This is a genomic window from Serratia sp. NA_13 (assembly GCF_052691735.1).
This window is the reverse complement of the sequence record NZ_JBQZFV010000001.1, coordinates 1-115,343: the sequence shown is the minus strand read 5'-3', so window position 1 is coordinate 115,343 and position 115,343 is coordinate 1. Positions and strand designations below refer to the sequence as shown.

The 115,343-nt window shown below is 50.4% G+C and carries 97 protein-coding genes and 1 pseudogene (1 of these 98 running past the window's edge); 62 read left to right on the top strand and 36 right to left on the bottom strand.

Annotated elements, in window-relative coordinates; genetic code table 11:
• Window positions 1-986 carry the 5' portion of a formimidoylglutamate deiminase gene (locus ACUTSU_RS00490; protein ID WP_445650979.1) on the bottom strand. Its footprint begins 385 nt before the window's first position, so only the first 986 of its 1,371 coding nucleotides appear in the window; its start codon is at window positions 984-986; its stop codon lies beyond the left edge, outside the window.
• Between the two features lie 177 nt (window positions 987-1,163).
• On the opposite strand from ACUTSU_RS00490, the gene hutC reads away from it, so the two are divergent.
• The 4 genes from hutC (at window position 1,164) to ACUTSU_RS00470 (ending at window position 5,909) form a co-directional block, all read left to right on the top strand.
• Complete coding sequence (hutC, locus tag ACUTSU_RS00485; RefSeq protein ID WP_445653620.1) at window positions 1,164-1,919, top strand: histidine utilization repressor; 756 nt, start codon at window positions 1,164-1,166, stop codon at window positions 1,917-1,919.
• A 158-nt stretch (window positions 1,920-2,077) separates the two neighbouring features.
• A complete protein-coding gene (gene hutI / locus ACUTSU_RS00480; protein ID WP_445653619.1) occupies window positions 2,078-3,301 on the top strand; it encodes an imidazolonepropionase in 1,224 nt (407 codons plus the stop codon).
• Window positions 3,298-4,101 carry an N-formylglutamate deformylase gene (gene hutG, locus ACUTSU_RS00475; RefSeq protein WP_445650976.1) on the top strand — a complete coding sequence of 268 codons (804 nt, stop codon included), beginning with the start codon at window positions 3,298-3,300 and terminating at the stop codon, window positions 4,099-4,101. Before hutI ends, hutG begins: the two co-directional genes overlap by 4 nt.
• A gap of 272 nt (window positions 4,102-4,373) precedes the next feature.
• A complete protein-coding gene (locus ACUTSU_RS00470; RefSeq protein WP_445653618.1) occupies window positions 4,374-5,909 on the top strand; it encodes a serine hydrolase domain-containing protein in 1,536 nt (511 codons plus the stop codon).
• Between the two features lie 9 nt (window positions 5,910-5,918).
• Here the strand turns inward: ACUTSU_RS00470 and ACUTSU_RS00465 are convergent, their stop codons facing one another.
• Window positions 5,919-6,449, bottom strand: coding sequence for a chorismate mutase (locus ACUTSU_RS00465; RefSeq protein ID WP_445650974.1), 531 nt, complete (start codon window positions 6,447-6,449; stop codon window positions 5,919-5,921).
• Between the two features lie 277 nt (window positions 6,450-6,726).
• The gene (locus ACUTSU_RS00460) at window positions 6,727-7,197 is read right to left on the bottom strand and encodes an anti-virulence regulator CigR family protein (RefSeq protein WP_445650973.1); all 471 of its coding nucleotides are present in this window, start codon (window positions 7,195-7,197) and stop codon (window positions 6,727-6,729) included.
• 460 nt (window positions 7,198-7,657) lie between these two features.
• Between ACUTSU_RS00460 and ACUTSU_RS00455 the strand changes: the two genes are divergently transcribed.
• Complete coding sequence (locus ACUTSU_RS00455) at window positions 7,658-7,837, top strand: hypothetical protein (protein WP_041418544.1); 180 nt, start codon at window positions 7,658-7,660, stop codon at window positions 7,835-7,837.
• Window positions 7,838-7,892: 55 nt separating this feature from the next.
• On the opposite strand, the gene ACUTSU_RS00450 is transcribed toward ACUTSU_RS00455, so the two are convergent.
• The 5 genes from ACUTSU_RS00450 to ACUTSU_RS00430 all read right to left on the bottom strand — a co-directional run bounded on the left by ACUTSU_RS00450 (window position 7,893) and on the right by ACUTSU_RS00430 (window position 13,744).
• On the bottom strand, window positions 7,893-8,774 hold the full coding sequence (locus ACUTSU_RS00450; protein WP_445650972.1) for a nucleoside-specific channel-forming protein Tsx: 882 nt from the start codon (window positions 8,772-8,774) through the stop codon (window positions 7,893-7,895).
• Between the two features lie 387 nt (window positions 8,775-9,161).
• Window positions 9,162-9,434: a hypothetical protein gene (locus ACUTSU_RS00445; protein ID WP_174352580.1), complete on the bottom strand. Its 273-nt coding sequence runs from the start codon at window positions 9,432-9,434 to the stop codon at window positions 9,162-9,164.
• A 72-nt stretch (window positions 9,435-9,506) separates the two neighbouring features.
• Window positions 9,507-10,400 carry an aromatic amino acid DMT transporter YddG gene (yddG, locus tag ACUTSU_RS00440; protein ID WP_445653617.1) on the bottom strand — a complete coding sequence of 298 codons (894 nt, stop codon included), beginning with the start codon at window positions 10,398-10,400 and terminating at the stop codon, window positions 9,507-9,509.
• 237 nt (window positions 10,401-10,637) lie between these two features.
• On the bottom strand, window positions 10,638-12,008 hold the full coding sequence (locus ACUTSU_RS00435; RefSeq protein WP_445653616.1) for an APC family permease: 1,371 nt from the start codon (window positions 12,006-12,008) through the stop codon (window positions 10,638-10,640).
• Window positions 12,009-12,325: 317 nt separating this feature from the next.
• Window positions 12,326-13,744, bottom strand: coding sequence for a glutamine synthetase family protein (locus tag ACUTSU_RS00430; RefSeq protein ID WP_445653615.1), 1,419 nt, complete (start codon window positions 13,742-13,744; stop codon window positions 12,326-12,328).
• Window positions 13,745-13,983: 239 nt separating this feature from the next.
• On the opposite strand from ACUTSU_RS00430, the gene puuD reads away from it, so the two are divergent.
• From puuD to ACUTSU_RS00410, 4 genes are read left to right on the top strand one after another with little or no spacing between them, the layout of a single operon-like run.
• A complete protein-coding gene (puuD, locus tag ACUTSU_RS00425; RefSeq protein ID WP_445650968.1) occupies window positions 13,984-14,745 on the top strand; it encodes a gamma-glutamyl-gamma-aminobutyrate hydrolase in 762 nt (253 codons plus the stop codon).
• Window positions 14,742-15,299: an HTH-type transcriptional regulator PuuR gene (puuR, locus tag ACUTSU_RS00420; RefSeq protein WP_445650967.1), complete on the top strand. Its 558-nt coding sequence runs from the start codon at window positions 14,742-14,744 to the stop codon at window positions 15,297-15,299. The genes puuD and puuR overlap by 4 nt, the downstream gene beginning before the upstream one ends.
• 15 nt (window positions 15,300-15,314) lie before the next feature.
• Window positions 15,315-16,811 (top strand): aldehyde dehydrogenase PuuC, encoded by a 1,497-nt coding sequence (puuC, locus tag ACUTSU_RS00415; RefSeq protein ID WP_445653614.1) that lies wholly within the window; start codon window positions 15,315-15,317, stop codon window positions 16,809-16,811.
• A gap of 11 nt (window positions 16,812-16,822) precedes the next feature.
• Complete coding sequence (locus ACUTSU_RS00410; protein ID WP_445650965.1) at window positions 16,823-18,103, top strand: NAD(P)/FAD-dependent oxidoreductase; 1,281 nt, start codon at window positions 16,823-16,825, stop codon at window positions 18,101-18,103.
• 47 nt (window positions 18,104-18,150) lie between these two features.
• Here the strand turns inward: ACUTSU_RS00410 and ACUTSU_RS00405 are convergent, their stop codons facing one another.
• The 5 genes from ACUTSU_RS00405 to ACUTSU_RS00385 all read right to left on the bottom strand — a co-directional run bounded on the left by ACUTSU_RS00405 (window position 18,151) and on the right by ACUTSU_RS00385 (window position 22,113).
• Window positions 18,151-18,906 carry an SDR family NAD(P)-dependent oxidoreductase gene (locus ACUTSU_RS00405; protein ID WP_445653613.1) on the bottom strand — a complete coding sequence of 252 codons (756 nt, stop codon included), beginning with the start codon at window positions 18,904-18,906 and terminating at the stop codon, window positions 18,151-18,153.
• A gap of 685 nt (window positions 18,907-19,591) precedes the next feature.
• Window positions 19,592-19,804, bottom strand: a complete 213-nt coding sequence (cspE, locus tag ACUTSU_RS00400) for a transcription antiterminator/RNA stability regulator CspE (RefSeq protein WP_012006483.1) — start codon at window positions 19,802-19,804, stop codon at window positions 19,592-19,594.
• Window positions 19,805-20,256: 452 nt separating this feature from the next.
• Window positions 20,257-20,901 carry a Qnr family pentapeptide repeat protein gene (locus tag ACUTSU_RS00395; RefSeq protein ID WP_445653612.1) on the bottom strand — a complete coding sequence of 215 codons (645 nt, stop codon included), beginning with the start codon at window positions 20,899-20,901 and terminating at the stop codon, window positions 20,257-20,259.
• Between the two features lie 115 nt (window positions 20,902-21,016).
• Window positions 21,017-21,760, bottom strand: a complete 744-nt coding sequence (locus tag ACUTSU_RS00390; protein WP_445650962.1) for a DUF3658 domain-containing protein — start codon at window positions 21,758-21,760, stop codon at window positions 21,017-21,019.
• Window positions 21,761-21,903: 143 nt separating this feature from the next.
• On the bottom strand, window positions 21,904-22,113 hold the full coding sequence (locus ACUTSU_RS00385; protein ID WP_445650961.1) for a hypothetical protein: 210 nt from the start codon (window positions 22,111-22,113) through the stop codon (window positions 21,904-21,906).
• Between the two features lie 528 nt (window positions 22,114-22,641).
• On the opposite strand from ACUTSU_RS00385, the gene ACUTSU_RS00380 reads away from it, so the two are divergent.
• A complete protein-coding gene (locus ACUTSU_RS00380; protein ID WP_445650960.1) occupies window positions 22,642-23,763 on the top strand; it encodes an AI-2E family transporter in 1,122 nt (373 codons plus the stop codon).
• A gap of 242 nt (window positions 23,764-24,005) precedes the next feature.
• Here the strand turns inward: ACUTSU_RS00380 and tolA are convergent, their stop codons facing one another.
• Together tolA and ACUTSU_RS00370 are read right to left on the bottom strand one after the other, a co-directional pair.
• The gene (tolA, locus tag ACUTSU_RS00375; protein ID WP_445653611.1) at window positions 24,006-24,446 is read right to left on the bottom strand and encodes a cell envelope integrity protein TolA; all 441 of its coding nucleotides are present in this window, start codon (window positions 24,444-24,446) and stop codon (window positions 24,006-24,008) included.
• Between the two features lie 249 nt (window positions 24,447-24,695).
• Window positions 24,696-24,863, bottom strand: a pseudogene (locus tag ACUTSU_RS00370) (NADP-dependent isocitrate dehydrogenase); the annotation flags it as partial.
• A gap of 328 nt (window positions 24,864-25,191) precedes the next feature.
• Between ACUTSU_RS00370 and ACUTSU_RS00365 the strand changes: the two are divergent.
• Both ACUTSU_RS00365 and ACUTSU_RS00360 read left to right on the top strand, forming a co-directional pair.
• Window positions 25,192-25,650 carry an STM2901 family protein gene (locus ACUTSU_RS00365; protein ID WP_445650958.1) on the top strand — a complete coding sequence of 153 codons (459 nt, stop codon included), beginning with the start codon at window positions 25,192-25,194 and terminating at the stop codon, window positions 25,648-25,650.
• Window positions 25,644-25,934 carry a DUF1493 family protein gene (locus ACUTSU_RS00360; protein ID WP_445650957.1) on the top strand — a complete coding sequence of 97 codons (291 nt, stop codon included), beginning with the start codon at window positions 25,644-25,646 and terminating at the stop codon, window positions 25,932-25,934. Before ACUTSU_RS00365 ends, ACUTSU_RS00360 begins: the two co-directional genes overlap by 7 nt.
• A 126-nt stretch (window positions 25,935-26,060) precedes the next feature.
• Here the strand turns inward: ACUTSU_RS00360 and ACUTSU_RS00355 are convergent, their stop codons facing one another.
• The 6 genes from ACUTSU_RS00355 to ACUTSU_RS00330 all read right to left on the bottom strand — a co-directional run bounded on the left by ACUTSU_RS00355 (window position 26,061) and on the right by ACUTSU_RS00330 (window position 30,530).
• Complete coding sequence (locus tag ACUTSU_RS00355; protein WP_445653610.1) at window positions 26,061-26,945, bottom strand: Ig-like domain-containing protein; 885 nt, start codon at window positions 26,943-26,945, stop codon at window positions 26,061-26,063.
• A gap of 231 nt (window positions 26,946-27,176) precedes the next feature.
• Window positions 27,177-27,788, bottom strand: coding sequence for a tail fiber protein (locus ACUTSU_RS00350; protein WP_445653609.1), 612 nt, complete (start codon window positions 27,786-27,788; stop codon window positions 27,177-27,179).
• The gene (locus ACUTSU_RS00345) at window positions 27,788-27,916 is read right to left on the bottom strand and encodes a hypothetical protein (RefSeq protein ID WP_445653608.1); all 129 of its coding nucleotides are present in this window, start codon (window positions 27,914-27,916) and stop codon (window positions 27,788-27,790) included. Before ACUTSU_RS00345 ends, ACUTSU_RS00350 begins: the two co-directional genes overlap by 1 nt.
• A gap of 69 nt (window positions 27,917-27,985) precedes the next feature.
• Entirely contained in the window at window positions 27,986-28,342 is a 357-nt protein-coding gene (locus tag ACUTSU_RS00340; protein ID WP_445650953.1) for a fimbrial protein, read from the bottom strand.
• A protein-coding gene (locus ACUTSU_RS00335; RefSeq protein ID WP_445650952.1) for an IS3 family transposase occupies window positions 28,339-29,459 on the bottom strand; the annotation gives its coding sequence in 2 pieces (ribosomal slippage) (window positions 28,339-29,201 and window positions 29,201-29,459; 1,122 coding nt in all). The genes ACUTSU_RS00340 and ACUTSU_RS00335 overlap by 4 nt, the downstream gene beginning before the upstream one ends.
• A 33-nt stretch (window positions 29,460-29,492) precedes the next feature.
• A complete protein-coding gene (locus ACUTSU_RS00330; protein ID WP_445653607.1) occupies window positions 29,493-30,530 on the bottom strand; it encodes a recombinase family protein in 1,038 nt (345 codons plus the stop codon).
• A 38-nt stretch (window positions 30,531-30,568) separates the two neighbouring features.
• On the opposite strand from ACUTSU_RS00330, the gene ACUTSU_RS00325 reads away from it, so the two are divergent.
• The gene (locus ACUTSU_RS00325) at window positions 30,569-32,161 is read left to right on the top strand and encodes an ABC-F family ATPase (protein WP_445653606.1); all 1,593 of its coding nucleotides are present in this window, start codon (window positions 30,569-30,571) and stop codon (window positions 32,159-32,161) included.
• 87 nt (window positions 32,162-32,248) lie between these two features.
• Here ACUTSU_RS00325 and moeB read toward each other — a convergent pair whose 3' ends face one another.
• Both moeB and moeA read right to left on the bottom strand, forming a co-directional pair.
• Window positions 32,249-33,004 carry a molybdopterin-synthase adenylyltransferase MoeB gene (gene moeB, locus ACUTSU_RS00320; protein ID WP_445653605.1) on the bottom strand — a complete coding sequence of 252 codons (756 nt, stop codon included), beginning with the start codon at window positions 33,002-33,004 and terminating at the stop codon, window positions 32,249-32,251.
• Window positions 33,005-33,006: 2 nt separating this feature from the next.
• Window positions 33,007-34,245, bottom strand: coding sequence for a molybdopterin molybdotransferase MoeA (moeA, locus tag ACUTSU_RS00315; RefSeq protein ID WP_445650046.1), 1,239 nt, complete (start codon window positions 34,243-34,245; stop codon window positions 33,007-33,009).
• 94 nt (window positions 34,246-34,339) lie between these two features.
• Between moeA and ACUTSU_RS00310 the strand changes: the two genes are divergently transcribed.
• The 6 genes from ACUTSU_RS00310 (at window position 34,340) to gsiD (ending at window position 41,514) form a co-directional block, all read left to right on the top strand.
• Complete coding sequence (locus ACUTSU_RS00310) at window positions 34,340-34,876, top strand: DUF924 family protein (RefSeq protein WP_445650047.1); 537 nt, start codon at window positions 34,340-34,342, stop codon at window positions 34,874-34,876.
• Between the two features lie 345 nt (window positions 34,877-35,221).
• Complete coding sequence (locus ACUTSU_RS00305; RefSeq protein WP_445650048.1) at window positions 35,222-36,166, top strand: isoaspartyl peptidase/L-asparaginase family protein; 945 nt, start codon at window positions 35,222-35,224, stop codon at window positions 36,164-36,166.
• A gap of 19 nt (window positions 36,167-36,185) precedes the next feature.
• Window positions 36,186-38,063 carry a dipeptide ABC transporter ATP-binding protein gene (locus ACUTSU_RS00300; protein WP_445653604.1) on the top strand — a complete coding sequence of 626 codons (1,878 nt, stop codon included), beginning with the start codon at window positions 36,186-36,188 and terminating at the stop codon, window positions 38,061-38,063.
• Between the two features lie 23 nt (window positions 38,064-38,086).
• A complete protein-coding gene (gene gsiB / locus ACUTSU_RS00295) occupies window positions 38,087-39,625 on the top strand; it encodes a glutathione ABC transporter substrate-binding protein GsiB (RefSeq protein WP_445650050.1) in 1,539 nt (512 codons plus the stop codon).
• Window positions 39,626-39,675: 50 nt separating this feature from the next.
• Entirely contained in the window at window positions 39,676-40,596 is a 921-nt protein-coding gene (gene gsiC, locus ACUTSU_RS00290) for a glutathione ABC transporter permease GsiC (RefSeq protein WP_445650051.1), read from the top strand.
• A 9-nt stretch (window positions 40,597-40,605) separates the two neighbouring features.
• Window positions 40,606-41,514, top strand: coding sequence for a glutathione ABC transporter permease GsiD (gsiD, locus tag ACUTSU_RS00285; protein WP_445650052.1), 909 nt, complete (start codon window positions 40,606-40,608; stop codon window positions 41,512-41,514).
• Between the two features lie 472 nt (window positions 41,515-41,986).
• Here gsiD and fghA read toward each other — a convergent pair whose 3' ends face one another.
• The 3 genes from fghA to ptrR all read right to left on the bottom strand — a co-directional run bounded on the left by fghA (window position 41,987) and on the right by ptrR (window position 45,163).
• Complete coding sequence (gene fghA / locus ACUTSU_RS00280; RefSeq protein ID WP_261431097.1) at window positions 41,987-42,829, bottom strand: S-formylglutathione hydrolase; 843 nt, start codon at window positions 42,827-42,829, stop codon at window positions 41,987-41,989.
• Between the two features lie 139 nt (window positions 42,830-42,968).
• Complete coding sequence (locus ACUTSU_RS00275; protein ID WP_445650245.1) at window positions 42,969-44,096, bottom strand: S-(hydroxymethyl)glutathione dehydrogenase/class III alcohol dehydrogenase; 1,128 nt, start codon at window positions 44,094-44,096, stop codon at window positions 42,969-42,971.
• A gap of 149 nt (window positions 44,097-44,245) precedes the next feature.
• Window positions 44,246-45,163, bottom strand: a complete 918-nt coding sequence (gene ptrR / locus ACUTSU_RS00270; RefSeq protein ID WP_445650053.1) for a putrescine utilization regulator PtrR — start codon at window positions 45,161-45,163, stop codon at window positions 44,246-44,248.
• A 106-nt stretch (window positions 45,164-45,269) separates the two neighbouring features.
• Here ptrR and ACUTSU_RS00265 point away from each other — a divergent pair, with 106 nt between their 5' ends.
• The 7 genes from ACUTSU_RS00265 to mglC all read left to right on the top strand — a co-directional run bounded on the left by ACUTSU_RS00265 (window position 45,270) and on the right by mglC (window position 53,842).
• Window positions 45,270-46,427 (top strand): YbfB/YjiJ family MFS transporter, encoded by a 1,158-nt coding sequence (locus ACUTSU_RS00265; protein WP_445653603.1) that lies wholly within the window; start codon window positions 45,270-45,272, stop codon window positions 46,425-46,427.
• 247 nt (window positions 46,428-46,674) lie between these two features.
• On the top strand, window positions 46,675-47,337 hold the full coding sequence (gene folE, locus ACUTSU_RS00260) for a GTP cyclohydrolase I FolE (RefSeq protein ID WP_445650055.1): 663 nt from the start codon (window positions 46,675-46,677) through the stop codon (window positions 47,335-47,337).
• Between the two features lie 70 nt (window positions 47,338-47,407).
• Window positions 47,408-48,589: a DUF418 domain-containing protein YeiB gene (yeiB, locus tag ACUTSU_RS00255; RefSeq protein ID WP_445650056.1), complete on the top strand. Its 1,182-nt coding sequence runs from the start codon at window positions 47,408-47,410 to the stop codon at window positions 48,587-48,589.
• Window positions 48,590-48,718: 129 nt separating this feature from the next.
• On the top strand, window positions 48,719-49,756 hold the full coding sequence (galS, locus tag ACUTSU_RS00250; RefSeq protein ID WP_445653602.1) for an HTH-type transcriptional regulator GalS: 1,038 nt from the start codon (window positions 48,719-48,721) through the stop codon (window positions 49,754-49,756).
• Window positions 49,757-50,012: 256 nt separating this feature from the next.
• Window positions 50,013-51,005 (top strand): galactose/glucose ABC transporter substrate-binding protein MglB, encoded by a 993-nt coding sequence (gene mglB, locus ACUTSU_RS00245; protein WP_445650058.1) that lies wholly within the window; start codon window positions 50,013-50,015, stop codon window positions 51,003-51,005.
• A gap of 306 nt (window positions 51,006-51,311) precedes the next feature.
• Window positions 51,312-52,820: a galactose/methyl galactoside ABC transporter ATP-binding protein MglA gene (gene mglA, locus ACUTSU_RS00240; RefSeq protein ID WP_012005997.1), complete on the top strand. Its 1,509-nt coding sequence runs from the start codon at window positions 51,312-51,314 to the stop codon at window positions 52,818-52,820.
• Between the two features lie 11 nt (window positions 52,821-52,831).
• The gene (gene mglC / locus ACUTSU_RS00235) at window positions 52,832-53,842 is read left to right on the top strand and encodes a galactose/methyl galactoside ABC transporter permease MglC (RefSeq protein ID WP_445650059.1); all 1,011 of its coding nucleotides are present in this window, start codon (window positions 52,832-52,834) and stop codon (window positions 53,840-53,842) included.
• A gap of 194 nt (window positions 53,843-54,036) precedes the next feature.
• Here mglC and sanA read toward each other — a convergent pair whose 3' ends face one another.
• From sanA to metG, 8 genes are all read right to left on the bottom strand, one after another.
• A complete protein-coding gene (gene sanA / locus ACUTSU_RS00230; protein ID WP_445653601.1) occupies window positions 54,037-54,780 on the bottom strand; it encodes an outer membrane permeability protein SanA in 744 nt (247 codons plus the stop codon).
• 169 nt (window positions 54,781-54,949) lie between these two features.
• Complete coding sequence (locus ACUTSU_RS00225; protein ID WP_445650061.1) at window positions 54,950-56,647, bottom strand: NAD-dependent malic enzyme; 1,698 nt, start codon at window positions 56,645-56,647, stop codon at window positions 54,950-54,952.
• A 221-nt stretch (window positions 56,648-56,868) separates the two neighbouring features.
• Window positions 56,869-57,753, bottom strand: a complete 885-nt coding sequence (gene cdd, locus ACUTSU_RS00220) for a cytidine deaminase (protein WP_445653600.1) — start codon at window positions 57,751-57,753, stop codon at window positions 56,869-56,871.
• A 137-nt stretch (window positions 57,754-57,890) separates the two neighbouring features.
• Complete coding sequence (locus ACUTSU_RS00215) at window positions 57,891-58,586, bottom strand: CidB/LrgB family autolysis modulator (protein WP_445650063.1); 696 nt, start codon at window positions 58,584-58,586, stop codon at window positions 57,891-57,893.
• Complete coding sequence (locus tag ACUTSU_RS00210) at window positions 58,583-58,990, bottom strand: CidA/LrgA family protein (RefSeq protein WP_445650064.1); 408 nt, start codon at window positions 58,988-58,990, stop codon at window positions 58,583-58,585. Before ACUTSU_RS00210 ends, ACUTSU_RS00215 begins: the two co-directional genes overlap by 4 nt.
• Before the next feature lie 137 nt (window positions 58,991-59,127).
• Complete coding sequence (locus tag ACUTSU_RS00205) at window positions 59,128-60,351, bottom strand: MFS transporter (protein WP_445650065.1); 1,224 nt, start codon at window positions 60,349-60,351, stop codon at window positions 59,128-59,130.
• 131 nt (window positions 60,352-60,482) lie between these two features.
• The gene (locus ACUTSU_RS00200; protein ID WP_445653599.1) at window positions 60,483-61,553 is read right to left on the bottom strand and encodes a sugar ABC transporter substrate-binding protein; all 1,071 of its coding nucleotides are present in this window, start codon (window positions 61,551-61,553) and stop codon (window positions 60,483-60,485) included.
• 363 nt (window positions 61,554-61,916) lie between these two features.
• A complete protein-coding gene (metG, locus tag ACUTSU_RS00195) occupies window positions 61,917-63,944 on the bottom strand; it encodes a methionine--tRNA ligase (protein WP_445653598.1) in 2,028 nt (675 codons plus the stop codon).
• Between the two features lie 160 nt (window positions 63,945-64,104).
• Here metG and apbC point away from each other — a divergent pair, with 160 nt between their 5' ends.
• Entirely contained in the window at window positions 64,105-65,217 is a 1,113-nt protein-coding gene (gene apbC / locus ACUTSU_RS00190; RefSeq protein WP_445650068.1) for an iron-sulfur cluster carrier protein ApbC, read from the top strand.
• A 47-nt stretch (window positions 65,218-65,264) separates the two neighbouring features.
• On the opposite strand, the gene ACUTSU_RS00185 is transcribed toward apbC, so the two are convergent.
• A complete protein-coding gene (locus ACUTSU_RS00185) occupies window positions 65,265-65,894 on the bottom strand; it encodes a phosphatase PAP2 family protein (RefSeq protein WP_445650069.1) in 630 nt (209 codons plus the stop codon).
• Between the two features lie 245 nt (window positions 65,895-66,139).
• Between ACUTSU_RS00185 and udk the strand changes: the two genes are divergently transcribed.
• The 4 genes from udk to dcuC all read left to right on the top strand — a co-directional run bounded on the left by udk (window position 66,140) and on the right by dcuC (window position 70,926).
• Window positions 66,140-66,781 (top strand): uridine kinase, encoded by a 642-nt coding sequence (udk, locus tag ACUTSU_RS00180; RefSeq protein WP_012006009.1) that lies wholly within the window; start codon window positions 66,140-66,142, stop codon window positions 66,779-66,781.
• A 126-nt stretch (window positions 66,782-66,907) separates the two neighbouring features.
• Window positions 66,908-67,489, top strand: a complete 582-nt coding sequence (gene dcd / locus ACUTSU_RS00175) for a dCTP deaminase (protein ID WP_012006010.1) — start codon at window positions 66,908-66,910, stop codon at window positions 67,487-67,489.
• Window positions 67,490-67,533: 44 nt separating this feature from the next.
• Window positions 67,534-69,369, top strand: a complete 1,836-nt coding sequence (asmA, locus tag ACUTSU_RS00170; RefSeq protein ID WP_445653597.1) for an outer membrane assembly protein AsmA — start codon at window positions 67,534-67,536, stop codon at window positions 69,367-69,369.
• A 198-nt stretch (window positions 69,370-69,567) separates the two neighbouring features.
• A complete protein-coding gene (dcuC, locus tag ACUTSU_RS00165) occupies window positions 69,568-70,926 on the top strand; it encodes an anaerobic C4-dicarboxylate transporter DcuC (protein WP_445650071.1) in 1,359 nt (452 codons plus the stop codon).
• A gap of 28 nt (window positions 70,927-70,954) precedes the next feature.
• Here the strand turns inward: dcuC and ACUTSU_RS00160 are convergent, their stop codons facing one another.
• Window positions 70,955-72,541, bottom strand: coding sequence for a TerC family protein (locus ACUTSU_RS00160; RefSeq protein WP_445650072.1), 1,587 nt, complete (start codon window positions 72,539-72,541; stop codon window positions 70,955-70,957).
• Window positions 72,542-73,200: 659 nt separating this feature from the next.
• On the opposite strand from ACUTSU_RS00160, the gene galU (ACUTSU_RS00155) reads away from it, so the two are divergent.
• From galU (ACUTSU_RS00155) to gndA, 31 genes are all read left to right on the top strand, one after another.
• Window positions 73,201-74,100 (top strand): UTP--glucose-1-phosphate uridylyltransferase GalU, encoded by a 900-nt coding sequence (gene galU, locus ACUTSU_RS00155; protein ID WP_445650073.1) that lies wholly within the window; start codon window positions 73,201-73,203, stop codon window positions 74,098-74,100.
• Window positions 74,101-74,145: 45 nt separating this feature from the next.
• A complete protein-coding gene (locus ACUTSU_RS00150) occupies window positions 74,146-75,039 on the top strand; it encodes a UTP--glucose-1-phosphate uridylyltransferase (protein ID WP_445650074.1) in 894 nt (297 codons plus the stop codon).
• Between the two features lie 450 nt (window positions 75,040-75,489).
• Entirely contained in the window at window positions 75,490-76,626 is a 1,137-nt protein-coding gene (locus ACUTSU_RS00145) for a polysaccharide export protein (RefSeq protein ID WP_445650075.1), read from the top strand.
• A gap of 11 nt (window positions 76,627-76,637) precedes the next feature.
• Window positions 76,638-77,072 carry an arsenate reductase/protein-tyrosine-phosphatase family protein gene (locus ACUTSU_RS00140; protein ID WP_445650076.1) on the top strand — a complete coding sequence of 145 codons (435 nt, stop codon included), beginning with the start codon at window positions 76,638-76,640 and terminating at the stop codon, window positions 77,070-77,072.
• A 12-nt stretch (window positions 77,073-77,084) separates the two neighbouring features.
• Entirely contained in the window at window positions 77,085-79,262 is a 2,178-nt protein-coding gene (gene wzc, locus ACUTSU_RS00135) for a tyrosine-protein kinase Wzc (RefSeq protein ID WP_445650077.1), read from the top strand.
• Window positions 79,263-79,367: 105 nt separating this feature from the next.
• A complete protein-coding gene (locus ACUTSU_RS00130; RefSeq protein WP_445650078.1) occupies window positions 79,368-80,504 on the top strand; it encodes a glycosyltransferase family 4 protein in 1,137 nt (378 codons plus the stop codon).
• A 76-nt stretch (window positions 80,505-80,580) separates the two neighbouring features.
• The gene (locus ACUTSU_RS00125; RefSeq protein WP_445653596.1) at window positions 80,581-81,828 is read left to right on the top strand and encodes a hypothetical protein; all 1,248 of its coding nucleotides are present in this window, start codon (window positions 80,581-80,583) and stop codon (window positions 81,826-81,828) included.
• Window positions 81,829-81,865: 37 nt separating this feature from the next.
• Window positions 81,866-82,924 (top strand): glycosyltransferase family 4 protein, encoded by a 1,059-nt coding sequence (locus tag ACUTSU_RS00120; protein WP_445653595.1) that lies wholly within the window; start codon window positions 81,866-81,868, stop codon window positions 82,922-82,924.
• An 83-nt stretch (window positions 82,925-83,007) separates the two neighbouring features.
• A complete protein-coding gene (locus tag ACUTSU_RS00115) occupies window positions 83,008-84,309 on the top strand; it encodes a flippase (RefSeq protein ID WP_445653594.1) in 1,302 nt (433 codons plus the stop codon).
• Window positions 84,281-85,072: a polysaccharide pyruvyl transferase family protein gene (locus ACUTSU_RS00110; protein WP_445650082.1), complete on the top strand. Its 792-nt coding sequence runs from the start codon at window positions 84,281-84,283 to the stop codon at window positions 85,070-85,072. The genes ACUTSU_RS00115 and ACUTSU_RS00110 overlap by 29 nt, the downstream gene beginning before the upstream one ends.
• Before the next feature lie 24 nt (window positions 85,073-85,096).
• Entirely contained in the window at window positions 85,097-86,110 is a 1,014-nt protein-coding gene (locus ACUTSU_RS00105; RefSeq protein ID WP_445650083.1) for a hypothetical protein, read from the top strand.
• Window positions 86,111-86,153: 43 nt separating this feature from the next.
• Window positions 86,154-87,311 (top strand): glycosyltransferase family 4 protein, encoded by a 1,158-nt coding sequence (locus tag ACUTSU_RS00100; protein ID WP_445653593.1) that lies wholly within the window; start codon window positions 86,154-86,156, stop codon window positions 87,309-87,311.
• A gap of 15 nt (window positions 87,312-87,326) precedes the next feature.
• Complete coding sequence (locus ACUTSU_RS00095; RefSeq protein WP_445650085.1) at window positions 87,327-88,742, top strand: mannose-1-phosphate guanylyltransferase/mannose-6-phosphate isomerase; 1,416 nt, start codon at window positions 87,327-87,329, stop codon at window positions 88,740-88,742.
• 60 nt (window positions 88,743-88,802) lie between these two features.
• Window positions 88,803-90,176, top strand: coding sequence for a phosphomannomutase CpsG (gene cpsG, locus ACUTSU_RS00090; protein WP_445650086.1), 1,374 nt, complete (start codon window positions 88,803-88,805; stop codon window positions 90,174-90,176).
• Window positions 90,177-90,298: 122 nt separating this feature from the next.
• Window positions 90,299-91,693, top strand: a complete 1,395-nt coding sequence (wcaJ, locus tag ACUTSU_RS00085; RefSeq protein ID WP_445650087.1) for an undecaprenyl-phosphate glucose phosphotransferase — start codon at window positions 90,299-90,301, stop codon at window positions 91,691-91,693.
• A gap of 82 nt (window positions 91,694-91,775) precedes the next feature.
• Window positions 91,776-93,122, top strand: a complete 1,347-nt coding sequence (locus tag ACUTSU_RS00080; RefSeq protein WP_445650088.1) for a cellulase family glycosylhydrolase — start codon at window positions 91,776-91,778, stop codon at window positions 93,120-93,122.
• A gap of 102 nt (window positions 93,123-93,224) precedes the next feature.
• Window positions 93,225-94,295, top strand: a complete 1,071-nt coding sequence (locus tag ACUTSU_RS00075; protein WP_445653592.1) for an acyltransferase family protein — start codon at window positions 93,225-93,227, stop codon at window positions 94,293-94,295.
• A 638-nt stretch (window positions 94,296-94,933) separates the two neighbouring features.
• The gene (locus ACUTSU_RS00070; protein WP_445650090.1) at window positions 94,934-97,903 is read left to right on the top strand and encodes a beta strand repeat-containing protein; all 2,970 of its coding nucleotides are present in this window, start codon (window positions 94,934-94,936) and stop codon (window positions 97,901-97,903) included.
• A gap of 383 nt (window positions 97,904-98,286) precedes the next feature.
• Window positions 98,287-100,053 (top strand): type I secretion system permease/ATPase, encoded by a 1,767-nt coding sequence (locus ACUTSU_RS00065; RefSeq protein WP_445650091.1) that lies wholly within the window; start codon window positions 98,287-98,289, stop codon window positions 100,051-100,053.
• 54 nt (window positions 100,054-100,107) lie between these two features.
• Window positions 100,108-101,439: an HlyD family type I secretion periplasmic adaptor subunit gene (locus tag ACUTSU_RS00060; protein WP_445650092.1), complete on the top strand. Its 1,332-nt coding sequence runs from the start codon at window positions 100,108-100,110 to the stop codon at window positions 101,437-101,439.
• 2 nt (window positions 101,440-101,441) lie between these two features.
• Window positions 101,442-102,818, top strand: coding sequence for a TolC family outer membrane protein (locus tag ACUTSU_RS00055; RefSeq protein ID WP_445650093.1), 1,377 nt, complete (start codon window positions 101,442-101,444; stop codon window positions 102,816-102,818).
• Window positions 102,819-103,104: 286 nt separating this feature from the next.
• A complete protein-coding gene (gene galE / locus ACUTSU_RS00050; protein WP_445650094.1) occupies window positions 103,105-104,127 on the top strand; it encodes a UDP-glucose 4-epimerase GalE in 1,023 nt (340 codons plus the stop codon).
• Window positions 104,128-104,622: 495 nt separating this feature from the next.
• On the top strand, window positions 104,623-105,510 hold the full coding sequence (gene galU / locus ACUTSU_RS00045) for a UTP--glucose-1-phosphate uridylyltransferase GalU (protein WP_445650095.1): 888 nt from the start codon (window positions 104,623-104,625) through the stop codon (window positions 105,508-105,510).
• A 322-nt stretch (window positions 105,511-105,832) separates the two neighbouring features.
• Complete coding sequence (locus tag ACUTSU_RS00040; RefSeq protein ID WP_445650096.1) at window positions 105,833-106,600, top strand: ABC transporter permease; 768 nt, start codon at window positions 105,833-105,835, stop codon at window positions 106,598-106,600.
• Window positions 106,600-107,340: an ABC transporter ATP-binding protein gene (locus tag ACUTSU_RS00035; protein WP_445650097.1), complete on the top strand. Its 741-nt coding sequence runs from the start codon at window positions 106,600-106,602 to the stop codon at window positions 107,338-107,340. The genes ACUTSU_RS00040 and ACUTSU_RS00035 overlap by 1 nt, the downstream gene beginning before the upstream one ends.
• 31 nt (window positions 107,341-107,371) lie before the next feature.
• Window positions 107,372-109,270, top strand: a complete 1,899-nt coding sequence (locus ACUTSU_RS00030) for a DUF4422 domain-containing protein (protein WP_445650098.1) — start codon at window positions 107,372-107,374, stop codon at window positions 109,268-109,270.
• Between the two features lie 7 nt (window positions 109,271-109,277).
• A complete protein-coding gene (gene glf / locus ACUTSU_RS00025) occupies window positions 109,278-110,432 on the top strand; it encodes a UDP-galactopyranose mutase (protein ID WP_445650246.1) in 1,155 nt (384 codons plus the stop codon).
• Window positions 110,429-111,325, top strand: a complete 897-nt coding sequence (locus ACUTSU_RS00020) for a glycosyltransferase (RefSeq protein WP_445650099.1) — start codon at window positions 110,429-110,431, stop codon at window positions 111,323-111,325. Before glf ends, ACUTSU_RS00020 begins: the two co-directional genes overlap by 4 nt.
• Window positions 111,326-111,339: 14 nt before the next feature.
• On the top strand, window positions 111,340-112,482 hold the full coding sequence (locus ACUTSU_RS00015; protein ID WP_445650100.1) for a glycosyltransferase family 4 protein: 1,143 nt from the start codon (window positions 111,340-111,342) through the stop codon (window positions 112,480-112,482).
• Window positions 112,483-112,498: 16 nt separating this feature from the next.
• Entirely contained in the window at window positions 112,499-113,689 is a 1,191-nt protein-coding gene (locus tag ACUTSU_RS00010; RefSeq protein ID WP_445650101.1) for a polysaccharide pyruvyl transferase family protein, read from the top strand.
• A gap of 137 nt (window positions 113,690-113,826) precedes the next feature.
• Window positions 113,827-115,233, top strand: a complete 1,407-nt coding sequence (gndA, locus tag ACUTSU_RS00005) for an NADP-dependent phosphogluconate dehydrogenase (protein WP_442230629.1) — start codon at window positions 113,827-113,829, stop codon at window positions 115,231-115,233.
• The last annotated feature ends 110 nt before the right edge of the window (window positions 115,234-115,343 follow it).

Genomic DNA, 115,343 nt, shown 5'->3' with positions numbered 1-115,343 from the left:
ACCACGTTGAGCGACACATGGCTGTCGGAACCAATGCCCCAACGGCCCTGATGCTGCAGATAGGCGTCACCGGGGAAAATACCGTCGCCCAAATTGGCCTCGGTGGTCAGGCACAGGCCCGCCACCGCCTTGCTGCGCGCCAACTGCTCGAGCTCGTCGCGATCAAGATGAGTCGCGTGCACCAGACACCAGCGGCTATCCACCGGCAGGTGCTCATACAACCAGGCTACCGGACGGCGACCGCTCCACGCCAGGCAGTCGTTCACCTCTTTTTGCTGCTCGGCGATATGAATATGCACCGGCAAAGTGCGATCCGACGCAGCCAAAATCTGCTGCATCTGGCCCAGCTCCACCGCACGCAGCGAATGGAAGCACAGCCCCTGATTCTGCAACGGACGATCCGCCAGCTGGCGGGCAATCACCTGCTGCTGGTGCAAATAGCTTTCGGTATCCTGGATAAAACGTTTCTGCCCCGGCTGGGCGGGCTGACCGCCGAACCCGGCGTAGCTGTACAGCACCGGCAGCATCGTCATGCCGATGCCAGCTTGATGCGCGGCATCGCTGAGGCGGCCGGTCATTTCACCGCGATCGGCGTAAGGCTTACCGTCGGCGTCGTGATGCAGGTAGTGGAATTCGGCCACCTGGGTGTATCCGCCCTTGAGCATTTCGATATACAGTTGACGGGCAATAACCTCGACTTGCTCCGGCGTCAGCCGCTGTACCAGGCGATACATCAGATCGCGCCAGGTCCAGAAACTGTCCTGCGGATTACCCGCCACCTCCGCCAGCCCGGCCATCGCACGCTGAAAGGCGTGAGAGTGAAGGTTCGGCATACCCGGCACTATGTCGCCGTGCAGTCGGGTGCAGCCTTCAGGATCGGCATCGGCAGTCACCTGGGTGAGGTGACCTTGCGCATTAACGTCCAACCGAACGTTATGCGCCCAGCCTTCAGGAAGCAGAGCGCGTGAGGCAAAATAAGCAGGCATGGCAGAATTCCACTGTTAGTGTAAAGACTAATAACGCGCGATAATCACGCATCCGAAAAATGCACTGGCCCATCGCATTGCTGCGGCGAACCAGCCCTTAGTTGTATATACATATACATACGCCGACACCAACAGTAAACTGGTGTTATTATTTTTTTATTTGACGAGGTTAACGTCTTGGTTGATCAACAGACCGTGCTGCAACTGGCTGCTGCCATGAGCGATACCCCCGCCCCGATCTATCAACGGGTCAAGCAGGCGATCGTAAACCAAATCCGTGCCGGCCACTGGTTACCGCACCAACGCGTGCCCTCGGAAAGTGAACTGGTGGCCGAACTTGGCGTCAGTCGCATGACCATCAACCGTGCGCTGCGCGAACTGACCACCGAAGGTTTCCTGATCCGCATGCAGGGCGTGGGGACCTTTGTCGCCGAAGCCAAAGCGCACACTGCCCTGCTGGAAGTGCATAACATCGCCGACGAAATCGTCGCCCGAGGGCACCGCCACAGTAGCAAGATCCTGCAGTTAAAGGCCCGTGCGGCCAGTGAAGAAGAAGCGCTGGCGCTTGGCATTCAACCCGGCCAACAGCTGTTTTATTCGCAGATCGTGCATTATGAAAACGACCTGCCGGTGCAGGTGGAAGACCGCTGCGTCAATCCCCTGATAGCCCCCGACTACATGCTGCAGGATTTCGATCGCGTCACGCCTTATATCTACCTGACGCAGGCCGCTCCGCTGACCGCAGGCGAGCACATCGTGGAAGCCGTGGTGCCAACCCACCATGAGCGTCAACTGCTGCAACTGGAAGACCACGAGCCCGGCCTGCTGATCCATCGCCGTACCTGGTCCGGCAAAACCGTCGTGACCTCGGCTCGCCTGCTGTACCCCGGCAGCCGCTATCAACTGTTTGGCCGTTTCACCAGCGAAGTCTGAGTCCTGCGGGTGCTGCTTTGGCACCCGTTCTTCCACAACGATCACATCCCGATAACAAATTTTTATCCCGCCTCTTGTGACAACTCAATGAATGCGCTAGGTTGTTTTTAATTGTATATACAACCATGTGGGAGCCAAGGCTCCGGCGGAGAAAAGCCATGACTTCTGAGACTCACTGCGACAGCCTGTGGTACGGGGCAGACATCGTCACCATGCGCGACGGCAAGTATCACACCCTCAGCAACGGCGCGATCGCCACGCGTGACGGCAAAATTGTCTGGCTGGGCGAATATGACGCGCTGCCGGCGACACTGACCGCAGATGAAAGAGTAAAATTCGACGGCGGCATCATCACGCCGGGCTTTATCGACTGCCACACCCACCTGGTGTTCGGCGGCAACCGCAGCGCAGAGTTCGAACAGCGCCTGAACGGCGTGAGCTATGCCGAGATCGCAGCTCAAGGCGGCGGCATCATTTCCACGGTCAAGGCCACCCGCGATGCCGATGAAGAACGGCTGCTGGAACAGGCTCTGTTCCGGCTACGCCCTCTGCTGGCAGAAGGCGTGACCTGTGTGGAGATCAAATCCGGTTATGGACTGACGCCGGAAAGCGAACTGAAAATGCTGCGCGTGGCGCGTCGACTAGGCGAACTGCTGCCGGTTGAGGTGAAAACCACCTGCCTGGCGGCGCACGCACTGCCGCCGGAATATGCCAGCCGGGCCGACGACTATATCGATTTGGTGTGCAACACCATTATTCCTCAGGCTGCCGCTGCCGGGCTGGCTGACGCGGTTGACGCCTTTTGTGAACATCTGGCGTTCTCACCGGCACAGGTGGCGCGAGTATTTGCCGCCGCAGAGGCCGCCGGACTGCCGGTGAAACTGCACGCCGAACAGCTTTCCGCTCTGGGAGGCAGCGAATTGGCGGCGCAACACCATGCGCTTTCCGCCGATCATCTTGAATATGCCACCGAGCAGGATGCCCGGGCGATGGGCGACGCCGGTACCGTTGCGGTGCTGCTACCGGGCGCTTACTACCTGCTGCGCGAAACCCAATGCCCACCGGTTGATTTATTCCGTAAACACAACGTGCCGATGGCGATTGCCAGCGACGCCAACCCTGGCACCTCTCCAGCCTTGTCGCTGCGCCTGATGCTCAACATGGCCTGCACGTTGTTCCGCCTGACGCCGGAAGAAGCTCTGGCGGGCGTAACGACCCATGCGGCGAAAGCGCTCGGCCTGCAGGCGAGCCACGGTACGCTGGAAACCGGCAAGGTGGCCGACTTTATACACTGGCCGCTGTCGCGACCGGCTGAACTGGCTTATTGGTTGGGTGGACAACTGCCCTGCACGGTGATTTTCCGAGGAGAAGTACGTCAATGACCATTCGCGATCCTTTTGATTTCCACGCTGGCAGCCTGCCGCTGCTGATCAGCATTCCCCACGCAGGGACCCGGCTCACTCCAGCGGTTGAGGCCGGTTTAACCGAGGATGCACGGCCGCTGCCCGACACCGACTGGCATATCCCACAGTTATATGACTTTGCCCGTACGATGGGTGCCAGCGTGTTGGTCGGCAATTACTCGCGCTTTGTCATTGACCTGAACCGGCCGGCGGACGATAAACCGCTGTATACTACCGCCACCACCGGCCTGTACCCGGACGTGCTGTTTGACGGCCGCCCAAGCTTTCTACCGGGTAAGGCGCCTTCTGACCAGGAACGGGCCGGCTATCTGCAGCAGATCTGGCAGCCGTACCACCAGCAACTGCAAGACGAACTGGCGCGGTTAAAGGCTAAACACGGCTACGCGTTGCTGTTTGATGCGCACTCTATCGCCTCGGTGATCCCACGTTTATTCGACGGCAAACTGCCGGATCTCAATCTGGGCACCAACGGCGGTGAAAGCTGTGCCCCGGCGCTGAGCGATCGTCTGGTTGCCTGTTGTGAACAACAACAGCAATTCACCCACGTGCTTAACGGCCGCTTCAAGGGGGGTTATATCACCCGCGCTTATGGCCAACCGCACCAGCAGCAGCATGCGATCCAACTGGAGTTGGCGCAGGTGAACTACATGTCCGAGCAGTACCCCTTTGCCTTTGACCCGCAGCGTGCCGCCTCACTGCAACGCCTGCTGAAACAAATGATCGACAGCCTGCTTGCCTGGGGCGGCCAGTCCCGCTAGGCCTGTTCTTTCGCGATACGGGGCAGTGCCACCGCCCCGTCATCGCCACGCCTGCCGAAATCCCCTCATTAGTCCGCTAATTTTGTGGCGTACATCTTGCCTTCTTTTCTGCTGTCATTTCGATTTGCGTACTGCATCGCAGTTTTGACCGAAAATCTGCCTATCTGGTCGGAACAGCGCACAAAACAGCGGCACAGGGATTTCGCGGTACGCGACAATCTGGCGAAAAGCCCACTGAGGCACAAGTCAGGAACTCTCTCTGGAGGCGATGTATGTCTGAAATCCCACTAAATTGGCGCACCGCACAGGTAGTCGCCGAACGGCTGCTGGCTGACTGGCAGCACAACGGCGAGCCCGGTGGCACCATTACCCTGTTCGACGCAGCGCAGACACAGGCGTGTATTAGCGCCGGTCTGGCCGATCTGGCACAAAACACAGCTTTTACCGCCGACAGCGTGGTGCGTTACGCTTCGGTAACCAAACATATTTTTGCCGCGCTGGTGCTGAACGCCACCGACAACGCCCTGAACCTGGACGACCGGCTTGGCGACTTACTGCCTGAGCTACAGGCCCCGCTTGCGGACATTACTGTCGGCCAGGCGCTGGACATGACCAGTGGGCTACCTGACGTGCGTGAAACCCTCGGGCTGCTGGGCATCTCTGTACATGCCCGTAGCGAAGCCCAACCGGTAATGCATTTCCTTCAGGGGCTTGGCGGGCTGAACTATCCAGCCGGCAGCGAAATAACCTATACCAATACCGGCTACCGATTGGTAGAGGCGGCGCTGCAAGCCAAAGGGTATCACTTTGACCAACTGGTGCAGCAACACATCGCCCAGCCGCTAAAAGTGCAATTACGGGCGCCAGAGAGCTGGTTTGACGTAGTGCCGGGGTTAACCCCCGGTTATTGGCGTTCAAAACAGGGTTGGCAACTGGCCAGTGCCGGCCTGCATCTCTCCGCCTCCGGCAGTCTGACCGGCAGCGCCAATGCCCTCACTCGCTGGTTGCAAACACTGCTGGCCGATCGGGGGCCGGGGCGTGGCGTGCTGGCGCAATTGAGCGCCCCGCGTCATCTCAATCAGGGCCAACTCAGCGCTTACGGGTTAGGACTGGCGCAAACCTCGCTCGGCAAACATCGTCTACTGGGACACGGTGGTTCCCACGCCGGTTACAAAACCTATTTTCTACTGGCACCCGGTCGTCAAGCCGGTGTCGCTCTGGTGGCTAACCGCGAGGACTGCGATAGTTTCGGCATGGCATTACAAGTGATGGCTGCCCTACTGGGCGCAACACTGCCGCAACGCAGCAGCGCCATTCCCGATGGCATTTACACCACGGTGGCCGCTCCCTACTGGCTGGAAGTGAAGGACGGCAATGTCGCTTATATGGGGAGCGATGAACCGCTCTATCAGGCCGATGACGGCTATGCGGTCTCGCTTTCCGCCCATATGCCGATGCGGCTGAAATGGACCGGTGAAGCGGTTGAGGGGGAAGTCTGCCACGTGGAACGCCGTTTTCTGCCGGTGACGGCCAACCGCGAGTGTCTAAAACACGTGCAGGGCTTGTGGTATCACCCGCAATACCGCACTGTCTTTGAAATTTGCGGGGACCAGGTACACATCGGCGTTGGCCCCGCAGCGCAGTACGGCATTATCAGCTCACTGGGTCAGGGCCGCATGCTGGTCGAAAGCAGCGACGGCCCGTGGCCGAAACGCTTTTGCCTGTATTTTCGCGGTTACAGCGTGGACTTGATCGCCAATCGCAGCCGGGTGCTGACTTTTCAGCGTAGCGGTGCTGGTAGCGATTAATCCTGGTGTTCACCCCGGTTTGCCGGCCCGAACGGCCAGTAATGCGGTAAACATCCGCTGCTTATCGGCCTCGCTGAGATTGCTCTGCGTTAAAGCCTGGATGAAACTGTTACGGGCCGCTTCGGTCAGCGGGCCGGTTTTCAACCGCTGCGCCAGCCGCTGTAAAATGCGGCTGCTGAGTTCGGCTATTTGTGGCCGCACGCTATCAAGCGGGCGCGGCTGCCAGTCATTTTCCGGTTGTGCCAGCCAGTCTGCGCGGAAACGGTACTGAATTGCCTTAGCGGCATCCATTTGCGCCATGATAAATGGCCGCACCGAAAGCAGATCCAATCCCAGGCGTTCTGCCTCAGCCTGCGTACTGACCAACACTTTAGACTCCTGCGCCAAATCCTCGATCGGCAAATGCTGCTGCGCCTTGTAACCGGCAACGTCTTTCATATAAGCCAGCCGCTGATTAACCAGCTCGCCGAGCGCCGCACCACCGTCCGCCAGCGCTGAAAAGCTGACCAAGCAGCAGGCAATCAATAACGTCCTGAACATGACAATTCCCTTATCTTCTCGAAAATAACCGGGAAATGAGTTCACCACGTTCTCTGCTCTTCAGGCAAATAAAAAAGCCTCGCCGAAGCGAGGCTTTAGACTGATGACAAACCTCACTCTTGCCCAGAGCGAGTAGATGTCGATAAATAAAAATAAGGAAAATCAATTTATTGATTTTCGGCTGATCACCACAAAGCAGGAAAAACCACGTTTTTTCCTGCTTTGTCAGCAACCTTAAAGCCTCGCCGAAGCGAGGCTTTAAAACGGAAAGCGTAACTTAGTTAAATACGCCGTTGATCACCGAGGCCACCAGGGCGGTACTCAACGCCACCAGCACCAGATCGTCACCGGCAATACGCCATTCATAGCCCGGGTAGTAAGGCAGATCGCGCAACATAGATGATGGCACCATTTTCTTGGCGATACCCGGAGGCAGCGGCTTGCCGCGCGCCAGATTTTTTGCAATCCCCGGCGGCAAAGAGCGGTAGCCGGTCAAACCATAGTTTCGTGCCAGTGATCGTGCACGATCGCGGGAAATACTGACGGAAACCAGCCCCTGGTCACTCTCGTTGCCTTTGGCTTTATTGCCATGATTACCGCTATTACCATGATTACCGCTGTTGCCATGATTACCGCTGTTGCCATGACCATTACCGTTGCCCCCTTTCTCGGCCAAGGCCGGGGCGGATGACAGGCCCATCGAAACAATCAGCGCCAGCACTGTGAGAGTAGTACGACGTTTGCTCATGATTTCACTTCCTGCATGGGTTATTAACGTCACTATAAACCTAATTTCCCACATAAAGCATACGGAAAACTCTGAGAGTTCGATCCCATTTAGAGACCTTTGGCAGGCAATCTTGCCAAATATTATTCCAACGCAAAACAATTCGGTAAAACCGAAATTTCAGCCCAGATTTTTCTTGCAGAAAAATAAGCCTTGTCGTAGTTTGGCAGTGTCACAAAAAAGAGTTAGCTTGCTCTTTTTCGTCGCACCTCAAATCATTTATTATCATCCAGAATGATAATTCGGACGACTTCCCGCCGCTCAGTGCGGGATTCTTTTTCCCCATAATTAGACATCAGATGCACCGATACAGTGCTTTTTGTTGAGATTTGGTTGCCAATACTTTAAATTCAGCGTCTGAGAAACCTTAACCTCCCGCGGTGGCCAGTTGGCAACGGGTGGGCGTTCAGGAGCAAAAGACATGCAAATGACCCTCATGGAATATATCACGCAGCACTTTAATGGCGATCTTCACCGCTACGCGCAATCTGAAGGCGTGAGTCGTGAACAAATCATCAGTTGGATTGATAATGAATGCCACGTAATCAAAGGACGATTATTTATGCCGGTGCGACATTTGCCCGCTGAACAAGTGCAGTGATGACGAAAAAAAACCCCGCCAAAGCGGGGTTTTCTGTTTCTGATACCACGGAAAATCAGAAGTTATAACCGGCAACCAGGTAGTAACCCCAGCCGGTAGATTTGATTGGCCCCTGTGGAGTACCAATATCTGCCCCATCCTGCCATTGGCCACCGTTATGGAAATAACGAGCCACGAAGGAGTAGTGCCAGTGATCGTAGTTCAGCGCCAGAATATGGCTGGAAGCGATCGAGTTGCTGGTGCGAACCTGTTTGCCAGTGCCGTCGGTCCAGTTGCTGTCTTTGCCCAGATCGGAACCAAAGTCAAAGTTGGTGAAGCCGATATAGCTCAGATTGCCGCCCCACAGTTGAGTCAGCGGCACAAAGTATTTCACCTTGAAGCGGTAGCCATCCCAGCTGTTTTCGTTGGCAGCCTGGTAGTTTTCCCACTGGTATTTGGCATAGATGTTCATCGACAGGCTCATTGGCAGGCCGGTTTCGATATCGGTGCCCAGACCCATGTACCAGGTGTTCTGACGGCCGTCGGTGTTGTGGCCCAGGTCATAGATGTAGTTGTTGGCGAAGTACCACTCTTTGAATGGACCAAAGCTCAGATCGGTACCGGTCAGTTTGTCGATAGAGAAACGAGGTTCGATCTCCATAAACATCGGTGAGCCCTTGTCCCAGATACCACGATCCGGGGTGTTGCCAACGCCGAAGAATTTAGGCACATCGACGTAGCCATAGAAATCAAACCAATCTTTTTTAGCGAAGGCTTCGTACTCCAGGTAGACGTCGTTGTTCAACTGAGGTCCGAAACGTGTGTGGTAACTGCCTACCACGTTAACGCTCTGGTGCCACCAATCCGAGACGTATTGGCTGTCTTTGCTATCCGCCATTGATGATGCACTGTAAGACGCTGCGAGCAGGACACCTGCTGCGAGAGCTATTTTTTTCATTTTATTACCACATGCTTAAAGGGCCATTTCCTGCCCGTTAGAAAAGATGACAATGAGTCTGACGACACCTGGCGTTGCCTCCGCTTACAAGCTTCTTGGGCGACGCGCGCATTATAGAAATCACCGGGTGTAAGAATCTGTGATCCAGTTATGTATTTCGCGAATAGGTAATCGATTGCGTTAACACTTGTCAAATTATGTTTCATGAAAATTCACGATCGCTGTGATTTTTGTCATGCACGGTGATTTTTTAAGCAGTTTCTGTGCCAATTGTGCTCAGCACAAAAAAGTAACCGGGTCTGTCGCAGAAATGAAAAAGCCGGCGTTTTTAGCGCCGGCTTTTCTTGGGAATACTGCTGAGGAAAACGGAGGAACTCTTGCCAGGATTCAGCTAATTGAAGGTATCGCCTTGGCGATATTTTCCTTACGGAACACCACCTCTTGCCCCGGCTGGATCTCCCACTCTTTGGGCGGGATATCCACCTTCGGCGCGGCGGCGATCACCGAACCATAAATCAGCTTGTCTTCCCGGCGCAGAATGCTGACATCAAGCTGATATTCATGGCGCAGATTGGCAGTAGTCAGGCGCACGGTATCACCGCGCATATAACTTCCACCGTCAATCTCTGGCTGCTGAATAAATTGGATATCGTCTCTCATTTTTATGTTCCTTCATGTTTGTCTGCTAGTTAGATTCTAGTTCAACATTGGGCAACCGGCGGATCATTTCCGTTAGTTTCCTCGGGTTGCCCACCAACAGATTAACGATCCCAGAGTCACCATTACCACGCCCTGCCAGAAACTGGCGGTCAGTGCGGTATTCAATACCAGTGCGGCAAATACCGCCGACAGCACCGGAGTGAAATAGGATACCGTCGCCAACAGCGTCATATTGCCGTGTAAAATACCCACATTCCACGCCGCGTACCCCGCTCCCATCGCCATGCCAGCACAGAGTAACGTCAGGGTCACCGGCAGCGAGAACTGCATGCCGCTCTCGTGGCTAAAGGCGTATTTCACCCACAGCGCAACGGCGGTCAGGGTAATAAACAGCACCACGCCGTTATGGCCCTGGGCAATTCTCTTGGTCAGGTTGCAATATAACGCCCAAATTATCGCGCCACCAAAGGCCAACGAATAACTCAATGGATTACTGCGTACGTTTGCCAGCATTTGCACTGGCGACCAGCCGCCCTCACCACTCATGATCCAACCGATTCCGAACAATGACAGTAATAATCCAGGCAACAGCCACCATTTGGCCTTTTGTCCGTTAAACACCAGCGCCATCAGTACGGTGAAACAGGGCCAAAGGTAGTTGATCATCCCTACTTCTATGGCCTGCAGGCGGGTGTTGGCATAGCCCAACGACAGCGACAGACAGATCTCATAGCTGACAAACAGCAGACTGCCGAAGATCAGGTAGGCGCGTGGAAAATGGCGAAGATGGGGTAGCCGGAGCGCCAACAGCAGAAAAACCGCGCTGACGCTGTAAATCATCGCGGCACCGCCAATAGGCCCCAACCCTTCGCTGACGCTGCGGATCAGACCAACCACGCTGCTCCACAACAGGATCGCCAGCAGACCGAGCAAAGTGGCTTTATACGAAACGGGGAGTGAAGACATCGAGGTGATCCAATCGGTTATTTTTTATCAGTATTTTCACTCTACTGTCCGACGGACAAAAAAGAAAGGCGGGAAAACCCGCCTCAGACTGCTGACAAAGTTCTTTGCGGTTAAAGTCCCGTTTTAAGGGCTAATAAAAACAAAGGATTATGTCTTCTGATTTACCCCAAACATCCGAAAACCACGTTTTTCGGGTGTTTGCCATCAAACTAAGGCGGGAAAACCCGCCTGACTCAGTTATTGCTGCGGTTGTCGCTCCAGCTGCGGTGGCGGCTGGCGGAAACGCCGGGTGAGATACGCCAGGTAACCAAAGCCCATAACCGCCCAGATCAGCCCCATGGTCAGCGAGCTTTTTTCCAGGTTTAACCACAACACACCGACCGTTAACGCCCCGACCAATGGCAGGAACAGATAGTTGAAGCGATCCTTCCAGCTCTTGTTCCGCCCCTCGCGAATATAGAAATGACTGATCACCGACAGGTTAACGAAGGTGAAAGCCACCAACGCACCGAAGTTGATCAATGCGGTCGCCGTGACCAGGTCGAACGACAGCGCGGACAGGGCTACCAGCCCCACCAGCAACACGTTGAGTGATGGCGTGCGCCATTTCGGGTGGATATAGCCGAAATATTTTTCCGGGAACACGTTATCGCGCCCCATCACATACAACAGCCGTGAAACGCTGGCATGCGACGCCAGGCCCGAGGCCAGGGTGTTGATAAAGGTGACGCACAGGAAAATCGATTGGAACAGCTTGCCGCCCACGTACAGCGCGATTTCCGGCAGTGCCGCATCCGGCTGATGAAAGCGCTGAATGGAAGGGAAAAACAGTTGGATAAAGAATGAGACGCTGATGAAGATCACCCCGCCATACAGCGCGGTCAGGAAGATAGCACGCGGGATCACCCTGGCGGCATCGGGCGTTTCTTCACACAGCGTGGTTACCGCATCAAAACCAAGGAACGAGAAACACAAGATGGTGGCGCCGGTGATAATCGGCAGTAAATGCGCATTTTCGCTGACGAAGGGTTGCAGGCTCCACACCGTCCCCAGCCCTTCACCGTTGTGCAGGCCACGTACCACCAGGTAGATAAATACCACAATGATCGCCACCTGGGCCAGTACGAACAGGGTATTGAAGTTGGCCACCAGATTGACGCTTTTCAGGTTGATGGCGGTAATAATAATCACAAAACCCACAACCCATATCCACGGGGGCACTTCAGGGAACAGTGCAGTCAGGTATATCTTCGCCAACAGGGTATTGATCATCGGCAGGAACAGATAATCGAGCAGTGAAGACCAGCCCACCAAAAAACCGACATGCGGATTAATGGCTTTCTGCGCATAGGTGTAGGCCGAACCGGCGGTCGGGAATTGGCGCACCAGCTTGCCGTAGCTGATGGCGGTAAACAGCACGCCGGCCAACGCCAGCAGATAGGAGGCCGGTACATGGCCATCGGTCAGGCCGGAAACGATGCCGAAGGTGTCGAACACCGTCATTGGTGTCAGATAGGCCAGCCCCATCATCACCACCTGCCACAGCTTCAGGCTTTTGCGCAGTTGCGGCTTGGCCGCCTCATTAACGTCAGTCACATTAGTCGTCATGGCTCTTCCCCTCGTTGTCCTCTGCTGGTAACCGTTTAGCGTCATTCAGAGAGGCCGCGGGGAAACTGCTGCTCAGGCGGCGGGAGGTGCGATGTAAAGACAATAAAACTCGGCCAGCGGCTGGCCCGTATTCACCGCGGCACAGGCAGATACCTGCGCAGACGGATGAAACAGTTATGGCTGTCATGGTTATTTCCTCGCCGGCGTCCTGTACGCCAAAGTGGAAGCAATGCTTTACCGCAGCGCGCAGCATCGCAGGCCACAGGATAGCCGGCGGAATGCGCCATACGCGCGCGGTAGGATTGGCGTCGAGCGGGTCAGGCGTTTTTCAGCATCCACTCGATTTCGGTTTCGGTGATCAGGCGCTCAAACTGCACCAGTTCATCGGTTTTACAAGCCAGGTAAACATGGCTGAACCTTTCACCCAGCAGTGCATTCAGTACCGGCTGATGCTCAAATTCATACAGCGCATCGCTTTGGCGGATCGGGAACGGCAGCCCCTCCTGCTCCAGCCCGTTGCCGGTCACCGGCTCTTGCAGCGGTAGCGTGGTTTCCAGGCCGTAGACAATACCTGCCAGAATGGTTGCCATCACCAGATAAGGGTTGGCATCAGCACCGGCTACGCGATACTCCACGCGATGACTGTCGCGATCGCCGCAGGGAATGCGCAGTGCCACGGTGCGGTTGTTATGACCCCAGGACGCCTGGGTCGGCACGTACATGCCCGGCTGGAAACGGCGGTAGGCATTAACGTTCGGTGCCAGCAACGCAATAGAAGAAGGCATCAGGGCAATCATCCCGGCCAGCGCCTGTTTCAGCAGCGCGGAGTCTTCACCGTCGTCATCAACCAGTACGTTGTTGCCCTGCCGGTCCAGCATGCTGATATGAACGTGCATGCCGCTACCGGCGTGCTCTTCGTAGGGCTTGGCCATAAAGGTGGCCTGCATGTTGTGGTTCTCTGCCACCATGCGGATCAGGCGTTTTAACGCCAGGGCATGGTCACAGGCCTGCAGGACATTGTCGGTATGATGCAGGTTGACTTCAAACTGACCGGGTGAAGCCTCTGCCACCGCGCCGTCGGCCGGCAGGCCCTGCATGCGCGCCAATTCGTCAATCTCGCTCAGCACGTCGGCAAAATGGTTAAGATTATCGACCGAGTAGACCTGGCTTTGGGTATTGCGCTCCTGGGTGCCCGGCGCACACGGCGGCTGCAGATAGCCTTCCGAATCGCGCTGTCGATCGATGAGATAGAACTCCAACTCTACCGCTACTACGGGGGATAGCCCGCGCTGACGCAAACGCTGCCACACTCGGTTCAGCACATTGCGCGGTTCAACGTCAAAGGGAGTACCATCTTCATCGAGCATGGTGAGCAACACCTGGCCGATATATTGCGGGTCCGCCGCCGACGGCGTCAGGGTGCCCAGTACCGGCACGCAGATATGGTCCGGCTCCCCCAGTTCCTGCCCCAGTCCAGCTTCCTCCACCACGTTGCCGAGAATATCCATCGCAAACACCGACGCCGGGAAGTAACAGCCCTTCTCCAGCTTGCTCAACCCAGCGACCGGAATACGTTTGCCGCGGAAGCTGCCGTTAATGTCGGTCAGCAGAACATCAACGTGCTGAGTTAATGGATAACGATCCAGGTAGTTCTTCACTTCACGCTGGAACGCGCTACTTCGCTTTTCTTCATGATGCTGAACAAAGTTTTCCACTTCTACTATGTTGGTCTGCATGATTCACCCGCCATGTATGTTTTTGTCTGTGGTTCTCACACTTATTGCCGTCGATGTTTTTTGACCATCTTGCTCAATATAATGCCCACCAATGAAACATAGATGCAACAAAATTGTTTTGCAAGTGTTAATTTGAGTTTGAATATTGCCCATTTGACTGCTAGATTTATAAAATATTGAACGAAAATGGCAGTGGAGAAGCTTATCGTTCATAATTTCGAACATACCAAGGGGACAGTATGGGCAATATATTTAACAGGCCGGTGGTCGGCGTAGTAATGTGCAGGTATAGGTTAAACGGGCACCTCACTCAGACCTTGCAAGAAAAGTACCTAAATGCCGTAGTCGCTGCAGGAGGGTTGCCAATCGCCCTGCCACACGCGCTGGCGGAGCCGAAACTGCTGGAAGAATTGCTGGAGCACCTCGACGGTATTGTGCTGCCAGGCAGCCCCAGTAATGTGCAGCCGCACCTTTATGGTGAAAACGGCGATGAGCCTGACGCCGATCCCGGGCGAGATGAATTGAGCCTGGCGCTGATCCGCCACTCGCTCGACAGGCGCATTCCCCTTTTCGCCATTTGCCGCGGTATGCAAGAAATGGTGGTCGCCAGTCAGGGCACCCTGCACCGTCGGTTGTTTGAATTACCCGAACTGCTCGAGCACCGTGAAGATCACGACCTGCCGTTGGAACAACAATATGCCCCCGCCCACGAAGTCATCGTTCAGGAAGGCGGCTTGCTCTCGCAACTGATACCGGATTGCAACCGATTCTGGGTGAACTCACTGCATGGCCAGGGGGCAAAAACCCTTGGCCCCGGCGTACGCATTGAGGCCCATGCCGCCGATGGGTTGGTGGAGGCCATCAGCCTGCGCGACCAGCCTTTCGCGTTGGGAGTGCAATGGCACCCGGAATGGAACAGCGAGGAGTACGCCCTGTCACGCCTGCTGTTTGAGGGGTTCATTAACGCCTGCCGGAACTATCAAAAGGAAAAACGCCCATGAGCAATGTCAGCTTGGCACCGGGAAAACGCCTGTCGCAAATCCGCCTGCAATTGGGATTGTCGCAGCGCCGAGTGGCCGAACTGTCAGGATTAACCCATAGCGCCATCAGCACAATCGAGCAGGACAAGGTCAGCCCGGCCATCAGCACCTTACAAAAGCTGCTGACGGTGTACGGGCTGTCACTGTCGGCGTTTTTCGCCGAACCGGAAATACCGGATGAACCACAGATTGTTATCGACAACCAGGATCTGATTGAGATTGGCAGCCAGGGGGTCTCGATGAAATTGATCCACAACGGCGACCCTAATCGCACCCTGGCGATGATGATCGAAACCTATGAACCGGGTACCACCACCGGCGAACGTATCAAGCATCAGGGGGAAGAGATCGGCACCCTGCTGGAAGGCGAAGTGTTACTGCAGGTCAACGGGCAGACCTATCACCTGTCGGCTGGCCAGAGCTACGCCATCAACACCGGCATTCCCCACAGTTTCAGCAACACGTCGGCGCGGATTTGCCGGATTATCAGCGCCCATACGCCGACGACATTCTGATCAACGGAGCAAGGTATGGACTTCCACCATTTGCAGTATTGGCAACATCGGGCGCAAGCCCTGAAAATTGAGAACCGACTGTTTATCAATGGCCGCTATCAGCAGGCCACTGAAGGCCAAACCTTTGCCGTGGAGGATCCTGCCGGGCAACGCGAGTTGACCCAAGTGGCACGGGGTAGCAGCGTCGATATTGATTTGGCGGTCAGCGCAGCGCGTGAAGTGTTTGATCGCGGCGACTGGTCCAGAGCGGCTCCGGCGCAGCGCAAAGCCACTTTGCTGCAGTTGGCGAACCTGATGGAACAGCACCAGGAAGAACTGGCGCTGCTGGAAACGCTCGATACCGGCAAACCGATCCGTCACAGCCTACGCGACGACGTGCCGGGGGCAATCCGCTGCCTGCGCTGGTATGCCGAAGCAGTCGACAAGGTTTATGGCGAAATCGCCCCTACCGGCGGTGATGCGCTGGCGCTGATTGAACGAGAGCCTATCGGCGTAATTGGCGCCATCGTGCCGTGGAACTTCCCGCTGTTATTGGCCTGTTGGAAACTCGGCCCGGCGCTGGCCACCGGCAACAGCGTGATCCTTAAGCCCTCTGAAAAATCTCCGTTGACCGCCATCTATCTGGGCAAGCTGGCCCAACAGGCCGGATTGCCGGACGGCGTGCTGAATATTGTTCCAGGCTACGGCTTTGACGCCGGCAAGGCGCTGGCGCTGCACAACGACGTCGACGCCCTGACCTTTACCGGATCCACCCAGGTCGCCAAACAACTGATGATTTACGCCGGCCAATCCAATATGAAACGGGTGTGGCTGGAGGCCGGAGGCAAGAGCGCCAATATCATCTTTGCCGACTGCCCGGATCTGGACAAGGCCGCTCAGAGTGCCGCCGCCGGCATCTTCTATAATCAGGGACAGGTGTGCATTGCCGGCACCCGATTGCTGGTGGAAGAGAGTATTCAGCAGGCGTTCTTACAGGCGCTACGACGACATGCGGCAGCCTTCACCCCAGGCGATCCGCTCGATCCGGCGACGATGATGGGTACGCTGATCGATCAGGGTCACTGCGAGAAAGTGGCCGACTACATCGAACAGGGCCTGAGCCAGGGTGCCAACCTGTTCCTCGACGGCCGCGAACACCCACAGAACGGCCATGTCGGCTACCTCGGCCCGACCATTCTGACCCAGGTGGATAACACCATGAGCGTGGCGCGTGACGAGATTTTCGGCCCGGTATTGGCCGTCACCCGTTTTAACGGTGAACAGCAGGCGATGCAGTTGGCCAACGACAGCGACTACGGTCTGGGCGCCGCCATCTGGACACGTGACCTGTCCCGCGCTCACCGACTGGCACGCCAGTTAAAAGCCGGTACGGTATTCGTCAATAACTACAACGACGGCGATATGACGGTCCCCTTTGGCGGCTACAAGCAAAGCGGTAACGGTCGCGACAAATCGCTGCACGCGCTGGAAAAATTCACCGAACTGAAAACCACCTGGATTTCGCTGGAATAAGGGCAGATATCATGACTGAACATGTGAAAAGCTATTATGCGGCCTCGGCCAACGGCCACGCCCCCTACCCGCAGTTGAATGATTCTATTGAATGCGACGTCTGCATCGTCGGCGGTGGCTACACCGGTCTGTCTTCCGCACTGTTTCTGGTGGAAGCCGGCTATAACGTGGTGCTGCTGGAGTCTGCGCGCATCGGTTTCGGTGCCAGCGGCCGTAATGGCGGCCAACTGGTCAACTCTTACAGTCGCGATATTGACGTGATTGAACAACGCTATGGAGCAGAAAGCGCCCGCGTTCTCGGCAGTATGATGTTTGAAGGCGCAGAGATCATTCGCAGCCGTATCCAAAGGTACGCCATCGAATGTGACTATCGCCCCGGCGGCATCTTCGCCGCCCTGAACAACCGGCAATACCACGCGTTGATCGAGCAGAAGCAGAACTGGGAACGCTACGGTAATACTCAACTTGAACTGCTGGATGCTGGGCGCATTCGTCAAGAGGTCAACAGCGAGCGCTACATCGGCGCGCTGCTGGATCATAGCGGTGGTCATATTCATCCATTGAATCTGGCTCTCGGAGAAGCCGAAGCCATTCGCCTGCAGGGTGGGCGGATCTTCGAACAATCGGCCGTGACCAACATCCGCCACGGCGAACCGGCTATCGTCAGTACCGCCAATGGGCAGGTGAAGGCGCGCTATGTGATCGTGGCCGGTAATGCTTATCTGGGCGATAAGCTGGAGCCAAGACTGGCCAAACGCAGCATGCCGTGCGGCACCCAGGTGGTGGCCACCGAGCCGCTGGCACCGGAAGTGGCGCAGTCGCTGATCCCACAAAATTACTGCGTCGAAGACTGTAACTATCTGCTGGATTATTACCGCATTACCGGTGATAACCGCCTGCTGTACGGCGGTGGCGTGGTGTACGGTGCTCGCGATCCGGACGATATCGACAATCTGATCCGCCCCAAACTGCTGAAAACCTTCCCACAGTTGAAAGGGGTGAATATCGACTACCGCTGGACCGGTAATTTCCTGCTGACGCTGTCGCGTATGCCGCAGTTCGGCCGACTGGAAAATAATATCTATTACATGCAGGGTTACAGCGGCCACGGCGTGACCTGTACCCATCTGGCGGGTAAATTGATTGCCGAGTTATTGCAGGGCGATGCGGAACGTTTCGACGCCTTTGCCAAGCTGCCGCACCTGCCGTTCTTCGGCGGTCGCAACCTGCAAATTCCGTTTACCGCCATTGGTGCAGCCTACTACACCCTGCGCGATCGGATCGGGGTGTAAAGCTTGCAGGCCCGGCGTTTAGCTTCGTCGGGCCTGATGATTACCGCTTAAACAATCTTCGGTTGGCCGTCTGAGGCGGTCGCCCCACCGTCAACCGGGATATTGGCACCGTTGATAAAGCTGGCGTCGTCACTGGCCAGAAACGCCATCACCGCTGCCACTTCTTCCGGCTCTGCCGCTCGGCCCAAAGCAATGCGTTCGTTGAATTTGTCGCGGATCTCCTGCGGCCAGCCATTGGTCATATTGGTTTTTACCAGACTCGGGCACACCGAGTTCACCCGCACGCCGTCACCGCCGTGATCCAGCGCCATGGCACGCGTCAGGTTTACCACCGCCCCTTTGGCTGCGCAGTAGTATGCCGCGCCCCAGTCGCCGCCCAGGCCAGAAACCGAAGCGGTGTTAACGATGCAGCCTTTGGTTTTCAGCAGATACGGCATGGCAAACTTGGAGCAAAACACCACGCCGTCGATATCGACCCCGGCGATGCGACGCCAGTCAGCTACGCTGGTTTCCAGCACGCTACCCGCCACATGCACACCGGCATTGTTTAACAATACGTCGATGCGACCCAATTTCTTCGCGACTTCGTTCATCATTTTTTCAACCGCGACGTGGTCAGAAACGTCGATATGCACCGCCAGTGCCTTGCCTTTCGGCAGCGAGGCCGCCACTTTATCTACCGCTTCCTTTGCCCAGTCAGCCAGCACCACGGTTGCGCCCTCAGCGGAAAATCGGCGTGCCGCCGCTTCCCCCATCCCGTTGCCTGCCCCGGTGATGATGACCACTTTATTGTCGAAACGCATAAGAACTCCTCCATGTGAATGTATTTTTATAAATCATACAAATACTGATTGAGTCCGAGGATAAAACTCATGGGCGGAGAGGGACAGTCAAAACGTGCGGTTTTATAATCAAAAAGAGGTATTTCCCGCAAATTCAATGTGTCAGGACCGGCATTATCGGAATTAGGCCAACTCATTGATGAGACTAAAAAAAAATACATCTTCACGACTATTTACTTATTGTATTATAATTAATCAATAAGTTCAGTGGCGGCCCTATATCACCGTTTACCGATAAGCAACGATTATAGAAATGCTGACAGCAGCGTCGTTTGGCGGCCCGCAGGCATAAAAAAACCCCGGCACAGGCCAGGGTCATCAATGTTTGTCGGTCACTTTCCCGACTGTCATGTTATGGCGTAAGCGTCCGTCCAACACTCCAACCTTACGCAGCCTAAGCACAACTTTTTCACAACAGGAAAATAGACTCAATCGCGACCGCTATTATTATTACGACGCCAATCTCTTTTTCTGTTGCCAATAACTATGGTCAGTGAAACCTATGGTTATTGAAATACGCCAAGCATAATTATTTTTAGATAAACTCCGGGTAATCCCGGAGTTTATTCAGGTAATTCTTTTATTTCTTATCTGCTCCGGTTTTTACCATCTTCGCTATCGTAAGAAACAAAACACTACCTATAAATTATAAAACTACTACGTTGCCGGCAGAAGGACCCTTCTGACCGTTTTCGATAGTGAATTCAACGCGCTGACCTTCATCAAGCGTTTTGAAATCATTGCTCTGGATAGCGGAGAAGTGTACGAACACGTCTTTGCTGCCGTCAGCCGGGGAGATAAAGCCAAAACCTTTACCTGCATCAAACCATTTTACCAAACCAGTCATTTTAGTAGACATAGATATTTCCTTTATTTTTTTGAGACGCCATAAGGCGATTGAGGTCTGTTTTTATTGGAAACTTACTTGGGCACTAGAGAAGGAAATTCGCGGAAGAAGAGGTATCTATGGGATATCACTAATACTGAGAACTGCTTTACTAAAACTGCTTTCATAAGGTCTGTACTACAAACCGATGACGCTATTTATACACGAGGGATTTATTTAAGCAAGCGCTATTTAAAATCAAGTCCCTTCCACCACATCCGCATTGCGCCATTTATCCTCAATCTCTGTACTGCTGGCGTCAACACACATTTTATTATTGTGTTGATGTTTAATTGTAATAAAACCTTAACATAAACCTGACAAATCAATAAGTTCTCGACACCGGATACCGATAAAGTGATAAAATCCTTACCCTCCGCTGGCTTGTCAATCAGGCGCTACAAAAGCAGGAACGCCAGTCTCGCTTAACCGATAATCGCAATACCCAGCCGCTCCATCATCTGAAACACCTGGTAGCTGTCCAGCTTTACGCCCTGCAGATCGGTGCTGCGCAGATCCAGCTCACCGAGTTCCGAGTTGGTCAAATCACAGTGGGTAAAATTGGCGGCACGCCAATCAAACGACGCAAACTCACCACCGGACAGATCCGAACCGCTAAAAGTCGCCCCCAGGATCTGCGCGCTGTTCCAACGGTTTTCCCACAGCTCACACTTCTCCAGTACCACTTTCGAAAAATTGGCGTAACTCAGGTTGCTTTTGGTTATGTATGCGCTGCAAAACCAGGTGCGTGGGGTGATCATATTCATAAAGCTGGCGCCGCGAAAATCTGCGCCCTGCGCCCGGCACTCACGGATTTCGATACCTAACGCGCTGGCGTTTCTGAAGTCAGCCATCGACAGGTCACAGTTTTTGAAGCTGGCATCCTTCAATAACGCACGGTTGAAATTACCGCCCTGTTGACTCTCGCGGTCATAAAACTGACAGTCGATAAATTCGGTTCCCGTCAGGTCGGTGCCTGAAAAATCGCAGTTGATAAAGCTGCCGTTTTCAATTTTTTCGCCGGTAAACCGGTTACGAACAATCTTTTCACCATCCAACTTCAGTGTCATCGCACCACGCCTGTTTATTTATACAGTCAGTGAGGCATTATAAGCAGATCTGCTGTCCTGTGAAAAACGGTTTTCCCGCAGCACAGCACAAAAAACACCGCGCGGGTAAGTAAGGTTAAGCCTGCCGTACCTGAAGTCGATTCATGTTGACCCCGCCAATCTTCGCCTGCAATACGCCCTGTTCTATTAGTGCGTACAGCCGGAAGTTCAAAAAGGTGTCGCCCACCCAATAGGGTGAATTGACCATCGCGTTGCCCACGACTTTGGAACCCTGAGTGAAATCCTTCGGACAATGTTGTAACAGCAGTGGATCATGGAAGTCCTGGGTTTTGCCCTGTATTCCTCCCTGAGTGAAAATTCGCACCCGCGCATTGTCCTGCAACAGACGCTGCCAATCGGCGATAAGCGTAGCTCTGTCTTCCGCTGTCAACTCACGTCGCCGGATCCACAAGGATTCGAGCGTTTCAATCGGACAACTACCGGTGGTATCACATCCGGCAAGTTCGGTGACGTTAACCACAAAAACGGCATTTTCCGCCAGCAAAGGCAACAGCGCCCGCAACATCAATTGCTCATCGGAATTATCGCCAATCCACAGGGTCACCTGCCCGCTTACCGCGGCCAACCGTATTTTCAGGCTTTCCATCGCCGCCAGGCGCTGTAAAGAAGTGTCCCATTCGGGGGCGTGAACAGATTGATACAACTCTTGAAACCAGCGGGTTCGATCCTGCAGACCTTGTGCGTCATCCAGTGTGCACAGCGGCCCAAATGACAGGTTATCGGTGAAATCCAGAACGTTTTCTCCCGGATAGGCCAACCTCACACAGCCGCCCGAAAGTGCGATATGCACATCCTTCATCAATGCTCTCCTCCGCCTGTTCCCTAAAATAATCCTGAAGGACTTTTGCCAATACTTCTGCACGATTACTAGACAAAAAATCCTAATTTTCCCACCCGAGTAGCATAACCCCCCATTAGGCGGTTAATCATCGCTGACGTAATTTATTTCAGCGCTTCCTGGATCGCATCAGCCATCGGGCCAATGTGCTTTTCTGCGGCCTTCAACTGAAAATCCACGCCGTTACCGTCGTTGGTATCAGACAGCGTGGCCTTGATCAGCTCCAGCGCCGCTTGCACCGCCACCAGTCTTTTATGTTGCTCATCCGTGATCGATTTGGAGCTCATCGTCGTCGGATAGTATTGCTCTAACATCGTTCTCTCCTTGTGATTAGGCCAGCGGCCAACTTAACAGAATTTAAAGATATTTCTAATGGTTCGAGCCACATAATCCACATTCTCTGCGGTTATGTATTCCACGTTAAAATCAATATGGTGAATAAGTGAGCTATCATTGTGCGAACTGAGGTTTTCAGCAGGTAGCAGTCTCAGGCCCCGATACGGGGCCTGAGCGAAACTCCACCCAGTTGGCGCCGGCATTCGGCGGAGCGCACACAGTTTTCGACCCAACGCCCGCCCATCGCCAAGGCCTGTAATTAATCCTACGTTCATTCGCAAAGAGTAACGGGTTAGTCAGGCTGGGGGATTTTGTTGTAATAAGCCTGCATCTCCCCCCTCAAATCCCCCTGCTGAACAGATGATGACTGATAAGTTTCATTAATATTTCATCTGTAAAATCCACTACCTGTTACGCGTTTGTGATGATAGGGTTTAATCTTCAAGAAGTGTCAATGCCGTTGAATACCGGCATTGGCGGAGAAATCTATCATCAGAGGGACGCGTATGATGTCTAAGGGTATTTCAAAGGGATTCTTTATTCTGATCCTTTTCATAGTTACCGCTGCTTTTCTGGACGTATTGGGTCCCTATTATTCGTCGGCTCTGTGGGCAATTATACTGGCGGTGATTTTCCATCCAGTGAAGCAAAAACTTAAACAGTATCTGGGGGAGCGAAACGGCCTGGTGTCGCTTTTGACGGTCGCAGTAATCTGTCTGATCGTATTTACGCCCCTGGCGATTATTGCGTCTTCATTGGCTATTGAGCTTAACGTCGTCTACACCAAATTACAGGGTAATAACGCCCAATTCCCGGTAGTTCTGGCCGATACCCTGCGGGTGCTGCCTGGCTGGGCCCGCCATTTCCTTACCGAGCATAACCTCGACAACGCAGCAGAAATACAAAAGAAACTTTCACAGGTGGCATTGCAGGGTGGACAATATCTTGCCGGTAGCGTGTTCCTGATCGGTAAAGGCACCTTCAACTTTGCCGTTGGTTTTGGCGTAATGCTCTATCTGCTGTTCTTCCTGCTGAAAGACGGCCCTTATCTGGTTAACCTGTCGCTCGAAGCCTTACCGTTATCCGAGCACGTTAAACATCATCTGTTTGTGAAATTCGCCGCGGTTTCCCGCGCGACGGTGAAAGGCACGGTAGTGGTTGCAATAGTGCAAGGCGCGCTCGGCGGCCTGGCGTTTTACATCACCGGTATCGAGGGCAGCCTGCTGTGGGCCGCATTGATGGCGTTCCTGTCCATCATCCCTGCTGTAGGTTCCGCCATTATCTGGGTACCCGCCGCCATCTATTTCTTCGCCACAGGTCTGTTGTGGAAAGGCCTGTTCCTGGTGAGCTTCTTCGTGGTGATCATCGGTTTGGTCGACAATATCCTTCGCCCGCTGCTGGTGGGTAAAGACACCAAGATGCCGGATTATCTGATCCTGATTTCAACCCTGGGCGGTATGGAGATTTACGGCATTAATGGCTTCGTCATCGGCCCGCTTATCGCCGCTCTGTTCATCGCCTGCTGGAATATTCTTTCCGGCCGCGACAGTGCCGATACCACCGATGAGATTGATGAAGATTTTATCGAGGAAGGCAAGAATCACCCTGATGCCACCAAGGTGGATTAAAATATTGCGGAGATTTTTACTGCCAGTAAAAACCGGAGCCCTGCGGCTCCCGTCAGACTGATGACAAACCTCATTCCTGCCCAGAGCGAGTAGAGGCCGATAAATAAAAATCAGGAAAATCAATTTATTGATTTTCGGCTGCTCACCACAAAGCAACCTAACGGGAGCCCTGCGGCTCCCATTGTTGTTCAAACATAAAATACAATCACATCTGTTGAACGATAGTTTTTTCATTCAGCCGCTTAGGGGCGAAATTCGAGTACGGAATTTTTAAAAACACCGTAAACCGCTTGTGACGGCGGCTTGGGGAAGCGGGTATTTGTGATTGCCTTTATAGCAGCCCGGCAAAGGGCGGGATCACCACTTTCAGACCGGACATACAAAAGCATCCCATCCGGGGCAAACTTCATTCTTACAGAACATTTCTTGCCGACATAGGCGTTGGCATCATAGAAATGGCTCTGAATCGCAGCGCGTACCTGCCAGGCATAGTTGCTAACCTCATCCCCTGCTGCAGGAGTTGCTTTGCCGTCAATGGCAGCAAAAAGATCATCGACACCCTCCGCAGACGGCCCTGCGTTCGCCTCAGTATTCGCCTTGGTACAGCCTGTCAGCCATAGTGAGACGACAATAAGCATTAATGACGGCAGGTTTTTTTTAAATCCTGAATGAACGCTATTCATGATTCCCTTCTTTTAGAATAGTCACTGGAAAGAACTGAATCGCCACGGGTTTAACAGACACCTCAGAGTCCATAGAAGTAATTTCTTGCTTGATTCTAGTTTTGAAAGTAAGTCTTTCAGCAAAGCAAGATGAGAAAACCGACTAGGTTTTGATAATTTATTTTGATAACGTTTTGATAACCGTTGCGGTTTGAATAATAAAAAACGGGAACCATCAGGCTCCCGTTATCATTTAACGCTAAAACACACTTACATGTGTTTAACGATAGCGTCGCCAAACTCTGAACATTTCAGCAGCTTAGCACCTTCCATCAGGCGTTCGAAGTCATAGGTCACGGTCTTGGCAGCGATTGCACCTTCAGTGCCCTTAACGATCAGATCAGCCGCTTCGAACCAGCCCATGTGACGCAGCAGCATATACTACCGATAAAATAACAATCTGAAATATATAAATAAATTCCGATTTTTTTTGTTTTCTGACATCCATTGAATCGTGTTTCAAACGCCTTTATTCTCGGTGGGTTTCGTTGAGTTTTGCAGAACAACCCCGCAAAAATTTTGAGCAATCAGTAATCAAAAAAATGATGATCGGACACCATTATTTTTTCTCTCGAACTAAAGCGGCAGCATCCCGCAACACACCTCAGAACAAAAACCGGGCCATTTTCCCAAATCAGCATCCAGCATAGAAATGTTTCGCTTCAGTTGGTATGTTAGGCAACAACTAAAATGACAAGGAAAAGTTATGGATACGGTTGAAGAATTAGGCGGGACGTACTTTTACAAGGGTATGCAAAATCTGAGTGCTGGCGAGTTGTTCTTTTGGATTTTTTGTGAAGAAACGGCAGATCAACTAGGTATTCAGGATATTGCGGCCGTAGCAGCTATCCATTCGGGGAGGAACATATCGCCAACAAGAGGGAAATTTAAAACAGCTATACCTGATACATCTCTCGCATCTCGACAAGCCCGCAAAGTTTTCGGCAATAAAATGTTCCCCTTCGGGTTGAAAATGCCCTCAGTAATAGGCGGTTATCCTCCATCAACATTAAAAATTCGCATGGTAAGAAAAATGGGGACTTTTGTTGGTCGTGCGATACCAGTCCTTGGATGGGTGATTTTGGCTAAAGATATAACAGAGATTTCATTTAGAGCTACGATTCATTACAACACCATAGCCCGCGGGAGTGACAAGATATGGTAGTCGACATTGAAAAGCGTATTTTAGAGATGGTGGAACCTTACAATGGACGATCGTGGCTTACTTTAAAAAAACCAATGCTGACCGGCGATAGTTCGCTGAACTACACAATGAAAATTGACGAACAGGAAGCTATGGATTTGCTGGATGAGATTTTCACGGAATTCCATCTTGAACATGATACATTGGACTTCAGCACCTATTTCCCTAACGATAAATCGCCACCAAAACCTCTTACCATAAATATGCTCATTAAATCAGCCAAGGCTGGACGGTGGTTGTATTAGGTCGGCAAACGCCGACCCTTTACTCAATACGCCTTCCATGCAGAAAACACCAGCGGACTGCCGAAAGCATAGCGTCGGTACTCAACCGTTGAATTATAGGGCATATACACCTGACGACAGGCCCCCTTATCTACCCCGGTGCGGAATAACCTTCAATGCGCCGGCCAGTGCCTCAGGATAATTCAGCGCCAACGTGGCATTGCTGGTCACGTTCTGGTAGTACTCTCCCGGCTCAGTGACATCGTTTAGATCGGTGCCTGCGGGTAACGTTTTATCGGCCACAGGCACCGAGCCGGTGTCCTTCGCTGTTAATGCATCCTTAGTCGCCAACGCCCCAAGGCCCAGGTTCTTCTGAGACTCGGCCTGCGCCACTTCCCCCGCATCGGCAATTTCAGACAAGTTATTTTTAATTGCCAGAAAATCAGATACCACCGGTGCAGCGGTAACTTTTACAACCCGACTGGCACTTTTCCCTGAAACATCCCCGGCAACACTGATCGTCGCCGTTCCCTCTCCAGCAGCGATCAGTTGTCCATCAGCCGTAACACTTCCCACAGCACTGTCTGTCGAACCGTAACTAATGTTTTCAGTGGCATTCAATGGTGTTTTCGTTACTTTCAACGCATAGGTGTTACCCGCAACCTGATCGGGAATGGCAGCCAGCGTTATTGACGTTAATAGAATATCCACCCGCACAGTCACACGCACGCTCAGGCCCGAGCTGACACTCGCGATAATATCTGTACTGCCTGGGCCAACAGCACGGAATAGCCCGCTCCCATCAATCGTACCCACCGCGGTATTAGTGCTTACCCATGTCACCGGGAAGCTAGGGGCAAGATCGACGGGCAGAACCTGAGCGCTGAATTGCTGCGTTGCACCCACACCAATATTCAACGATGACGGCGTTACGATAATGTTCGTTGGTGTTGGCTCTGGCTTGATGTTGTCAGCCTGGTCTGTTTTGACGATGTACATTAATGCCGTATTTGCTGGATATGGGTCACCCATCCCTGAGGATCCATCCTGCCGTTTCGGATTACCCGTAGCACTAAACTGCCCACTGCCGCTGGAGGAATACCCCCCCAACCGTGACCATCCACCATCCCCGGTGACTACGAAAGCCCCGTAGGACTCTCCGCTATTATCATCGCCTCGATTGATGAGCCAAATATCATCATTATTCCCTGCTGGAGCCCATAGCCTGCCCGTATGGTGATAATGGTTCGTGTCAGCAGCCGCTTATTCACTCAACATGCTTCGGCCTGGATCAGGGTCTGCATTTGAACCATGTGCCCAACCACGTACAAACTTCCCTCGCAAGTCAGGCACATTGCCCGATGGGAATACAGCATGTAATTTGGGGTTCTTGGCTATATCAAATCCCTGTCCATTGGCCTCAATCCATCCATCAGGCGGTGTCATGCTGCCCCATGAAACAATAACCCCGACTGGCAACAGGAACGGTGCCAACTCAGTCGTTATGTCGCCAATGGCGTTTTTAATGGCCTGCTGCAGCGTGGGCGGGGTAATAATTAGCGTGTCGTCAGTGCCTGCGTCGGCTTCACCCTGGGTAGCCCGGCGGTAGATAAAGGCTTGCCATTGTGCACCTTCGGTACCGGGTTCAGTTGCATTATTCTCCGCCAGCGAAACATAAGAGGCAAATGCTCCATTACCCTGACGGTGGCAGACCACCACGCCAGCGCCATACTGATAAGCCGTGCCGCCGTTGTTCGCTGGCGTGATCCACTCAGGGAAGCTGTCCGTCTGATACTGACGCAGTGCGACCGTAATGGCATTCAGTATGCTGTTCATCGCATCACGCTCTACCGCTTTGGCGCGGGCGTCGCTCATCAAGTCTTTTTGATAATCCTCTCCCCAACCCTCGAAAAACTGACAAAACCCTCTGTGCTTTTCTCGTCGGGAATTTGTTGTTTATCGCCAGCACTGGCAAAGGGGATACGGAAAAATTTTTGATCCATTGTGATCTCCAAATAAAAAAGGCAACTGCATATACAGTTGCCTCAGTGTTCAATAGTGGATTAAACAGGTTATTGATAGTTCAGTGTGAACTGCGCCAAAGCCTGGTAATCGCCCGGCTTAATATTTACCGGTACGCCATCCCCTTGCAGGTAAGCAGTAAATGGAAGGGTATTACTCCCATTCTGGAGAGAAATACTTTTACTTGGCGATCCCAGTTTAATCACTTCGCCCGCGCCATCAGTAAATGCAATACTCGCGCCACTGGCCGTGCCTGAAATTCCAAGCCGACCGTCTTTACCCTCTACTCCAGAAAAGGTGACATTTACGCTATTGCTCCCCCCGACTTCACAATTTTCCAGGTCAATTGAAAAATGGCGAGGTGTAGACTTACCTGACCTGCCCCCAGGATTAGATACAACGCTCACTTAGTAATGTCGGATCCTTCACTATCAGAATTACCCTTTCTCCAGCTCGCTGCAAATTCAGACGGCGTCTGATAATTCAGCGCGGAGTGCGGGCGACATTCGTTATAATCCTGACGCCATTCGCTGATGGTTTTCCTGGCATGATTGACGTCGCTGAACCAGTGTTCATTCAGGCATTCATCGCGAAAGCGTCCGTTAAAACTCTCAATAAATCCGTTCTGTGTCGGCTTGCCGGGCTGGATAAGCCGCAGCTCCACGCCATGCTCAAAGGCCCATTGATCGAGCGCGCGGCAGGTAAATTCCGGGCCCTGATCAGTTCTTATTGTCGCCGGATAGCCGCGAAACAGCGCAATGCTGTCCAGAATACGCGTGACCTGAACACCTGAAATCCCAAAGGCAACAGTGACCGTCAGGCATTCCTTCGTGAAGTCGTCCACGCAGGTCAGGCACTTTATCCTGCGACCGGTGGCCAGCGCGTCCATGACGAAATCCATCGACCAGGTCAGGTTGGGCGCTGCAGGGCGGAGCAGCGGCAGACGTTCCGTTGCCAGTCCTTTACGACGTCGTCTGCGTTTTACACCCAGCCCGCTGAGAAGATAAAGGCGGTACACGCGCTTGTGATTAACCAGAAGCCCTTCACGGCGCAGTAACTGCCAGATGCGGCGGTAGCCAAAACGCCTGAGCTCCAGTGCCAGTTCAGTAATGCGCCCTGATAAATGCGCATCAGCCGCCGGACGCTGAGCCTCGTAGCGGCAGGTCGACAGAGACAAACCTGTAAGACTGCAGGCACGACGTTGCGACAGACCGGTCGCATCACACATAAACTCAACGGCTTCCCGCTTCTGGCCTGTCGTCAGTACTTTCGCCCCAGAGCCACCTGAAGCGCCTCCTTATCCAGCATGGCTTCGGCAAGCAGCTTCTTGAGTCTGGCGTTCTCTTCCTCAAGCGACTTCAGGCGCTTAACCTCGGGCACCTCCATACCGCCATACTTCTTGCGCCAGGTGTAGAAAGTAGCGTCTGAAATAGCATGCTTACGGCAGAGTTCACGGGCAGAAACCCCGGCTTCAGCCTCGCGGAGAATACTGATGATCTGTTCGTCGGAAAAACGCTTCTTCATGGGGATGTCCTCATGTGGCTTATGAAGACATTACTAACATCGCGGTGTGTTAATCAACGGGGAGCAGGTCAAGCGGCCATCTTTGGCATTTAAGCAGCCATGATAAACGTACAGTTTCTCTTTTACAGTGTGCTTTCGTTTTACTAATGCACCACCGCATTCACAGCGTAATAGGCCACTATAAGGGTTATCAGCGCTGCGGCGTCCTCGTTTGGATTTGCTTTGGTCTGATTGCAGCAACAGCCATTCTTCTTTGCTGGTCAGGGCAGGGTAGTACGCTTCAACCAGTTCTAGCTTGATCAGTTCTCTGTCTTTGGTTGTTTCACCCGTCTGATAGGCGCCATACAGCGCAGGATTTTTTAGCATTTTGGTTATAGAGGCATGATTCCATTGTGCCGTTCTGACTCCGGCAATACCCAGCTTATTGAGCGCTTTTGCTATCATATTGCTGCCTTTGCCTTCTTGTTTGAGCTGAACGATTTGCCTGGCGACTCCTGCTTTATCGCTGAAGGCATAACCGGTTTCGGTACGTTGTAGCCAAAAAGGCAGGATTTTATTGATAGGTTTCCCGCTAAGTGCCGCTTGTCGCTGTTGTCCCTTAGTTTCACGCAGGCGTATCGCTTTACGTTCTGACTCTTTGTGAGCCAGATCGGCTGCGACCGCTATGCGAATGACACTTTGCAGATCATTCAGACTGTTTTTGGTTAACAGCAAACCATCGGAAAGGCTGACTACCTGAACGTCTTTGCGTAGAATCTCTTTCACCGTTTCCAGCGTTGCATCGATACCACGGCGTGAAAGCCGGTCTAATGCTTCGATAATGATTGTTGATCCAGCAGTAATCTGGCCTTCTTCAATGGCGGCAAGCATATCAACCAGAGATGCACGTTTACCTTCCCGGAAGGCGCTGATACCAAGGTCTTGGAAGTTTTTGCTGGAGAGTTTAAGTCCATTTTTGATGGCGTATTCTTCCGCCATTTCCGTCTGTCTGCGCAGACTGTCGCCCAGTTCTTGTCGCTTGCTTGAAAAACGAACATAACTGTAGGCGATCCCATTGTTCCGTTGTGGCATAATGTGTCCAAAATCACGTTTCTATAAGAGTAAATCCTTTGCTATTAAGTAACAATATCACTATGCAGTTTGGCAGTAAGCCGCTGTTTGAAAACATCTCTGTAAAATTTGGTGGCGGTAACCGCTATGGTTTGATCGGGGCCAACGGCTGCGGCAAATCCACCTTTATGAAAATCCTGGGCGGCGATCTGGTACCGAGCGGCGGCAACGTGTTCCTCGATCCGAACGAGCGTCTGGGTAAACTGCGTCAGGATCAGTTTGCTTTTGAGCAATACAGCGTGCTGGACACTGTTATCATGGGCCACCATGAACTGTGGGCAGTGAAAGAAGAGCGTGACCGTATTTACGCTATGGCCGAAATGAGCGAAGAAGACGGCTATAAAGTAGCCGATCTGGAAGTGGCTTACGGCGAAATGGACGGTTACACTGCCGAAGCGCGTGCCGGCGAGCTGCTGCTCGGTGTTGGCATCCCGGTCGAACAGCATTATGGCCCGATGAGCGAAATCGCACCTGGCTTCAAACTGCGTGTGTTGCTGGCGCAGGCACTGTTCTCCGATCCGGAAATCCTGCTGCTCGACGAACCCACCAACAACCTGGACATCGATACTATTCGCTGGCTGGAACAGGTGCTGAACGAGCGTAACAGCACCATGGTTATCATTTCGCACGACCGTCACTTCCTGAACATGGTGTGTACTCACATGGCGGATCTGGACTACGGCGAACTGCGCATATATCCGGGCAACTACGACGAATATATGACGGCGGCCACTCAGGCGCGTGAACGTCTGGTGGCGGATAACGCCAAGAAGAAGGCACAGATTAACGAACTGCAGTCGTTCGTCAGCCGGTTCAGTGCCAACGCCTCCAAATCCAAGCAGGCAACCTCACGTGCCCGTCAGATCGATAAGATCCAGCTGGAAGAAATTAAGGCTTCAAGCCGTCAGAACCCGTTCATCCGTTTCGAACAGGACAAAAAACTGTTCCGTAACGCACTGGAAGTGGAAGCGCTGGCCAAAGGCTTCGACAACGGTCCTCTGTTCAGCAAGTTCAATCTGATGGTTGAAGTGGGCGAGAAAGTGGCGGTGTTGGGCCCGAACGGTATCGGTAAATCTACCCTGCTGAAAACCCTGGTTGGTGATGCACAACCGGACAGCGGCAGCGTGAAATGGTCTGAGAACTCCAGGATCGGTTACTACGCGCAGGATCACGAATACGAGTTCGATGATACCCTGACGGTATTCGACTGGATGAGCCAGTGGAAGCAGGAAAAAGACGACGAGCAGGCAGTCCGCAGCGTACTGGGTCGTTTGCTGTTCAGCCAGGACGACATCAAGAAGAAAGTGAAGGTGTTGTCAGGGGGGGAGAAGGGCCGCATGTTGTTCGGCAAGTTGATGATGCAACGCCCTAACATCCTGATTATGGATGAACCCACCAACCACCTGGATATGGAATCCATCGAATCGCTGAACATGGCGTTGGAAATGTACGAAGGCACCCTGATCTTCGTTTCCCACGACCGTGAGTTCGTCAGCTCGCTGGCGACCCGCGTACTGGAAATGACACCGACCAAGGTCATCGACTTTACCGGCAACTACGAAGACTATCTGCGTAGCCAGGGTATCGTGTAACACACTGGTAGGGGCGTTGCATGCAGCGCCTGTAAATTGACCAGTAATCTGAGGCGGGAGCGAGTATTCTCGCCTTTTTTGTGTCTGCTATTCCCCGCCACATACCTTGCACTGCGGATCCTTCGGCAGCTTCATCTCACGGAACTGCATGCTCATCGCATCAAACATCAGCAGTTTGCCGGTGAGTGGCTGGCCGTATTGCGTCAGCAGTTTGATGGCCTCAATAGCCTGCAGAGTGCCGATGGTGCCCACTAAGGGTGCCATTACACCGGCCTCGACGCAGGTGAGGGCGTTGTCGCCGAATAACCGACTCAGGCAGCGGTAACAAGGTTCATCGGCCTGGTAGGTGAAGACGCTGAGTTGCCCTTCCATACGGATCGCCGCGCCGGATACCAGCGGTTTGCGCTGCGCATGGCACAGGCGATTGAGCAGATCGCGTGTTGCCACGTTGTCGGTACAGTCCAGCACCAGATCGTTGGCGGCAATCTGTGCAGTCATCTGTTCATCGTCCAGCTGTCCGTCAACGGCATCAATATGGATATGCGGATTGATGGCGCTCAGCTCGATACGCGCCGAATTAACCTTCTCCATGCCAATGCGCGCGTCGCGGTGCAGGATCTGGCGTTGCAGGTTGGAGAGCGAAACGGTATCGAAATCAACCAGCGTCAGATGACCTACCCCTGCCGCAGCCAAATAGGGCGCAGCGGCGCAACCCAAACCGCCCAGGCCGACAATCAGCACCCGTGCGGCTTTCAGCTTTTCCTGACCGTCGAAGTCGAAACCGCGCAGGATAATCTGGCGGTTATAGCGCAATGCTTCGGCATCGGTTAATTCCGGCAGCATGCTTAGCTCCTCAGCAGGGCGTTAAAGGGTTCAATTTCCACTTTTTCACCCACTGCGACAGAGCCGCGATCGCGCTCCAGTACGATAAAACAGTTCCCCTGGCTGAACGAACTGAACACGTGCGAGCCCTGATGGCCGGTGCTGCTGACTTCCAACTCGCCTTGGGCGTTACTGCTAAATACCCCGCGCTGGAAGTCGAGACGGCCCGGCGCTTTCTTCAACGGCGTCAATGCGCGCGCTTGCAGACGCGGTGGCAACTGCCAGTCGCTGTGACCTGCCAGTTTTGCCAGCAGCGGTTGCACCAACTGGTAGAAGGTCAGGGCGGCAGAAACCGGGTTGCCCGGCAGACCACAGAACCAGGCGTGTTTCAGCTTGCCGAAGGCAAAAGGCTTACCCGGTTTGATTGCCAGTTTCCAGAAGCTGACTTCACCCAGTTCATCGAGCATCTGCTTGGTGTAGTCGGCTTCACCGACCGAAACGCCACCGCTGCTGATCACCACGTCGGCCTGACTGTCCGCCTGATCGAAAGCGGCGCGCAGCGCTGCTTGATTGTCGCGGATAATGCCCAGATCGATCACCTCGCAGCCCAGCTGTTCCAGCATCAGGCGCACCGCAAAGCGATTGGTATCGTAGATTTGCCCTGCCTGTAACGGCTGGCCGACCGGTTGTAACTCGTCGCCGGTGGAGAACACCGCGACTTTCAGCTTGCGCATCACCTGAACTTCGGCAACGCCAAGCGAGGCCAACAGCGGCAATTGCGCGGCACCCAGTCGGACACCTGCGGGCAACACGCCTGCGCCCTGGCGAATATCTTCCCCTGCCAGACGAATATTTTGCCCGGCTTGAACTTCGGCCGTAAAGCGCACCCCTGCATCGCTCACCTCGGCCTGTTCCTGCATGATCACCGCTTCGGCGCCTACAGGGACAGGAGCGCCGGTCATAATACGTAGGCAGGTATTGGTCGGCCAGTCGCCATCAAACGGGGCACCGGCAAAGGCTTTGCCCGCCACCGGCAACGGCGCGTTGGCTTGCAAATCCGCCAGGCGCACGGCGTAACCGTCCATAGCCGAATTGGCAAACGGCGGTACGTCAATCGGCGAAATGACCGGGGCAGCGGTAATGCGGCCTGCGGCGGCGGTCAGGGCAATGGATTCGGTCTGCTGCAGGGGGGAGAGCTGGCTGAGCATCTTCTCCAGTGCCTGCTCCAGGGAAATGAGATCGGAAGTATGGCAATGATCCATCGGGGGAACTCCGTAATCAGGGTGCGCGATAAATAGCGGCAATGTGGGGGTATTATGAAGGATGCTATGCTGATGTAAACAACAGGAGGCAGTGATGCACAGACAGGTATTAGACTTTTGGTTTGACGAGATCGAACCGGCTTTGTGGTTCAAAAAGGATGATGATTTCGATCGCCTGCTGCATATGCGCTTTGGCCAAATCTGGCAGGCCGCCGCTGCCGGGGAGTTGGCGCACTGGCGAGAAACCATTGAGGGGCGACTGGCGGAGGTGATTGTGCTCGATCAGTTCAGCCGCAACCTGTTCCGTGGCACGCCGCGTTCATTTGCCAGCGATTGCATGGCGCTGGTGTTGGCACAAGAAGCGATCCGCAGCGGGCAATGTGGGCAACTCAGCAAGGAACAACGGGGTTTTCTCTATTTGCCGTTTATGCACTCGGAATCGGCGCAGATCCATCAGCAGGCGCTGGTGTTGTATACCGAGCTGGATAATGGTGACCAGTTGGAGTTCGAATTGCGGCATAAGGCCATTATTGACCGTTTTGGCCGCTACCCGCACCGTAATGCGATATTAGGCCGCGTCTCAACTCCGGAAGAAGAGGCATTTCTGTTGCTGCCGGGTTCCGGGTTCTAAATATTATCATCTGCGTTCAGCCTGCTAAAAAACAGCAGGTTGAACCTGTGACGGTTAAATATTCAGAGCTATCGGTTATTTCTCAGGATAATAGTTGTCTATCTGGTCGCTGCTTTTACCAAAAATCCCAATCATTATTTATGGCTTTTTCGCGCCACTCTAACACACTGTTTTTATTCCATTAAGCTATTTCAATGTGCGAAATAATCTAAGCGGACTACGCTGAATGCTGAGCGTTGACTTAATGCTTTACATAGAATGTAGGGCTAAATATAGTCGGGAAAAGAAAAAATAATTAATTATCAGCCCGGGAACGGTGCGGGATTAACACAGGGCGTCAGGCATATGAGCAAACCAGTGATTGCCATTCATGGCGGCGCGGGCGCAATTACCCGCTCGGCGCTGAATGCTGAAAAGGAACAGGAGTATATTCAGGCGTTATCCGGCATTGTTGCCGCAGGTCAGCAGATCCTGGCCCAGGGCGGCAACGCATTGGATGCGGTGACCGAAGCCGTACGCTTGTTGGAGGAGTGCCCGTTGTTTAATGCCGGTAAAGGCTCGGTGTTTACTCATCAGGGTACCCATGAGCTGGACGCCTGCGTGATGGACGGGCGTACCTGTGATGCCGGTGCGGTGGCGGGCGTCAGCCGGATACGCAACCCGATACTGGCCGCACGCGCGGTGCTGGAAAATAGCCAGCATGTGTTGTTCGCCGGTGAGGGGGCGGAGAAGTTCGCCACCGACCATGGGCTGGAAATGGTTACCCCCGATTTCTTCTTTACCCAACAACGTTTTGACCAGCTGCACCGCACCCAGGCGGAGCAAGGCCGAGTATTGCTCGATCATGATGGCGCTGAGCCGCTCGATCCCGACCGCAAGTTCGGTACCGTCGGCGCGGTGGCGCTGGATGCTTTGGGCAATTTGGCTGCGGGGACCTCGACCGGTGGCATGACCAACAAACAGGCCGGTCGGGTGGGGGATACCCCGATCATTGGTGCCGGTTGTTATGCCAACAATGCCACCGTGGCGGTGTCCAGTACCGGTACCGGCGAAATATTCATGCGTGGCGTGTCGGCCTATGACGTTTCCGCACTGATGGAATACGCCGGTCTCAGCCTGCAGCAGGCTACCGACCGGGTGGTAATGGAAAAACTGCTGGCGATGGGCGGCAGCGGCGGCATGATTGCCATCGACAGTCGGGGCAACGTGGCGCTGCCGTTTAACAGCGAGGGGATGTACCGCGGTTTTGGTTATGTCGGCGATGCGCCGTCCGTAGGGATTTACCGCTAACCGTTCACCAGGAGGGGACATGACCGAGACCTTAATGTCGCTCACGGCCGAGCCGGGGTTGTGGCTACCGCCGCAGCGCGTACTGTCGGTGCGCGATCTCAGCATTCAGTTTCATCAACAGGGCGACACCCTGGATGCGGTACGTAAGCTGTCATTTGATGTTGATCGCGGTGAAACGCTGGCGATCGTCGGTGAATCCGGTTCGGGCAAGTCTGTCACCTCGCTGGCATTGATGCGCCTGGTCGAACAGGGCGGTGGCAACATCGTCAGCGGCAGCATGTCATTGCGTCGGCGAAACGGCGAGCTGCTCGATTTGGCTCGCGCACCTCAGGGCACGTTACGCAGGGTGCGTGGTGCCGATATGGCGATGATCTTTCAGGAGCCGATGACTTCGCTGAACCCGGTGTTTCCGGTGGGCGAACAGATTGCCGAATCGCTGCGCCTGCATCAGGCGATGGATCATCGGGCCGCCAAACTGGCCGCCTTACAGATGCTCGATCTGGTGCGCATTCCCGAAGCTAAAGACGTGCTTAACCGCTACCCGCATCAGCTTTCTGGCGGTATGCGCCAGCGAGTGATGATCGCCATGGCGCTGTCTTGCAAGCCGGCACTATTGATTGCCGATGAACCCACTACCGCATTGGACGTCACCATTCAGGCGCAGATCCTGCAGCTCATCCGCGTGCTGCAGCAGGAAATGCAGATGGGGGTGATTTTCATCACCCATGACATGGGCGTGGTGGCGGAAATTGCCGACCGGGTATTGGTGATGCGCCAGGGGGAATTGGTGGAGCAGGGGCCAGTGCGCGAACTGTTTGCCGCCCCGCAACAGCCCTATACCCAGGCATTGCTGGCCGCGGTACCAAAACTTGGTTCGATGGCGACCCAGGACTTTCCGGCTAAGTTCCCGCTGCCGAATGGTGTGGACAATGGTGGGCCGCAGGATACTGTACCGCCCGGTGCGGCACCGATCCTGCGGGTAGAGAATTTGGTCACGCGCTTCGATTTGCGCAGCGGTATTCTCAACCGGGTTACCCGCCGGGTGCACGCGGTGGAAAACGTCAGTTTTGACCTCTACCCCGGCGAAACGCTGGGGCTGGTGGGGGAATCCGGTTGCGGCAAATCCACCACTGGTCGCTCCTTGCTGAGGCTGGTGGATAGCCAGCGCGGCACCATTACCTTTGACGGTCGCCAGATTAATCAGTTGAAAGGCCCGGCGTTGCAGCATCTGCGGCGGGATATTCAGTTTATCTTCCAGGATCCTTACGCTTCGCTCGACCCGCGTCTGACCGTCGGCTTTTCGATTATGGAACCCTTGCTGGTGCATAACGTGGCGCGCGGCAAGGCGGCGCAAGAGCGGGTGGCCTGGCTGCTGGAGCGTGTCGGCCTGAAACCGGAACACGCACACCGCTATCCGCATGAGTTCTCCGGCGGGCAGCGGCAGCGGATCTGCATTGCGCGCGCCTTGGCACTCAACCCTAAAGTGGTGATCGCCGACGAATCAGTGTCGGCGCTCGACGTGTCGATTCAGGCGCAAATCGTCAATCTGCTGCTCGATTTACAGCGGGAGTTTGGCATTGCCTTCCTGTTTATTTCCCATGATATGGCGGTGGTGGAGCGCATCAGTCATCGCGTTGCGGTTATGTACCTCGGGCAGATTGTCGAAATTGGCCCGCGCCGCGCCGTGTTTGATAACCCGCAACATGCCTACACCCGCAAGTTGATGGCGGCCGTGCCGGTGGCCGATCCGGTCCATGCGCATAAACGCCAGCCGCTGTTGGTCGATGAAATTCCCAGCCCGATCCGCTCGCTGGGTGATGAACCCGTTACCGCACCGCTGGTGCAGGTTGGCCCCGGACACTTTGTTGCCCGTCATCCGATCGTCGGTGCCTTTTAATGACCTCAGGAGATGCAAGCACCATGAAGCACACATTCAAACGTAAGGCATTGGCGGCCGTTGTGCTGTTGGCGGCAATGGGAGCAGGCCCAGCTTGGGCGGCGAAAGATGCGGTGATCGCTGTCGCGTCCAACTTCACCACGCTTGACCCCTATGATGCCAACGACACGCTGTCGCAGGCCGTAGCCAAATCCTTCTATCAGGGCCTGTTCGGTTTCGACAAGGACATGAAGCTGGTTAATGTGCTGGCAGACAGCTATGAGGTGAGTCCGGATGGTCTGACTTACACCGTCAAACTGCATCCGGGGGTGAAATTCCATGACGGCACCGATTTTAACGCCGAAGCGGTGAAGGTGAACCTGGATCGTGCCAGCAACCCGGACAACCACCTCAAGCGCTACAACCTGTTCAAGATGATCGATAAAACCGACGTGGTGGATGCCACAACGGTGAAAATCGTGCTGAAAGCGCCATTCTCGGCGTTTATCAATAACCTGGCACATCCGGCGGCGGTGATCATTTCCCCGGCAGCGCTGAAGCAGTACGGCAAGGAAATTGGTTTCCATCCGGTGGGTACCGGCCCTTATCAGTTCGTGACCTGGAACCAGACCGATTTCGTCAAGGTGACGAAGTTTGACGGCTACTGGAAGCCGGGGCTGCCGAAGCTCGACAGCATCACCTGGCGTCCGATCGTCGATAACAATACCCGTGCGGCGATGCTGCAGACCGGCGAAGCGACCTTTGCTTTCCCGATCCCTTATGAGCAGGCCAAGGTGCTGGAAGGCAATGCCAAACTCGATCTGGTAGCCGCGCCGTCGATTCTGCAACGCTATATCAGCCTGAATGTCACCCAGAAGCCGTTTGATAACCTGAAAGTACGTCAGGCGCTGAACTACGCCATCAACAAGAATGCGCTGATCAAGGTAGCGTTCTCCGGCTACGCGGTACCGGCGGAAGGCCCGGTGCCGCCGGCGATTGACTTCGCCACCCGTTATAAGCCCTGGCCATACGATCCGGCCAAAGCGCGCGAATTGCTGAAGGAGGCCGGTTATCCGAACGGTTTCACGACCACTTTGTGGTCGTCCCATAACCACAGTACCGCGCAGAAAGTGCTGCAGTTTGCTCAACAGCAGCTGGCGCAGGTTGGGGTGAAAGTGACGGTGACGGCGATGGATGCCGGTCAGCGTGCGGCACAGGTAGAAAGCGTTGGGGTGAAAGACACCGGCGTGCGTATGTTCTATACCGGTTGGTCCGCGTCGACCGGCGAGGCCGATTGGGCGCTGTCGCCGCTGTTCTCTACTCAGGCGGCCCCCCCCAAGCAGTTCAACACTGCGTTCTACAGTAACCCGCAGGTGGACAAGGATCTGACGGGCGCGCTGGCGACCACCGATCGCACCGAAAAGCAGAAGTTGTACAAGGACGCGCAGGATCGTATCTGGGCCGATGCGCCGTGGATCTTCCTGGTGACCGAACGCCTGCTGTCGGCCAATAACAAGCAGCTGAGCGGTTTCTACGTCATGCCAGATACCTCGTTCAACTTTGATAACGCTGACCTTAAATAAGGCGCCAATCCCCGCTCTCACTGAGGGCGGGGTGAGGGGATTCACCCAAGATGCTTAATTATTTTCTGAAACGGCTGCTGGGCCTGATCCCGACGCTGCTGATTGTCGCGGTGCTGGTGTTTCTGTTTGTCCATCTGTTGCCTGGCGATCCGGCACGATTGGCGGCGGGGCCGGAGGCCGACGAGGCGGTGGTGCAACTGGTGCGTACGGATTTGGGGCTCGACAAGCCGCTGCCGCAGCAGTTCGTACATTTTTTTGTCAATGCGCTGCAGGGCGATTTTGGCAGCTCGATGGTCTCCAAACGGCCGGTAAGCGAAGAGATTAGCTCGCGCTTTATGCCGACCCTGTGGCTGACGCTGACCAGTATGTTATGGGCGACATTCTTCGGTATGGGCATCGGTATGCTGTCTGCCGTTTGGCGCAACCGCTGGCCGGATCGTATTGGCATGGCGCTGGCGGTCTCCGGCATCTCATTCCCCGCTTTTGCGTTGGGTATGCTGCTGATGCAGGTGTTCTCGGTCAAGCTGGGCTGGTTACCGACGGTGGGAGCCGACAGCTGGCGGCATTATATATTGCCCTCTATCACGCTGGGGGCGGCGGTAGCGGCGGTGATGGCACGTTTTACCCGCGCCTCGTTCGTTGAGGTGCTGCAGGAAGACTATATGCGCACCGCGCGTGCCAAGGGCGTGCCGGAAACCTTGGTGGTGGTGAAGCACGGCCTGCGCAATGCGATGATCCCGGTGGTCACCATGATGGGGCTACAGTTCGGCTTTTTGCTCGGCGGCTCGATCGTGGTGGAAAAGGTATTCAACTGGCCAGGGCTGGGCAGGCTGTTGGTCGACTCGGTGGAGATGCGCGACTATCCGGTGATTCAGGCCGAGGTTTTGCTGTTCTCGCTGGAGTTTATTCTGATTAACCTGTTGGTGGATCTGCTGTATGCGGCAATTAACCCGGCGATACGCTACAAATGAGGACGCTGGATGATTAAGCATTGGCGACGCAATGCCGCAATGAAGGCGATGCCGACGATTAACCCTAATGCGGTGCGCACACCCTGGCATGAGTTCTGGCGGCGGTTCCGCCAACAACGGGTGGCGCTGGTCGCCGGGCTGTTGGTGCTGTTGCTGGTGGTTGCCGCGCTATTGGCACCTTACCTGGTGCTGTTTGACGCGGAAAACTACTTTGATTATGACCGCCTGAACGAAGGCCCTTCGCTGGTGCACTGGTTGGGGGTAGATTCCCTTGGGCGAGATATTTTCAGCCGTATTCTAATGGGTGCCCGTATTTCGCTGGCCGCCGGGGTGTTCTCGGTGCTGGTTGGCGGGCTGTTCGGCACGCTGTTGGGCCTGCTGGCTGGCTATTACGAGGGCTGGTGGGACCGCATTACCATGCGCATCTGTGACGTGCTGTTTGCCTTTCCCGGTATTTTATTGGCGATTGGCGTGGTGGCGATGATGGGCAGCGGTATGTCCAACGTGATTATTGCGGTGGCGATTTTCAGCATTCCGGCGTTTGCCCGGCTGGTGCGCGGCAATACGCTGGTATTGAAGCATCTGACCTATATCGAGTCTGCGCGCAGCATTGGCGCTTCCGACTGGACCATCATCCTGCGACATATACTGCCGGGGACGATTTCGTCGATTGTGGTGTATTTTACTATGCGTATTGGCACCTCGATCATCACCGCCGCCAGCCTGTCATTTCTCGGCCTGGGTGCACAGCCACCAACGCCGGAGTGGGGCGCGATGCTCAATGAGGCGCGGGCGGATATGGTGATGGCACCGCATGTGGCAATTTTCCCCAGTCTGGCAATATTCATCACCGTACTGGCGTTCAACCTGCTGGGTGACGGACTGCGTGACGCGCTGGATCCGAAATTAAAGGGATAGAATAAAGTTAAATTAATAGCAGTTAATATTCGATGTGTTAATCGTTTAGTTAAATTTTACATATTAACGTATTCGGTAATTTCACCGGATACGTTAATATAATTATTGTTTTAGTCATATCACTATAATCAATGGTTATTTTTATTTTATTTCCAAAGGGGTTGTATTACCTTTTTTTTGACGGCTTTATGGTTTTTCTACATGGGCGTGTAAATGAAAGACTGCATTTTTATAACCCTTTGGATATTTATTTCATTCTCTTAAATTGAGCATTCATCACTGCTAATTATGAAACCCTGTAATAGTTATGTGGATGTTGCAATCGCGGTGATTACAGTGAGCGGTACCAAAGCCTTATTAACCTGGTTTGCAGATGTTTATTATTGGTTTACTGGCCGAGAGCGTTAACTGACGGTGATATCTGGAAGAATAACCGCTTGCGATGCTGATCATCGTAAGCGGTCAGGGCTGATCAACGGAACAGATGTTCGGCGTGGAAGCGCAGGTGGTCTTCGATAAAGCTGGCGATGGTGAAGTAGCTGTGGTCGTAACCCGGCTGGATGCGTAGGGTCAGCGGCCAGTCGCGCTGGCGCGCCAGCTCGGCCAGCTTCGCCGGTTGCAGTTGATCCGCCAGGAACTGATCGTCGTCACCCTGATCCACCAGCACCGGCATTTTTTCCGCGCCGCTCGCCAGCAGGTGGCAGCTGTCATACTGCAGCCACTGGCTTTCGTCGTTACCCAAATAGGCGGCGAAGGCTTTACGCCCCCATGGCACCTGGCAGGGGTTAACGATGGGCGCAAATGCCGACACCGAACGGAAACGCTGCGGATTGCGCAATGCCATTACCAGTGCGCCGTGGCCGCCCATTGAGTGACCGAAGATCGACTGGCGATCGCTGACGCTGAAATGCTGATTGATCAACGCCGGTAACTCGTCGCTGATGTAGTCGTACATGCGGAAGTGCTTGTCCCACGGCGCCTGGGTGGCGTTCAAATAAAAACCGGCCCCCTGGCCCAGATCATAGCCCTCATCATTGGGCACATCGTCGCCGCGTGGGCTGGTATCGGCCATCACCAGCACCAACCCCAGCTCGGCGGCGATACGCTGCGCGCCGGCCTTCAGCGTGAAGTTTTCATCATTGCAGGTCAGCCCCGATAGCCAGTACAGCACTGGTGGCGGGTTATCATCGCGCGGTGGCGGCAGATAGATGCTGAAAGTCATGTTGCAATTCAGGCTCTGCGCCGCATGGCGATAACGCTGTTGCCAGCCGCCGAACATACGGTGCTCTTCGAGAAGTTCTAATGACAAGGTCATCTTTGCCTCCAGTCTTATTTTTTGTCGATACCCGTCATACTTCAAACTGCAGGTGTGTTGACTGCAAGCGCTCACCCGAATCACTTACTAAAGTAAGCTCATCGGGTCTCCCGCTCTTGTCGCCGTCCTGCAACTCGAATTATTTTGGATCGAAGTGAATAACGGAACGGATGGATTTGCCTTCGTGCATCAAATCGAACGCTTCGTTAATCTGCTCCAGCCCCATGGTGTGGGTAATAAAGTCATTTAGCGCGAACTCGCCGTCCATATAACGCTGGACGATGCCCGGCAGTTGCGAACGGCCCTTCACGCCGCCAAAGGCGGAACCGCGCCATACGCGACCGGTCACCAGTTGGAACGGACGGGTAGAAATTTCCTGGCCGGCACCGGCAACGCCGATAATCACCGATTCACCCCAGCCTTTGTGGCAGCATTCCAGCGCCGAACGCATCACGTTGACGTTGCCGATACACTCGAAGGAGAAATCAACGCCGCCGTCGGTCAGTTCGACGATCACGTCCTGAATCGGTTTATCGTAGTCTTTCGGGTTAATCAGGTCGGTGGCACCCAGTTTGCGTGCCAGGTCGAACTTGCTGGTGTTGATATCGATGCCGATGATACGGCCCGCACCAGCCATTTGGGCGCCGATGATGGCTGACAGGCCAATGCCGCCGAGGCCGAAGATGGCCACGGTATCGCCTTTTTGCACTTTGGCGGTGTTGATTACCGCGCCCATGCCGGTGGTGACGCCGCAGCCCAGCAGGCAGACTTCTTCCAGCGGGGCTTCTTTACTGATTTTTGCCAGGGAGATTTCCGGCACTACGGTGTATTCGGAGAAGGTTGAAGTGCCCATGTAGTGGAAGATAGGTTTGCCATCTTTGAAGAAGCGGGTAGTGCCATCCGGCATCAGGCCTTTGCCCTGGGTGGCACGGATCGCCTGACACAGGTTGGTTTTGCCGGATTTACAGAATTTGCACTCGCCACATTCCGGCGTGTACAACGGGATCACGTGATCGCCGACCGCTACGCTGGTCACGCCTTCACCGATGGCTTCTACCACGCCGCCGCCTTCATGTCCGAGGATCGCTGGGAATACGCCTTCAGGATCGGCGCCTGACAGAGTATAGGCATCGGTATGGCAGACGCCGGTGGCGACGATCCGTACCAGCACTTCGCCTTTTTGAGGTGGCATCAGATCCACTTCTTCGATTTTCAGCGGCTGGTTCGGGCCCCAGGCAACGGCGGCACGGGTTTTGATCATTTCCATCATAGTCTCCAGTGGTCTACCCTTCTTACTTGAAGTTGCAGCGTTGTTGGCTGCATACACTCACCCCAGTCACTTACCTAAGTAAGCTCCTGGGGATTCATGTACTTGCCGCCTAGCTGCAACGCCAATTAATTTGGGTTTATATTTTATCAAGCTATGCCAGTAACACCTGATGAAACAGGGTTTGTATTTTCAACAATAGCGGTTTCGGTTTGTTCAATAATTAATTCTTTCAAGGCGCGAACGTTCGGGCCGAAGGCATCACGCCGCCACAGTAACCAGGTGGCAGTTTGGGCGATGTCGTCCGGTAGGGTATGCACTTTTACCCGCTCATGGCCCGGCAGCAGGCTCAGCACCGAATGCGGGATCATCGCCAACCCGGCCCCACTGGCGACGCAGGCCAGCATGGCGTGGTAAGACTGGATTTCCATCACCTGGCCCGGCAATACGCCTTCGCGCTTGAACCAGGACTCCAGCCGCAAGCGATAAGAGCAACTGGCGCGGAAGGCAAACAGCGTTTCGCCCTTGGCGTCTTTGGCGCTGTGGATCGGCAGGTGATCGAGGCAAGAAATCACCACCATATGTTCGGGAAAGGCGATACAGCCGTTAAGTTCGTCATACTGTATCGGCCCATCAACCAGTGCCGCCGCCAGCGTACCGGCGCGTACCCGTTCGGTTATTTCGCCGGAGGTACCCGTAGTCAGCGACAGTGATACCTGTGAGAAACGTTGGTGATAGGCTGCCAGTAACGTCGGCAAGCGGGTGGCGGCGGTGCTTTCCATCGAACCTATGGCGAAGTTGCCTGCCGGCTCGCCGGCATGGGTGATGCTCATGGCTTCTTCGCTCAGAGCCAGAATGCGGTTGGCGTAGCAGAGAAAATTATGGCCCATTGGCGAAAGGCGCAGGCGCTGTTTTTCGCGGATGAACAGATCGGTGCCCAGTTCCTGTTCGAGCTGACGCAGGCGGGTGGTCAGATTCGAGGGGACGCGGTGCAACTGCTCGGCGGCACGGGCGACGGAGCCGGTTTCGGCGACGCTGCAGAACATGCGGAGCTGGGTGAGATCCATTGTCTTCTCTTTTCGTGATGAACTTGATTAGTATTATTCAGTTTTTGTGAGTGTAATGCTGCGGCATGATACTGGCAACTTTCTTTTAACAGTCTGGATACTCTACATGGCTTTAAGAATTGCCCTGAGTGGTTTTATTGCATTGATCGTAGCCATGGGAATAGGTCGCTTCGCCTTTACCCCACAGGTGCCGCTGATGATTGCCGAGCACCAGTTTACCTTGACCGGCGCCGGGCTGGTGGCGGCCATTAACTACCTGGGTTATCTGTGCGGTGCCTATGATGCGATGCGCGCCAACCGACATGTTGAACGTCGGCTGTGGCTGGGGGTGTGGGGGGCAGTAACATTGACCTTGCTTTCGGCCTGGGGGCAGGGCGAATGGTGGCACGGCACCGTGCGTTTCCTGATTGGTTGGGCCAGCGGCTGGGCGATGGTGCTGGTGGCGGCCTGGACCAACGAACGGCTGGCTCACTATGGCCGCCCAGCGCTCAGTGCAGCGGTCTTCGCTGGGCCGGGGGCCGGGATTTTTATCAGCGGCATGCTGGCGGTAGGCATTCACAGCCTGGCGCTGACGGCGTCTCAGGCCTGGCTGGTGTACGGCGTGTTGGCGTTGGTGTTGATTGGCGCAATCAGCATTAACCTGCCGAAGGCCGGTGAATTGCATCGTCCTGATGTGGCACCGGAGCCTCTGCTGTTGACTCCGGCGTTGAAGCGGCTGGTATGGAGCTACAGCCTGGCGGGCTTTGGCTATATTCTGCCGGCCACCTTTCTGTCGCAAATGGCCGCCGCGCGCTTTCCCGGCAGCATGTTCGCCCAATTTGTCTGGCCGATCTTCGGTGGGGCAGCGGTGCTGGGTATTGTTATCGGTATCCTGACTCGTCACAAGCTGACCACCCAAACGCGTCTGGCCATGACTCTGTGGGTACAGGCACTGGGGGTCTTGAGTGCGGAAATCGTGCCGGGGGTCGCCGGGCTGGCGTTGGGGGCATTGTTGACCGGCGGTGGCTTCCTCAGCGTGGTGCAGCTATCTATTCAGCATGGCAGGGAACTGGCACCCAATCATGCGCGTTATATGGCGGGGCTGTTGACCACCGGTTATGCGATGGGTCAGTTGGTCGGCCCGACGCTGTCGGCGCTGTCCACTGCCTTGACCCATCGCCTGGAACCGGCGTTATATGTCGCCGTGGTGGCGCTGATCGTTGCCGGCCTGTTGGTGGTGAATACCCCGACGCGTGAGCTGGCACGAAAACCGACGGGGTTGTGATTAAATTCCGCACAAAAAACGTGGAATAGCCGCAGCGGGCCTGATTGTGCTAAATGCGAATATTTCACCTGCTGATGAAGCACAATCGCTGGATAATCCCCTCACTCTCATCTAGAGTGGGGACAAAATCTTGACCGGGTTCGCGTTATCAATTACGGAAACCTCTGCCGTCAGGAGAGTATGCAATTCACCAGTCTGCTCGGTAAAGCAGCCGGATTGGCGAGTTCAGGTCCGTTGGAGAGATGAAATGACATCATTAAGTAAAGAAGCTGTTCTGGTTCATGCGGCGCTCGAAGAGCGTGGCCTGGAAACCCCGTTGCGTGGTGAAGTGCTGGATCGTGAGACGCGCAAGCGCCGTATTAAAGAGCATATGACGGAAATCATGCAGCTGCTTAATCTCGATCTGTCCGACGACAGCCTGGCGGAAACCCCTCATCGCATTGCCAAGATGTATGTCGATGAAATTTTCTCCGGCCTGGACTACGCGAATTTCCCAAAAATTACGGTCATCGAAAACAAGATGAAGGTCGATGAAATGGTGACGGTGCGCGACATTACCCTGACCAGCACCTGTGAACACCATTTCGTGACTATCGACGGTAAAGCGACCGTGGCCTATATTCCGAAAGATGCGGTGATCGGCCTGTCGAAAATCAACCGTATCGTGCAATTCTTCTCCCAGCGCCCACAGGTGCAGGAGCGTCTGACACAGCAGATCCTGGTGGCATTGCAAACCCTGCTGGGTACCAATAACGTGGCAGTATCGATTGATGCGGTCCATTATTGTGTTAAGGCGCGCGGTATCCGCGATGCGACCAGCGCCACCACCACCACCTCGCTGGGTGGGCTGTTCAAGTCCAGCCAAAACACCCGTCAGGAATTCCTGCGTGCGGTGCGACATCAGGGGTGATGTGGGTTTAAAGCACAAGAACAGGCGCCTGCGGGCGCCTTTTTAATGGCCGGAATACAGCGATAAAATAATGAGCAACCCTTCGACCATACCGCTGCCGCGCATCGCCACTCTGGACTGTGTGCGCGGTATCGCCATCCTTGGCATTCTGCTGCTGAATATCAGCGCCTTTGGCCTGCCGAAGGCGGCCTACCTGAATCCTGCCTATCTGGGGCTGCCGTCATCGCGTGACGCCTGGACCTGGGCGCTGTTGGATATTTTCGCACAGGCCAAGTTCCTGGCGATGTTTGCCTTGTTGTTTGGTGCCGGACTGCAGATGCTGCTGCGGCGCGGCAAGGGCTGGATACGTGCTCGGCTGTCCTGGCTGGTGCTGTTTGGCTTGGCGCATGCCATTTTTCTTTGGGACGGCGATATCCTGTTGGCCTATGGCCTTATCGGGCTGGTGTGCTGGCGGATGATCCGCGATGCCAAAGAAACCTATCAGCTATTGAAAACCGGCGTGGTGCTATACCTGGTCGGCGTCGGGGTACTGCTGTTGCTGGGCTTTATCTCGCCCGGAGAGCCGGGCGGTTTCTGGCAGCCCGGCGTAGCGGAACTGCAGTATGAAAAATTCTGGAAGATGCAGGGCGGCATGGAGGCCTTGCGCAGCCGTACCGATCTGCTTTCATCCAGCCTGTTGGCGATTGGCGCGCAATACGGTTGGGAGTTGGCGGGGCTGATGCTGTTTGGTGCCGGACTGATGCGCAGCGGTTGGCTGCGCGGTACCTATTCGTCGGGGTACTATCGCCGTCAGGCCGCCTGGTTGATACCGCTTTCATTACTGATCCAACTGCCGGCGGTGGCGTTGCAGTGGCATCTTCACTGGGACTACCGCTGGAGCGGCTTTTTATTGCAGGTGCCGCGCGAACTGGGTGCTTCGCTGCAGGCCATGGGCTATCTGGCACTGTGCTACGGGTTCTGGCCGACGCTGTCGCGGCTGCGCATTGGGCATTGGTTGACGCAGGTCGGGCGCATGGCGCTGAGCAATTACCTGCTGCAAACGCTGATCTGTACCACGCTGTTCTATCGTTTTGGCCTGTATCAACAGTTCGATCGCCTGCAACTGCTGGCGTTTGTGCCGCTGGTCTGGTTGGCTAACCTGTTGTTTTCTAATCTGTGGTTGCGTTACTTCTCCCAGGGACCGGTGGAATGGCTATGGCGCAAACTGACCACTCTGGCCGCCGGTAACACGGAGCCCAAGGGAGTGAATTGAGATCTGGCGCAGGTAGGTTAAAAAAATGTATGTAAACGTTTTCTTTCCTGTGACGGAATTCACGCAGAGGAGGATGACAAACGGGGTAGGATAGCGCCACTGTCAACTACCCCGACCTCAGGATTTTTCATGACCTCTGTTCACCCAACCACCATTCGTGACGTGGCGAAGCGTGCGGGCGTGTCCGTGGCGACCGTCTCTCGCGTGCTGAACCACAGCGCCCTGACCAGTAAAGAGACGCGTGAACAGGTGCTTAAGGCGGTGGCTGAACTCGGTTATCGGCCCAACGCCAATGCACAGGCACTGGCCACCCAGAGCAGCGATACCCTCGGGGTGGTGGTGATGGACGTCTCCGATCCCTTCTTTGGCGCGCTGGTGAAAGCGGTAGACACCGTAGCGCAGCAACACCACAAATATTTGTTGATCGGCAACAGTTATCACCAGGCGGATAAAGAGCGTCACGCCATTGAAGTGCTGATCCGTCAGCGCTGTAATGCCTTGATTGTGCATGCTAAAGCGCTGTGTGATGCCGAATTGATGACTTTCCTCGATCAGGTGCCGGGCATGGTGTTGATCAACCGCATCATTGCCGGCTATGAGCATCGCTGCGTCGGGTTGGACAACGTTAGTGGCGCGGAGATGGCAATGCGTTTGCTGTTGTCGCAGGGACATCAGCGCATTGGTTATCTGGGCTCCAACCACCCGATCGAAGACGGGCCGCTGCGCCAGCAGGGCTATACGCAGGCGATGGCGGCGGCCGGGCTGGCAACGCCCGACAGCTGGCGCGCCTATGGTGCGCCAGATTTGCAGGGCGGGGAAGCGGCAATGGTCGAGCTACTCGGGCGTAACCTGCATTTGAGCGCGGTGTTTGCCTACAACGACGCCATGGCCGCCGGTGCCATGGCGGTGCTGAAAGAAAACGCTATCACAGTACCGCAAAATTTCTCGCTGGTGGGGTTCGATGATATCCCCATTGCACGCTATACCAGCCCCAAACTCACCACGGTGCGCTATCCCATTGTGACCATGGCGACGCTGGCTACCGAGTTGGCCCTGCTGGGGGCGGCAGGCCCGCTGGAGCCACAGGACCGCCATTTGTTCATGCCGACCCTGGTACGCCGCCATTCCGTGGCTCCGTGGCAAATTGAGGCAGCGGTCACTCTCTGAACATTTAATCTTGTGTAACCGTTTTCAATCTGTGAGAAAATTCACAGATTATTAACATCACGCCGTCTATGCTCTAGTCGTTTTCCAGCGCAAAGGCACTTGCCGCTGCTGTTCTTTATCTCGCGCTGGCACCACACTTTTCAGGAATAACATGATTCACGGATGACAGGGAAACTGCCAGGCCCGGTTGTGCATTCGCCACCGGTTACCTTTGGCCTAATACCGAGCAAGACCCTACATAAACCGGAGACACACAATGAATAAGCAGGTTTTCACCCTGGCCGCGACGGCCGCAGCCATGATGTTTGGCGCCGCAGCACATGCAGATACCCGTATTGGCGTCACAATTTATAAATATGACGACAACTTTATGTCGGTGGTACGCAAGGCTATCGAGAAAGACGCCAAGGCCTCTCCGGATGTTACCCTGCTGATGAATGACTCGCAGAACGACCAATCCAAACAAAACGACCAGATTGACGTGCTGATCGCCAAGGGCGTTAAAGCACTGGCTATCAACCTGGTTGACCCTGCGGCGGCTCCGGTAGTGATTGATAAGGCGCGCGCAAACGATATTCCGATTGTGTTTTACAACAAAGAGCCTTCCCGTAAAGCGCTGGATAGCTATGACAAAGCCTATTACGTGGGGACCGACTCTAAAGAGTCCGGTGTGATCCAGGGGAAACTGATCGAGAAGCACTGGAAGGCTAACCCGAACTGGGATCTGAACAAGGACGGCCAAATCCAGTATGTATTGCTCAAAGGCGAACCGGGCCACCCGGATGCTGAAGCACGTACCACTTACGTGACTAAAACGCTGAACGACGATGGTATCAAGACGCAGGCATTGCAGATGGATACCGCGATGTGGGACACCGCCCAGGCTAAAGACAAAATGGATGCCTGGCTGTCCGGCCCGAATGCCAACAAAATCGAAGTGGTGATTGCCAACAACGATGCGATGGCAATGGGTGCAGTAGAAGCGCTGAAAGCGCACAACAAATCCAGTATTCCGGTATTCGGTGTGGATGCGTTGCCAGAAGCGTTGGCGATGGTGAAATCCGGCGCTATGGCAGGGACAGTTCTGAACGATGCCGACAATCAGGCCAAAGCCACTTTCGAAATGGCGAAAAACCTGGCAGCGGGCAAACCGGCCGCCGATGGCACCCAATATAAGATTGAAAATAAAGTGGTGCGCATTGCTTACGTTGGCGTAGATAAAGACAACCTGTCACAGTTTATTAAGTAAGTTTTGAGATAACACACAATGACCCCGCTTGCGGTGCGCTGAACAGCGTCAACACCAGGAACGCCGCAGGCGGGGCATTTATATCAAGTCCATACCCTATGAATTTCAAGTTACAGCTAGGTGGCCAGCTCGCTCGGCCCAGGCGCTTACTCAGGTAAGTAACTGGGGTGAGCGACAAATCTGTCGGGAACAGATTTGAACGCGCGAGCAGCGGCCCCGAAGGGGCAAGACTCACGGATGGGTCTTGTAAAGCAGGTAACAACGCTGTGACTTGAAAGGTGACGGGTATACTAGCCAGGTGTACTTATGGCCGACAGCCCACGTGAATTTTTGCTGGAAATGACCGATATCAGCAAGTCATTTCCCGGCGTCAAGGCATTGGATAATGTGAATCTGCGCGTTCGTCCGCACTCCATTCATGCATTAATGGGGGAGAACGGCGCGGGGAAATCGACATTATTAAAATGTCTGTTCGGCATTTATAAAAAAGATGCCGGCAGTATTATTTTTCAGGGCCAGGAAATTGATTTCAAAAGCTCCAAAGAGGCGCTGGAACACGGCGTTTCAATGGTGCATCAGGAATTGAACCTGGTGTTGCAGCGTACCGTGATGGATAACATGTGGCTCGGGCGTTACCCGACCAAAGGCATGTTTGTCGATCAGGACAAAATGTTGAAGGACACCCAGGCGATATTCGACGAGCTGGATATTGATATCAACCCGCGGGATAAAGTGGGCACGTTATCGGTATCGCAGATGCAGATGATCGAAATTGCCAAGGCTTTCTCCTACGACGCCAAGATTGTGATTATGGATGAGCCAACCTCCTCGCTGACGGAAAAAGAGGTGAATCATCTGTTCACCATTATCCGTAAGCTGAAAGAGCGCGGCTGCGGCATCGTCTATATCTCGCACAAAATGGAAGAAATTTTCCAGCTGTGCGATGAAATAACCATCTTGCGCGACGGTCAGTGGATCGCTACCCAGCCGCTGGAAGGGCTGGATATGGACAAGATTATTTCGATGATGGTGGGGCGTTCGCTCAGCCAGCGTTTCCCTGATCGGCAAAATACGCCGGGTGAGGTGATCCTGGAAGTGAAGGGCCTGACCTCAATGCGTCAGCCTTCTATTCGCGATATCTCCTTCGATCTGCATCAGGGGGAGATCCTTGGCATTGCCGGATTGGTGGGGGCCAAGCGTACCGACATTCTGGAGACGCTGTTCGGCATCCGCGAAAAAATTGCGGGCACCATCAAGCTGCATGGCAAGGCCATCAACAACCACAGCGCCAATGAAGCGATTAACCACGGTTTTGCCCTGGTGACGGAAGAGCGCCGTTCCACCGGGATTTACGCCTATCTGGATGTCGGTTTTAACTCGCTGATTTCCAATATCCGTAACTATAAAAACAAAATCGGCCTGCTGGATAATGCCCGAATGAAAAGCGACACCCAATGGGTGATCGATGCCATGCGGGTCAAGACTCCGGGTCATCATACCAACATCGGCTCGCTGTCCGGCGGTAACCAGCAGAAGGTGATTATCGGCCGTTGGCTGCTGACCCAGCCGGAGATATTGATGCTGGATGAACCGACGCGCGGTATTGACGTTGGCGCCAAATTCGAAATTTATCAGTTGATGACCGAGCTGGCGAAGAAGGGCAAGGGGATCATTATTGTCTCGTCTGAAATGCCGGAGCTTTTGGGAATTACCGACAGAATATTGGTGATGAGTAATGGTCAGGTTGCGGGCATCGTTAACACCAAACAGACCTCGCAAAATGAAATTTTACGTCTCGCATCCCTGCACCTTTAAGGATCAGAATTATGAACGCGCTGAATAAGAAAACTTTGTTCACCTATTTCAAGGAAGGTGGTATTTACGTGGTGTTGCTGGTGCTGCTGGCAATTATTATTATCCAGGATCCGACTTTCCTCAGCTTAATGAACCTGAGCAACATTCTGACGCAGTCTTCGGTGCGCATTATTATTGCACTGGGTGTGGCCGGGCTGATTGTTACCCAGGGGACGGACCTGTCCGCAGGGCGTCAGGTGGGGTTGGCGGCAGTGATCGCTGCGACGTTGTTGCAGTCGATGGATAACGTCAACAAGGTGTTTCCGCATATGGAAACCTGGTCGATCCCACTGGTGATCCTGCTGGTGTGTGCCGTGGGCGCGGTGATTGGTCTGGTGAACGGTTTGATCATTGCCTATCTCAATGTGACGCCGTTTATTACCACGTTGGGTACCATGATCATCGTGTACGGCATTAACTCGCTGTATTACGATTCCGTCGGCGCATCGCCAGTGGCGGGGTTTGATCCCAAGTTTTCCTCCTTTGCTCAGGGGTTCCTGCGCTTTGGCGACTTTAAACTGTCGTACATTACCTTCTACGCCATCATTGCGATTATTTTTGTCTGGATCCTGTGGAATAAAACCCGCTTCGGCAAAAACATCTTCGCTATCGGTGGCAACCCTGAGGCCGCAAAGGTGTCCGGCGTGAACGTGCCGTTGAACCTGATCATGATTTATGCGCTGTCTGGTGTGTTCTATGCGTTTGGCGGTTTGCTGGAAGCGGGCCGTATCGGTAGTGCCACCAACAACCTCGGTTTTATGTATGAGTTAGATGCGATTGCTGCCTGCGTGGTCGGTGGGGTGTCCTTTGCCGGCGGGGTCGGTACGGTATTGGGCGTGGTGACCGGGGTGATCATCTTTACCGTCATCAACTACGGCCTGACTTACATCGGCGTTAACCCTTACTGGCAGTACATCATCAAGGGCGGCATTATTATCTTCGCCGTGGCGTTGGACTCCTTAAAATACGCCAAGAAAAAATAGGAATGTTTCAGACTGATGACAAACCTCATTCCTGCCCAGAGCGAGTAGAGGCCGATAAACAAAAATCCGGAAAATCAATTTATTGATTTTCGGCTGCTCACCACAAAGCAGGAAAAACCACGCTTTTTCCTGCTTTGTCAGCAACCTAAAACGGCCAGCAAATGCTGGCCGTTTTTGTTTCTATGGCGGGGCAGTTAAGGCTGTTTGGCCTTCTGTTTTTCTGCTTCCAGCTTGTGTTCCAGCTCGACCAATTGTTCCGGTGAGACCGCCGGATAGCCCTGGGCGTCCTCCGGTATGGTGTGCATGGCGGAGATCGGGATCAGCGGGCCGAGGAAGCGCGGTTCACGTTTGAGGATGTACAAATCGGTCAGCGCGCCAAGGCGGGCGAAGATCTCGCGTACACGCACCGTCATCATATCTTTGGGTGAGGGTACCGCGTAGCACTGCGCCTGGATCCCCATATGCAGCGCGATAAACAGCGCGCGTTCACAGTGGAATCTTTGGGTGATAATAATAAAGTCATTGGTGTCGAACACCTTGCGGGTACGTACGATCGAATCCAGAGTGCGGAATCCGGCGTAATCCAGCACGATATCACTGGGCGCCACGCCGGCGGCAATTAAATCGCGGCGCATGGTCATGGGTTCGTTGTAGCTTTGCTGGGCATTATCACCGCTCAGCAGCAGGTATTTTACTTTGCCGCTATTGTAGGCGTTGATCGCCCCCTGAATGCGGTAGCGGTAATATTGGTTGATCACGCCGGTACGGTAATATTTGGCAGTACCCAGTACTACGCCGACCTGGCGATGGGGCAGCCCTTGCAGTTCATCATAGACGAAAGGTGCAGTTTTCCAGCTGATCCAACGATCGAGCGTGATAGCCGAGAGCATCAGCAATGCAGCGATGACAAACAAGCCGATTATCAGGCGTTTCCACATGTTATTGCCTTACGCGCACCGTGGCCAAAAAAGATGGCTCAAGGCTACTTTACCTGACTACTTGAAGCAAGCTTGTCCCCCTTCTGGCACGCATTGCGCCGCATTTTTAGGCGTTTTCGGCCATAAAAAAAGTCCGGCGAGCCGGACTTTTTTATCTTGCTTGAGCGAATCAGAACGAGGTGCGCTTGTAGCTACGGTATTGCGGTCGCCAGAAGTTGTGTTCGATGGCTTTCGACAACGCTTCTTCAGAAGTGACTACCGCCATTCCCTGCAGTTGAGCCGCTTTACCCACTTCCATCGCGATGCACTTTGACACACCCTGAATATCGTCAATATCCGGTAACAGTGCGCCATACCCATCGGTGGCCAGCGGCGAACACTCGGCCAGTGCCCGGCTGGCGGCCATCAGCATCGCGTCCGTTACTCGGGTCGCGCCAGAGGCCAGCACACCCAGACCAATCCCCGGGAAGATATAGGAGTTGTTGCATTGGGCAATCGGGATCTGCTGTTCTTTATAATGTACCGGTGCAAACGGACTGCCAGTGGCGACCAGCGCAGCGCCTTCGGTCCAGTTGATGATGTCTTCCGGACGGGCTTCCACGCGTGAGGTTGGGTTGGACAGCGGCATCACGATCGGCCGTGAACAATGCTTGTGCATTTCGCGGATCAGTTCTTCGGTGAACAGACCAGGCTGGCCGGAAACGCCGATCAAAATGGTGGGTTTGGCATTACGCACTACGTCCAACAGCGAGATGGCATCGCTTTGGGTTTGCCATGCGGCCAGGCTTTCGCTTTTTTGCACCAGCTTGCTTTGGAAATCGAGCAGGTTAGGCAGTTTGTCAGTCAGCAGACCAAAACGGTCAACCATGAACACGCGGGCGCGCGCTTCGTCTTCGCTCAGACCTTCGGATTTCATCTGGGCAATAATTTGCTCGGCAATGCCGCAGCCGGCGGAACCGGCACCCAGGAAGGTCACGGTTTGGTCACGCAATTGGCTGCCCGCAGCGCGGCTGGCGGCAATCAGGCTACCCAGCGTGACCGCGGCAGTACCCTGAATATCGTCGTTAAAGCAGCAGATTTCGTCACGATAGCGGTTCAGCAACGGAGTCGCGTTGTTCTGAGCGAAATCCTCGAACTGCAACAGTACGTTCGGCCAGCGGCGTTTCACTGCCTGGATAAACTCTTCAACGAAAGCGTGGTATTCATCACCGGAAATGCGCGGATGACGCCAGCCCATATACAGCGGATCGTTCAGGCGCTGCGGGTTATTGGTACCCACATCCAGCACTACCGGCAGGGTATAGGCCGGGCTGATGCCACCGCAGGCGGTATACAGCGAAAGTTTACCGATAGGAATGCCCATGCCGCCGATACCCTGGTCGCCCAGGCCGAGAATACGTTCGCCGTCGGTGACAACGATCACTTTGACGTTTTGTTTGGTGGCGTTTTGCAGCATGTCGTCAATGCGATCGCGGTTCGGGTAGGAGATAAACAACCCGCGCGCCCGGCGGTAAATATCGGAGAAGTGCTCGCAGGCTTCACCCACCGTCGGCGTGTAGATGATCGGCATCATCTCACTCAGATGGGAGTCCAGCAGGCGGTAGAACAGGGTTTCGTTGGTGTCCTGAATGTTGCGCAGGTAAATGTGCTTATCGCTGTCGTTTTTGAAATCCTGATATTGGCGATAGGCGCGCTCAGCCTGTTCTTCAATGGTTTCCACCGCGTCGGGCAACAAGCCTTGCAGGTTGAAATGGTTGCGCTCTTCTTCAGTGAAGGCACTGCCTTTATTCAGCAGTGGGAATTCCAACAGGATCGGGCCGGCATAAGGGATGTAGAGAGGGCGTTTGCTTTCGTATTCAAGTTCCATGACTTTTGCTCTTCAACGTATCGGATAACTTTATAAGGGTGATCCTAAAAGATCGGCGAAATATGTACAGCAATTGTTATCGGATCATGAGGTAAATTGGCGTAATTATCGACGTTCAAATCCTAATTTAACTAAAGAAAGTGTTTTAAGACGTGAATGCCATTGTAATCAGCTGGCGGGGCTGTTAACAGCGGTGCCGGGCGGCACCGCCAGAGTCAGGATCAGAAAGTAATGCGGCTGACATTTTGGCAGCCCAGGGCAGCCAATGTGGCACGGGTAGCATCCCATTGGGTGAGGATGGCAGTTTCTGGCTCAGCTAGCACCGCACGTTTCACTTTTTGGCAGTCGCTGCCGGAAACATTCAGCAGAACCAGCGCGGCCTGCAAGGGTGGCAGGCTTGGGTTGAAGGCGGCGTTTTCCGCATACCGGCCAGTGTAAATCGTGCCGTCTTCAGCCTCCAGTGCGACGCCGCTGTGGGCGTTACTGTAGGGCGCGTGGCTCTGATTGGCGGCGGCCAGCGCTGCTTTTTCCAGTTCGTCCGTCAGCGCCAGTTGGAAACCATGGTCGACCCGATCCATCAACAGCGTGGTGATATCCAGATCCTTCGGGCCGAAGGCGTCCGGCAGATAATCGCCAAGCGTTGCCGGTTCACGGCCGGGCAGACGAATTTTCAGACTGACGCCGCTGTTCAGTTCGTTCATAAACTGACGGCAGTGGCCGCAAGGCGTGTAGTTAACGGTGATGGAGGCCAGGGCGGCTTCACCGCGCAGCCAGGCGTGGGTCACCGCACACTGTTCCGCATGAATGGTTTGTTGCATCGGGGCGCCGCTGAACTCCATATTGGCGCCAAAATACAAATTACCGCTCTGCCCACGGGCAATGGCACCGACATAAAATTGTGAGATTGGGGCTAACGAGCAGGCCGCCGCCAGTGGCAGCAGAGCGAATGCCAGAGCATCATCATCCAGCCCACAGCGCTGCTTGATCGCGTCCACTTGTTCCGCCTTGAGCATGGCCGGGAAATCAGGCACATCAATATAAGACTGCAAGGCGGTTTGCAAGGTGGCGGGCAGTTCGCCAAAAGCGGTTTGAAAACGCGGGTGCATAGAAACTCTCTCTACAGGTTAACGGGATAACATTCTAGGCAGCCTTTCGTGAATAAAGTGTGATTCAAGTCTCTTTATTGATGAAATCAATGCAATGAAAAGCATAATTGCGAGATGTATCGCAAGTTTTAACCGCTCTAACTGAACATATGCAGGAGTACCGGGAACAGGAAGGGGGCCAGCAGCGAGGTAATGATCCCGCAGATCACCAACGCCAAAGAACCGAATGCCCCTTCCTGATAGTCCATTTCCGCGCAACGAGCGGTGCCCAGTGCATGAGATGCGGTGCCCATGGCCAACCCCCGCGCTGAGCGAGTGGTGACTTTCAATAGTTTAAATAATGTATGCCCGAATACTGCGCCGAGAATACCGACGAAGATTACGCAGACGGCGCTGATTGCCGGAATGCCGCCGAGCGATTCCGCCACGGCCATGGCGATAGGGGTCGTAACCGATTTGGGCATAATGGAAGCGGCAATTTCCGGAGTTGCCCCCATCCATAAAGCGATGGCACCGCCGCTGATCATGGCCGTCATACTGCCGATAAAGCAGACGGCGATAATGGATTTCCAACGGGCGCGGATCTGGTGCAGTTGTTCATACAGCGGGTAGGCCAGCGCGACGACGGCGGGCTGTAATAAGTCATTGAGGATTTTGCTGCCCTGAAAATAGCGTTCATAGGGGATACCGGTCAGTAGCAGCAAGGGAATGATCACCGCCATCGAGACCAGCAGCGGGTTCAGGAGCGGCATGTTCAGCCACTGCGCCAGCTTGCGTGCGGCAAAGTAGACTGCCAGCGTTAACGGCAATGACCACCAGATTTCATGGATCATTTTTCACCCTCTGCGGTATCCGGTTTGCCGGCTATGCGACGTTCCCGGTGGAAATAATGCGAGGTATAACCCACCACCACCAGCACCATCAGGGTGCTGATAATACAGGAAACCACCAGCGGGCTGAGGTGATCGAGGATCTGGTCATAGTATTTCATTACGCCAACGCCGATGGGCACAAACAACAGCACCATATAGCGGATCAGCAGATGACAGCCGGGTTTGACCCACCTGGCCGGCATAATTTGCGTGGAGAGAAGGGCGAACAGCAGCAGCATGCCGATAATGCTGCCGGGAATGGCGATCGGCAGCAGCGCCGCGATGGCATTGCCGACGAATAAGCAAAGGTAGATAAGGACGACTGCCCTCAGATATTTCCAGCACAGAGTGAATAGCTTGGCCATAACTTAATCCCGTTTAACCGATGCATTCATCATACAATTAAGCTGTGACATCCGCCACAAATCACACCATGAATTCTCTCTATGGCTGTCATGCCTGTCAGGCAGGTTGACAGCCGTTAATTAAGCCCGGTGCGCCCTCATTTTGTACTGATGATGCCTGCACGGTATTGCTGCTTTTGTGCCAGGCGATGGCCGAGGAAAAAGAATAGCAGGCTGAACAATGCGGCAGCAATCAACATCACGAACATCATTTGCGGCGCGGCATAGCTGAGTATAAAACCACACAGCACAGGGTTGATGGCACCGCCCAGAGCACTGAGGTTTTGCACGCCGTAGTAACTGCCTTTCAGATGCTGTGGGGCGATAAAGTCGATAAACATGTACTCCACCGGGATCACGATAATCTCCCCAAGGGTAAATATCGCCATAGCTATGGCCCACAACCAGAGTGATTGCCCGGCCAGGCTAAAACCGATCAGCCCCAGAATGAAAAACACGGTGCCCAGCGTCAGCCAGCGCAGCATGTTTTCCTGCCGCATACCTCGGCTCAGTAAATACTGCAGCGCGATGACGATGCAGGCATTAACAATCATCACCGCCCCAATGACCTGATAGGCAAACTCGGCGTTGGAAACCAGAATCAGGTATTGCGACAAATAACCGGTGAACTGGCCGAATACCACCGCGCCAAGCGTGCTACCGAGAGTAAAATAAATCAGCCGCTGGTCGTTGCGCAGAATGGTCAGCGTTTGGCGGAAATTGGGGGGGGCAGAGGGCACGGCCTCAGTCGCTGTTGGCGGCGTAGTGCGTTGTCGGTGCAGGCTAAAACTCAACGCTGTCACTGTGAATAAAGCCAATCCGCCTGAAAGGTAAAAGGGTAACAATGGGTTTAGCCCTGCCACCATCACCCCCAGTGATGAGCCGACCGCCCAGCCAACGTTCACCAGCGTGTAGTTGATTGAAAAGGCTTTGATACGTTGCGCAACCGGTAGCCAGTCGGCAAAACAGGCCTTGATGGTGATGCCCAGTACCGAATAGGCGGTATGCAGGATAGCCAATACCACGATGATCCCACCCGGACGCGGGATCCACGGAATAGCGAAAAAACTTAGGGCGAACAGCAAAATGGCCGTCAGAATCAAGGTGTTTTTGTTGAACTTGTCGACCAGGTAACCGCCATACAGACTGGCGAAAATACCGATCATCAGGCTGATGCCCAAAATGATACCGACGCTCTTCGGCAGCAGGTGGAAATGTCCGGTGAGATAGATGGTAATGAACGGTAGCGTGACGCCACGCCCAATGGTCAATACCAGCGAGCTGGCTAGCAAGGTGTTGATCAGCGGTGGGAATCCCTTCATGTCAGACCTGTTTATACGTACGGTGATTAATTTGGTGTGGGTAACCGTAGGGGGCGAAGATATTTGGCCCGATTAACAGGGGCGCAGCTGTGGCGCCCCTATAATCTGCCTGAGTATATGCAGGATTTAAATTATTTTCCCGTTTTAGCCTGCAGCGTGGCGAACCAGGGCTGGATGAATGCGTCGCTGCTGCCCCAGCCCGGGATAATTTTGGCCAGGCCGGCGACATTGACCGGCCCCGGCTGGCTGACCAGCAGTGCCTGTGGAATAGCGGCGGCTTTAAATTCGTAGGTTGCCGGCGTCGGTTCCCCGGCAATTTTGTTCACCACCAGACGCAGGTTGATTGCACCGATCAGTTTCGTGTCCACCGCCACGCTGACTTTCCACGGGCTGTTGGCTTCGCGCATTAGCTGCAAATCCTGATTAGAGATGTCGATGCTGTACAGTTTGATCTCGGTACGGCCATTCTCTTTCAACGCCTTGTAGGCACCCTGACTAAAGGCATCCCAGGTGCCCCAAATCGCGTCGATCTTGCCTTTCGGAAATTTGGCCAGTACGGCGCCAACCTTGTTGGCGGTATCACCCTGTACGTCGGATGACACTGCGCCGATCGACTCCAGCTCGTGAATGCCAGGGTTCTGTTTCAGCAACTGTTGATAAGCGGCCTGGCGGCGTTCCATCGGCGGGAAACCGGCCACCCAGAGTTTGATGATATTGGCTTTGCCGTTGAAATCCTTGATCAACTGACCGAAAGACTCATTGGTCAGTGAAGTGTCATCCTGTTGTGAAACGGTGACGCCGGGGATAGTGCCGCTGATGTCGGTATCAAAGGCGGATACGGCAATGCCCGCCGCCGTAATGCGTTTGACCAGATCGGTGGAATAGGGCGCGCGGCCCTGCGAGAGAATAATGCCGTCATATTTCTGGCTGATGGCCTGATTCACGAAATCCTGAAAGCGTGCGTCGTCACCGTTGCTGAGGAAGGTATCCACCTTAAACCCCAGTTTGCGGCCTTCCTGGAGGGCGCCGGCCAGAAACTGAGTGGTGTTGTCATCGGAGCCCAGATTGCGGATCACCGCAATGCGAATGGGGCCCTGATGTTGAGCGATGGCGGTGGGTACCGGCGCAGGAGTTTCTGCGGCAAACAACGGCAGTGCGGTCAGCATGCCAATGGCCAGCAGCGGGGTCTTTAGGGTTTTCATTATTATTGGCTCCGAAAGCAGGTGAGAACTATCCCGGTAAGTGACTATTTATAGCAGTCTTTCCTTCTGGACGTCTACTTTAATGTCGGAGCATCGGAACCGAAATGATTCTCTTGGGAAGGGGCTGGAAGAGGTACTCAGGGAAATCAAATAAAAAGGGCCGAGCAAGCTCGACCCTTCAGACTGATGACAAACCTCATTCCTGACCAGAGCGAGTAGAGGCCGATAAATAAAAATCAGGAAAATCAATGTATTGATTTTCGGCTGCTCACCACAAAGCAGGAAAAACCATGCTTTTTCCTGCTTTGTCAGCAACCTAAAAGGGCCGAGCAAGTTCGACCCTTACGATCACGTGAGTGGATGTTATTTCACCTGCATCCCTGGCTGTGCGCCGCTGTCCGGGCTAAGCAGGAAGATTTCTTTTCCGCCCGGACCGGCAGCCATCACCATGCCTTCGGAGATACCGAAGCGCATTTTGCGCGGCGCAAGGTTGGCAACCATGATGGTCAGACGGCCTTCCAGCGCTTTTGGATCCGGATAAGCGGAACGAATACCGGAGAAGATCTGGCGCATTTCGCCACCCAGATCCAACTGCAGCTTCAACAGCTTGTCCGAACCTTCGACAAAGTCGGCGCTCTTGATTAGGGCAATACGCATATCAACCTTGGCGAAATCGTCAAAGGTGATGGTGTCCTGAATAGGATCGTCCGCCAGCGGCCTGCTGACCACTTTCGTTGCCGCCATGTCTTCTTTCGAGGCGCTAACCATTTCATTGACCTTATCCAGATCGATACGGTTGAACAGGGCTTTGAATGTATTAACCTGATGGCCCAGCAACGGCTGCGGGATACTGTCCCAGCTCAGCTCACAATTAAGGAAGGCTTCGGTACGTTCGGTCAGTGACGGCAGCACCGGCTTCAGGTAGGTCATCAGGACACGGAACAGGTTGATGCCCATTGAGCAAATGGCTTGTAAATCTACATCGCGGCCTTCCTGTTTAGCCACTACCCATGGCGCCTGCTCATCCACATAGCGGTTTGCCAGATCGGCCAGCGCCATGATTTCGCGGATTGCACGGCCCGACTCACGGCTGGCATAAGCTTCGGCGATACTTTGTGCCGCATCAACGAAGGTTTGGTACAGCGCCGGATCGGCCAGCTTGTCGGCCAGTTGCCCACCAAAACGCTTGCTGATAAAGCCGGCGTTGCGCGAAGCCAGGTTAACCACCTTGTTCACGATGTCGGCGTTTACCCGCTGCACAAAATCTTCCAGATTCAGGTCGATATCGTCAATGCGTGAAGACAGCTTGGCGGCGTAGTAGTAACGCAGGCAATCGGCATCCAGGTGTTGCAGATAGGTACCGGCCTTGATAAAGGTACCGCGAGACTTGGACATCTTGGCGCCGTTTACCGTTACGTAGCCATGCACGAACAGGTTGGTCGGCTTGCGGAAGTTACTGCCTTCCAGCATTGCCGGCCAGAACAGGCTGTGGAAATAAACGATGTCCTTGCCGATAAAGTGATACAGCTCGGTAGCGGAGTCCTTGTGCCAGAACTCGTCAAAGTCCAGATCGCCGCGCTTGTCGCACAGGTTTTTGAATGAACCCATGTAGCCGATTGGCGCATCCAGCCAGACGTAGAAGTATTTGCCTGGGGCATCCGGGATTTCAAAGCCGAAATACGGCGCATCGCGGGAGATATCCCACTGTTGCAGACCGGACTCAAACCACTCCTGCATCTTGTTAGCCACCTGCTCTTGCAGCGCGCCGGAACGGGTCCAGGCCTGCAGCATTTCGCTGAACGACGGCAGATCAAAGAAGAAGTGCTCGGAATCACGCAGTACCGGCGTCGCACCGGAAACCACGGATTTCGGATCGATCAGCTCGGTCGGGCTGTAGGTTTCGCCACAAACTTCGCAGTTATCGCCGTATTGATCCGGCGATTTGCATTTCGGGCAGGTGCCTTTGACGAAGCGGTCAGGCAGGAACATGCCTTTTTCCGGGTCGTACAGCTGAGAAATGGTGCGGTTCTTGATGAAACCGTTTTCTTTCAGGCGGCCGTAAATTAGGTTCGACAGCTCACGGTTCTCATCGCTATGGGTGGAATGATAGTTATCATAGCTGATGCCAAAACCGGCGAAATCCTGTTGGTGCTCTTGGCTCATTTCCGCAATCATTTCTTCCGGCTTGATGCCCAATTGCTGAGCTTTCAGCATGATCGGCGTGCCGTGCGCGTCGTCCGCGCAGATGAAATGAACCTCGTTGCCGCGCATTCGTTGGTAACGAACCCAGATGTCTGCCTGGATGTGTTCGAGCATGTGGCCGAGATGGATGGAACCATTTGCGTACGGCAGCGCGCACGTCACCAATAATTTTTTCGCGACTTGAGGCATAGTGAGAACTTGGTTTCTGTAATGAATAAAAAGGGTCTTTGATGTTACCCGATCGCGTCCGCCACGGCTAGGGCGGTTTCTTTATACAGACATGCGCCGACCGGCCTGCAGTTCTGATATGCTTAGCGGGAAGCTATCCATTCAAAATCAAGGAGCCGGGATGAGCACAAAATCCCCCGAGCAGACTAACCCCGAAATTCTGCGTGCCCTGGTGACCGGTGTACTGGCCGCCTTTGAACACCCGACGTTAAAGAATAATCTGACCGCGCTGAAGGCAATTCACCACTGCGCGTTGTTGGATCATGTGTTGCACATTGAACTGATTATGCCATTCGCCTGGCAGAGCGGTTTTGAGGTGCTGAAAGACAGCGTCAGTACAGAATTACTGCGCGTGACCGGTGCTGAGGCAATCGACTGGAAACTGAAGCACGATATTACCACTCTGAAACGCGCCAACAATCAGGCCGGTATCAAGGGGGTGCGTAATATCATCGCCATCAGTTCCGGCAAGGGCGGGGTGGGTAAATCCACCACGGCGGTTAACCTGGCGTTGGCGCTGGCTGCGGAAGGGGCCAAGGTCGGTATTCTGGATGCTGACATTTATGGCCCGTCGATCCCGAATATGCTGGGCACCGAGAACGAGCGTCCAACTTCGCCTGACGGGCAACACATGGCACCGATCCTGGCGCACGGTCTGGCAACCAACTCTATTGGTTATCTGGTGACCGACGATAATGCCATGGTGTGGCGCGGCCCGATGGCCAGCAAGGCGTTAATGCAATTGTTGCAGGATACCTTGTGGCCGGATTTGGACTATCTGGTGCTGGATATGCCACCGGGTACCGGTGATATTCAGTTGACGCTGTCGCAAAACATTCCGGTTACCGGAGCATTGGTGGTCACCACGCCGCAGGATATCGCGCTGCTTGATGCCGCCAAGGGCATTGTGATGTTTGAGAAGGTTCATGTGCCGGTTCTGGGCATAGTGGAAAATATGAGTGTGCATATTTGCAGCAACTGCGGACACCACGAACCCATTTTCGGTACCGGTGGGGCGGAAAAACTGGTGAAGAAATACCATAGCCGCCTGCTGGGGCAGTTGCCGCTGCATATTTCACTGCGCGAAGATTTGGATCGTGGCGAGCCGACGGTGATAAGCCGCCCGGACAGTGAATTTGCCGAGCTGTATCGCCAGTTGGCCGGTCGCGTTGCCGCGCAGATGTATTGGCAAGGTGAAGCTATTCCGACGGAAATCTCTTTCCGAGCCTTGTAACAGCGCCTTATTTAGAGCAAAACCCCAGACTGGCTCCGGGGTTTTGTTTATGGGAGCGTCAGATGTTTGTGCAGGTCCGCACGGGTATAAGGGCGTTCGATATGTGCCAGAGCGGTGGCAATATGTTCCAACAGGCCCTGCGTCGGTGCCGGTTGCCGGTTGCCCATCAGGGCGAGCGGTAAAGCCAATGCGCAGATGATCCGTAACCAGGAAAGCTGCGGACGTGGCTTGCCACGTTGTAACCACAGGAACAGCGAGCTGGCCAGATAACCCAACACTAATCCACTTGCCACTTCCGAAGGCGAATGCACCTGAATGGCCAGCCGCGATAGCCCGATAGTGAGGGGCAACACCAAACCTGCCACCAGCGCCATACTGCGCACCGCATGTGAAAAACGCCCGGTCAGCGTCCAGAGGAACACCGGCCAGATACTGGCTGCCAGCGCAGAGTGGCCACTAAAGCCGGTAAAGTCATAGCTTTCAATGCCAATGCCCCAGCCCATAAAGGCCAGTTTGGAGGCACATACCACGCCGCCGGCACCACCGAAAATCAGCGCCCATTGCCAACCTGCGGTTCGGGTGGCTGGTGGCACGACTAATACGATAAAGAGAATCAATGAGCACGGCAACAGCAACATACTGTCGCCAAAAAATGTCAGAAAATACCAGTCCAGCACGTCGGTCTCCGATGAAATAAGGCATCCCAATTGTCAGGATTATCATTAAGTCACCGAGTTTACCCCGGCATGCCCGATAGCCCTAGAAGCAATCATCTGAAAATCGTGGTAGACCAATCCGACGAAATAACCCGAGATAGCGGTCTGGCTGCGGCAATATAGGCTGGCGCTATGGCCGCTAACTCCCTATAATTGACGCGTTTTAGTTCCCCCCCTTCACACTACGAAATCAGGTCTTCAATTTTATGACTGACAAGCCGCATCAGTGCGTCATTATTGGTATAGCTGGCGCATCTGCCTCCGGAAAAAGCCTTATCGCCAGTACGTTGTATCGTGAACTTCGCGATCAGGTTGGCGATGAACATATCGGCGTTATTCCTGAAGACAGTTACTACAAAGACCAGACTCACTTGACCATGGAAGAAAGGGTCAAGACAAACTATGACCACCCAAGCGCCATGGACCACAACCTGCTGTTTCAGCATCTGCAAATGCTGAAATCAGGCAAGGCGATAGAGTTACCCTTGTACAGTTACACCGAGCACACGCGTAAGAAAGAGACCATTCATCTGGAACCGAAAAAGGTGATTATTCTTGAAGGGATCCTGCTGTTGACGGATATCCGTCTGCGTCAGGAAATGAATTTCTCGATCTTTGTTGATACGCCGCTGGATATTTGCCTGATGCGCCGTATGAAGCGAGATGTGAACGAGCGTGGCCGTTCGATGGATTCGGTAATGGCGCAATACCAGAAAACCGTCCGTCCGATGTTCCTGCAGTTTATCGATCCTTCCAAGCAATACGCCGACATTATCGTCCCACGCGGGGGGAAAAACCGCATTGCGATCGATATTCTGAAAGCCAAAATCAGCCAGTTCTTTGAATAATGCCGTTCAATGGCCGGAAAACCCGTGTTTCCGGCCGGCGGGCAACTATTTACACCGCGGCGTAGACCTTTCGCCCGTTGTGTGGCAATTTTTGTTTTAGTGACACGCCTTGATGGAGATGAATAAATGAGACTGTGCGACCGTGATATAGAAGCCTGGCTGGATTGTGAAAAGCTGGTGATTTCACCGCGTCCGCCGATTGAGCGTATTAACGGGGCCACAGTGGATGTCCGTTTAGGCAATCAGTTCCGCGTTTTTCGTGGCCATACCGCTGCCTTTATCGACCTTAGCGGGCCGAAAGATGAAGTCAGTGCCGCGTTGGATCGCGTGATGAGTGATGAAATTGTTCTGCCGGAAGGAGAGGCTTTCTTCCTGCATCCGGGGGAGTTGGCGCTGGCGGTCACGCTGGAGTCGGTCACGCTGCCAAACGATTTAGTGGGTTGGCTGGACGGGCGTTCTTCCCTGGCGCGTCTGGGCCTGATGGTCCATGTTACCGCGCACCGTATCGATCCAGGTTGGCAGGGCCGAATTGTCCTGGAGTTCTATAATTCAGGTAAGCTGCCGCTGGCATTGCGTCCGGGCATGCTGATTGGCGCACTGAGTTTTGAACCGCTGTCCGGGCCGGCGGCACGTCCTTATAATAGCCGCCAGGATGCAAAATATCGCGATCAGCAGGGCGCAGTAGCCAGTCGAATCGACAAGGATTAACAGCGCTGGAAGCACGGTCGGTGTGGCGCTGACAAGAGGATGGCATGAGAAGATTACTGACGGCTTTGGTGATTTTACTGGTGGTGTTGCTGGCGGGGATGTCCGCGCTGGTACTGCTGGTAAATCCGAATGATTTTCGTGCCTACATGGTCACGAAAGTCGAGAAAAAGAGTGGTTATCATCTGACGCTGGATGGCGATTTGCGCTGGCATATCTGGCCGCAGCTCAGCATTCTGGCCGGCCGTATGACGCTGACTGCGCCCGGAGCCAAAGCGCCGGTGGTTAGTGCAGATAATATGCGCCTTGATGTCAAACTGCTGCCGTTGTTGTCGCATCAACTGTTTGTGAAACAGGTGATGCTGAAGAACGCCGTGATCCGCCTGACCCCTGAAAGTGAAGAACAAGATCAACCCGACGCACCTATCGCGCCTGCTAGCCACTCCGAAGAGGCGGTGGATACGCCGTGGAAATTTGATATCGATAATCTGCGGGTGGTGGACAGCCTGTTGATTTGGCAGCGCGCCAATAACGAACAGATCAACGTTCGCGATATTAATCTCACCCTGCAACAAAATGCCAAACGCCAGGCGCAAATGGAACTTTCCAGCCGGGTAAACCGCAATCAGCGCGATTTGACCTTCAGCCTGGCCGCAGATATCGATCTGCAGCAGTATCCACGGCAAATTGCAGCCAATGTCACCCAATTCAGTTACCAACTGGAAGGTGCTGACATCCTGGCCGGCGGTATTAAAGGCGATGGCAGGACTCAAGTGGTCTATCAACAGACGCCGCAGCAAGTGACACTTAGCCAGCTGAGCCTGGATGCCAATGACAGCACCTTTAGCGGTGGTGCCAGTATCGAGTTTGGTGAGATACCTGCCTATACGCTTAACCTGACCTCTGCGGCAGTGAATTTTGACGCCTTTACCGGATGGCAGTCCAGTAGTTCGTCAGTGCAGCAAGAGCAGAATGTCACCTCCTCGCCGGTCATTGCTAGCCAGATGGACGATCCTCAGCAAAATTTAGAGGTGCTGCGAGATTTTAACGCGCAGCTCAATTTGAGTGTGGATCAACTCACCTACCGCGGTATGAATATTACCCATCTTTCGACCCAGGCAGAAAACCGGCAGGGTCTGTTAACGTTGCATTCTTTCTCCGGGCAGGTAGCCGATGGTGATTTTGCTTTACCAGGCACCCTGGACGCGCGTGGCCGCAGACCGGTGATTACCGTGCAGCCGATGGTGAAGCAGGTTGAACTTGGCAGCATTCTGAAGGCGTTTGAGATGCCGCAAATCATGACCGGGAAATTCAGCATGCAAGGGGATTTAACCGGCGATCGTCTGACGTCACAGTCGTTTGAACGGCGCTGGCAGGGCACTGCACAGTTGGCGATGCAGGACGCGCAGTTGCACGGTCTGAACATTCAGCAACTGATTCAGCAAGCCGTGGCGCGCAATGATAACAGCGTGAGTGGACAAAAAGATTATCAGCGTTATACCGAAGTGAAACAGTTGTCGGCTAATGCCAGCCTGGATCGCGGAACGGTAAAAATTACCGAGTTGAGTGCAGATTCTCCGTTGTTAAACCTGAGCGGCAATGGGACGGTGGACATGCCGGGTAAACAGTGTGATATGGCGCTTAACGTTCGCGTAACTGGCGGCTGGCAAGGGCGTAGCGATCTGATCGAGCAGTTGCAGAAAACGCCGATCCCACTGCGGGTTTACGGCCCGTGGAACCAACTTAACTATCAATTGCAGGTCGACCAGGTCTTGCGGAAAACGCTGCAGAACAGGGCGAAGGACGCGTTGAACAAGTGGGCCGATAAAAACAAGGATTCGCGCGAGGGCCAGGATCTTAAAAAACTGCTCGATAAGCTTTAATCTTTGAGAGAGTGCAGGCCGGGCGGTGGCCTGCACTCTCAGTAAACCTCGCCAGAGTATTTCCCTTTCCCAATCATTTCCTCCCGTAACTTTGACGGATATCATGACGTCTGTGTCTGAGTTTGTGCAGAGTGTGCGCAGTTAAGCGATTTATACGCTTTGGTACGGTAAAAAACGAAAATGATAAGTTGAGGGAATATGATAGAGCTTCTGATCGGGGCTGTTGTCGCGGCAGGCGTTGGCCGTTACATCATCAAAGGTTACTCTGCCACCGGCGTATTGATGGTGGGTGGCCTGTTGCTATTGGCCATCAGCGCCCTGATGGGCAAAAGTCTGTTGCCTGCCAGCGCCACATCTACCGGATGGCGCGCGACCGACATTATTGAATACGTCAAAATTCTGCTGATGAGCCGTGGTGGCGATCTCGGCATGATGATTATGATGCTGTGCGGATTTGCGGCCTATATGACTCACATTGGTGCCAATGATGTGGTGGTCAAGCTGGCATCCCGTCCGCTGCAAATGATCAACTCCCCCTACCTTTTGATGGTGGCGGCCTATTTTGTTGCCTGTCTGATGTCACTGGCGGTCTCCTCTGCCACTGGTCTGGGCGTATTGCTGATGGCTACGCTGTTTCCATTGATGGTCAACGTGGGTATCAGCCGTGGTGCGGCTGCGGCGATTTGTGCTTCACCCGCGGCGATTATTCTGGCACCGACCTCGGGTGACGTGGTCCTGGCCGCTAAAGCGGCGGAAATGCCATTGGTTGATTTCGCCTTTAAAACTACTTTACCGATCTCGATAGCGGCGATTGTCTGCATGGCGGTTGCGCATTTCTTTTGGCAGCGTTACCTCGACAAAAAGGCCAATGAACAGCATCACATTATGGATGTGAGTGAAATCACCACTCATGCGCCGGGCTTCTACGCTGTGCTGCCGTTTACACCTATCCTGGGCGTGCTGGTGTTTGATGGTAAATGGGGGCCGGAACTGCATATCATCACCGTGTTGGTTGGCTGCATGCTGTTGGCGGCGGTGATTGAGTTCCTGCGCAGTTTCAGTGCCAAACAGGTATTTAGCGGTCTGGAAGTCGCTTATCGCGGTATGGCGGACGCTTTTGCCAGTGTAGTTATGCTGCTGGTAGCTGCCGGCGTGTTCGCCCAGGGCTTGAGCACAGTCGGGTTTATCAGCGGGCTGATCAGCCTGGCGCAGTCGTTTGGTACCGGCGGCATCATCATGATGTTGGTGCTGGTGGTGATTACCATGCTGGCCGCGATGACCACCGGTTCAGGTAACGCCCCGTTTTATGCTTTCGTGGAACTTATTCCCAAACTGGCGGCTCAGATGGGGGTTAACCCAGCGTATTTGGTGATCCCGATGCTGCAGGCTTCGAACCTGGGACGTACTTTGTCGCCAGTTTCAGGGGTGGTGGTGGCTGTATCAGGCATGGCAAAAATCTCGCCGTTCGAAGTGGTGAAGCGCACTTCGGTACCAGTGATTGTCGGGGTGATAGTGGTGATTGTGGCGACGGAGTTACTGGTACCCCAGCATTTGTAATAGCGGCCGGGCGATGCCCGGCCCTGGTTTAAACCTCGTAGTCTGGTTCTGGTACCAACAACGGGGTGATTTTTACCTTCAAAATACGGTGGCTACTGACTTCCAGTGGTTCAAACAGGTAGTCACCGATCCGCAACTGCTCGCCTTCCTGGGGAATGCGCTGGCTGTGTTCCATCAGCAGTCCGGCCAACGTGTGGTACTCACGCTTGTCTTCCAGCGGTAATGGCAGATACAACACCAGATCCTCCAGCGGCATATAGCCGTTGGCAGTCCAGCTTCCGTCATCATTTAGCACAATGTCATGTCGGGCATCGACTTCCTCTCCGGCTTCCGGCAGGTTGCCTGCAATGGTTTCCATCACATCAGTCAGCGTGACTATCCCTTCAACTGAACCGAATTCGTCTACTACAAAGGCAAAATGGGTCTGTGCCTGGCGAAATTGTTCAAGGGCGCTCAGCAGGGTCAACTGCTCGGGAAAAATCAGTGGTTGTAGCACCAAGGCACGTAAATCGAGTGGCGCTTGGGTTAACTGTTGCTTCAGCACGTCGATGGTATGAATGACACCGAGGGGTTCATCGCTGGCGCTGTCTTCTACAACAACAATGCGCGTATGCTGATTTTTCTCCAGCAATTGGGTCAGCTTTTCCTGCGGATCATTTAGCTCGAGGTATTCCACATCATGGCGGGAGGTCATGATGCTGCTTACCGTACGCTGCGCCATACCCAGCACGCGCTCGATCATATGGCGTTCCTGCTGGTTGAAAATTTCACCGCTTTCATTGCCGCTATCGGCCAACAGGTTGGCGGATTGGTTGTCGATTTCCGCTTCTTCATGCTTGCCGCTCAACATGCGCAGCACGGCTTCTGCGGTTCGTTCGCGCAGGGGGCGTGCCGTCGAGAGGAAACGACGGCGGTTGAACTGCGATAGTTGGTTCAAGGCTTCAATCATCACTGAGAAACCAATGGCGGCGTACAGATAACCTTTCGGAATGTGGTAGCCAAAGCCTTCGGCAACCAGACTGAAACCGATCATCAGCAGGAAGCTCAGACACAGGATGACAATCGTCGGGTGGGCATTGACGAAGCGCGTTAGCGGTTTACTGGCCAACAACATCAATCCGATAGCGATACAAACCGCAAGCATCATGACTGCTAGGTGATCGACCATGCCGACGGCAGTGATCACCGAGTCGAGCGAGAAGACCGCATCCAGCACCACGATTTGTGCCACCACTGGCCAGAAGCGGGCGCCTTTGCGCTGGCTCTGTTGCTCTTCATCTTTACCCTCGAGTCTCTCGTTGAGCTCCATGGTGGCTTTGAACAGCAGGAAGATACCTCCAACCAGCATTATCAGATCGCGGCCGCTGAAGGGATGTCCGCCGGCAAAAAACAACGGTTGAGTCAGTGTCGCCAACCATGAGATCGAGGCCAATAACGCCAGACGCATCAGTAACGCCAGCAATAAACCCACAACACGGGCTTTATCTCTTTGATGCTTTGGTAATTTTTCCGCCAGGATGGCGATAAAGATAAGGTTGTCTATACCCAGCACGATTTCCAGCACGACCAGAGTGGCCAGGCCGGCCCAAATTGTTGGATCTGCGATCCATTCCATACGCCCAATTTCACCTGTAAGTTCGACGGCTTATGCCGCAAACGAATGATGGGTGTTGAGCCAGGAAAATTCAACATTAAAACTGGGGGACTTGCCTGCCAAATGAAAAGCCAAGCAAAAATAATGCATAAAAATTCATCCATGCAGGAAGGGATCAAAATGTGACACAAGGAGAAATGGGGAATTTTCTGAAAAGGAACTCAGTTTCTGGAATATGGGGGGAGACGTTTGTTGATAAATGCAGCGTAAATATAATTTTTAAAAATCAAACCATTATGGATTTCATTGACTGCTACACTTTGCTGAGTCTACCCCTGTGGGTAGTCTTATTCTGAAAAGGGTACCCAATGGGTATCTTAGGCTTGTATCGATAGGGCAATAGTATAAGAATCTTAGCCATATAAACATTTACAAGTATCATCGTTTGGTTATAAGGGCGTATTTATTTTGTTTCATTTGTGATCTAACTATCGCTTAACAAAAGAGTACATCCCTCGATTTACATTAAAACGTGACTGAACCTAGTCACCTGCAGAGAACGATGACAGTACATTGGTAGCTGAAAGCCAAGGGCGGTAGCGTGTCTCAACTATCCCGTTTCCGACTTCATGAGCGGCTTGGTTCAGCTATGTAATAATTATTGAATGTGGATAAAAAACATGCAAAAAAGATTGAAGGCTGTCATTCCCGTAGCAGGCTTGGGAACCCGTATGTTGCCGGCGACAAAAGCCATCCCTAAAGAAATGTTGCCGGTGGTCGATAAACCACTGATTCAATACATCGTTAATGAATGTGTTGCAGCTGGGATTAAAGATATTGTTCTGGTAACTCACTCTTCTAAAAATGCTATTGAGAACCATTTCGATACCTCTTTTGAGCTTGAAGCGGTACTGGAATCACGGGTCAAACGCCAGTTGCTGGAAGAAGTGCAGAGTATTTGTCCTTCAGATGTGACAGTAATGCAAGTACGCCAGGGACAGGCTAAAGGTCTGGGGCACGCGGTTCTGTGTGCCAAACCGATGGTAGGCGATAATCCTTTTGTTGTTCTGTTGCCCGATGTGTTGCTGGATGACTCAACAGCCGATCTGCGCAAAGAAAACTTAGCCAAAATGATTCAGCGTTTTACCGAGACTGGCTTCAGTCAAATCATGGTGGAACCGGTGCCGGAACAAGACGTATCGAAATACGGCGTAGTGGATTGTGGCGGAGCGGCGTTGTCTGCGGGTGAGAGTACTCCAATGACGGCGGTAGTGGAAAAGCCAGCTCTCGAAGACGCGCCTTCCAATTTGGCGGTAGTTGGTCGCTATATTTTGTCAGCTAATATATGGCCGTTATTGGAAAAAACCTTACCAGGTGCCGGTGATGAAATTCAGTTAACTGATGCCATTGCTTCTCTAATGGGGCAGGAAACCGTAGAAGCCTTCCATATGAGCGGAAAATCTCATGACTGCGGCGATAAGTTGGGGTATATGAAGGCATTCGTACAATACGGACTGCGCCACGCCTCCGAAGGTGAAGATTTTACCCAGTGGCTAAAACAAACGCTGAACAGCAAGTAAGAATTACGGCTGAGAAGACGATCATAAGATATCAAGAGGATTACCATGACCAAGTTAAAAGCTGTCATTCCCGTTGCAGGTCTGGGTATGCGTATGCTGCCTGCAACCAAGGCTATTCCAAAGGAAATGTTGCCGATCGTTGATAAGCCGTTGATTCAATACATTGTTAATGAGTGCGTTGCAGCAGGGATCAAAGAGATCATCCTGGTGACGCATTCATCCAAGAATGCAATCGAAAACCATTTTGATACCTCCTTCGAGTTGGAAGCGATGCTTGAAGCGCGCGTTAAGCGCCAGTTGCTTGATGAAGTGCAATCTATTTGCCCTAAAGGCGTAACGCTAATGCATATTCGCCAGGGGCAACCAAAAGGTTTGGGGCATGCGGTGCTTTGTGCCAAGCCGCTGGTAGGGGACTCACCTTTTGTCGTTCTGTTGCCGGATGTGTTGCTTGACGACGCCAAAGCCGACCTGAAGAAAGACAACTTGCCGCATATGATTGCTCGCTTCGAACAGACGGGTTTGAGCCAGGTGTTGGTTCAGGCTGCTGATGAGCATGTTTTGTATGATTACTCGGTAGTTGAATGTGAAGCCAATAAACTTCAGCCCGGTGAGAGCTCTCTTATGACCTCTATTATTGAAAAACCAGGTCGTGAGGTTCAGTTGAAGTCCAACTATTCAGCGGTAGGGCGTTATGTTCTCTCAGAAGATATCTGGCCTATTCTTGAAAAAATAGAGCCGGGTGCGTGGGGCCGCATACAATTGACGGATGCCATTGCTGAACTATTGAAACAGCAACCGGTGGAAGCTACCGAGCTAGTTGGTGAGTCGTTTAACTGCGGTGAAAAACTGGGTTATCTGCGTGCATTTGTTACTTATGGTTTGCGTCACCCTAGCCAGGGTAAGGCGTTCCGTGAGTGGGCAGAAAAATTGTCACTTTAGGATCGATGCGGTGTTTTTTTGCCTGGCAGCGATTTTAGAGGCTGCCAGGGCAATTTGCCGCACCCATTGAATCTTAGGTAATTTCACTGTTTCATTTTTTATATTAGTATACATTCTATTACAGGCTGTCTTACCCTTTGGCCTTCGCGGTTTCTCTTTGTAAATCAGGTTGCAAAACACAGCAACATTCTGTTTTTTAGGGTAATTATCGTACGTGGCTGTAGGAAGTCATCAGTGTCGGCAAAAGCTGAATACTTTACATCGTTAATAATAATATCTTTGTATTCATCAACAGCAGACAAACGTTGCAGGTTTATTGCAGCAGGTTCTCTTCCGTTAAAAGACGGGAACATAAACCGAGGCATTTTGGTAAGGTTACAGAGACGCGGCCATGGTCGGCTAGCATTGTAGCTTTGCAGATACATTTACTTTGAAAGTGATGATAATTTGATGGCAAAACGACAATTGAAAATGATATCGCTGTTAATATCAATCAGCGTAATCAGTGGTTGTACAGTGTTCCCAGGAACCCACCTTTCCACTAGCGGTAAAGATTTTGTAAAACAAGAGGATGCTGATTTTGATATTGATCAGTTAGTCAATATCTATCCGATGACACCCAAATTGTTAGATTCTCTCCGCCCGGCAAGAGTGGTTGCTCAGCCTAATGGTCCGCTGGATGCCTCGCTGCTAACTTATGAATATCGGATCGGAGTGGGTGATGTGCTCAACGTCACCGTTTGGGATCACCCAGAGTTAACCACACCGGCAGGCCAATATCGTAGCGCCAGTGACACCGGTAACTGGGTGCATTCTGATGGTACTATTTTCTATCCTTACATCGGGAAAGTGAATGTGGTGGGTAAAACAGTTACCCAAATTCGCGATCAGATAGCCTCCCGATTGGCCCAGTACATCGAAAGTCCACAGGTTGACGTGAATATTGCAGCTTTCCGCTCTCAGAAAGCCTATGTGACCGGAGAAGTTGCCAAATCAGGTCAGCAGGCCATCACCAACGTACCTTTGACCGTGATGGACGCTATCAATGCCGCTGGGGGTCTGACGGAAAATGCAGACTGGCGCAATATTGTCCTTACCCACAATGGTAAAGAGCAGAGTCTGTCGTTGCAGAAACTGATGCAAAATGGCGATCTCACTCAAAACCGTCTGCTTTATCCGGGCGATATTCTTTATATTCCCCGTAACGACGATCTGAAAGTGTTTGTGATGGGGGAAGTTAAAACCCCAGCGACGCTCAAAATGGATCGCAGCGGTATGACATTGACGGAAGCATTAGGCACTACCCAAGGTGTTTCTCAAACCAGCGCCGATGCTACGGGGATATTTGTTATTCGTCCTCTGCATGGCACACAGGGCAAGAAGTTGGCTAGTATCTATCAGTTGGACATGTCGGATGCGACGGCGATGGTGATGGGGACTGAGTTCCAGCTGCAACCCTATGACATTGTTTATGTCACCGCCGCTCCGGTTGCCCGTTGGAATCGCTTGGTATCTCAGTTAGTACCAACTATCGACGGTTTCAACAACCTGACCGAAGGTGTTTTACGTATTCGTAATTGGCCATAGAGGAATACGTCATGTTCGATTCTGTTTTGGTCGTATGTGTGGGCAATATTTGCCGCTCTCCAACGGGGGAGCGGCTTTTGAAACAACAATTGCCGCATAAAAAAATTGCTTCTGCTGGTATCGGTGCCCTGGTTGGAAAAGCGGCAGATGACGCTGCTGTGACGGTGGCAGAAGCAAATGGTCTTTCTTTGGACAACCATGTTGCGCAGCAACTAACCAAGGAAATGTGTCGTGATTATTCATTGATACTGGTAATGGAAAAAAATCATATTGAAGCGGTGTGCCGCTTAGCTCCTGAAGTTAGGGGGAAAACGATGCTTTTTGCCCATTGGTTAGGTCAGACAGAAGTTCCAGATCCATACAAGAAGAGCCACGAAGCGTTTGAGTTCGTTTACAACCTTCTGGCGGAAGCTGCGCAGAAATGGGCAAAAGCATTAAATCGTTAACCAGAGATGACAATGATTGATAATAGCAAATTGGGTCCCACTGCGGGCGCAAGTAATGATGAGATTGATTTGGGTCGGCTACTGGGGACTTTATTAGACCACCGTTGGCTAATTATAGGGGTTACGACATTATTTGCCGTTATCGGCATTGTCTATTCTCTTTTCGCAACACCGGTTTATCAATCTGATGCATTAGTCCAGGTTGAACAAAGTTCAGGGAACTCAATCCTCAATAACCTTTCCGAAATGCTACCGTCAGGTCAACCTGGTTCAGCTGCCGAAATAGAGCTAATCAAATCCCGTATGGTTCTGGGAAAGACGGTTAAAGATCTGAATTTGAACACGGTAGTTGAACAAAAGTATTTTCCTCTTTTCGGCCAAGGCTGGAATCGTTTGACGGGGAATGAGCCGGGTAGGATTGCACTGTCGCGTCTGTCTATTCCACATGGCTGGAATGAAAAAGACATTGAATTAGAAGTTTTTGACAAAAACAGCTTCGTTTTGATTGTGGATGGCGATGAGCTCCTTAAAGGAAAAACGGGTGAGTTGGTCAAACAGAAAGGCGTCACTATGCTGGTCAGTGAAATTGATGCTGAACCAGGCACAGTTTTTAGCGTTTCGCAACGTAGCGATTTGATGACCATCAACAGTATTCTTTCTGCTTTGACCGTTGAAGATAAAGGGAAGGATACCGGTGTTCTGGCATTAACCTTACTTGGTAACGACCCAGAATTAGTAGGCAAAACGCTCGATAGCATCTCAAAAAACTATTTGCTGCAGAACGTTGAGCGAAAATCGGAAGAAGCTGCCAAGAGCCTCGATTTCTTGAAAGAACAATTGCCACAGGTCAAAGGTTCACTGGAGGTTGCTGAAGATAGGCTGAATAAGTTCCGCCAGGATAATGACTCTGTTGATCTGTCCCTTGAAGCTAAATCCATGCTGGATACTGTAGTTTCAGTCGAGTCCCAATTAAATGAGTTGACCTTCAAAGAAGCCGAAATTTCGAAGCTTTACACCAAAGAGCACCCGGCTTACCGTGCGTTGATGGAAAAACGCGGAACACTGGAAGGTGAGCGTGAAAAGATCAACAAACGCATTAGTGTGATGCCAAAAACTCAGCAAGAAATCTTGCGCCTGACCCGTGATGTTGATGCTGGCAAAGAAATTTATATGCAACTGCTGAACAAACAGCAGGAGTTGAGCATCACCAAGGCCAGTACCGTAGGTAATGTGCGCATTGTTGATCCAGCAGTCACTCAGCCAAAACCAGTTCAACCTCGTAAGACCTTGATTGTACTTATTTGTGTAGTCTTGGGCGGGATGCTTTCTGTGGGTATCGTGATGCTTAAAACTATGCTGCATCATGGTATCGAAAATCCAGATGAGCTGGAACAACGTGGCATCAATGTTTACGCCAGCATTCCGTTGTCCGAGTGGCAACAGAAGAAAGACCGGGAAGTATTATTACGTAGTCACCGAAAATCTAATGCGCGAGCGAATTCTTTACTCGCTGTCGGTAATCCGGCTGACTTGGCAATTGAGGCAGTACGAAGCCTACGCACCAGCTTGCATTTTGCGATGATGGAAGCAAAAAACAACGTATTGATGATTTCTGGAGCTAGCCCAAATATCGGTAAAACTTTTGTTAGTATCAACCTGGCGGCAGTGATCGCTCAGGCAGGTCAACGAGTGTTGGTTATTGATGCTGATATGCGTAAGGGCTATTCACATAGTTTGCTTGATACCAGTTGGCAAAATGGGCTCTCGGATATACTTTCAGGAAAGATTGATGCCAGTAATGCTGTCCGTCCGACGCAGATTGGCGGAATGGACTTTATTCCACGTGGTCAGATCCCACCTAACCCATCAGAATTGCTGATGCACAGTCGTTTTACTGAATTGGTAGAGTGGGCGAACAAGAACTATGATCTGGTATTAATCGATACACCGCCGATTCTTGCTGTAACAGATGCTGCGATTATCGGTCATCATGTAGGTACCGCACTGATGATTGCACGTTTTGGTATGAATACCGTCAAAGAAATTGAGATCAGCGTACGCCGGTTCGATCAGAATGGGATCGAAATCAAAGGTATAATTCTCAACGCCGTTGAACGTCGTGCCAGCAGTTATTACGGTAGCTACGGTTACTATCAGTACGAGTACAAGTCTGGCAGTAAAGACGCATAAGCCTGTAACTACTATCTAAAAGAGGTTATAAACAGTTTATAACCTCGCTTCTATCCGAACAGCTTAATATTACAGAGCAGCAATGCCTGAAAAAAACCGGCTATTATGAATATATTAATTGTTAATACATTATATGCACCTTTTAAAGTTGGCGGTGCGGAAGTGTCAGTACAACTTTTGGCTGAGGAGCTGGTTTCTAAAGGGGATAGAGTTCGCGTTGTTTGTCTCCATGATGAAAAAACCAGAAAGCAAACGGAATTGAACGGTGTAGAAGTAGTTTACCTCCCGCTAAAAAATTTGTATTGGCCGTTCAATAATGTACAAAAAGGGAGAGTTAAAAAGATTCTCTGGCACTTAATTGACAACTTTAACCCGATGATGGGGAAAATTTTTGAGCAAGAGCTGGATGAGTTTAACCCCGACATTGTTCACACCAATAATATTAGCGGTTTTTCAGTTGCAATCTGGGATGCTGTCAAAAATAAGAATGTTAAACTGGTTCATACTGCCCGCGATTATTACTTATTGCATCACAACTGTACTTTATTCCAATCTGGAAAGAATATGGATTTAAAGTCTACAAAAATAAAACTAGCATCTATCATAAAAAAATCAAAAAGCAAAAATATAGATAAGTTTGTTGGTATCAGTAAATATATATCAGCGCTACACCGTGATAATGGCTTTGCACAGAACGCAGCTCATCAGCATGTTTATAATCCAATTAAAAATATAACTGTTGATAATGAAACATCTACAGTCATTCGTGTTGGATTTATTGGTCGTTTAACTGAAGATAAAGGATTCAGTGCCTTCTGTGATAAAGCGCAGGAAATGACGATACCCAATGAAGTTGAGTTTTTTGCTGCCGGGCGTTTGGCCTCCTCGATTGAGGGTGAACACTTAAAAGAAAAGGCGGAACGTGCTGGTGTCCATTTACTCGGTTTTGTACCGGTTGAATCATTTTTAGCAAAAATCGATATGGTTTATTTACCGACAATGTGGAATGAGCCCTTTGGCCGTGTTGTTGCTGAAACTGCCTCTGCAGGAAAGCATGTCTTTACCTCCTACGCTGGCGGCGTAGCGGAAGTGGCTGAATATTATGAAAATATCTATGAGCTGAATGAGTTTACACTAGAGAAGTTAAGAACACTAAAGAATCACCATGTTGAAGCACTTGATGTGAACCCTTTTGATGTAGGGCAGTTGGCTGCTGATTATAAAGAGGTTTATAAAAACTAATATGGGATTATCATCAAAAAAAATCGTCGACTACTTCGTTATTACATACCTGATGGTTCTCTCGATCAGTGGAGTATTGAACATTGTTGCCCATAATACGACGCGTTTTTTATTAATCTATAAAGATATTTACTCGCTGATATTACCGGCTTTTTTACTTCTATACCTGGTGGCTAACAAGGCTAGATTAGGTCCTGGTTTCCGCAACTATCTGTTGTTATTTATTGGGATGGTAATGCTATCTTTGAGTTATGTATTGATATCTATACTCAATAATAATTTTAAAATGGGTAACATTGTCACTCAATTCCGTTTTGAACTATTTACCTATAGTGCATTACTGGTAGGTGCTTTCCTTGTTTGTTTAGAACGCGAACATCGGATGCAGTTGCTATTTAAAATAATCAAATTTTATATTGTCGTCACAGTTATCAATGCAATCTTCGCTATTTTGGAAAGTTTATTTTCCGGTGTGCTTTATGCTGTTGCTGGGGTAAATCCAGGTCTACAATTTACACAGGTAGGCAAAGATAACGGTTTGATTTTGCGTTCTGCCAGTGGCTTTTTCAGAGCCATTGGGCTTTTTAGTGGGCCTTTTACATTAGCTGAATTTTTGTTCTTCGGTCTGATATTAAGCCCATTTGTGAGCAACAAGCATAGATTTAAGTATATTATTATTGTCACTGCCGGTATTGTATGTTCTACATCTAAAACGGCCATGATTATGGCTGTTATCTATTTTGGTTATCTTTTCATCCGTCGTTTCTTGCCGCTGAAATTAAGTTTGGCAAGTGTGGCGATGGTTTGTATAGTTTTGCTGACATTCTTTTATACCACCATGACGGATTTGGGTGTATATAAATCACTTTATTCTAGTGACAATAACTATGCAGAACAAAGTATATTGGCAAGGATTCTATTAATAGAAGAGGTTAGGCATAGCGATACATATTCTATATTGAGTGGCGCCGGCTATGGTCTTAATGGCAACGCCGCAACCGGAGATATAGCTGCAATACCACTTGATAGTATTTATATTTTCTTGCTTTCGAATTATGGCGGCGTGGGGATATTTATTTTCTTATTAGCCTCTTCAATAATTTTACTCAGATTATATATGAAGGTATGTCGAGGATACTTTTTCCCAGGAGTATTTCTCTATTGGATGATCTCGATTTCGATTAATTTCGTATATAACAATCCAATTACAAACTATCCAGGTTATATTTTCTCAATAATCATTTCTACATTGCTTCTGTCCTTCCGGCAGGATGAGTTTTATAAAGTGGCTGATGCCAAACAACTCCACGAGAAGATACGTTAAGTTTATATTGTAAAATGGCATCGTCATTGAGGTATTTATGGTTTTTATTAACGCAAGATTTCTTACTCAGGAACTTACTGGTGTACAACGTTTTGCAGAGCAAATCAGCTTAGCATTGCAAGAAATTAGAGATGATATTGTCTTTATTTCTCCTGGTGATATTAAAAATAAAAAAATTGCTGATCTACTTAATGTTAAAGTCATCGGTAATAGAGCGGGGCACCAGTGGGAACAGCGTGATCTTCCTGTTTTCTTAAAAAATAATGGAAGTCCCTTGCTCGTCAATCTTGGGAATACAGCGCCATTATGGTATAAAAACAAAATTGTTACACATCATGATATTACCTATAAAAAATTTCCAGAAAGTTATTCGCGGAAATTCAGGTTAATGTATAACCTGCTAATTCCGGTAATGCTGAAGAATAGTCGTGCATTATTGACTGTGAGCGAGTTCTCCAAAAAAGAAATCACAAATGCTTATAATTATGATACTCAAAAAACTTTTGTGATCTCTAACGCAGTATCAGAAATATTTACTCGCAGAGAAACAGAAAGACAAGTTGTAGATGAACCATTTTTATTATCGGTTTCGTCCCCAAATTATCATAAGAATTTTCATGGGCTATTAGCTGCTTTCTCTGTCATATCAAAAAACTCTGATATCAAACTGAAGATTATTGGTGGCAAGAATAAGAATTTCTCTGGCATTGACTTTTCTGCTAACGGCGAAATTGACATGAAAAATGTTGAGTTTTTAGGCCGTGTTACTGATGAAGAGTTAGTCAGTATTTATCAAAGTGCTCTGGCATTTGTATTCCCTTCATTTTATGAAGGATTCGGTATACCTCCGCTTGAGGCGCAGGCTTGTGGTTGTCCGGTTGTATCATCAAACCAGGCTTCATTACCTGAAGTGTTGGCGGAAAGTGCCTTGTATTTTGATCCTTATAACCATAAAGACATGGTCAATGCTCTCGATAAGATTGTTCATGATGAAAAATTGCGAGATGAATTAAAGATTGCCGGATACAATAATATCCCAAACTATTCTTGGCATGAATCGGCTAAAAGATTAGATGATATTATCAATAAGTTGTAATGATGTTTCAAACTAATTGGGCTCTTGGAAATAATTAATTTTTCCTAACGCATTTGAAATTTTTCTCAATGGTTGTGTGAAAAATGAGTAATCTCGTTAAAAATATATTCTATTTGGTTACGGAAAAATTCGCAACGACATTTATTCTTTTGCTTTCTAATGTCATTGTTATCCGTTACCTGGGCGTTGAGGATTTTGGTAAGCTCGCTATTTTTCAACTTTATTATTTACTGGCGGTTACAGTATCTGAGTTTGGGATTCGTAGGGTCTATTCATCACTAAAGTCTCCAAGCCGTGAAGCATTAATATTTAATCAAGCTTTTAATATAAAGCTTGCGAGCTCTCTTTTCTTTTTTATTGTTGCTTTCTTATATTTGTATATCAGTAATTATGATATAAAATTTTATGCACTTTTATTGGCATTTGTAGCTTCACCATTTGAGATATTCACCTATCATTTTGAAGCGAATTTAAAGAATGCAACTCTGGTGAAAATCAGAGTTACTGTTTCTCTCCTTATGGCATTATTGCGAATTTTTCTCTGTTTTGTAGGTGAGAACAATTTAATTTATATTATGCTGACATATGCATTCAGTAATCTCATTATTAACTTGCTTTGCGTATTTGCTACCCGCAAGCACAAAATGAAAATTACTAGAGTGAGAAGTCGGCTTTACCGTTCAGTTATCAGAAAGCATCTGTTCAGTCGCTCACTGTTTTTCTGGATATCAGTAGTTATTGTTCAGTTAAATATGCGAACTGACCAATTTATGTTATCACTTTTGGCTGGTACGGCTAGTGTGGGTATTTATGCGGGCGCATATAAATTAGTAGAGCAACTTCTCACCATACCTTCGTTGTTGGCTGGGGTTTTTCTTCCTTACATCAGTAAAAGTCAGTCCTTAGACAAAGAAAAGTACCTTGAGAACCTTTATCTGTACGGTCTGCTTGCCAGTATTCCTATCAGTTTGCTACTAGCATTTTCCGCTCCGTGGTTAATTCCATTTTTGCTTGGTAAAGAGTTCAGTGCATCAGTTCCTGTTTTTGCTGTATTGATGCTTTCATTGCCAATATTAGTTATCGTCAACCTCAGTGGCTTATATTACAGTATATTTAAACTCGAACGCTTTGCTATTATACGAAACGCGTTTGGTCTGCTTTTGAGTATCTTTCTTAACTATTTCTTTATAAAAAGTTATGGCGCTACTGGCGCCGCATTTTCCGTTATTATCAGCTACAGTTGTGTTGCTTTTATTATCGAATGGGTGACACCTCAAACACGGAAAAATGCAAATATTAAGCTTAAGGTTTTAATAGACCTTTTAAAACTAAATACCTATCAGGAATTAATTTTTAATGTTAAAGCTAAAATTTTCAAAAAATGACAAATTAAGAACGCGGGTTTTTTGGTGGGAGCCGAAGGATGGTATCCATAATGCTGGTGACCATTTGGCAAAAGTCATTGTTGAGCAAATGTTGACTCTTAAAGATAAAGGTATCCTCGATAAGAGTAATGCAAAGAACAAATTGCTTTCCATTGGTTCTGTTATGCATTTTGCCAATACGGGTGATTGCATTTGGGGTACCGGGATTAATGGGAAGATCAGCCACGAGCAAATGAAGTTCAGCAATCTTGATGTGCGTGCTGTACGTGGACCACTAACCCGTGAACTATTGCAAAAGCGTGGCATCTCGGTTCCTGAGGTGTATGGCGATCCAGCATTGTTATTGCCTACTTTTTTCAGTAAAGAGCTTCTGACTGATGAATCATTAAAGCGTGAAATGATCATTATCCCTCATATGAATGAGGATTTTAAAAAATATGATAAGTACGCAGATATCCTCTGTTCACCGCGGCAGGGTGCATTGGCCTTCACACAGGCTATTGTGAATAGTAAATTTGTAATTTCCAGCTCTTTGCATGGTGTTATTATTGCTGAGGCGTACGGAATCCCTGCGATTTTCCTTGATGGTAACAGCGGCGAATCCAAATTCAAGTATGATGATTACTATTTTGGTACGGGAAGAAAAGAATATCCCATTGCTTCTACGATTGAAGAGGCTTTGTCATTGACTCCAGCAGAGCCCATTGATATGCCGACAGTTTCTAAACGCCTTTTCAAAGCATTCCCTTACGATCTCTGGTAATCAATTCGCACCCGTCGATAGACTATGTTGGCGGGGCTAAATAAATTTGGTTGTGAAATGAAGATAGCATATTATCCGGAAAACACTGGAACCAATGATTACAGTAATAGATTTAAACATATCCTTTCTCAATTTGGTGAAGTGGAGGGCGTTTCATTCAAAAGCATTGTTAAGCGCTTCACTAAACTTGAATTTTGTAGACATGATGTGATTTTTATCAACTGGCTTGATTCTGGTATTATCGATAATCAAGGCAAGGTAAGAAATTCCTTGATGATAAAGGCAATCCTGAAAATATTACTCTTCAAGATTGTGGCGAAAAAAGTTATTTATGTTCGCCATAATTTATATCCTCACGGAACTCAGGTTGAAGATAGCCTTCGTGCAAAGCGTTATGCTGATATTTTAATGAAAATATCTGGAGTGGGCGTAGTCCATTCACCGGTGGCGGCCACTGCTGGGATGCATTATATACCCCATCCTTTGTATAAAACCGATAATGAATTTATAAAAAGAGAGTTATTGAGTGATGATAAGAAGGAGAGTTTTGTATTCTTTGGGCGGATCAATAAATATAAAAAGCTGGAAGAGTTAATTACAAATTTCCCCTTGGAAAAAAAATTAATCATTGCTGGAAGCTATGATGATGAAAGTTATGTTGAGAAATTAAAAAGCATTTCGTCAGATAATATATCAATCCTTGCGGGTTATATTGATGATGCTACTGCAGAGAAATTGATTTCATCATCACAAGGATTAATTATTTGTCATGCAGATCCAGATATGATTGTCAGCGGAAGCTTTTTCTATGCATTATCTGTAAAAAGTCGGATCATTTGTGTGGAAACTGACTTCCTTCGTTGGGCTAACAATATTTTCGGCGACAATGTGGTTGTTTGTTTCAAGGATATCGATGACCTACATGAGAAAATTAGTTTGTTGCCTCCAGTGAAGGAATTTGATCATGATGTTATTGAATTAATTAAAGATAACTTTGGTCAGCTTGTTATCACTGAAAAGATCAAATCATTAATTTAATATTTATTGTGGCTCTTTATTTTAGAATATGCTGGGAGAGGGTATGCCTGAACATAGATTGAATGTAGGTGTTGTAGCTGATTGGCTAGTAACCTATGCTGGCGCAGAGCGCGTAATAAAAGAATTTATTGATATATACCCAGAATCCACTCTTTATTCTGTAGTCGATTTCTTATCTGATGCCGCCAGGAAGCAGATTCACAACAAGCATGCAAATACTACCTTTATACAAAACTTGCCTAATGCTAAAACCAGCTATCAGAAATATTTGCCGCTGATGCCTTTAGCTATAGAGCAACTGGATGTTTCTTCCCATGACGTTGTTTTGTCGAGCAGTCATGCTGTAGCGAAAGGTGTCTTGACTGGGCCAGATCAATTACACATTAGTTACGTACATTCACCAATTCGTTATGCTTGGGATTTACAACATCAGTACCTTCGTGAAGCAAACCTTATGAAGGGGATAAAAGGCAAGTTGGCAAAGTGGTTGTTGCACAAAATTCGGATGTGGGACTACCGCACCGCTAATGGGGTTGACCACTTCATTGCAAATTCACATTTTATCGCTCGCCGAATCAAAAAGGTTTATGGGCGAGAAGCCGATGTGATTTACCCTCCGGTTGATGTTGACCGATTCTTATTGAATGAAAATAAAGATGATTTCTACTTCACGGCTTCCCGTATGGTTCCCTATAAACGTATGGATCTTATCGTTGAGGCATTTAGCACTATGCCTGATAAGAAACTCATCGTGATTGGTGATGGCTCTGAGATGGCCAAGATCAAGTCTAAAGCTGGGAAGAATGTTGAGATCCTGGGCTATCAAAGTAATGAAGTGTTGCAGGATCATATGTCGAGGGCCAAGGCCTTTGTTTTTGCCGCGGAAGAAGATTTTGGCATCACGCCGGTAGAGGCTCAGGCATGTGGAACACCGGTAATCACCTTTGGTAAAGGAGGGGCGTTGGAAACCGTTCGCCCATATGGAGTAGATAACCCAACGGGTATTTTCTTCTTTGAACAAAGTGTCCCCTCTTTGGTGGCTGCAGTGCAGCAATTTGAAAAAATTCAAGACGAAATCAGCCCCGTTGATTGCCGTACGCAGGCATGCAAGTTCTCTGCAGAGCGTTTTCGGGCCGAATTGGCTGAATATATAAATGTCAAATGGCATGAGTTTAATACGGCCAAAACCATAAAATACTGATCGGTGAGATTTATCATGAGTAATATTTATCCTGTTATTATGGCTGGCGGTACCGGAAGCCGTTTATGGCCTCTTTCCAGAGAATTATTCCCTAAACAATTTTTAACGCTATGTAGCGAGTTTTCTATGCTGCAAACAACGGTGAATCGTCTGGATGGCTTAGATATATCCAATCCTCTCGTTATTTGTAACGAAGAACACCGTTTCATTGTTGCTGAACAACTGCGTCAAATTACTCGCTTATCGCACAACATTATACTGGAGCCAGTAGGCCGTAATACAGCTCCTGCGATTGCGTTAGCTGCTCTGCAAGCAACTGGTAATGGAGAGGATCCTCTGCTGTTGGTTCTAGCTGCAGATCATGTTATTCAAGATGAGAAGACGTTCCGTGATGCTGTTCTTCAGGCAGTTCCATATGCTGATAAGGGCAATCTGGCTACTTTTGGTATTGTCCCTACTGGCCCAGAAACTGGCTATGGTTACATCCATAAGGGTGAAAGCATTGACGGTTCGGTAACTTGCCAGGTGTCACGCTTTGTAGAAAAACCCAATCTGGCTACAGCACAGGAATATATTAAAAGCGGAGACTATTTGTGGAACAGCGGTATGTTCCTATTTAAAGCCAGTCGTTATCTTGAAGAGTTAAATAAATATCGTCCAGATATTCTTGCTGCTTGCCGTCAGGCGTTACAGCATACTTCTCCGGACCTGGATTTTGTTCGTGTTGACCGCGAAGCCTTTATCGCTTGTCCGGACGAGTCTATTGACTATGCGGTTATGGAGCAAACGGCAGATGCGGTTGTAGTACCCCTGGATGCTGGTTGGAGCGATGTTGGCTCATGGTCAGCACTATGGGAAATTAGTGAAAAAGATCAGGCAGGTAACACTAATTTCGGTGATGTCATACAGCATGACTGCTCAAATAACTATATCAGGGCAGAACACAAATTAGTGGCGACCGTAGGTGTTGATAATCTGGTGGTGGTTGAGACCAAAGATGCTGTATTGATCGCTAATAAGGATAAAGTGCAGGACGTTAAGGAGATTGTAAATTATCTGAAACGTAACAAACGTCCTGAAAGTAAACAACATCGTGAAGTATATCGTCCTTGGGGTAAACACGATGCAATTGCGCAGGGGGATCGTTTCCAGGTACGGAAAATAACGGTCAAACCTGGTGAGAAGTTATCTCTGCAAATGCATCATCATCGCTCCGAACACTGGGTCGTCGTTTCTGGAACGGCGAAAGTGTTCAAGAACGGTACTGTTCAATTCGTGGGTGAAAACGAATCTATTTACATTCCATTAGGCGTCGAACACTCTTTGGAAAATCCAGGGAAAATTGCGTTGGACCTCATTGAAATCCAATCGGGTTCCTATTTGAGCGAAGATGATATTGTTCGATTTGATAATAATGGAAAGTACGATTAATTGCTTTACGTTTCAATTATTAGAACATAAATGTGTAACATCTTTGGTAAGGATTTTCAGATGGCTCAAACTTTAACCTGTTTTAAAGCATACGACATTCGTGGTCGATTAGGCGAAGAGCTGAACGCAGATATTGCCTATCGTATCGGTCGTGCATATGGCGAATTTTTAAAGCCGAATGAAGTTGTAGTTGGCGGCGATGTGCGTTTAACCAGCGAGGAGTTGAAACTTGCACTTGCAGATGGCCTGCGTGACGCTGGCGTTAATGTGCTTGATATCGGGCTAAGCGGTACTGAGGAGATTTATTTCGCTACTTTTCATTTAGGTATTGATGGCGGAATCGAAGTTACTGCTAGCCATAATCCGATGGATTATAATGGGATGAAACTGGTGAGTAGCCAGGCGAAACCTATCAGTGGTGATACTGGATTGCGCGATATTCAGAAACTGGCTGAAGAGAACCGTTTTTCTCCGGTTGCCCCTGGCACTCGCGGTACTTATCAACAAATATCTATTGAAGAAGCTTATGTTGAGCATTTGCTTGGCTACGTTGACATTAAAAATCTGAAACCGCTAAAACTTGTTATCAATTCCGGCAACGGTGCTGCAGGGCATGTGATTGATGCTATTGAGACACGGTTTAAAAACTTGAATGTTCCTGTCGAATTTATCAAGGTACATCACCTGCCCGATGGTAACTTCCCAAATGGTATCCCAAATCCTCTACTGCCTGAATGTCGGGAAGATACAGCACAAGCTGTACGTAAGCATAAAGCAGATATGGGGATCGCGTTCGATGGTGATTTCGATCGCTGCTTCCTGTTCGATGAGAACGGGGGGTTCATTGAGGGCTATTATATTGTAGGCCTATTGGCTGCCGCGTTCCTGGAAAAAGAAGCCGGTGCTAAAATCATTCACGACCCACGTTTGAGTTGGAACACTATTGATGTAGTTGCCGCTAGTGGTGGGGTGCCAGTAATGTCAAAAACTGGCCATGCCTTTATCAAGGAACGCATGCGTAAAGAAGATGCGGTTTATGGTGGGGAAATGAGTGCCCATCACTATTTCCGTGAGTTCTCTTACTGTGACAGCGGGATGATCCCGTGGTTACTGGTTGCAGAGCTTGTTTGCCTCAAAAATTTGACACTTGGGCAACTGGTTGAAGATCGTATGTCTGCATATCCTGCTTCTGGGGAGATCAACAGCCAGTTACAAGACCCTCAATCGGCGATCAAAAAAGTATTGGAGCGTTATCAACCTGATGCCTTATTGTTCGATCAAACCGATGGTATCAGCCTAGAGTTTGCAGACTGGCGTTTTAATCTTCGCAGTTCCAATACCGAGCCAGTGGTACGCCTCAACGTTGAATCGCGGGCAAACCCATTATTGATGAAGCAGAAAACAGAAGAGATCCTTGCCTTACTACGCAGTTAAACTTTGTAATTACGCTATATTGAAAGCCTGGGTCATGAACTACCCAGGTTTTATAGGAATATAGTTTGCAGAGAAAACTTACAAAAGGCATCTATACTATGATAGTGAATAGGTCGTTATCAATGAATGGTTTCCGTCGTGGGAGTTTTCATACCAATGCATCCCTGACATCAATGTTGCAACGATTTTCAGATATTTTTATCGTTTTCTGCGGGCTTTACTTATCCTGCCTTATGTCTGGTACCCGATTCTCAATGCAACACTGGGTTATGGTGTTAACTTCAATTGTTATTTTCCAGATGATAGGTGGTATTACTGATTTTTATCGTTCTTGGCGCGGTGTTCGTGCAGGATTAGAAATTCAGCTGATTTTGCAAAACTGGACGATAAGCTTATTGTTGACCTCCGGTGCTGTTGCTTTTGTTAACGATTTTAGTAACGAATATATCGTTTATATCCAGTGGTACTTGTTAGTCTGCTGTGGTTTGGTGATAACACGTAGTACTATCCGGCTGATGCTAGGCTATATGCGTAATTTGGGGTTTAACACTCGCAATGTAGCTATTATGGGGTCAATGCCGGTAGGGATTCGTTTGGCGGAAACGTTACGTGATGCGCACTGGATGGGATTTCGCGTTCTGGGCATTTATGATGATAGCGAAGAACCATTGAGCGCTATGCTTGAACGACGCGGTAATCTGGCACAATTGATTGAAGATGCAAAATGTGGGCGTATTGACCGCATTTATATCGCTATGTCGATGGAGCAAGAGAAATTAATAAAAGATACGGTTTCTGAGCTTTCAGATACTACCTGCTCGGTAATGTTGATTCCTGATATTTTCACTTTTAATATTTTGCAATCACGCTCAGAGGAAATAAATGGTGTGCCGGTGGTATCATTATTTGATACACCTATGAGCGGTGTTAATCAGGTCATTAAACGTGTAGAGGATATTGTCCTTTCAATATTTATTCTTCTGTTCATTTCCCCTGTTTTATTGCTTATTTCTGCTATGGTGAAGTTCACTTCTCATGGCCCCGTGATTTTCAAACAACGTCGATATGGCATGGACGGGAAAGCAATCGAAGTATGGAAGTTCCGTTCAATGAAGGTTATGGAGAATGGCGATAAGGTCATTCAGGCAACAAAAGGGGATGTCAGGATTACGCCTGTCGGTGCTTTCCTTCGTCGTACATCTTTAGATGAGTTACCTCAATTTATTAACGTACTGAAAGGGGATATGTCAATTGTTGGGCCTCGTCCTCATGCCGTTGCGCATAATGAACAATATCGCAAGTTAATTACAGGTTATATGCTCCGTCACAAAATGAAACCTGGAATTACCGGTTGGGCTCAGATAAATGGTTGGCGTGGCGAGACGGATACATTAGATAAAATGGAAAAACGGGTTGAGTTTGACCTTGATTATATCCGTAACTGGAGTGTTTGGTTAGACGTGAAAATTGTTTTTCTGACAATATTTAAAGGGTTTATCAGTAAAACAGCCTATTAGTTTTCTGATGGATATACATCAATGCCTGGCTCCTCATTTTTTTAAAACTCATGAGTAGTACTTTTTTATTCAGGAGGTTAAGTTGATATTTCAGCCAAACACAGGTCATTGTCATTCTGGCCGTTATACCAGGATGGTTAAAGCATTGGCAGCCGCAGGTATCATGCTGTTGGGATCCTATCAAGGTGCGAATGCTTTTGAGATTGGGGTGAATGTTCATTTGCGGAACTACCCTAAGCCGACAGATAATTATCTTACCCTTATTAAAGATTATGGGTTTACGTCATTTCGCACTGGCTTCCTGTGGGGAATGGTTGAAAGGACATCTGGCGATTTTAAAGTTGTCGGGCCTCTTATCAAGGAAGATGATGCATTCCAGCAAGGCGTTTCCAAATATGGATTGAATTCTTTACTTATTCTTGCATATGGCAATGCCGCTTATAATGTTCCTGATTATCCAACCACTCCTGAAGCCATCGATGGGTTTGCCAACTATGCTTATTGGACTGCCAAACGCTTCAAGGGAAAAGTAAAGTACTATGAGGTTTGGAATGAATGGACTGTGGGGACTGGGCTGAAGAAGAAAACAGGGGTTCCTCCTCCTGAGGTTTTTGCACAATTAGTGAAGAAAACATCGGCTGCTATTAAACGGGCTGACCCCGATGCGATTGTGATGGCAGGTTCTCTTAACCCTTTGGGGCAACGGGGCATTAGCTGGTTTGATAAGTTAATGGAATTAGGGATACTGAATGATATCGATGCTATATCACTGCATCCTTATTCGTATCGTAATGAAGATATGGCGTTGAGAAACCCCGAGGATAATCTTGCCGGCATTGATAAGTTTGAAGCCAGAGTAAGAGCATTCTCCAAAAAAACAGTTCCTTTATATATTACTGAAATGGGGGTTCCAACATATAATGGACCTGGTGGTTTGAGTAATGCCGCTGCCGCTCAATATATCGTAAAATACACTATGTTGGCAAAATCGCGCCCCTACATCAAAGGGGTGTGGTGGTACGATCTTATTGACGACGGCGATAATCCAAAAATAAATGAACACCGATTTGGTTTGTTGGACAGAAAGGAGAAACCGAAAGCGGCGGCATTGGCTTATGAAAAAATCGCCAAAGTTGCGCGCGATTATAGCGTGAGTGATTATAAGGTATCTGCTGATGGGGTGATTAGCATTGCGCTTAAGGGGCAAGGTAATCAGTATGCGATGTTGTCTTGGCAGAAGTCCAAGGTCGCGCAACCTTCGGAGCAACCAAATGGCTTGAGATCTTTAATGAGTAGTGTAACAGGGCAGTCATCAGCGAAGCCTGATGTAAATCCTCTCGTTGAGATGAATAATCAGAACGTAACATTACAGGGCGATACTCCAGTATTGGTCTTGTCTGATAAGCCTATAGCTGTGCCAACTCGTTGACATTTATTTTTGAATTAGGTGTTACTATTTTGTTCTTCATTCTATTTTATTGTTTTTTTAAATATGACCGAGAAGCACTTTACTCTCAATCAGGTGGTTTCTATGCAGGTCGTTGAGAAATTGCAACCCACCGCTGATAATAAAAATCCCACTCGTCTGGATTATGTTGACTCGATAAGAGGAATTGCGGCAATTAGCGTCGTTATTGCTCATTTTCTGGTGCCTATCTACGGATACGATAAATTTATTTTTTCCCATGTTTTTGATCTCGGGAAAATAGGTGTTGTGTTATTTTTTATTATCAGCGGATTTATCATACCTTTTAGTTTTAGACGTGAAAATGGTGGGGTGCAGGCATTCTTTATCTCACGATTTTTTAGACTTTATCCAGGTTATTGGTTTTCTTTGTTATTATATTTGGTTGTGTCTTACGCTTTGGGTATGCAATTCCCATGGCATCAGATCTTTGCCAATATTACGATGTTCCAAACTGCATTTCGTGTGAAAGATATTGTGGGTGTTTATTGGACTCTCTTTATCGAACTGGTTTTTTATTTCATGTGCGTATGTTCATTCATTTTGGGCCTGCTCAATAAAGTCAGGTTTAACTTCATATCTTCCCTTGTAATGCTGGTTATCGCCCTGGCGTTAGCCATTGCCAGACGCAAGCTGGATGAAGAGTTTCCTGTTGCCTTGCCTTTGGCTCTGTCATTGATGATGTTTGGTGGCTTATGGCGATCATATCTGCTTGATGGTGATTTCATCGCTAAAAAACTGGCTACATACTATATCGCTATTTATGTCTGTGTTATTCCAATAGTGAGTTTCTTTTCTTATGGAATAGAACCTGGTCATACAATGCGTTATACAGTGACATATTATCTTAGCATGTTACTTTTTATCGCTCTTACGACTCGTTTTAGGATCCATAACAAGTTTATGGTTTGGATGGGGGTGATCAGTTACTCAGTTTATCTTATTCATCCAAGTTTGTTGATAATTTACGAACATTTCACTGCTGATTTTTCTAACTTCAGTCGGTATCTGCTAGGAAGCATCGGAGTTCTTCTGACGCTGCCTGCGTCATATCTGGTGTATAGATTTATCGAGCAGCCTTCTATCAATCTTGGGCGTCGTGTAAAGTCTAGTATGGTTAAAGTAGCACAGCTTTGATTCCATTCGTTGTGAAGTGTTCTGGATAGTTGAAGTAGATGATAATATCAAAAGCACCTTCGTATCTCTTTACGATGGTGCTTTTTTTTTTGCCGATTTTCAGGTTTTTATATTTTTTTCAATACGTTATTGCTGTTTTTAATGCTAAATAATTTGTTGAGTCGAAAAATTTTCCACTCGATCCATTTACTTTTTCTTGAGCCGTCAGCTACTTCGTGTTGTCCTCGTCAATAAACCCTTCTTGTTTACATGGTTTTTGTGCTGGCATTGAGTTGTTAACAGTATCGCCAATTATTCATATATTGAATATGTGAGTTTTTATTGACGTCTTTTAGTAATGTTAAAAATCCTTGCTTACCATAATGTTAACGCCTATACCGATGTTTTTATTCGAAGTAATAATAATCTCATGTCTTGTCTTGACAGAACCTGCTTTCAGCTACTTTACTCATTTTATAACTATGGGCGCTTAAAGGAGTTATTTAAATAAGTTTAATTTCATTGCTATTAATTCAGTGTTGAGTCTATGTGCAAGCCCAAACCTCTTTTAAGTCAGTAGCTAAGTTAGCATTACTGGTATTCAAGAGCTGTATGGGATCTATTTTTTACCTTAATTTTACTTAGGTTAGGAGTTTTTTATGGCTTCTTTAGCATCTCAGCATCAGGCAGCGGCTATCTTTTACTCGGTATTGGGGCGTACTCCATCTTTGACCGAGATCGATACTTATGGGCAACAGCTTCAAACTGGTGCTAAAACGCCTGCGCAGCTAGCACAAGCGTTTATTAGCTCTTCGTCAGGGGCCGCACTGTACGGCGGTAAAACTGACTCGGAAATTTTGCAAATTATTTATACCCGTGAGCATGGTGCCGCGGCTACAGAGCAGCAACTGACAGATTATCTGGCAGCTAACAGTTTGAGCTCTGCGGTATCTAATGTAGTCAATGATTTACTTAATTATTCTGGCAGTGATTCGACGTTGCTGTCTCAGCAAGCCGCATTTGAAAATAAAATCGATACGTTACTGTACCCTTCAACGGCGACCAGCGCTTTAGGGCAAGGGGCATCGGATATCCAGGCAATTTTGTATGTGGTTGGTTCTACTGCCACTGCTGATGCGGTGAACTATTTCGGGGCTAAAATCAATGCTGGTATGACCCTGACTCAGGCAGCAGCGGCGAACATCAGTGGTCGTTCTTATCTAACCTCGCTGACTGATGACGCGTTTATCGCTCGTCTGTTCCAATTTGGTTATGAACGTGCACCTACGTCTGCGGAAGCTTCAAGTTATCTTTCTCTGTTGCAGGGCGGCGCTACTCGTGCTGACGTGTTGGTAGATATTATCCAAGCCTTGAGAGGTACTGTTGGTGCTGGGGATCAAACCGCTCAGCAGCACTTTAACAGCGCTACAACCGTCTACCAGGCAGGGCATCTTCCTGGGTTGTCGTATCAGGAGCAGGTAGCCGCAGTTTATCTGGGAGTTGCCGAACGTGGTGTTGATGCTTCGGGTCTGGATACCTGGAGCAAACAAATGGCTGCCGGTACCTCCTACAGCACTTTGATTGGCAAGTTGGTTGGTTCTGCAGAGTTCCAACGCAAAGGCGGTCAACTGACTGGCGATGACTTCATTCAGCATGTTTTCAGTGCGGTGCATGGTGTCGCGGCGACAGCTGGACAGTTGGCAACATATAGTGCTCTTGGAAGCGATAAGTCATTAATCACTCAAGCGATTATCAACGATCTGCGTACCTCTACGGCGACTGATGCCGCGACAGTAACCCAGCAGCACGGTTTTGAATTTGATATCGGTACCAGCCTGCTGTACAAAACTGCAGCCTCACTGACGGCCACAGCAGCTGGCGGTAATGCTACCGGCACTGTGAATACAGGCGCATCGCACCAGATCAGCAATGCAGAAACTGCAGTGTTGACCGATGTTCAGCTTGCCGCTAACGCAGCCAGTGTTGTTAACCTGAAGTTTGCCGATCATCTGGCGAATCTGACCATTAACGGTACCAGCGCGGCAACGGTCAACCTGTCTGACAACGGTGTTAACCCGGGTGTTGATATCACTGTGAATAACGGTAACGTTATTCTGAATGCCAGTTCAGGGGCTGATGATGTCCTGGTCACCGCTACGGCAGCTGTTGCTACTGCTACTGGTGATTTTAATCTGGGAGCAGGTAACGACTCACTGAAATGGTTGGGTAATGCGGCAGTTGGCGGTGCCAACACCGTCGGCGCTGGCATTTCTGGCAACGGCGGCGATGGCGTTGATACCATTTCCGCCAACTTTATTACCAAAAACGTGGTGATGTCAGGTAACGCGGTTGTCCGCACCGCGACGATTACCAGCAATGCTTCGCAGTTCACCAATTTTGAGAAAATTGACCTGGCTGGCTACATCGGCAAAGCAACGGTTAACACTGGTTCCACAGCCGCAAACCACACCTTTGACTTTGGTTTGTTAACCGGTAATGCAGTTTCTGAATCCAGCACTACCGGTTTGACCAACAACGTCGTTCAGGCTGCCACCTCCAACATTGGCTCACAAGGTTTTGTGTTGTCTGGTTTGGCTGAAGCAGTGAAGGTGATTAATGCTGCCGGCGGTAACTCCGCGCAGTTGGAAGTGACCGGTAATGCGACGGCGGCGAGCAGCGTGGAAATTACTTTCCTGCAGAATGCCACTAACCACTTTAACGTCACTTTCGATGCCGTTAGCTCAACCGATGTGAATGCCGGCTCCCTGGCACTGAACAGCAGCAGCAGTGTATTGTTGCCAACCGTGCTGAGCACGCTGAACATTGCGTCTGGCGGTACTGGTAACTTTGACAATATTTTGTCACTGACCGGGACTAACGCGCAGGTTCAGAACATTGCCATCACTGGTGATCATGTCCTGGATCTGACTGTGGGCAGTGGTTTTAGCAACGTGCGTGATATTAACGCAACGGCTAATACTGCCGGCCTGAATTTGGATTCCAGCCATGCCGGTACCGGTGACGGTATTATTGTCCAGTTGCTGAACATTCTGCCGTTGAGTGTAGTAACAACGGGGTTGTTGGCACCGGTACTGACAGCTCTGGGTCTGAATGGTTATCAATTGAATGTAGAAGGTACCGGCGCTGCTGACAGTTTCAGCGTTCTGGGTAACACTACCTTGGCCGGCGGCAACGGCGTGAACACCTATGATCTGAAGTCCAGTACTACTCAAGCCGGTGTCACCATTACCGACTTTGATAGTACCAAAGACAAGATTGTTGACGCAGCTTCTGCCTTAACAATTTCTGGTGACACCAGCGGTACTGCGGTAGCAGATTACGGCACCCGTGCCTCCGATACCCTGGATGCTCTGTTGGGGACTCTGGTTGGCGGCCTGACCAACGGCGTTATCGGTCTGTTGGGCGGTATCCTCGGCCTGGACAACAGCAACTCATTGACCGCGAAAGTGGGCGTAGCGTCTGTGGTGTTCGGTGGGACAGGTAATAATGACAGTTCTTATGTGATTATTGATAACAACAATAACCACACACTGGATACCAGCGACAGCGTGGTTTACCTGACTGGGCAAAACCATCAGCAACTGTTGGATACTCTGCATTACGCGTGAGTGTATACTCAGTAGAGAAATAGTTTCCATGAACACTGTTAGTTATTAAATAATACGGGGGGGGGGGTAACCTCCCCGTATTTTATTTTGTGATCGGAGTCATCGTCTTTAACTTACTCTTTCACTCATAATTCCCCTGTGCTTTTTATGCCATTTATCTTTTTGTTTTCGCAGGTTTTGCTGGGGGGGGGGTTAGAGTTTTTTTTGTATGCCGCCTTGCCGATATCCACTTTCTCTATCTATAGTTAAAAAAAGTATCTGCAGTCTCGAGCATGTTTGAGGGGGCTTCTTTAGGATTTTCTTTATTTTTAATTTTTTAAGAATTTCCTTAGAGGAAATCAATGCGGATTGGACTGACAGTGCACATGATGTAAGGGCAGAAAGTGAATCAATTTATACCGCGTAATGAAATTGCGGATGTTATACGGACACGCAGCAAAATCTTCTGGACCGTTGGCATATTCACCGCATTTATAAATATATTAATGTTAGTTCCCTCTGTCTATATGTTGCAGGTCTACGACAGGGTACTTCCTTCCCGTAATGAAATCACTTTGCTGATGTTAACGCTGATTATGCTGGGAATGTTCGGCATGATGGCGCTTCTTGAGTATGTTCGTAGCATGGTTGTTATCCGTATCGGCAGTCAGTTGGATATGCGATTGAACACCCGTGTTTACACTGCGGCCTATGAATCCAATCTGAAAAATGGCTCTTCCGACGCAGGACAGATGCTGGGTGATTTGACCACCGTACGGCAGTTCCTGACCGGCAGCGCATTGTTTGCGTTCTTCGATGCGCCCTGGTTCCCGATTTACCTGCTGGTGATTTTCCTGTTTAACCCGTGGTTGGGATTGTTCGCTCTGGTTGGCTCACTGCTGCTGGTTGCATTGGCGGTGGTCAACGAAATGGTTTCCAAGAAACCATTGGGGGAAGCCAGCAAGCTATCGATCATGTCCAGCAGTTTGGCGAGTACAAATTTGCGTAATGCCGAAGTGATCGAGGCATTGGGCATGTTACCTAATCTAAAGCGCCGCTGGTTCGGTTTGCATCAGAGATTTCTGAATAGCCAACGTGTCGCCAGTGAGCGTGCCACTACCGTTACCTCCATAACCAAGTTTGTTCGTCTTTCTTTGCAATCCCTGGTGCTGGGACTGGGGGGCTGGTTGGCGATTGATGGCCATATTACCCCCGGCATGATGATTGCAGGTTCTATCCTGATGGGGCGTACGTTGGCACCTATCGAGCAGGTGATCAACGTTTGGAAGAGCTGGAGTTCTGCCAAACTCTCCTATCAGCGCCTGGTGAAATTACTGGATAAACATCCGCCACGCGGTATGGGGATGTCTTTGCCACGGCCGGAAGGGGTCATCTCTGTTGAAGGTGTCACTGCCACGCCTCCGGGCTCCAAAGGCGATGCGGTATTACATAATGTCAGCTTCGCTATCCAACCGGGTGACGTACTGGGGATTATCGGGCCAAGCGCTTCCGGTAAGTCCACGCTGGCACGTTTGTTGGTAGGTATCTGGCCGGTCAGCGAAGGTATTGTGCGGCTTGATAACGCTGATATTTACCAATGGAACAAAGACGAACTGGGGCCCTACATCGGTTATCTGCCGCAGGATATTGAACTGTTCGCCGGCAGCATTGCTGAGAACATCGCTCGTTTTAACGACATTGATTCTGAGAAAGTGATTGAAGCCGCCAAGTTGGCCGGGGTCCATGAGCTGATCCTGCGTTTCCCTAACGGTTATGATTCAATCATTGGCAATGGCGGGGCGGGATTATCCGGCGGACAGAAGCAGCGTATTGGCCTGGCCCGGGCGCTGTATGGCGATCCTTCCCTGATCGTATTGGATGAACCCAACTCCAATCTGGATGATGCCGGTGAGAAAGCGCTGAATCAGGCGATCCTGTTCCTTAAACAGCGTAATAAAACGGTGATCCTGATTACCCATCGAACCAACCTGTTGTCGATGACCACCAAGCTGCTGCTGTTAGTGAACGGTACCGTCAATGCGTTTGGCCCAACTCAGCAGGTGCTGCAAGCGTTGGCCAATGCGCAGAAGGCGCAAACCCCACAGCAGGCGGTGCGCGCAGTCAACTCCGAGCCGGACGAAGGTAATATCCCAAAAACTCAAATTAATTAAGCTGTGTACTTGCCGGGCGGCGCCAAAATGCCGCCTGCAGTCAAAGGAGTTGGTATGTCTACGCACATTGGCGAGCCGCAAGACTCGTATTCAGAACAGATCCCGCAGGATGAACGGCGTTTCACCCGCATGGGTTGGTTAGTGGTAGGGATTGGTCTGTTTGGCTTCTTCGCCTGGGCTGCGTTTGCCCCTTTGGATAAAGGGGTCGCAGCACCGGGTTCGGTGACCGTTTCCGGCAACCGTAAAACCGTACAGGCGCCGGCCAGTGGCATCATCAAAAGTATTACGGTAAAAGAAGGCGACAAGGTTAAAGCGGGTGAGGTGTTGGTGCAGTTGAGCCAGGTTCAGGCCCAGGCGCAGGTTGACTCACTTCGCGACCAATATTACACCACGCTCGCCAGCGAAGGCCGTTTGTTGGCCGAACGTGATGGATTAAGCAAGGTCACTTTTTCTCCTGTATTTGAAGCCATCCAGGCTCAGCCGCGGGTCGCTGAGATCATTGCGCTGCAAACGCAGTTATTCTCTTCACGTCGCCAAGGATTACAAAGCGAAGTTGACGGTTATAAACAGTCAATGGACGGTATGCGTTTCCAACTGAAGGGTCTGCAGGACTCAAGGGTCAATAAGCAAATCCAGCTTTCCAGCCTGCGTGAACAGATGAACAGCATGAAGCAACTGGCGGCGGACGGTTATTTACCGCGTAACCGCTATCTGGAAGTACAGCGTCAGTTTGCGGAAGTGAACAGCAGTATCGATGAAACCGTTGGGCGAATTGGTCAGGTACAAAAACAGTTGCAGGAGTCACAGCAGAGGATCGACCAACGCTTTGCCGACTATCAACGCGAAGTCAGAACTCAGTTGGCGCAAACGCAGATGGATGCCAGCGAGTTTAGGAACAAGTTGGAAATGGCGAATTTTGACCTTGGCAACACGGCTATCACTTCGCCGGTAGATGGCACTGTTGTAGGACTGAATATCTTTACTCAGGGGGGCGTCGTGGGAGCGGGTGACCACCTGATGGACGTTGTACCAAGTCAGGCTACGCTGGTGGTGGATTCACGCCTCAAGGTAGAGCTGATTGATAAAGTGTACAACGGATTGCCGGTGGATCTGATGTTTACTGCTTTCAACCAAAACAAGACCCCGAAAATACCGGGGACGGTGACGTTGGTTTCTGCCGACCGTCTGGTCGACAAGGCCAATGGCGAACCCTACTACCAAATGCAGGTCACGGTTTCGCCTGAGGGCATGAAATTGCTCAGTGGCGAAGACATCAAGCCGGGGATGCCTGTTGAGGTGTTTGTGAAGACCGGCTCGCGCTCACTGTTGAGTTATCTGTTTAAACCTATTTTGGATCGCGCTCATACTTCATTAACCGAGGAATAATTTTGATTCAATTTAAACGACAGGTTGCTGGCCTTGCTATCAGTACCCTCTTGTTTGCGATAGCTGCGCCGGTTCATTCGATAGGGATTATAGACGCATATTCGCTGGCACTTGAAAAAGATCCGACCTTTAGGGCGGCTATAAAAGAGAAAGAGGCGGGAGACGAAAACGAAAACATCGGCAGGGCGGGGTTGCTGCCGAAGGTATCGCTTAATTACCAGAACTCACCGAGAAACTGGCAAACGCAGAAGTTTCCGCAAGGTGATCTCTTTGGCCGCGTCACTGAAACCACCAAACGGCAGCAGTACCGCAGTTATTCCAGCTCGGTTACGCTGACGCAACCGCTGTTCGATTACGAGGCTTATGCACGCTACAAGGCTGGCGTGGCGCAGACCCTGATGTCTGATGAACGCTACCGCAGTAAGTTTCTCGACTTGGCTGTACGGGTGATCTCCGCCTATGTGGAAGTGGCTTACTCCAAGGACCAAATCGCTTTAGCCTCAGCGCAAAAAGCAGCCTATAAAGAACAGTTGTCGCTGAACGATCGCTTAATGGGCGCGGGTGAGGGTACCATTACCGACGTTTCCGAGACTCAAGCGCGCTACAGCCTGGCAGAGGCGCAGGAAATTGAGGCGCGTGATGCGCTGGATGCGGCTCAGCGCGAGCTGGAAGTCATTATTGGTATGCCACTCAATCAGCTCGATGATGTACAGCTGCTACGCCCTGGCAAATTCCAGGTGGCGCCGTTGATCCCATCAAAGTTTGAAGAGTGGCAAAAAATTGCCCTCGAGAATAACCCGATGTTAGCGGCTTCTCGCCACGGGGTTGATGCGGCGAAATATGAAGTGGAGAGAAATCGTGCCGGTTTTATGCCGCAGGTGCAGCTCTACGCCTCGCATTCTGAGAATGACTCGAGCAGCGATAATACGGTTAACCAAAAATATCGCACTAACAGTATTGGCGTGCAGGTGAGTATGCCGATCTACGCCGGCGGAGGGGTTTCGGCATCGACTCGCCAGGCTGCATCTCGATATGGGCAGGCGATGTACGAAATGGATGCGCAGGTGGGCACCACGCTTAACGATCTGCGCAAACAGTATAATCTTTGTATCAGTAGCCGTGCCAAACTGGCGGCCTACGAGCTGGCGGTGAAGTCGGCGACAACTCAGGTAACGGCAACACGCCAGAGCGTGCTGGCGGGTCAGCGTGTCAACGTCGATGTACTTAATGCTGAGCAACAGTTGTACAGTGCTCAACGTGATCTGGCCTCGGCTAAGTACACTTACATAAAATCCTGGATTACGTTGCTGAGTGATTCGGGAACCCTTGATGAACGAGATGTAAAACGCGTGGCGCAGTATTTTTCCAGGAGCCATTGAACAGATAGTTACACTCATCATGACTATTTATCCGAAAGAGCAGCCTTGAGCTGCTCTTTTTTGTCTCAATACGTTATGTTTGCGGACAGCAACGCCATTGGATTTCTGTGGATGAAGGTTGAGAGCCGCTTTGACTGCTCTGACGTTTTGGCGATAAGTCGAGTAAGTTGTATCATGTCTGCCTGCATTAATATCTGAGTTGGCATTTTTCTCCTGATTTTTTGAACCAATAGATTATTTTTAACCAGTGAGGATTCTCCAGTAAGGCTGGGGAAGAGGGGTTGATATGGCGATTTTAGTCACCGGCGGAGCCGGTTATATCGGTTCTCATACCGTTCTGGCTTTGCTGGAGCGCGATGAGGATGTGGTGGTATTGGATAACCTGTCGAACTCTTCGGAAGAGTCTTTGCATCGTGTAGAAAAGTTAGCGGGCAAAGCGGCTGTGTTTTACCAGGGGGACATTCAGGATGGCGAATGCCTGAAGCGTATCTTCGACGCTCATGCGATAGATTCGGTTATCCATTTTGCCGGTTTGAAAGCCGTGGGGGAGTCGACTCGCAAGCCACTTGAGTACTATCAAAACAATGTTGCCGGCACGCTGGTGTTACTGGATGAAATGCGCCGTGCAGGTATTCACCAATTTATCTTTAGCTCTTCCGCTACAGTTTATGGCGCTAACTCTCCCGTGCCTTATGTGGAAACAACGCCGATTGGTGGTACCACTAGTCCTTACGGCACATCAAAGTTGATGGTTGAGCAAATTCTGCAGGATTTCGCTAAAGCGGAGCCACAGTTTTCCATTATCGCTTTGCGTTACTTCAATCCGGTAGGTGCGCACGAGTCAGGCTTGATTGGTGAAGATCCAAATGGTATCCCGAACAATCTGTTGCCCTATATCTCTCAGGTAGCCATTGGCAAACTGGATAAGTTGGGCATTTTCGGCGGCGATTACCCAACTGAAGATGGCACCGGTGAACGTGATTACATCCACGTGATGGATTTGGCCGAAGGGCATTTGGTGGCGATGGATCATTTGAAGAAAATTGTGGGTTTCAAAGCATACAATCTGGGAGCAGGAGTAGGGCACTCGGTTTTGGCAATGGTGCAGGCTTTTGAAAAGGCTTCTGGCATGAAGATCCCATATCAGATCTTGCCGCGTCGTGATGGCGATTTGCCTGCTTTCTGGGCTGACGCGAATCTTGCCCGTGAGGAGCTGGGTTGGGAAGTGCGGCGTGGTATCGATGAAATGATGCGCGATACCTGGAATTGGCAAAAGAATAACCCGCAAGGCTATAGCCGCAAAAGTTGAGTTGGGGTAACACTCCATTCTGACTAAGCCCGCAGTTCAACGCTGCGGGCTTTTTTTAAGGAACAGGTAGGTTGCAAAGGATATGACTTGCATTAATTAATAATCATTCTCAATTTTATTCTGTTTTAATTTGTATGTATAACTATAAGCACACTACTTATTTCGATTGGTATTTGTCCGATAAATGCTATGTGATTCATCAATCGATATCAAAAAATCGCGGTCTTTATAGAGGCTTGTATTTTTTGTTTTTTCTTTAATTTCAATCTATTATGTTTATTATTGCCAGGTGGGGAGGTCGTTGCGTAGACAAATGATGTTTTGTCTACGTGTGGTTAATGTATTAACTTCTGACATGGGTGTATACTTCAGGCCGAATAAATTGATGTCATTTTCTGCTGTGTGCTATAACGCAACAATGCAATGCAACGGCATTGCGCTGATTTTATATGTGCTGCAGTAATGAAACAGTAATTGCTGGGAGTTCCCACAAAAATGCTAAAAGCTGTCATTCCCGTTGCAGGTCTAGGAACCCGCATGTTACCGGCCACCAAAGCTATCCCTAAGGAAATGTTGCCGGTCGTAGACAAACCCCTCATCCAATACATTGTGAATGAATGCGTTGCTGCTGGTGTTACGGAAATTATTCTTGTTACACATTCATCAAAAAATGCCATTGAAAATCACTTTGACACTTCGTTTGAACTGGAAAGCATGCTGGAGTCGCGCGTCAAGCGCCAACTGCTAGAAGAAGTGCAATCGATCTGTCCTAAAGGCGTTACGTTGATGCATGTACGCCAAGGTCAGTCCAAAGGCTTGGGGCATGCAATCTTGTGCGCTAGACCATTGATTGGTGACGAAGCTTTTGCGGTACTGCTACCCGATGTCTTAATTGACGATGTTGCCTCAGATCTTAAAAGAGATAATTTGGCTAGCATGATTGCTCGATTTGCGGAACATGGACGCAGTCAGGTCATGGTAGAACCCGTGCCGGAAGAAGATGTCTCCAAATACGGGGTGGTCGATTGCAGTGGTGTCGAAATTCATCCAGGTGAGAGCCTGCCAATGCGTGCAATTGTAGAAAAGCCACAGTTGGATAAAGCACCTTCAAATTTGGCTGTGGTTGGCCGTTACGTATTGGCTGCGGATATTTGGCCGTTGCTGGAGAAAACGCCTTACGGTGCTGGTGGAGAAATTCAGTTAACCGATGCGATTGCCCTGTTGATGGAACAAAAACCGGTTGATGCTTTTGCTATGGTAGGGCGTTCTCATGACTGTGGCGACAAGCTGGGCTACATGAAGGCCTTCGTTGAGTTCGGGCTCCGGCATCCGACGCAGGGAAAAGATTTTTCGGCGTGGCTGAAAAGGGTTTTCAATCACTGATACCACGTGTTTTTGTGTGTTAGGAATCCAGTCGATTCCTAGAGAAAAATGGTGCTGCTGAATGTAACGTAACAAGCAACCTGTGCGTGATAGCGGTAAGACCTAAAGATCCTGTAAACTGGATTTTTTGAAATATGTAGTAGAATCAATTGGTTGCTTGGTTTGTACTCTGGTTGCGATAATGCCAGGGGCGGTAGCGTGGTTGTAAATAGTGAAGAACCCTGAAGCTTGCCTTTCCTGGCGAGGCGCTCGTTAGCAAACGCAGTTGATAAGTATTACGTTTCTTATGTTAGGGAATTTTAATCTTAAATCGAGTTTTCATATGAAGTATAGCTTAGGTTACCTCTGGGATTTGGTTGCGGTCATCACAGAGAAAGAATTAAAAGTTAGATATAAAAGCAGTTTTTTTGGCTATTTGTGGTCAATTGCTAACCCATTACTCTTTGCGATGATCTACTACTTCATCTTTAAGTTAGTGATGAGGGTTCAAATACCAAACTATACGGTATTTATTATTACCGGGCTTTTCCCGTGGCAATGGTTCGCGAGTTCTACAACGAATTCTTTATATTCTTTTATTGCCAATGCACAAATAATAAAGAAAACAGTATTTCCTCGTTCCGTTATCCCTTTCAGTAACGTACTTATGGAATGTCTGCATTTTTTATGCACCATTCCTGTGATTATTGTCTTTCTCTATGTATACGGTATGCGTCCTTCGGTTGACTGGATTTGGGGAATTCCGTTAATTGGTATAGCCCAAATGTTGATGACTTTTGGCATTGCAATGATGTTGTCGACGTTGAACCTTTTTTTCCGTGATCTAGAAAGATTCGTGACCCTAGGTATTATGCTGATGTTTTATTGCACGCCAATTCTTTATTCTGGCGATATGATACCCAAAGAGTATCATTTCTTAATCGATTATAACCCGCTGGCAAATATGATACTCAGTTGGCGTGATCTTTTCATGAATGGGGTTATCGATTATCACCAGGTTGGTATGCTCTATGGATATGCACTTTTATTTGTCATCATCGGTACAAGCATATTTAATAAATTAAAGTACAGATTTGCAGAGATACTATAATGAGTTTGGCTATAGAGTTTAAAAATGTTACTAAGTGCTATCCATTATATCATCATATTGGATCTGGCATCAAAGAATTGATTTTTAATCCACGTAGAGCATTAAGCTTGCTAAGTGGTCGAAGCTATTTAGCGGTTGAAGACATTAGCTTTCAGGTTCAGAAAGGGGAGTCTGTAGCACTTATTGGTCGTAATGGCGCGGGAAAGAGTACTTCACTTGGTTTGGTCGCTGGTGTAATGAAGCCATCGTCCGGTACTGTAAGTGTCGTTGGGCGCGTTGCGTCCATGTTGGAATTGGGCGGTGGCTTTCATCCCGAGCTTACTGGAAGAGAGAATATTCGACTTAATGCCACATTGTTAGGGTTGCGTCGTAAAGAACTAAAACAACGTCTGGATAAAATTATCGAGTTCTCTGAATTAGGTGAGTTCATCGATGAACCCATTCGGGTCTATTCAAGTGGTATGCTGGCGAAGTTAGGGTTTTCGGTGATAACACAGGTAGATCCGGATATATTGATAATCGATGAGGTTCTGGCTGTGGGTGATATTGCTTTTCAGCGGAAATGTCTGAAGACTATTAATGAGTTCAAAAAGAAAGGGGTTACAATTCTTTTTGTTAGTCATAACCTTGAGGATGTTGAGAAAATCTGTGACAAAGTCATTTGGATTGAAAACCATAAAATGAGAGAGATGGGAGATGCCCACTCCGTTATCTCTCAATATAAAATAGCAATGGCCTGATTTTTATAATTCTGACTTTTAGGTAATTCACATGAGCTCTATTAAGATTTATACTTGTCATCACAAACCAAGCGCGTTTCTTGATTCATCGCTGATTCAACCGATTCACGTTGGTAAGGCAAATAACCCGAATGAGATCGGCTGTCTTGGTGATGATACTGGAGATAATATCTCTTTCAAAAACCCGTTTTACTGTGAGTTGACCGCGCATTATTGGGTGTGGAAGAATGCGCAACCGGCAGACTATGTTGGTTTTATGCATTATCGACGTCATTTTAACTTCTCAAAAGATCAACAGGTTCCGGAAGATAACTGGGGCGTAGTTAATTATGAGAAAATTGATGCGTCATATCATGATAAATTTGGTTTAAACGATAAAGATATTTCTCTATGTCTGATGGATGTTGACATTGTTTTGCCAAAGAAATGGGATGTCAGTGCTGCAGGTAGCAAGAACAACTATCATCATTACAAAGTTTCTAACTACCTGCATATTGAAGATTACGATGCTGCATTGGAAATCCTTGCTGACATTTACCCTGAGTATAGATCTGCTGCAGATAAGTTTAATAACGCTACGGATGGTTATTACACAAATATGTTTGTTATGCGAAAAGATATCTTTAATGACTATTCCAAGTGGCTATTCACTATTTTGGAAAGGTTAGAAAGTAAACTTCGATTCAAAAATTATAACTCACAAGAAAAGCGAGTTGTTGGTCATATCTCAGAGCGTTTGCTGAATATTTATATCGCGTACCAAATTGAACAACACGCTTTTAAAGTGAAAGAGTTACAACGTACTTTCATCGAACAAGAAACTTTTAATGCTACCTTAAAGCCAATCTTTTCGACCAAGAATGTCCCAGTGGTGATCTGCTTCGATGATAATTACTCTATCAGTGGCTCCGCGTTAATTAATTCTATTGTTAAGCATGCAAGTTCAGAACTCAATTATGACTTGATTATTCTTGAAAATGGAATTTCTTTATCAAACAAACGTCGTTTGTTGTCTCTAGTTGCTGATGTTGAAAACTTCAGTCTTCGTTTCTTTGATGTTAATGCCTTTAGTGAGATAAAAAACGTCTTTACCCGTGCTCATTTTAGTTCGGCAACCTATGCTCGTTTGTTCATTCCGAAACTTTTTTCCGAGTTTGAAAAAGTTATCTTTATTGACGCAGATACTGTTGTTGAAAGTGACCTGGCTGAATTGATGACCATCCCGCTTGGGAATAATCTGGTCGCTGCAGTAAAAGACATTGTCATGGAAGGGTTTGTCTTATTCGGTGCAATGTCTCAGTCCAGTGATGGTGTAATGCCAGCCAAAGAGTATTTGTCAAGCTCATTGGAGATGGTTAACCCTGATGGCTATTTCCAAGCCGGTATTTTGGTATTTAACATTGATTTGATGAACAAGGAAAATACGTTTTCCAACCTAATGGATGCGATGAAAAGCAAAACATATTGGTTCCTTGATCAGGATATAATGAATAAAGTGTTCCATGGCCGCGTGCACTATTTGCCATTGGAATGGAACGTATATCACGGTAATGGTAATACTGAAGATTTCTTCCCTAATTTACCTTTTAAAACCTACATGGATTATCTTGAGGCTCGCAGAAAACCGAAGATGATTCACTTTGCCGGTGAGAATAAACCGTGGAATACGCGCCACGTTGATTTTTTTGATAACTATCATAAAAACATCGTGAATACGCCATGGGCGTTTGAAGCTTATGAACGCCTGATTGGCACCTCGGTTTCACATGCTTCTGCAGCACAGCTTGTGAACAATACGCCCGTGTTGCTGCAGACCAAATTAAAACGCGCTTTGATGCCGACTCTTAATAAATGGGCACCAATAGGCACGTCTCGTCGCAACTTTATGACGAAATATTACTACAAAGTTAGACGCGTAATTCTTGGGTAACTTAATGATGAATAGCAAAAAAATCCTAATTGTAGGTGCCGGTTTCTCTGGCGCAGTAATCGGACGTCAACTGGCTGAACAGGGGCATTTGGTTCAAATCATCGACAGCCGGGATCATATCGCAGGTAACTGCTACGATGCCCGTGATGCGAAGACCGACGTTATGGTGCATACCTATGGTCCGCATATCTTCCATACTGACAACGAACAGGTATGGAATTTTGTTAATAGTTACTCCACCATGATGCCCTACGTTAATCGGGTTAAAGCGACGGTTGACGGACAGGTTTTCTCGTTGCCAATAAATCTTCATACGATTAACCAATTCTTTAAAAAAACCTGTTCACCAGCGGAAGCCAAGGCATTAATCGCTGAAAAAGGTGACAGCAGCATTACTGAACCGAAATCGTTTGAAGAGCAAGCGTTGCGTTTTGTCGGCAAAGAGCTTTATGAAGCCTTCTTTAAAGGTTACACCATTAAGCAATGGGGCATGTCCCCAGCTCAACTGCCAGCATCGATCCTTAAACGTTTACCTATTCGCTTCAATTATGATGATAACTATTTTAATCATAAATTTCAGGGTATGCCGAAAGACGGCTATACCAAAATGGTTGAAGGTATTTTAGACCATGCGAATATTGCCGTATCTCTCGGTGTACAATTCCAGCCGCAGGAACGCGAGCGATACGACCATGTGTTTTACAGCGGACCACTGGATGCGTTCTATGGATTCCAGTTCGGTCGTTTAGGGTACCGTACGCTAGATTTTGAAAAATTCTCTGTGGATGGTGATTACCAGGGGTGTGCGGTAATGAACTATTGCGAGCAATCAGTACCTTACACGCGTATCACCGAACATAAATATTTTTCGCCGTGGGAGCAGCATGAAGGCTCTGTTTGTTATAAAGAATATAGCCGTGCATGCGAGGAAAACGATATACCTTACTACCCAATTCGACAAGTCGGTGAAATGAGCCTGCTGGAAAAATATGTCGATTTGGCAGAAAAAGAAAATAACATGACCTTTATCGGGCGGTTGGGAACCTACCGCTATCTGGATATGGATGTGACTATTGCTGAGGCGTTGAAAACCGCTGAAATTTATCTGACCAGTCTGGAGAAAAAAACGACCATGCCGGTATTTACGGTCAGTATCAGATGAAAACCACGGCGTTAATTGTTACTTTCAATCGCCTGGAAAAATTGAAACAGTGCTGGATGGCAACTGCCGCGCTGCCTTTTGAGCATATTGTCGTTGTTGATAATGCTTCTACCGATGGTACTCAGACTTGGCTGAACGGGATTGAGGATGCTCGTCTGCATGTACTGCGTGCTGACCAAAATAATGGTGGTGCGGGTGGGTTTAAGCTTGGCGCAGAAATCATTGCTCAAAAAATAGATACTGATTGGGTATTTATGTTTGACGATGATGCTTATCCTCAAGCTGAGTTGCTGGTGCGTTTTGCCGAGTTGGTAAAAACTAATTATGCAGCATATTGTTGTCGGGTACTGGATAAGCAGGGTGTACTTTGTAAAATGAATGTGCCCTTCAGTAAGATGCCAACATCGCTGATGCGCACGCTCGATTATGTTGCAAGGCCTGCCCGCTATACCCCGACAGGACTGGAGGTGTCAGAGGTTGTGACGCTGTCATTTGTTGGTGCAATAATTCGCAAAGACGTTTTAGCCGCCAATATTGAGTCTATCTGGTCAGAACTTTTTATTTATTATGATGATCTTTACTTCTCTTACAGGTTGAATCAACAGGGATATCGATTCCGATACTCGCCAGAGCTGCTTTTCTTGCATGATGTAGCACCGGCTAATGGGGGGATCAACCCGCCGTGGAAGGTATACTATCTGGTCAGGAACTTGCTGCTCTCCAGAGTGTTGTTCAAAAAAAATGAGAGACCTTACTCATTTGGAGCCATCGTGTTACGTATTGCTAAATATTTACTTTCTGTTACCTCGCAAGCTAACAAGATAGAATATATTAGATATGTAGTACGCGGTATTGTTGACGGTATATCACGTAAAACTGGTAAACGACATTAGCCGGTAAGAGTTAAATGAAAAAGATTTGTTATTTTATCAACTCAGATTGGTACTTTGAACTTCACTGGGTTGAAAGAGCCTTGGCAGCTAAAGCTGCCGGCTATGAAATTCATGTTGTCAGCCACTTTGTGGGAGACGGCATTCAGCAAAATCTGGCAGAAAAAGGTTTTATCTGTCATGACTCTTCTGTTTCCGAGCTTTCCATCAACCCAATTAATTTTTTTGGCTCATTGGTTAAGGTCTGGCAGTTACTTAAGAAAATTAACCCGGATGTATTGCATTGTATCACCATCAAACCTTGCCTGATGGGGGGCTTCTTTGCCCGTTTTTATAATAAGCCTATCATTTTGGGCTTTGTAGGACTGGGCCGGGTATTTATGGAAGATAAGTTGTCGATGAACGTTATTCGTTTTCTGACATTACATTCCTATAATCATATATTTAAGAATAAAAAATGTCTGTTGGCCTTTGAACATGAGCACGATCGTGATCGGCTCATTGACCTTACTGATGCCGTAAAAAGCCAGACTGTAGTGATCGACGGGGCCGGTATCAATCCGGAGATCTATCACTATTCATTGGAAATCAATCGAGAAAAACCCATTGTGCTGTTTGCCAGCCGTTTGCTGTGGAGCAAAGGACTGGGTGATTTGGTGGAAGTGAAGAAGCGTTTAGCGCTTAAAGGCGTAGATTTTGTGCTCAATGTGGCAGGGATCTCGATCGTTGACGATCCCGATGCTATCCCATTGTCGCAAATTGAAGAATGGCATCAGCAAGGGTTGATAAACTGGCTTGGCCATTGTTCTGATGTTTACAGTCTTATCAAAGCTTCTAACGTTGTGGCGTTACCCTCTACCTATTCTGAAGGTATTCCTCGCATCTTGCTTGAGGCGTCGTCTGTCGGGCGCGCTTGCATTGCTTACGATGTTGGTGGATGCCAAAGCCTGATCATTGATGAATACACAGGGAGTTTGGTGGAGAAACGTAACATCAAACTTTTGGCAGAAAAGTTGGAAAAATTACTTACCAGCCCAAACAAACGTGTAGAGATGGGCGTTCGTAGTCGAGAGCGAATTGAGAGCAAATTCGCATCATCACTGGTTATTGATGACACGCTGAAACTCTATCAGCGTGCGATTGCCACCGGGAATTATTAATTTAAGGAGCACTATTTTGGCTTTTTTCGCGAAATTATGGACGAAAAGGCATAATAGGGATGTTCAGACTCCACCGATATCGAAGAAAACATTTTATTTGGTTTCAGCTGCAGGCATGCCAAATTTTGGCGATGACATGCTGACGCGATATTGGATAAATGAATTGCAACGACAGTTTCCTGGCAGCGTTATTTATCTTGATGCTGTGGATGCTGTGGTAGCTACGGAGCTGTTCCCAGGGGTTAAATGCGTTGATTATCTTTGGCGCTTGGCGCAGGCTCTGGGTGACGATGGGTCCGTTCAGGAAAAATTTGCTGATCCTTATACGCTGCCGCTTCGTGAGCGCTTGATGACCGAGGCATTTATCTCTGCGGAAAGCATCCATCTGTTAGGGGGCGGCTACATCAATGAACTCTGGGGAGCCAATGCGCGGTTGATAGAGCTTGCGGCTTACTTTGCCGAAAAACATCAGTTGGTCAGCTACGCAACCGGACTTGGATTGCAGCCGCTTTCGCCCGAAAATGCCACTAAATTCGCCCCCTCCATCCGCCAATTTAATCAGTTTGATGTGCGAGACGAAGCCAGTTACGAGGTATTGAAACCTTTCGAGCTGCCAGACCTGAGCTTTACTGGGGACGATTATTTTGCTTTCCCTGGTTCTCCTATCGGGCGTCTTGTCGAAAGTGAACAACCCACTCTTCATTTGTGTATCCACACTGAATTGTCTGAAGGCGGGATTCTGACAGATAATCTGCTGCTATTGTTGCAGAAGGCGGTAGCTAGTTTTTGTCGTACCCATCCTGCGGCCGCGATCAATTTTTATGAGTTTCGTCCAGGCTCAGATGGGGTATTTTTCCGTCAGGTGCAAGAACGTTTCCCACAGGCAAATTTCATACAGTTCGAACAGATTTGGCAAGATGGTTTAACATTCGCCACCAATGATTTTTGCATCAGTTCACGTTTTCATTTCCAGGTGATTGCTGCAAGCCTTGGTATCGCGGGGATTGCGCTATCGTGGTCAGATTATTACGACAACAAATTTGCCAGTTTGCAGCCGATGTCTGACTGGCCTATGGTTCGGCCGGATATCAGTGTGGATGCATTGGTGCCATTGCTATCACCAGAAGTCAGTATTGATCGCCAGTCAGGAAAGGAACTTATTCAGCAAGCCAAGCAACATTTATTGACACAACTGTATAATTTCTGATGGTTTATTATCTGTTGTAAAGCCTATCGCACCAATCACTACCCACGCGGTTCAATCCTGAGTTAACATGTGTGCCACATCACAAAACCTGTTGGCCAAAGTTGCTAACAGGGTCATCCTCAGACAGGAGTTCTTCAATGTCCAAGCAACAAATCGGCGTTGTCGGCATGGCGGTAATGGGCCGCAATCTGGCACTGAACATCGAAAGCCGTGGCTATACCGTTTCGATCTTTAACCGCTCAGGCGACAAAACCGACGAAGTTATTGCAGAGAATCCGGGTAAAAACTTGGTGCCGCACTACACCGTTGAAGAGTTTGTTGAATCTCTGGAAAAGCCACGCCGCATTTTGCTGATGGTGAAAGCGGGCGAAGCGACGGACAAGACCATTGCTTCCCTGACTCCGCACCTGGATAAAGGTGACATTCTGATCGACGGTGGCAACACCTACTATCAGGACACCATCCGTCGTAACCGCGAACTGTCTGATCAAGGTTTCAACTTCATCGGCACCGGCGTTTCCGGTGGTGAAGAGGGCGCATTGAAAGGCCCTTCAATCATGCCTGGCGGCCAGAAAGAAGCTTACGAGCTGGTGGCGCCAATCTTGAAGAAAATCGCTGCGGTAGCGGAAGGCGAGCCTTGCGTGACTTATATCGGCGCTGACGGTGCCGGTCACTATGTGAAGATGGTACACAACGGTATCGAGTACGGCGACATGCAGCTGATTGCAGAAGCCTATTCCCTGTTGAAACAGGCGCTGAACCTGAGCAATGAAGAACTGGCTGATACCTTTGCCGAGTGGAACAAAGGCGAACTGAACAGCTACCTGATCGACATCACCAAAGATATCTTCACCAAGAAAGATGAAGAAGGTAAATACCTGGTTGATGTGATCCTGGACGAAGCGGCCAACAAAGGCACCGGTAAATGGACCAGCCAGAGCTCTCTGGATCTGGGCGAGCCGCTGTCGTTGATCACCGAGTCAGTGTTCGCGCGTTACCTGTCCTCACTGAAAGACCAGCGTGTGGCTGCATCTAAAGTGCTGACCGGTCCTAAAGCGACCCCAGTGAGCGGTGACAAGGCTGAATTCATTGAGAAAGTGCGCCGCGCACTGTACCTGGGCAAAATCGTTTCTTATGCGCAGGGCTTCTCTCAATTGAAAGCCGCTTCCAAAGAAAACAACTGGGATCTGCACTACGGCGACATTGCCAAGATCTTCCGCGCCGGCTGCATCATCCGTGCACAGTTCCTGCAGAAAATCACCGACGCCTATGCACAGGACGCGGATATCGCTAACCTGTTGCTGGCACCTTACTTCAAGCAGATTGCTGACGAATATCAGCAGGCGCTGCGTGACGTGGTGTCCTACGCGGTGCAAAACGGCATCCCTACGCCGACCTTCTCTGCGGCTATCTCTTACTACGACAGCTACCGTTCAGCGGTTCTGCCTGCCAACCTGATCCAGGCGCAGCGTGACTACTTCGGTGCTCACACCTACAAACGTATCGACAAAGAAGGCGTGTTCCATACCGAATGGATGGAATAATCCCAGCGCTTGACTGACTAGTCCTGATATAGGTTGACACTTTTCAGCCTTAATAACGCCCGGTGAACTTCATCGGGCGTTTTGTATTGTAGCGACAGATGCGGTCGCCG

Coding starts and splice junctions, on each gene's coding strand:
- dcuC (WP_445650071.1), top strand. CDS start 69,568: ATGATAGAGCTTCTGATCGGGGCTGTTGTCGCGGCAGGCGTTGGCCGT.
- ACUTSU_RS00130 (WP_445650078.1), top strand. CDS start 79,368: ATGAATATATTAATTGTTAATACATTATATGCACCTTTTAAAGTTGGC.
- wzc (WP_445650077.1), top strand. CDS start 77,085: ATGATTGATAATAGCAAATTGGGTCCCACTGCGGGCGCAAGTAATGAT.
- metG (WP_445653598.1), bottom strand. CDS start 63,944: ATGCCTCAAGTCGCGAAAAAATTATTGGTGACGTGCGCGCTGCCGTAC.
- ACUTSU_RS00160 (WP_445650072.1), bottom strand. CDS start 72,541: ATGGAATGGATCGCAGATCCAACAATTTGGGCCGGCCTGGCCACTCTG.
- ACUTSU_RS00300 (WP_445653604.1), top strand. CDS start 36,186: ATGACCGAGACCTTAATGTCGCTCACGGCCGAGCCGGGGTTGTGGCTA.
- udk (WP_012006009.1), top strand. CDS start 66,140: ATGACTGACAAGCCGCATCAGTGCGTCATTATTGGTATAGCTGGCGCA.
- tolA (WP_445653611.1), bottom strand. CDS start 24,446: ATGAATAGCGTTCATTCAGGATTTAAAAAAAACCTGCCGTCATTAATG.
- gsiD (WP_445650052.1), top strand. CDS start 40,606: ATGATTAAGCATTGGCGACGCAATGCCGCAATGAAGGCGATGCCGACG.
- mglB (WP_445650058.1), top strand. CDS start 50,013: ATGAATAAGCAGGTTTTCACCCTGGCCGCGACGGCCGCAGCCATGATG.
- ACUTSU_RS00075 (WP_445653592.1), top strand. CDS start 93,225: ATGCAGGTCGTTGAGAAATTGCAACCCACCGCTGATAATAAAAATCCC.
- yeiB (WP_445650056.1), top strand. CDS start 47,408: ATGAGCAACCCTTCGACCATACCGCTGCCGCGCATCGCCACTCTGGAC.
- gndA (WP_442230629.1), top strand. CDS start 113,827: ATGTCCAAGCAACAAATCGGCGTTGTCGGCATGGCGGTAATGGGCCGC.
- sanA (WP_445653601.1), bottom strand. CDS start 54,780: ATGTGGAAACGCCTGATAATCGGCTTGTTTGTCATCGCTGCATTGCTG.
- galE (WP_445650094.1), top strand. CDS start 103,105: ATGGCGATTTTAGTCACCGGCGGAGCCGGTTATATCGGTTCTCATACC.
- ACUTSU_RS00105 (WP_445650083.1), top strand. CDS start 85,097: ATGTTGGCGGGGCTAAATAAATTTGGTTGTGAAATGAAGATAGCATAT.
- ACUTSU_RS00275 (WP_445650245.1), bottom strand. CDS start 44,096: ATGGAAATGATCAAAACCCGTGCCGCCGTTGCCTGGGGCCCGAACCAG.
- ACUTSU_RS00330 (WP_445653607.1), bottom strand. CDS start 30,530: ATGCCACAACGGAACAATGGGATCGCCTACAGTTATGTTCGTTTTTCA.
- cspE (WP_012006483.1), bottom strand. CDS start 19,804: ATGTCTACTAAAATGACTGGTTTGGTAAAATGGTTTGATGCAGGTAAA.
- ACUTSU_RS00225 (WP_445650061.1), bottom strand. CDS start 56,647: ATGGAACTTGAATACGAAAGCAAACGCCCTCTCTACATCCCTTATGCC.
- ACUTSU_RS00020 (WP_445650099.1), top strand. CDS start 110,429: ATGAAAACCACGGCGTTAATTGTTACTTTCAATCGCCTGGAAAAATTG.
- ACUTSU_RS00095 (WP_445650085.1), top strand. CDS start 87,327: ATGAGTAATATTTATCCTGTTATTATGGCTGGCGGTACCGGAAGCCGT.
- ACUTSU_RS00035 (WP_445650097.1), top strand. CDS start 106,600: ATGAGTTTGGCTATAGAGTTTAAAAATGTTACTAAGTGCTATCCATTA.
- ACUTSU_RS00365 (WP_445650958.1), top strand. CDS start 25,192: ATGGATACGGTTGAAGAATTAGGCGGGACGTACTTTTACAAGGGTATG.
- ACUTSU_RS00040 (WP_445650096.1), top strand. CDS start 105,833: ATGAAGTATAGCTTAGGTTACCTCTGGGATTTGGTTGCGGTCATCACA.
- ACUTSU_RS00140 (WP_445650076.1), top strand. CDS start 76,638: ATGTTCGATTCTGTTTTGGTCGTATGTGTGGGCAATATTTGCCGCTCT.
- cdd (WP_445653600.1), bottom strand. CDS start 57,753: ATGCACCCGCGTTTTCAAACCGCTTTTGGCGAACTGCCCGCCACCTTG.
- ACUTSU_RS00355 (WP_445653610.1), bottom strand. CDS start 26,945: ATGGGTGACCCATATCCAGCAAATACGGCATTAATGTACATCGTCAAA.
- wcaJ (WP_445650087.1), top strand. CDS start 90,299: ATGAATGGTTTCCGTCGTGGGAGTTTTCATACCAATGCATCCCTGACA.
- ACUTSU_RS00145 (WP_445650075.1), top strand. CDS start 75,490: ATGGCAAAACGACAATTGAAAATGATATCGCTGTTAATATCAATCAGC.
- ACUTSU_RS00200 (WP_445653599.1), bottom strand. CDS start 61,553: ATGAAAACCCTAAAGACCCCGCTGCTGGCCATTGGCATGCTGACCGCA.
- ACUTSU_RS00205 (WP_445650065.1), bottom strand. CDS start 60,351: ATGAAGGGATTCCCACCGCTGATCAACACCTTGCTAGCCAGCTCGCTG.
- ACUTSU_RS00150 (WP_445650074.1), top strand. CDS start 74,146: ATGACCAAGTTAAAAGCTGTCATTCCCGTTGCAGGTCTGGGTATGCGT.
- ACUTSU_RS00430 (WP_445653615.1), bottom strand. CDS start 13,744: ATGCAGACCAACATAGTAGAAGTGGAAAACTTTGTTCAGCATCATGAA.
- ptrR (WP_445650053.1), bottom strand. CDS start 45,163: ATGGATCTCACCCAGCTCCGCATGTTCTGCAGCGTCGCCGAAACCGGC.
- mglA (WP_012005997.1), top strand. CDS start 51,312: ATGGCCGACAGCCCACGTGAATTTTTGCTGGAAATGACCGATATCAGC.
- gsiC (WP_445650051.1), top strand. CDS start 39,676: ATGCTTAATTATTTTCTGAAACGGCTGCTGGGCCTGATCCCGACGCTG.
- fghA (WP_261431097.1), bottom strand. CDS start 42,829: ATGACCTTGTCATTAGAACTTCTCGAAGAGCACCGTATGTTCGGCGGC.
- galS (WP_445653602.1), top strand. CDS start 48,719: ATGACCTCTGTTCACCCAACCACCATTCGTGACGTGGCGAAGCGTGCG.
- ACUTSU_RS00110 (WP_445650082.1), top strand. CDS start 84,281: ATGTTAAAGCTAAAATTTTCAAAAAATGACAAATTAAGAACGCGGGTT.
- apbC (WP_445650068.1), top strand. CDS start 64,105: ATGAGCACAAAATCCCCCGAGCAGACTAACCCCGAAATTCTGCGTGCC.
- puuD (WP_445650968.1), top strand. CDS start 13,984: ATGGGCAATATATTTAACAGGCCGGTGGTCGGCGTAGTAATGTGCAGG.
- ACUTSU_RS00390 (WP_445650962.1), bottom strand. CDS start 21,760: ATGAAGGATGTGCATATCGCACTTTCGGGCGGCTGTGTGAGGTTGGCC.
- glf (WP_445650246.1), top strand. CDS start 109,278: ATGAATAGCAAAAAAATCCTAATTGTAGGTGCCGGTTTCTCTGGCGCA.
- ACUTSU_RS00210 (WP_445650064.1), bottom strand. CDS start 58,990: ATGGCCAAGCTATTCACTCTGTGCTGGAAATATCTGAGGGCAGTCGTC.
- galU (WP_445650095.1), top strand. CDS start 104,623: ATGCTAAAAGCTGTCATTCCCGTTGCAGGTCTAGGAACCCGCATGTTA.
- hutI (WP_445653619.1), top strand. CDS start 2,078: ATGACTTCTGAGACTCACTGCGACAGCCTGTGGTACGGGGCAGACATC.
- ACUTSU_RS00360 (WP_445650957.1), top strand. CDS start 25,644: ATGGTAGTCGACATTGAAAAGCGTATTTTAGAGATGGTGGAACCTTAC.
- ACUTSU_RS00450 (WP_445650972.1), bottom strand. CDS start 8,774: ATGAAAAAAATAGCTCTCGCAGCAGGTGTCCTGCTCGCAGCGTCTTAC.
- ACUTSU_RS00100 (WP_445653593.1), top strand. CDS start 86,154: ATGCCTGAACATAGATTGAATGTAGGTGTTGTAGCTGATTGGCTAGTA.
- asmA (WP_445653597.1), top strand. CDS start 67,534: ATGAGAAGATTACTGACGGCTTTGGTGATTTTACTGGTGGTGTTGCTG.
- ACUTSU_RS00215 (WP_445650063.1), bottom strand. CDS start 58,586: ATGATCCATGAAATCTGGTGGTCATTGCCGTTAACGCTGGCAGTCTAC.
- ACUTSU_RS00435 (WP_445653616.1), bottom strand. CDS start 12,008: ATGACGACTAATGTGACTGACGTTAATGAGGCGGCCAAGCCGCAACTG.
- ACUTSU_RS00030 (WP_445650098.1), top strand. CDS start 107,372: ATGAGCTCTATTAAGATTTATACTTGTCATCACAAACCAAGCGCGTTT.
- ACUTSU_RS00470 (WP_445653618.1), top strand. CDS start 4,374: ATGTCTGAAATCCCACTAAATTGGCGCACCGCACAGGTAGTCGCCGAA.
- ACUTSU_RS00350 (WP_445653609.1), bottom strand. CDS start 27,788: ATGAGCGACGCCCGCGCCAAAGCGGTAGAGCGTGATGCGATGAACAGC.
- ACUTSU_RS00120 (WP_445653595.1), top strand. CDS start 81,866: ATGGTTTTTATTAACGCAAGATTTCTTACTCAGGAACTTACTGGTGTA.
- galU (WP_445650073.1), top strand. CDS start 73,201: ATGCAAAAAAGATTGAAGGCTGTCATTCCCGTAGCAGGCTTGGGAACC.
- folE (WP_445650055.1), top strand. CDS start 46,675: ATGACATCATTAAGTAAAGAAGCTGTTCTGGTTCATGCGGCGCTCGAA.
- ACUTSU_RS00460 (WP_445650973.1), bottom strand. CDS start 7,197: ATGAGCAAACGTCGTACTACTCTCACAGTGCTGGCGCTGATTGTTTCG.
- cpsG (WP_445650086.1), top strand. CDS start 88,803: ATGGCTCAAACTTTAACCTGTTTTAAAGCATACGACATTCGTGGTCGA.
- ACUTSU_RS00380 (WP_445650960.1), top strand. CDS start 22,642: ATGATGTCTAAGGGTATTTCAAAGGGATTCTTTATTCTGATCCTTTTC.
- puuC (WP_445653614.1), top strand. CDS start 15,315: ATGGACTTCCACCATTTGCAGTATTGGCAACATCGGGCGCAAGCCCTG.
- ACUTSU_RS00310 (WP_445650047.1), top strand. CDS start 34,340: ATGCACAGACAGGTATTAGACTTTTGGTTTGACGAGATCGAACCGGCT.
- ACUTSU_RS00305 (WP_445650048.1), top strand. CDS start 35,222: ATGAGCAAACCAGTGATTGCCATTCATGGCGGCGCGGGCGCAATTACC.
- gsiB (WP_445650050.1), top strand. CDS start 38,087: ATGAAGCACACATTCAAACGTAAGGCATTGGCGGCCGTTGTGCTGTTG.
- ACUTSU_RS00385 (WP_445650961.1), bottom strand. CDS start 22,113: ATGTTAGAGCAATACTATCCGACGACGATGAGCTCCAAATCGATCACG.
- ACUTSU_RS00345 (WP_445653608.1), bottom strand. CDS start 27,916: ATGGATCAAAAATTTTTCCGTATCCCCTTTGCCAGTGCTGGCGATAAA.
- mglC (WP_445650059.1), top strand. CDS start 52,832: ATGAACGCGCTGAATAAGAAAACTTTGTTCACCTATTTCAAGGAAGGT.
- moeA (WP_445650046.1), bottom strand. CDS start 34,245: ATGGATCATTGCCATACTTCCGATCTCATTTCCCTGGAGCAGGCACTG.
- puuR (WP_445650967.1), top strand. CDS start 14,742: ATGAGCAATGTCAGCTTGGCACCGGGAAAACGCCTGTCGCAAATCCGC.
- ACUTSU_RS00410 (WP_445650965.1), top strand. CDS start 16,823: ATGACTGAACATGTGAAAAGCTATTATGCGGCCTCGGCCAACGGCCAC.
- ACUTSU_RS00265 (WP_445653603.1), top strand. CDS start 45,270: ATGGCTTTAAGAATTGCCCTGAGTGGTTTTATTGCATTGATCGTAGCC.
- ACUTSU_RS00465 (WP_445650974.1), bottom strand. CDS start 6,449: ATGTTCAGGACGTTATTGATTGCCTGCTGCTTGGTCAGCTTTTCAGCG.
- ACUTSU_RS00060 (WP_445650092.1), top strand. CDS start 100,108: ATGTCTACGCACATTGGCGAGCCGCAAGACTCGTATTCAGAACAGATC.
- yddG (WP_445653617.1), bottom strand. CDS start 10,400: ATGTCTTCACTCCCCGTTTCGTATAAAGCCACTTTGCTCGGTCTGCTG.
- ACUTSU_RS00015 (WP_445650100.1), top strand. CDS start 111,340: ATGAAAAAGATTTGTTATTTTATCAACTCAGATTGGTACTTTGAACTT.
- ACUTSU_RS00395 (WP_445653612.1), bottom strand. CDS start 20,901: ATGACACTGAAGTTGGATGGTGAAAAGATTGTTCGTAACCGGTTTACC.
- moeB (WP_445653605.1), bottom strand. CDS start 33,004: ATGCTGCCGGAATTAACCGATGCCGAAGCATTGCGCTATAACCGCCAG.
- dcd (WP_012006010.1), top strand. CDS start 66,908: ATGAGACTGTGCGACCGTGATATAGAAGCCTGGCTGGATTGTGAAAAG.
- ACUTSU_RS00405 (WP_445653613.1), bottom strand. CDS start 18,906: ATGCGTTTCGACAATAAAGTGGTCATCATCACCGGGGCAGGCAACGGG.
- ACUTSU_RS00115 (WP_445653594.1), top strand. CDS start 83,008: ATGAGTAATCTCGTTAAAAATATATTCTATTTGGTTACGGAAAAATTC.
- ACUTSU_RS00455 (WP_041418544.1), top strand. CDS start 7,658: ATGCAAATGACCCTCATGGAATATATCACGCAGCACTTTAATGGCGAT.
- ACUTSU_RS00445 (WP_174352580.1), bottom strand. CDS start 9,434: ATGAGAGACGATATCCAATTTATTCAGCAGCCAGAGATTGACGGTGGA.
- ACUTSU_RS00070 (WP_445650090.1), top strand. CDS start 94,934: ATGGCTTCTTTAGCATCTCAGCATCAGGCAGCGGCTATCTTTTACTCG.
- hutG (WP_445650976.1), top strand. CDS start 3,298: ATGACCATTCGCGATCCTTTTGATTTCCACGCTGGCAGCCTGCCGCTG.